This window comes from Achromobacter pestifer (assembly GCF_902859625.1).
Classification (GTDB): domain Bacteria; phylum Pseudomonadota; class Gammaproteobacteria; order Burkholderiales; family Burkholderiaceae_B; genus Achromobacter; species Achromobacter pestifer.
Genome location: NZ_CADIJX010000011.1, coordinates 56,898 through 142,499 on the forward strand (window position 1 = coordinate 56,898; position 85,602 = coordinate 142,499).

Sequence of the window (85,602 nt, forward strand, 5' to 3'; positions counted from 1 at the left end):
AGGCCAGATGCGGGACGCGGTTACCCGGATCGGCGGTGTGCAGGCGGGTCACGTCGACCAGGTCGGCGACCACGGCCGAGGCAGTGGGCTCTTCGCCCGCGCCCTGCCCGTAGTACAGCGTGGGGCCAACGGCGTCGCCCTTGACCAGCACGGCGTTCATCGCGCCTTCGACATTGGCCAGCAGGCGCTCGGACGGCACCAGCGCGGGATGCACGCGCAGTTCGATGCCGTCGGGACGACGCTTGGTGATGCCCAGCAGCTTGATGCGATAGCCCAGGCGCTCGGCGTGTTCGATGTCTTCGGCGGCCAATTGCGAAATGCCTTCAATGTAGGCACGATCGAACTGCACCGGCACGCCGAAAGCCAGCGAGGCCAGCAAGGTCAGCTTGTGCGCCGCGTCCACGCCTTCCACGTCGAACGTGGGGTCGGCTTCGGCGTAGCCCAGGCGCTGGGCTTCGGCCAGCACGTCGGCGAACGGCAGGCCGCGCGAACGCATTTCGGAAAGGATGAAATTGGTGGTGCCGTTGATGATGCCGGCCACCCACTGGATGCGGTTGGCGGTCAGGCCTTCGCGGATCGCCTTGATGATGGGGATGCCGCCTGCCACCGCAGCCTCGAACGTGACCATCACGCCACGCGCGTAGGCGGCGGCGAAGATCTCGTTGCCATGCTTGGCCAGCAGCGCCTTGTTCGCGGTGACGACGTGCTTGCCGTTGGCGATGGCTTCCATCACCAGTTCAAGCGCCAGCGTATCGCCGCCAATCAGTTCAACGACGATATCGATTTCGGGATCGCGCACCAGGGCGTGCACGTCGGTGTCGACCAGGATCGAATCGCCCACGCGGGCGCGGGCCTTGGCCACGTCGCGCACGGCGGCGCGGGTGACTTCGATGCGGCGGCCGGCACGGCGCGCGATTTCCTCGGCGTTGCGCGACAGCACGGTCCACGTGCCGCCGCCAACCACGCCAAGGCCGAGCAGGCCCACTTTCATGGGGTTCATCGCGCCGCCTTCTGCGGGCGGGCGTTGAGGGGAATTCATTTCAGTTCTCCAAATTGCTGTGCGGTGCCGTGCAGCACTCGCGACGCAAAAAACGGTTGCCGCCCTATCGGGATGCCGCGGATCCGGCTCCGCTGGTCCGCAGGCATGCCCCCTTAAGGGGGAAGCGTGCAGCGCTGCGGGGGTGGGTTCCCTTCATTTCAGCAATCCGTCCTTGCGGAACATATCTTTGATGCCGCGCACCGCTTGCCGGGTGCGTTGCTCGTTTTCGATAAGAGCGAAGCGCACATATTCGTCGCCATACTCGCCGAAGCCGATCCCGGGGGACACGGCCACTTTCGCATCCGACAGGACACGCTTGGCAAATTCCAAAGAGCCCATTGCCCGGTAGGGTTCGGGGATCTGCGCCCAGATGTACATGGACGCCTTGGGAATTTCCACATTCCAACCTGCCTCATGCAGGCCGCGCACGAGCACGTCGCGGCGGCTTTGGTACTGTGCCACGATCTCGTTCACGCAATCCTGCGGGCCGTCCAGGGCGGCAATGGCCGCCACCTGGATGGGCGTGAACGTACCGTAGTCGTGATAGCTCTTGATGCGCGCCAGCGCATTGACCAGATCGCGGTTGCCGACCATGTAGCCGATGCGCCAGCCCGCCATGTTGTAGCTCTTGCTCATCGTGAAGAACTCAACGGCAACATCGCGCGCGCCGGGTACCTGCATGATGGAAGGCGCCACGTAGCCGTCGAAGGTGATGTCGGCGTAGGCCAGGTCATGCACGACCAGAATGTCGTGTTCCTTGGCCAGCGCCACCACACGCTCGAAGAACGACAGGTCCACGCACTGGGCGGTCGGGTTGCTGGGAAAGCCCAGCACCATCATTTTGGGCTTCGGGATGGACTCGCGCACGGCGCGTTCCAGTTCCTCGAAGAAGTCCACGCCCGGCGTCATGCGCACCGAACGGATGTTGGCGCCGGCGATGACGGCGCCGTAGATGTGAATCGGGTAGCTGGGGTTGGGCACCAGCACCGTGTCACCGCGGTCCAGCGTGGCCAGCATCAAGTGGGCCAGGCCTTCTTTGGAGCCGATGGTGACGATGGCTTCGGAATCCGGGTCGAACTCGACCGCATAGCGGCGCTGATACCAATCACAGATGGCCTTGCGCAGACGCGGGATGCCCTTGGACACCGAGTAGCCGTGGGTGGTCGGACGCGAAGTGGCTTCCACCATTTTCTCGACGATGTGCCTGGGCGTCGCGCCGTCCGGATTCCCCATCGACATGTCGATGATGTCCTCGCCCCGCCGACGGGCCGCCATCTTGAGTTCGCCGGTAATGTTGAAAACGTACGGAGGCAAACGCTCAATGCGAGAGAACTTCCTCATGGTGGGAATCCTTAGGGACAAAAAGGGGCAACGAAAACCAGGGCGTGGGCGCGCGAGGGGAAAAGGGGCTCAAAGCCGCGCCAGCTCACGTTTGCAGCGCAGCAAAACCCTGTAATCTAGCGCAAGGACGCCTAGGCGGCAAATGGGGCGGAAAAACCCCCATTCGCCGAGTGGACACAGTGCAACATCTGTACATCCTGATGCGCTATTATCAAGCCACAAAGCCGGAGTTTTTATTGAAGCTGCATACCGATCCTGCGACGGCCGCTCTGAACACTGTCACCGCTTACGGTGAGGGTTATATCGAGGTCAACCAGGTACGTTTTTCCTCCTCGGTGGCGTTTGGCCCCGAAGGCGAAGTTACCGAATGGCCCGTTGAGTCGCCGGCCGACATCACCTCTTCCCTGTTGCATCAGGCGGCCGGCCTATCCGAGCCCGTCCGTGACCCCATGGCATTCCTGGATGAACCAGAAGCCGCCCCCAGCCGCCCGGCCAATGCGCCCGAAGTGCTGCTGGTTGGCACGGGCGCCCGGCAACAGTTCCTGCGTCCCGAAGTGTTACGTCCCCTGTTGGCCATTGGCATCGGGGTCGAGATCATGGACACGCACGCCGCCTCTCGCACTTACAACATCCTGATGGCGGAGGGCCGCCGCGTTGTCGTCGCCCTCATCCCCCCCAACGGAGAATCCAAGAAATGACGCCCAGTATCGGCAAGCCGGCCCCGCTGTTCACCGCTGAAAGCACCATTGGTCAGATCAGCCTTGAACAATGCCAGGGCCGCGCCGTGATCCTGTACTTCTATCCCAAGGACAACACGCCTGGCTGCACCACCGAAAGCCAGGACTTCCGCGACCTGAACGCCGAGTTCCTGGCGGCCAGTGCCGTGGTCATCGGGATCTCGCGCGATTCGTTGAAGTCGCATGAGAACTTCAAGGCCAAGTACGAACTTCCTTTCCCTCTCATCTCCGACACCGACGAAACCGTGTGCAATCTGTTCGGTGTCATCAAGCAGAAGAATATGTATGGCAAGCAGGTGCGCGGCATTGAGCGCAGCACCTTTTTGATCGATGCCTATGGGGTGCTTGTGCAGGAGTGGCGCGGGGTGAAGGTCCCGGGTCACGCCAAGGAAGTCCTGCAGGCCGCAAAAAGTATCGGTTAGCCGTACAGGAACACCCGTCAGGCGCTATTTGCCGGCCCCCACTGGAGAGTGACGCATATGCCGCTTCCGAAGTTGCCTACCCGCCCCGCAGCCATCCTGACCTTCCCCTCGGGCGAACCCGCCCGAGCGCAGGCCCGCACCACCAAGACTGCCGCTGCGCGGTCCAACACCCAAGCCGTACTGGCCGACGACGACGAGGACGAACTGCTCGTCCAGCCTGAACTCGACGGCATGGCGTCCCCGGCACGCAAGGCGCAGATTCCCGCGCCCGCCCGCCAGGTGCCGCCGCCACCTCCCGCCGCCGTCCCGGCCGCCCGCCCGGAAGCGCGCGCGGCCAAACCCGCCCAGACCTCATCCAAACGCAGCAAACCGCGCGCCCAGAACGCGCCGCGCAAGCTGTTCGTCCTGGACACCAACGTGCTGCTGCACGATCCCAGTTCGCTGTTCCGCTTCGAGGAACACGACATCTTCCTGCCGATGATGACGCTGGAAGAACTGGATCACCAGAAGAAAGGCATGTCGGAAGTGGCGCGCAACGCACGCCAGGTCAGCCGGTCCCTGGATGCGCTGGTGCAGGACGCCACGCAGCTGGACGAAGGACTGGAACTGGCCAAGCTGGGCAACAAGGACGCCACCGGGCGCCTGATGTTCCAGACGACCGCCATCCACAGCACCCTGCCGTCCGACCTGCCCATGGGCAAGGCCGACAATCAGATCCTGGGCGTCGTCCGGGCCTTGCAGGAAAAGTACGCACAGCGTGAAGTCGTGCTGGTGTCGAAAGACATCAACATGCGATTGAAGGCGCGCGCGCTCGGCATGGCCGCGGAAGACTACTTCAACGACCATGTCCTGGAAGACTCGGACCTGATGTATTCGGGCGTGATGCAGTTGCCCGAAGACTTCTGGAACAAGCACGGCAAGGATGTCGAGTCCTGGCAACAAGGCGGCACCACCTTCTACCGCATCCACGGGCCGCTGTGTTCGCAGTTCGTGGTCAACCAGTTCGTCTACTTTGAAGGCCAGATGCCGCTGTACGCGCAAGTGCGCGAAGTCAGCGGCAAGATGGCAGTGCTGGCGACCTTGCGCGACTACACCCACGGCAAGAACAATGTCTGGGGCATCACGGCGCGCAACCGCGAACAGAACTTCGCCATGAACCTGCTGATGAACCCGGAATGCGACTTCGTGTCGTTGCTGGGTCAGGCAGGCACCGGCAAGACGCTGCTGGCACTGGCCGCGGGCATCACGCAGGTACTGGAGACCAAGCGCTACACCGAGATCATCATGACCCGCGTCACGGTGCCCGTCGGTGAAGACATCGGTTTCCTGCCCGGCACGGAAGAAGAGAAGATGCTGCCGTGGATGGGGGCGCTGGAAGACAACCTGGACGTGCTCAACATGGGCGAAGGCGAAGGCAACGGGGACTGGGGGCGTGCCGCCACCATGGACCTGATCCGTTCGCGCATCAAGGTCAAGTCATTGAACTTCATGCGCGGCCGCACGTTCCTGAACAAGTACCTGATCATCGACGAAGCGCAGAACCTGACGCCCAAGCAGATGAAGACGCTGGTGACCCGCGCGGGTCCCGGCACCAAGGTGATCTGCCTGGGCAACGTTGCCCAGATCGATACGCCGTATCTGACCGAAGGCAGCTCGGGCCTGACATTCGTCGTGGACCGCTTCAAGGGCTGGCCGCATTCGGGCCACGTCACGCTGCAACGCGGCGAGCGTTCCCGTCTGGCCGACTACGCGGGAGATGTGCTGTAGGATGGGTGTAGCGCGAGACGTTCGCCCCGGCAACGGAACCGCGCCGCGCGCGTAACCCATCGTCTGCGCAAGAAAAAGCGCCTGGCTTTGACAGCCAGGCGCTTTTTTTCTTTCTGCACATGATGGGTTGCGCGCGCTTGATTTCCGGGATCTACCGCAGACAATCTCGCGCTACACCCATCCTACGCAACGCCGGCGATTATTTGTCGGCGGCGTTGGTGATGGCATTGCCGGCCCGGGACATATCCTTGCCCATGCCCGCGACGGTATTGCAACCGGCGAGCACGAACCCGAACACGACGAAGGCGGTCAGCACAATCTTGCCACGCATGCTGTGACTCCTGAACGATGAAAACGAAACGGCTGCTGTGGACTCAGGCGATCTGCACGCGCAGTTCGCCCAGGCCTTCGACGCCGCCCGTGATCACATCACCTTGCACCACGGCGCCCACGCCTTCGGGGGTGCCCGTGAAGATGATGTCGCCCGGCTGCAATTCAAACAGGCCCGACAAGTACGAGATGCTTTCCGGAATATTCCACAGCATCTGCGAGATGTCGCTGGACTGCTTGCGCTGACCATTCACATCCAGCCAGATGGCGCCCTTGTCCAGCGTTCCCACGACGCTGCGCGGGTGGATCGGGCCCATCGGCGCGGACTCGTCGAACGCCTTGCCGATTTCCCAGGGACGGCCTTGCTTCTTCATTTCGCCTTGCAGGTCGCGGCGGGTCATGTCCAGGCCCAGCGCATAGCCCCACACGCATTCATTGGCCTCTTCGACCGGAATATCGCGGCCGCCCTTGCCCAGCACGACCACGAGTTCCATCTCGTAGTGCAGGTTGGAGGTCTTGGGCGGATAGGCCATCTTGCCGGTTTCACCGTCGGCCACGCTGAGCACGGCATCGGCCGGCTTGCAGAAGAAGAACGGATCTTCACGACCGGTGAAACCCATTTCCTTGGCGTGTTCGGCGTAATTGCGGCCGACGCAGTACACACGGCGCACCGGGAACAGCGCGGCGCTGCCGGCCACGGGAACCGCGACGGGCGGCTGGGGAGGTAGAACGTAGTCCATGAGCTATCAACCTATGACAAATACGTAAGGCGGGCAGGTTTATCTTCGGGCGGCCCGAATATCAAAAATCATCCGCGAGTTTATCCCTTTCCCGGGTGCAAAGCGCGGCCTGCATACGTTCAGGAAAACGTAGGGATATCCCCATCAAACACCACCAGGCGCTCAATGAAATCCGCCATGTAGGCCTTCATCTCCTGGTGCGCCGGGGACACCTGATAACGGTCATGCGCGGGGCCGTCCGCGAAGGCGGCGACCACGGCATGGGTCAGGCCGTCTGACCGGGCGGCCTGATTGGGCCGGAACGCATACCCCGCCACCCCCTCGCATTCCGCCAGAATCCGGTCGCAGTACCCCTGGACCCGATCATGGAACCGCGCATCGGCGGCGGCCGACAGTTGCAACATCACGACATGCAGAAACATCAGGACTCCTTTTTCACTCGGGTCGCGGCAAGCCAGATGCGCGACACCAACCCCATGATGCCGTCACGCAACAGCAGCACGCACAAGACGAAGATCGCGCCCTGGACGATCAGTACCCAGGATCCCAGCGGCGCCAGATAATTCTGCAACGACACGAAGGTGAGGGCCCCGGCAAGCGGGCCGAACACCGTGCCAATGCCGCCCAGCAGCGCCATCAGCACCACCTCGCCATTGGCGTGCCAATGCACGTCCGTCAACGAAGCCACGCCGAAGACCAGCACCTTCAATCCGCCCGCCAGTCCGGCCACGGACGCCGACAGCGTGAACGCGATCAGTTTGTAACGGGACGTGGAATAGCCCAGCGACCGGGCGCGCTGCTCGTTGTCGCGCACGGAGCGGATGACCTCGCCAAACGGCGAGTTCAGCACCCGCAGGACGAAGGCGTAGCCCAACGCGAATACCGCCAGCGTGAAGTAGTACATCGGCATCACGTTTTCCAGGTCGAACAGGCCGAACAGCTTGCCGCGCGGCACGCTTTGCAGACCGTCCTCGCCCCCCGTGAAACCCACCTGCACCGCAATGAAGTAGACCAGTTGCGATAGCGCCAGCGTGATCATCGCGAAATAGATGCCTTGGCGTCGGATGGCAATGGCGCCGAACAACAAGCCCAACAGTCCCCCCGTCAGCACGCCGGCCAACAGACCCAGTTCCGGCGTGGCGCCGAACAGTTTCATGACGATGCCGGTGGCGTAGGCCGCCGCGCCGAAGAACGCCGCATGGCCGAACGACAATAGCCCCACATACCCCACCAGCAGATTGAACGCCGCCGCGAACAAGGCAAAGCACAACACCTTCATCAGGAACGTCGGATAGACGAACCACGGCGCGACCAACGCCACCACGGCCAGCACCGCCATCGCCACGCGCATCGCACGCCGGCTCAGTTGCACGGGTTGGCGCGTGGCCTCCGCGGCCAGCACGTTCTGCACCTGCAACGGCTTGCCAAACAGCCCTGCCGGCTTGCACAGCAACACCAGCACCATGATGATGAAGATCGCCAGGTTGGCAGCCTCGGGATAGAACACTTTGGTCAGGCCTTCGATGATGCCCAGCCCGAAGCCGCTAAGGATGGCGCCCATGATCGAGCCCATGCCACCGATCACCACCACCGCGAACACCACCACCACCAGGTTCGATCCCATCATCGGACTGACCTGATAGATGGGGGCCGCGATCACGCCCGCAACCGAGGCCAGCGCCACGCCCAGCGCGTAAGTCAGGGTGATCAGCAGCGGCACGTTGATCCCGAACGAGCGCACGATCGTGGGGTTTTCCGTGGCCGCGCGCAACATTGCGCCTACCCGCGTTTTCTCGATCAGCACCCAGACGGCCAGGCACAGCACCAGTGACACCACCACAGCCCAGCCGCGATACCAGGGCAGGAACATGAAGCCCAGGTTGATGCCGCCGGTCAGCGCCTTCGGGATCGTGTACGGCAAGCCCGACACGCCATAGGCTTGGCGCAAGCCGCCTTCGATCAGCAGCGCAATACCGAAGGTCAGCAACAGACCGTACAGGTGATCCATGCGGTAGGTGCGAGAGATCAACAGGCGCTCGACCACGATGGCGAAGACCGCCATGATGAGCGGCACCAGCACCAGCGCGGCCCAGTAATTCACGCCCAGGTAATTCAGCAGCATCCAGGCCAGGAAGGCCCCTGCCGTGTACTGCGCGCCATGGGCGAAGTTGATGATGTTCAACAAGCCGAAGATCACCGCCAGGCCGATCGAGAGCAAGGCGTAGAAAGAGCCGTTGATCAAGCCAAGCAGAAGCTGGCCGAATAGTGCCGAGGACGGCACACCGAAAATTTCGAACACAGGCATTCTCCTCTCAGACGCCCAGGCGGCGCGCGATCCGGGCGGGATCGCGGCGCGCGTCCTCCGCCGACAGTTGGTCAACCACGCAGCCATGCTCCATGACGTAATGGCGGTCGGCCACCTTGGTCGCGAAGCGGAAGTTCTGTTCGACCAGGACGATGGTGAAGCCACGCTCCTTCAGGGTGCGGATGGCCTGACCGATCTGCTGCACGATGACAGGCGCCAGCCCTTCGGTCGGTTCATCCAGCAAGATCAGTTGGGCGCCCGTGCGCAGGATGCGCGCGATGGCCAGCATCTGCTGTTCACCGCCCGACAGGTTGCCGCCCGAGCTGGCACTGCGTTCGCGCAGGTTGGGAAACAGCGTGTAGATCTCGTCCAACGACATGCCGCCTGGCGCCAGGCGCGGCGGCAGCATCAGGTTCTCGGTCACGCTCAGGCTGCGGAACACCGCGCGCTCTTCCGGGCAATACACCACGCCCAGGCGTGGAATGCGGTGCGGCGCCATGCCCACGGTTTCCTTGCCGTTCAGGCGGATGGAACCGCGCCGCTTGTCCAGGATGCCCATGATGGCGCGCAGGGTCGTCGTCTTGCCCGCGCCGTTGCGGCCAAGAATGGTGACGAGTTCGCCGCGGTTCACATCGATATCCACGCCATGCAGCACATGCGATTCGCCATACCAGGCATTGAGGTCTTTGATTGCCAGCATCTCAGTGCGCCTCCTCGTCCGAACCCATATAGGCGGTGATGACCCGTTCATCGCGCGAGACGGCCGCATAGTCGCCCTGCGCCAGCACCGCGCCACGCGCCAACACGGTGATGGTGTCGGACAAATCCGCCACCACCGACAGGTTGTGCTCCACCATCAGGATGCTTCGGTTCACCGACACCCGCCGGATCAGCGCGGCAATGCGGGCCACGTCTTCCTGGCCCAAGCCCGCCATGGGCTCGTCCAGCAGCATGATCTCGGGCTCCAGCGCCAGGGTCATGGCGATTTCCAGGGCGCGCTTGCGGCCGTACGGCAGCAGCGCAGCGGTGGTGTCGGCCATCGCCGCCAAGCCGACGGCGTCCAGCAGTTCCATCGCACGCCCGTTCAGGCGGTCGACGCTGCGCCGGCTGCGCCAGAACCGCAGGCCATCGCCATGCTGGCGCATGAGGGCCACGCGCATGTTCTGCAACACGGTCAGCCCAAGAAAAACGGCGGATATCTGGAACGAGCGGACAATGCCCAAGCGCGCAATCTGTTCCGGCGCCAGCGCCGTGATGTCTCGTCCCCGATAGTGAATGACGCCGGCATCCGGCGTCAGGAATTTGGTCAGCAGATTGAAGCAGGTGGTCTTGCCGGCGCCGTTGGGGCCGATCAGTGCGTGGATGGAGCCTTCTTGCAGGGCCAGGGTCACGCCGTCGACGGCATTGAAGCCACCGAACCGCTTGACCAGCCCCTGCGCGGACAGAACCGCTTGGGTGCTCATGGCGGCGCTCCTACATGCGGGCCAACAGGCCGCCGTCGATCGCCAGGACATGCCCGTTGACGAACGACGCGCCTGGCGACGCCAGATAAACCACCGCGGGCGCAATGTCTTCCGGCGCGGCCCAACGCCCGGTCGGCACGGCGGTGGACAGGAATGACTGGAACTGCGGATTGTCCTGCAACCCTTGGGTGAAGTCCGTGCGCACGAAGCCCGGCGCAAGCGCGTTGCAGGTGATGCCACTGGCGCCGTATTCCACGGCCAATGCCCGCGTGAACGCCGCGATGGCGCCCTTGGCGGTCGCGTAGGCGGCGATGTTCGGCATGGTGGCCTGCCCCGCCACGGACGACATCAGGACGATGCGGCCGAAACCGCGCTTGCCCATCCCGGGCAGGACGGCGCGAGCGCAATGGAACGCACCGTTGACATGGACGTTCTGCAAGGCCTGCCACTCGGCCGGCGTCATCTCGACGACCGCCTTGCGGTTCTGGTTGCCGGCATTGCTGACCAGCACATCGATGGCCAGGCCATCGGCCTCCAGCTGGGCAACCGCCGCCGCCACCGCCGCGCCGTCGGCCACGTCGAACGGCGCGGCGTGCGCCTGGATGCCGTCATCGCCCAAGCGCGCGCAAGCGGCTTCGCAAGCGGCCTGCGACAGGTCATTGATCACTACCTGCGCGCCGGCCATGCCCAGGCCCCGCGCAATGGCAAAGCCCAACCCCCTGGCTGCCCCCGTCACGAGCGCGACGCGCCCCGCCAGACCGAACGTCTGGTCCAGATAGTCGTGTTTCAAGCTTGTCTCCTTGTCTTATATGCACCGGATCTCTGGGTCCGGCCTGTGTCGCCCTTGCTTTGTTGATGCAAAAACAAAGTTGACATCAGTCTCAATATACGCGACTATTTTTAAACACTCAATAACAAGATTTTTGCTTTATCTTCAATAACGAGTTACGGCTAGGAGACAATCATGGCCCTCGAAACCCCCGGCTGCCCTGCGGCCAATGCGCTGCCGCCGCTGGCATCGCGCTTCTTGAAAGTCGCTGATTTGCCCTGGAAACCCACCCAGGTGGAAGGCATCGAGATGAAGGTGCTGATGCAGGACAAGGAGTCGGGCTTGCTCACCGCCCTGTTCCGCTGGCAGCCCGGCACCGAACTGCCGCTGCATGAGCATGTGGAAGTCGAGCAGACCTTTGTGCTGGAGGGATCCATCGTGGATGCCGAAGGCGAGGTGTGCGCGGGTGATTACGTTTGGCGTCCGCGCGGCAATCAGCATGTGGCGCGCGCGCCCAACGGCGCACTGGTGCTGAGCTTCTTCCTGAAACCCAATCTGTTTATCGACGCCTACGCCGGCCAGACGCTGGAATAGGCCGATAGCCAGAGCGATACCCCGAGCCATCAATACCCCGCATGACCGTCCGACACAGGGCGGCGCGCACAGAACCAAGCCCCCGAGGAGACAACCCCATGAAGACCCGAATCAAGAACAGCCTTGCCGCCTGCGTGCTGGGCACCCTGTCCCTGTCCGCCCAGGCTCAGGTGTCGGACGATGTCGTGAAGATCGGCGTGCTGGGCGACCAGTCCGGCATGATGGCCGACCTGTCCGGCAAGTTCGGCGTGGAAGCGGTCAAGATGGCCGTCGAGGATTTCGGCGGCACCGTGCTGGGCAAGCCCATCGAAGTGATCTCGGCCGACCACCAGAACAAGGTCGACATCGGCGTATCGATTGCCCGCCGCTGGTACGAGAACGACAAGGTGGATCTGATCCTGGACGTGCCCAATTCGGCCATCGCGCTGGCGGTGCAGGACCTGACCCGGCAAATGAAGCGCGTCGTGATCTTCACCAGCGCAGGGTCGGCGGACCTGACGGGCAAAGCCTGCTCGCCCAACGGCATGCACTGGACCTACGACACCTATGCCTACGCCACCGGCGTGGCCAACGGCGTGATGGAGGACGGCGGAAAAAGCTGGTTCTTCATCACCTCCGACTACGCCTTCGGCCATTCGCTGGAACGTGACGCGATGGCGGTGGTGAAGGCCAAGGGCGGGACGGTGGTCGGCAGCGTGCGTCATCCGATCGCCAGTTCGGACTTCTCGTCTTTCCTGTTGCAGGCGCAAGCCTCCAAGGCACAGGTGATCGGCCTGGCCAACGGCAGCGGCGACACAATCAACAGCATCAAGCAGGCGTTTGAATTCGGCATCATGGGCAGCAAGCAGCGCGTCGCCGCGCTCTTCATGAGCATCGTGGACGTGCGCAGCGTCGGGCTGGAATATGCGCAGGGCTTGAACCTGGTCGAGCCCTTCTACTGGGATCAGGACGACAAGGCACGTCAGTGGTCTGAACGCTACTTCAAGCGCACCGGCCGCATGCCGTCGATGGTGCAGGCCAGCAATTACAGTGCCGCCATGCACTATCTGAACGCCGTCAAGGCCGCCGGCACCGACGGCTCCGAAGCCGTGCTCAAGAAGATGCACGAGACCCCGATCAATGACTTCATGACCGAAAACGGCCGCATCCGCGAAGATGGCCGCGTCATGCGCGATCTGTATCTGTTCCAGGTCAAGAAGCCTTCCGAGTCCAAGCGCGATTGGGACTACTACAACCTGGTGCGCAAGATCCCTGCCGAACAAGCCTTCCGCCCGCTGAAGGACGGCGGCTGCTCACTGGTGAAGTCGTGATGGGCGGCGCGCTTGGCCTGCTGGCCGGCAAGCGTGCCGTTGTCACGGGGGGCGCCAACCCCCGTGGCATCGGCGCGGCCGTCGTTGACCTGTTCCTGGCGCAAGGCGCCAGCGTCGCGGTCCTGGATCACGCCTACCCCGATGACGCAGGCATCGAGCTTGCGCGGGGCCGCCTGGACTTGCATTGCGACGTGTCGCAGACCGCATCCTGCGAGGCCGCCCTGGGGCGCGCGGCGCAGGCCATGGGCGGCATCGATATCCTGGTCAACAACGCGGGGATCGTCGCCGCCACCCGCATCGGGGACTTGGCCGAAGACGAATTCCGCCGCATGATCGAGGTGAACCTGACCGGCACCTACAACGTCACGCACGCGGCGCTGCCGGCCTTGTTGGCCAGCAAGCAAGGGCCGGCCATCGTGAACCTGGGTTCCACGGCCGCCTTGCGCGGCGGCGGACTGCTTGGCGGATCGCACTACGCCGCGTCCAAGGGCGGGGTCATCAGTTTCACCAAAGCGCTGGCGCGTGAACTGGGACCACAGGGCGTGCGCGCCAACTGCGTGGCGCCGGGCATTATCGAAACCGATATGACACTTGGCAAATTCGGCGAAAATTGGGAACAACAACTCAAACAGGGCATTCCGCTGCAACGCTTCGGCTCGCCCGCCGACGTCGCGAAAGCCATTTTATTCCTGGCTTCGGACCTGTCCTCTTATTCAACCGGCATCGTGGTCGACGTCAATGGCGGCTTCCACATTCACTAGGCATCCCAGAAGCAATGAGCACTCCCGATCGCATGCTGTCCATCCTCGACCTGTTTCGCGACGGCACCACCGCAGCGTTCCAGGAAGACATCATGGCGCATCTGGAATGCTCGCGCGCGACGGCCTACCGGTATCTCAAATCGCTGACTGAAAGCGGCCTGCTGGCGCCCACCGCCGGCGGCGCCTATGTGCTGGGTTCCCGCATCATCGAACTGGACAGGCACCTGCGCCAGCACGACCCGCTGATGCGAGCGGCCCGCGACGTCATGCGCGCTACCGGCGATGAACTGCACGCCAACCTGATGCTGTGCAGCTACTACGGTGACAAGGTGCTTTGCGTGGACCGCTACTGGACGGACAACTCCATCGAATCCAGCTACGCCCGGGGCCGCCCTTTCCCGATGTTTCGTGGCGCCACCGCCAAGCCCATCCTGGCCAATCTGCCGCCCTACCAGTTGCGCAACCTGATGCTGTGGCACGCGGCCGAGATTCGCGAAGCGGGGCTGGGCGAGGACTGGGATGCTTTCCGGGCGAACCTGAAACGGCTGCGCACAGCGGGCGTGTGCGTCTCGCATGGCGAGGTCGACCGCGGCCTGATGGGGATCGGCGCGGCAATTTTCAGCCCCGAGCAAAAGGTGGTGGGCAGCCTGGTGTTCATCGCGGCCGAAGCGCATACATCGCCTGAACGCCTGGACATCCTGCAAGCGCGCATCCAGGTGGCGGCGGCCGAAGTGTCCCAGAATCTACAGGCCCCACAAAGCAACGGCGCGGCGGCGATCGGCATCATGCCGTCGCGGCCGCGCCGCATCAGGGCGCCCGCCGGTGCAACACCGGCGCGGCCCAAAGCCTGATCAGGCCTTGTTGTAGCGTTCGACGCTGTTCACGATTTCTTCGTGAGCGGCGTCCACGCCCTTCCAGCCCTTGACCTTGACCCACTTGCCCTTTTCCAGGTCCTTGTAGTGCTCGAAGAAGTGCTGGATGCGAGCGACGTCTTCGGTCGGCAGATCTTCGTAGGACTTGATGTTGCGGTACGGGGGGTACAGCTTTTCAATCGGCACGGCCAACAGCTTGGCATCGCCACCCGATTCATCGTCCATTTCCAGCACGCCAATGGCGCGGCAGCGCACGACGGCGCCGATCTGGATCGGGAACGGGGTCAGCACCAGCACGTCGGCGGGGTCGCCGTCATCGGACAGGGTTTGGGGAATGTAGCCGTAGTTGCACGGATAGTGCATGGCCGTCAGCATGAAGCGATCAACGAAAATCGCACCCGTCTCTTTGTCGACCTCGTACTTCACCGGGTCGGCGTTCATGGAGATTTCGATGATGACGTTGAAGTCTTCCGGCAGCTTCTTGCCAGGGGAGACGCGATCAAGACTCATGATTCAACCTTGTTGTTTGTCTGAAGAAATGTTCAAAGCGAGCCGTCGTCCTTGAACGGCGGCTTGGTGGCCGGCACCGGCACCGCGGCAGGCGCGGGCTTCGGGCTGGCAGGGGGTACCGGCGAATACGTAGGCACGGGCTCGTCGAAAGCCGCCGCAGGAATCGGGGCGCTGTCGAAGTACTCGTCGATGTCAGACGTGCCACCGGCCAGCGGCGCATCTTCCGGCGCCAGCGCGCGGTCGCGCTGGTCCTTGCTGACGCGCGCATCCGGGTCCAGCACGTAGTCCGCGGCAGACGCCGCGACCGACGGCGGCAACGCTGGATAATCGCCGCCAAGATCAGCGTCGTTATCCGCGTCGGACGGATCCACGGCGTAGCCGCCTTCAGCGTCCACGCGATAAGGATCGGAACCCGTATCCGCGGCCGGCAACGCCGCATCGGCTGCCAGCACCGGCAACGCCATGCTGGCCGCCGTAGCCAGGCGCCAGTGGCGCACGGCATCGGCGGGACGTTCCAGGCGATCGTAAAGACTGCCCAGCAGCGCGTGCGTCCGCGCATCGCTGCGGCGGCTCAGGCTGCGCAGCAGATAGCGTTCGGCCTGCCCCCACAACTGGCCGTTCAGGCACAGCATGCCCAACGCGGTCAGCAGGTCAGGGTCGGTGGGACGCTGTTGCAGCCAGGTCTCGGCGCGAGCCAGGCGGCGCGAGACTTGCTCGGCTTCGCAACGGGCATATGCCGCCACCAGGGTCGGGTTGAATTTCACCGCGACAGCGGCTTCCAGCACGCGAGCCGCTTCGTTGGCTTCGCCCGCCGCGTCAAACGCAGCCGCGCCAGCCAAGGCGATGTCGGGCAACAGGCGCTCTTCAGCCTTCAGGTCTTTCCAGATGGCACGCCAGGCATCGCTGCCAGCGCCAGCGCGCAAGCGCGCCGCGCCCGAAGCGTCGATCAGCAGATCGGCTTCGTTGCGAGCCAGCGCATTGCGGCGCACCAAGCCACGAGCCAGCGTAAAGACCTGTTCGTCGTGATGCAGGGCCGTATGCGCGCGCAACAGCAAACGCATGGTGTGCAGGTGGCGGGCGCCGCCATCTGCCAACGGCGCAAGCACGGCCAGTGCACGCTCGGGACGCCCTTGGTCCAGCAGCATGTCTGCCGAGACCGTCGCGGTGGCTTCCACCAGGCCCGGGTCGGTGCCAGCGTGTTCCTGCGCGGTCGCCAGCAGACGGTCACGGCGGTCGAATTCACCCAGGCCGTGTGCAGCGCGTGCGGCGGACAACGCCGCCAGCACACGGCGGCTTTGGACCTTGGTCTGCTCGAGCAGCTTGGTCAGATCCTTCTCGGCATGGGTAAAACGGCCTTCCAGCAGGCCGATCCAGCCACGCTCCAGCAATTCGTGGTCGCGCGCCTGGGCGCGCTTGCCGCGCCACACCCGGACGCGATCCGGAATGGCCAGCAGCCACGCCAGCAGGCGCAGGCCGACGTACAGCACGATGAAGGCCGCGACGATCAGCAGGACGGCCAGCGTGAGCGACATCCCGATGCGCCATGGCCAGACCAGCAACAGCACATTGCCGGAATGGGACCGCAGCACCACCGCCAGGGCGACGGCGACAACGGCAAGCAGCAGAGTCCAGAACCAGGTACGCATAAGGCTCAGTCCTGCTCGCTAGTCTTGAAACCCGCCGCCCGCAAAGCGGCCACCGCATTCAAGCTGTCGGCCACGTCCGGCATGCGCACGGCGATGTCGGTCTGCGCCAGTTCGCGCGCCAGCGTCTGGGCGGCGACGGTATCGGGGGAACGGTTGTCGAAGTACTTGGCCAGCGTGACGCCGACATTGTCGAGCTCGCTCTTCCAGACGGCGGGCTGACGCATCAGCATGGCCAGCTGGACGGTCAGCAGGCGCTGACGCAACGTACCGCGCACCTGGTCGGCCTGTTCGGGCGACAGCAGCAAAGCGGCGGGTTCATCCACGCGCTGGATGGTGATGAGGCCACCCAGTTCGTGCGCCAGCGCGGAACCGGCGCGGCCGGGCCACGAGACCACTTCCGCGCGCCAGCGCTGCCACCACGGCGCGTCGGCGGGCAAGCCCGCCTGAGGATCGACCACGGGTGCGGGCGCCACGGCGGGCCGGCTTTCGCCAGCCGCTGCCACGCCCGGGGCGACGGCATCGGGCACCAGCAAGGGAGCCTTGCCGACCAGCGACACCAGACGCTCGATACGGGCGGATTGGGCGGGGATGTCCACGGTGGAGACGGCGCGCAGGCGGTCCAGGTCGCCGTTGATCGCCTGCTGCAAGCTGGAGAAGCGCGGACGGTCGGCGCGTGCCAGACGCGATTGCGCGGTTTCCAGCGCCACGATGGCATTGGACACATTGCCAGCCAGGCGCAATTGCTGGTTGGCGATGGTCAGCAGGCGTTCAATGTCGTTGGCCAGCAGTTCGTCGCTGGCGCTGTCGTTGAAGTTCTGCCAGGCCAATTGCAGCGCGTTGTATTGGCTTTGCGTTTCGCGCACGGTGTCTTCAAGCTCGCCCACGCGGCCGGCCTGGGCTTGCGCCAGGGCCAGGGCTTCGCGCGTGTCCTTGCGGGCTTGCGCCACGTCGGCGCTCAGCGTGTCAATGCGCGACGCCACCTCGCGTCCGGCGGACACGAACTGCGTGCGCTGCTTCCACAGGGCATAACCCAGGCCCACGGCCAGCAGAATGACGATTATCAGGGCGGTGACCAACGGGCCACTGCCGCGCTTGGCCGGACGGGCCTTGACGGAATCGGCCGGGGCCGATGCGGGCGCGCTTGCGCCCGGGGCGGCCGAGTTAACGACCGGATCGGTAGCGGGAGTCTTGTCTGTCATGACGCGATTGTATTCGGTGTCTGTCCGATGCAACGAATCAAGCAGCAACAAAAGCCTGGAAAATCGACTCGTCGTTGGGCAAGCAGATTTTTACCATTGCTGGGGAAGCGGCGCCATGACAGCCCGATGGCACGCGCCGGGCCAATGAGGGATGCGTCAGCACGAAATGGCAGCGTTCCCACCAGGAGGCCAGGCCTGCGGCGTCCAGGTGGGCGCGCACGGCGTCCGCGCCTTCACCGCTGGTGATGAGCCAGGTGGCGCTGACACCGCTGTCCGCCCAGTGCCGCAGCACGGCCAGTTGCGCCGCGTCCCAATTAGCGGGACAGCGCTGATAGGCGGCATGGCGCGTAACGGCCACCCCGTGCGCCTCAAGCCGGTCGCTCAGCCAGTCCCTGCCCTGCGTGCCGCGCACCAGCAGCACACGAGGCGGGAGCCGGGACAGGCCACAAAGCACGTCCCACAGGGCCTCGGAGTCATGGCTGGGCGCATCGTCGCCGGGATGCAGGACTGTTGTATTCATGCCAAAGCCGGCCGATTCGCGCAGGCCCTGGGCGCTGGCCGGCCCAACGGTGGCGGCGATCACCTCAGCCGGCCAAGCCGATTGGCCATCGACACGAGCCAATTGATCCAGGTATTGCTTGCCCGCATTGCCACTGACGAACACGACCATGTCGAAGTCCGCCGGCCGCGGCAAGTCCGCGGCGGCAACGTCCAGGGGATGGATTTCAAGCGCAGGAAGCATGCAGGCCGACCAGCCGGCGTCGGTCAGACGGCCGGCCAGCGCCTCGTTGCGGCCCGCGGGCCGCGTCAGGACAGCGACTCGCGGTGGCGTGGACATCAGTCTGGCCTGGCGTCGTCTTGCAGCAGTTCCTGGAGGATGGCGGCGGCGCCGGCGTCCAGCAACTCCTGCGCGATGGCGTTGCCAAGCGCTTCGGCGTCGGCAGCCGGGCCGCTACGGGTCGCATGGACCATGCGCGTGCCATCGGTCGACGCCACCAGCGCGCGCAGCGACACGGTATCGCCCGAGATCTCGGCAAATGCCGCCAGCGGCACCTGACAGGAACCGCCCAGCTTGCGGGACACCGCCCGTTCCGCCAGCACGCAAGACGTCGTGGCGGCACTGATCAGCGGTGCCAGCCAGGCGCGCATGTCGTCGCGGTCATTGCGAATTTCGATGCCCAGCGCACCCTGCCCCGCAGCCGGCAGGCTGTCGGCGGGGTCCAGCAGGCTGCTGATGCGCCCGCCCAGGCCCAGACGCTCCAGCCCGGCGGCGGCCAGGACGATGGCGTCGTATTCGCCCTTGTCCAGCTTGCCCAGGCGCGTATCCAGGTTACCGCGCAACGGCTTGACCGTGAGCGCCGGATAGCGTGCGCGAATCTGGGATTCGCGACGCAGGCTGGACGTGCCCACGACCGCGCCCGCCGGCAGGTCTGCCAGCGTGGTGTAACGGTTGGACACGAAAGCATCGCGCGGATCCGCGCGATCCAGGACGGCGCATAGCTCGAACGGGGCTTGCAGATCCACCGGCACGTCTTTCAAAGAGTGCACGGCAAGATCGGCACGCCCGTCGAGCAGCGCGTTTTCGAGTTCCTTGACGAACAGACCTTTGCCGCCCACCTTGGACAGGGTGCGGTCGAGGATCTGGTCGCCTCGGGTCGTCAGGGTAAGGAGTTCAACCGCGCACGCCGGGTACAGCGTGCGCAGCCGATCGCGCACATGCTCGGCTTGCCACAAGGCAAGCCGGCTGGCGCGGGTCGCAATGACCAGGCGTTGCGGTAGAGACACGTGAGGTCATCAAACGAAATTGGAGACGATGACCGTCGCAACTACCCCGAGGATGGCCAGCACGAAAAGGCCCTGAAGGAGGCTCAGGCCCGATTCGGATTGCTGGGGATCAACGGATCTACGCAGACTCATGGGATTCCTTGGAAGCGGTTTTGCGGCTTGCCAGCCACCGTCCAAGGACAACAACGAGCAAGGCGCCAATAATTTCAGCGGCAATTTTAACCGTAGTGGGCTGAACACCGAATTGACGTTCGACAACCACGTCCGTAATCAGCATGCCACCAGCGATCCAGCCCAACAGCGCCGCGCCCAGCGTAATCACCAGCGGGTACTTGTCGATCAGCTTGAGAACCAGCGTGCTGCCCCAGATGATGATTGGCACACTGACGATCAGACCAAAGGCAACCAGGCCGATTTGGTGGTCGGCGTGGGCATTTTGAGCCGCGCCGGCAATCGCGATCACGTTGTCCAGGCTCATCACGAAGTCCGCAATGATGATGGTCTTGATGGCGGCGGCGATAGAGGTTCCCCCCTTCACATTGCCATGGGCATCGTCTTCGGGAACCAGGAGCTTGACGCCGATCCAGACGAGCAACAGACCGCCCACGACCTTCAAGAATGGGATCGACAGGAGCGTCAGTGCGAAAGCGATCAGCACGACACGCAGAATGATGGCGCCCGCGGTACCCCAAAGGATGCCCTGCATGCGCTGCTTGGGTGCCAGGTTGCGACACGCCAGCGCGATCACGACGGCGTTATCGCCGCCGAGCAGGATGTCGATTAGGATGATCTGGAATACCGCTGCCCAACTCAGCGTCTGGAAAAACTCAAGCACTATAGAACCCCCGAAGGCATTTATGAAAAGAAAGGCCGGTCCCGAGCCGGCCATCCTGCCGCGCCGCGCACGGCAGGATCATTCAGAACAACTAATTATTGTAATTCAGCTTTCAGTCAGCTTTCTGACGCATCAGCAAAACTTTACCAATCGCCAGCACCAACAACGCGCCCAACACGCCCGTCATCAGTTCGAAGCTGTGATGCGTGACGCCCAACGCCGGTTCAAGTCGCGCCACCGGTTCCTGCAAGGCGGGATCCCCCACCAGCAATTCGCCAGCGATGAAGCCCAACAGCGCCGCCCCCACCCAGACAATGACCGGGAAACGCTCGATGACCTTCAGGAGCAGCGTGCTGCCGAAGATGACCAGGGGGATGCTGATGGCCAGGCCCAATACCAGCAATGTCGTGTCGCCCATCGCGGCGGCGGCAACCGCCACCACGTTGTCCAGGCTCATGACCAAATCGGCAATCATGATAGTGCGAATCGCGGTCAACAGATTGCCTTGTGTCTTGCCCGCGCCGTCTTCATCGCCTTCCGGCAACAGCAACGTCACGCCAATGTAGACCAGAAGCAGCGCGCCGATCAGCTTGAGCCACGGCAGCAACAGCAACTTGGCCGCCACCAGGGTCAGCACGATACGCATGATGATCGCGGCGGCAGAGCCGATCGTGATCGCTTTCTTCTGTTGCGCCGGAGGCAACGAACGCGCCGCCAGCGCAATCACCACGGCGTTGTCGCCTGACAGCAGGATATTGACCCAAATGATCTGGAGCAACGCTATCCAGAATGCCGCTGAACTGAGTTCCATGCCTCTCTTTCCTAGGTGTGATCCCCCTAGGACAAACCAAATTAATGGATGAAAAAAAACGAAAGCCGTACTGACCGTCTTGGTGCGAGCCCGACGGCATTCTTGCAGGGTACGTGCGAAATTTCTTTCATTATAGTTTCGTTCAGCTTTCCGTATGTTTTGGCGACCGCGATATGGACACGGGATTTCCCTAGGAAAACCCTGAAATTTGCAGCTGGAACCCCGGCGATCGGACAAAAAAAAGCCCGCCGAAGCGGGCTTTCCTACACGCAATGCTGAAGACTTACAGCACCGACTTGAGCAGCTTGCCCATTTCGGAGGGGTTGCGCGTCGTGCGGATGCCGCAAGCTTCCATGACTTCCAGCTTGGCATCAGCCGTGTCGGCGCCACCGGAGATCAGGGCGCCAGCGTGGCCCATGCGCTTGCCGGCAGGAGCCGTGACACCAGCGATGAAGCCGACGACCGGCTTCTTCATGTTGTCCTTGGCCCACTCAGCAGCGTTGACTTCATCCGGGCCGCCGATTTCGCCGATCATGATGACGGCGTCGGTGTCGGGATCGTCATTGAACAGCTTGAGCACGTCAACGTGCTTCAGGCCGTTGATGGGATCGCCACCGATGCCGACGGCGCTGGATTGACCCAGGCCCAGCTCGGTGACTTGCGCCACGGCTTCGTACGTCAGGGTGCCCGAACGGCTGACGATGCCGATGCGGCCCTTGCGGTGGATGTGACCGGGCATGATGCCGATCTTGATTTCGTCAGGCGTGATCAGGCCGGGGCAGTTCGGGCCCAGCAGCAGGGTCTTGCTGCCCTTGTCCTTCATGCGGTTCTTGAGTTGCAGCATGTCACGGACGGGGATGCCTTCGGTGATGCAGATCACCAGATCCAGTTCGGCCTCGACGGCTTCCCAGATGGCAGCAGCGGCACCAGCCGGCGGCACGTAAATGACGGACACGGTCGCGCCGGTGTCAGCCTTGGCGTCTTTCACCGAAGCGAAAATCGGCACGCCTTCAAAGTCTTCACCCGCCTTCTTGGGGTTCACGCCAGCCACGAAGGCGGCTTTACCATTGGCGTACTCACGGCACATACGGGTGTGGAACTGGCCCGTCTTGCCCGTGATGCCCTGGGTGATGACTTTGGTGTCCTTGTTGATCAGAATCGACATTTGTGAATCCTTGGCAATTTCTTTTACCGCCGGGCCGTCCCAAGGTGGAAAGCGCCCCCATGGGGGGCAGCAAGCCACTAAGGGGCGCGGCGAGGGGGCATATTTACTTGACGGCGGCTACGACGCGGGTGGCCGCTTCGGCCATCGTGTCGGCGCTGATGATCGGCAGACCCGAGTCGGCCAGCATCTTCTTGCCGAGTTCTTCGTTGGTGCCCTTCATGCGGACGACCAGCGGCACGTTCAGGTTGACGGCCTTGCAAGCAGCGATAACGCCTTCGGCGATAACGTCGCAGCGCATGATGCCGCCAAAGATGTTGACCAGAATGGCCTTCACGCTCTTGTTGGCGAGCATGATCTTGAATGCTTCCGTGACCTTCTCGGCCGTGGCACCGCCGCCGACGTCCAGGAAGTTGGCCGGCTCGCCGCCGAACAGCTTGATGGTGTCCATCGTGGCCATGGCCAGACCGGCGCCGTTCACCAGGCAGCCGATGTTGCCGTCGAGCTGGATGTAGGCCAGATCGAACTTGCTGGCTTCGATTTCAGCGGGATCTTCTTCGTCCAGATCGCGGTAGGCAACCAGTTCCGGGTGACGGAACAGCGCGTTCGGGTCAAAGTTGAACTTGGCGTCCAGGGCGATGATGTTGCCCTTGCTGTCGCGGTTCAGCGGGTTGATTTCGACCAGCGAAGCGTCGGTGTCCATGTAGCACGTGTAGAGCTTCTGGAACACGTCCACGGCTTGGGCGGTCGAGTCGGCGGGCAGGCCGATCGCGTTGGCGATCTTGGTGGCTTGCTCGGCGGACAGGCCGGTCAGCGGGTCGATGTATTCGGTGATGATCTTTTCGGGAGTGGAGTGAGCCACTTCCTCGATGTCCATGCCGCCTTCGCTGGAAGCGATGAAGGCAACCTTTTGCGTGGCGCGGTCAGTGACCAGCGACACGTAGTATTCCTTCTGGATGTCGGCGCCGTCTTCGATGTACAGGCGACGAACCTTCTGGCCTTCCGGGCCAGTCTGGTGCGTGATCAGCTGCATGCCCAGGATTTCCGAGGCCAGCTTGCGGACGTCGTCCAGCGAGCGCGCCAGCTTGACGCCGCCGCCCTTGCCGCGGCCACCCGCGTGGATTTGTGCCTTGACGACCCAAACCGGTCCACCCAGCTTTTCAGCGGCAGCCACGGCTTCGTCGACGGAAAGGGCGGGGATCCCGCGCGGCACGGGGACGCCAAATTGCTTCAGCAGTTCCTTGCCTTGATACTCGTGGATTTTCATGTGTTACCTGTCAGGACGTATGAGAAAGAGAAGGTGAATCGGAGGACGAATCGGCCGATGCCTCAGCGCTACCCCCGGTGTACCACTTGGGATAGTGCTCAGCCACCACCGGGCCGCCAGTGCTGAGCGCATGACAGCCATCCAATTGAAATGGACGCCGGTTCGGGTTGGTTTCCTGCCGCCGGCGGTTAGCCATGGTCTGGACCGCCGCGGTGGGAAGCACCTGCGACAGTTCCGTCATGTGCGTACAGCCTTCCACATGCCCGAACCGCTCTTTGACCTGGCGGCGGAATCCCTTAAGCAGATTCATGCCAACCAGATCAGTGTAAGCCGGCTCGATTGCCATGCAATGACCGCCGTACGGGGCGGCGTCATAGACAGCCTGCGCCGCCACGATCAAGAAATTCTCGTCGATGGTGATGCGCAGATGCATATGGTGGATGGGCTGCCCGGCCTTGAACATCTTGCCGTCGCTCTTGGGAAAATCGTACGCCTTGACGTCGATCAGCTCGGCTTCCAGATCCCAGTTGCCATCCTCGCGCGCATACGACTGCACACGTATGGAACGTGTATGCAGCGGTTGGCGAGGGTAATCCGGCGGTGGCAAGGGCATGCTGGGGGCCTGCGGGGCGAAGATGGCCTGCGCATGGTGCGCGGCAACAAAACCTTCAAAGTATAGCGCAGGCAGCGAGGATTCAACCGCCCCGCCAGCGTCCGCCCATTGGGGGACGCAACGCGGCGGAGGTTCCTCAGCGCGCCCATGGCGTGGCCGGGCTGCCCATCCAGGCCTGTCCGGCCGGAATGGCCTCGCCCTTCAGGACCAGGGTCAGCGGCCCTAGAAGGGCGTGGTCCTCGACGTGGGTGTCGTACAGGATTGTGCAGCGCGGCCCCACATTGACACCCTTGCCGATGCGGACGGGACCGATCTTCATGACCCGATCCTCGAACAGATGGGTCTGCGGCCCGGACCAGGCGTGAAGCACGACGTCATCGCCGATGGAAACGCAGTCGTACTCGGTCATGTCGGTGGTATCCATGAACACGCGCTTGCCGATCCGGGCGCCCATGCAGCGCAGCGCCAGGGGCAGCCAGGGGGTGGCTCGCAGGAAATTGAAAAAATTGGGCACCGCAATCGACTCGTACAAGCTGGTCACGGCTTCGCTCTTCCAGACGAAGGGCGTCCACATCGGCTCGGCACGCGGCCGATAGCGGCCCACCAGCCCCCACTTCAACAACACCAGGAACAGGAACGTGCCAATGCCGTACAGCACGCCTGCCAGCATCAGTTCGTCAAAGGCGCCCAGGAAGCCGTCGGCCGCCGCGATTGGAATGATCTTCATGACCGTCAGGTAGCCCACCGCGATCACGACCGCCAGCGGCAAGATCATGCGCATGCCTTCGACCGCGCCGCGCGCGATCTTGCGGCCCAAGCTGGGGCGGAAGGTCAGGTGCGCCGGAAAACCCGCCGTCTGCTCGCGGGCGGGCAAGGCCAGCGGCGGATTGCCCAACCAGGTCTGGCCGCTGGCCATGCGGCCGTTTGCCGGCGCCCGGCTCTGCACGCCGATCAGCACATCGTCGGGCAGCACCGAGCCATCCGGCACATAGGCGCCATTGCCAACGAAGCTGCGGTTGCCGATGACGGTGGGACGCATCGTCATCCATCCACGGTCGATTTCCTCGTCGCCCAACATGACGCCGTCGGCGATGAAGCTGTCGCGCCCCAGGGTCAGCATGTCGGGCACGATGCCCATGGCGGTGGAGATCTCGGTGCCCCGCCCGACCTTCGCACCCAGCAGCCGATACCACGTGCCGGCGTAGATCGAGGCATAGAGGCCATGCAGCACGCTCAGGCTGGACTCCTGGATCTGGTTGGTCAGCCAACGGCGTAGATAAATCTGCCCATAGACTGGCCAGCGGCCGCCAGACAGTCGGGGCAGAAGCGCCCAACGCAGCATCGCGGACACCAGCACCGTCAGCAACAGCAGCAAGGCACTGGCAGGCAGCGCCAGCAGCAGATAGCTCAGGAAGGCGTAGGGCCAGGGCAGGCGGTCGCCCATCAAGTCCAGCCAGCGCGCGTCGATCCAGTCGATCAGCACGAAGCTGGGAAAGACCGGCATGAAGAACAAGGCCGCGATCAGCGTGCCGCCCATGGCATAGGCCAGCACATCCATCCGGCGCAAGCGCCCTTCGCGCTCGGGGCGCGGCGGCAATTCCGGAGCACGCGCAAGCGGATCATGCCGCGCCGGCGCCCCCGTCCAGACCTGGCCCGCCGGCACGCGCGTGCCGGATGCCAGCGACGACAAACCGTCCAGCCGCGCGCCCTCGCCCATCGAGACATCGCCCTGCAACACCGCGTATGACCCCACGTAGGCGTTGTCCGCCAGCGTGATCGGCGCCACTTCCCAGATGCCGCCCCGCACGGCGAAGTTCTCCAGGTTGACGGCAGCGCCGATGCTGACGCCGTCGCCCACGGTCAGCAGGTCCGGCGCGCGCACGGAAATGCGGCTGATTGCGGCATCGCGGCCAATACGCGCGCCCAGCGCCCGCAAGTACCAGACCTGCAACGGCGAGCCCGCCAGCAAGTGCGCGGGCGGAATGTCCATCACCCGGTCCACCAGCCACCAGCGATAAAAGCGCCAGCCATACAGCGGATAACGCCCCGGCTTGAGCCGGCCCAGGATGCCCCACTTACAGGCCACCGCCACGCCGAAGCTCAGCAGATTGCAGGCCAGATAGCTGGCGATGGACAGCGCCACGGCACGCCAAACGGAATCGCCCTCGTCGCCCGTCCAATAGTGATAGGTGAAGAACGGCGTCAACCAGATCAGCATGCGCACGCCGATCAGCAGCGGCAGCGCGGCCAACTGGGCCAGGCCGCAAGTCCAGCGCTTCCATTCAGGCGCGTGCCCGGTAACGCCGCCGATCGCGTTATCGATTGCCGGCGACGCCGCCCCGGCCGTCGCCAGCGCATCCAGCCGCGCCGCCAGCGTCCCCAGGACGGGGTGCTGATACAGCTCGTGCATGGTCAATGCCGAGAACTGAGGATGCTTGCGCAACGACGAGACCAGACGCGCGGCCAGCAGGGAATGGCCCCCAAGGTCGCGGAAGAAATCGCTGGCCAGGCGCAAGGGCTGCCCGGGGAACAAAGGGCGCAGCGCATCGAATAGCGCCAGTTCACCCGGCGTGACGGGCTCGTCATCTTCGCCGCTGGGCTCGGACACGGTTTCCAGTTCGCGCGCCTTGAGCGTCTTGCGGTCGATTTTTCCCGACGTCAGGCGCGGCACCTCGGCCACGCGCTCAAAGCGGGCCGGAATCATATAGGCCGGCAGGTCCTGCGCCAGGGCGGCGCGCAAGGCGTGCAGGTCCAGCCGCGCCGCGCCCTCGGGTTTCAGGAAGGCCACCAGTTGATCGATGCCTCCCAGATCGCGCAGCACCACCGCCGCTGCGCCCACGCCAGGTTGTCGATAAAGCGCCGCTTCGATTTCACCCAGTTCAACCCGGAAACCCCGCACCTTGACCTGATCGTCGCTGCGGCCCAGGCATTGGATCTGCCCATGTTCGTCAATGCGCGCCAAGTCGCCACTGCGATACATGCGCGTGTCGTGATCGCCGCTGGGCCTGGGATTGGCAAGGAACTTCTCGGCGGTCAACTCGGGACGCCCAAGATAGCCGTCCGCCACACCGGGGCCGGTGATGCACAATTCGCCCACTTGCCCTTGCGGCAGCACCGCGCCATCGTCACCACGGATCAGCATGCCGTAGTTGGGCAACGGCGTGCCGATCGTCACCGGTTGGCCGGGCAGCAACTCAGCCAAACTGGCCGACACGGTCGTTTCCGTCGGACCATAGGTATTGAACAGACGCCGACCCGGCGTGGCCCAGCGCGGCACAAGAAAGTCGGGGCACACTTCGCCGCCCAGGTTCACGATACGCAGCCCCGGCACGTCGTGCGCGAACAGCGCCAGCAGCGTCGGCACCGCGTGCAGCACGGTGACGCCTTCACGCACCAGCGCGTCGGGCAGCGCTTCGGGATCGGTCGTCAACATCTTGGGCGCCACCCACAGGCTTGCGCCGACCAGATAACTGATCCAGATTTCCTCGAACGACATGTCGAAAGCCACCGAGAAACCCTGGTAGACCTTGTCGCCGTGGCGCACGCCCAGCACGTCGTTTTCACTGCGCAGAAAGTGGCAGATGCCGCCTTGGCTGATCGGCACCCCCTTGGGCTTGCCCGTCGAGCCGGACGTGTAGATCACATAGGCGGGATGCTCGGGCAGCAGCCCTTCCCGCTTGCGCAAATTGCCGTCCACCGGCACCGAAAGCGCCCACGTCGTCCATGTCGACATGCCGTCAAGACGCACATCGGCGCCCGCGATCAATCCGTTGGCGCCCGCGTCTTGCAGGCAGACCAGCATGCGGTCGGGCGGCGTGTCGGATTCAAACGGCAGCCAGGCCGCGCCGGCCTTGGCGATGGCCGCCTGCATCACCAGCAGGTCGGCACCACGCGGCAGGCACAGGCCCACGATCTGCCCGGGCCGCACGCCGGCCTCGATCAGATGGTGCGCGGCCAGATCGGCGCGTTGGCCCAGTGCGTCGTAGGTTAGGGTTTGATCCAGCCAATGAATGGCGACGGCGGCGGGATGCCGCAGGATCGTGGCTTCCAGAATATCGGGCAGCGTTTCCGCGGTCAGCAGATCCGGCCGATAGGGGCCTTGAAGAATCATAAGAAAGGCAACAATCCAGCTGTGAGGATTTTTGCTTATTGACCCATGCGGCGGAAATTCGTTCAAGCACTGGTTGAAAAAAACCCCTGGTTTGTGCGTCACCTGCACAAACCAGGGGTTTTCATCGTCAGTCCCGGCTCAAGGGCCGGTGCGAACAGACCTGGACTTAAGCCGATTGGCGCAACGCGCGGGCCGCTTGCACCATGCCGATCAGCGCAGCTTCGGTTTCTGGCCAGGCGCGCGTCTTCAGACCGCAGTCAGGATTCACCCACAGCCGTTCCTTGGGCAGGCGGGCAGCCGCCTTTTCCATCAGGCCGACCATCCAGTCCACCTCGGGCACGTTCGGCGAGTGAATGTCGTACACGCCAGGGCCGATGTCGTTCGGGTAGTCGAAATCCTCGAACGCCTTGAGCAGGTCCATGTTGGAGCGCGAGGTTTCGATCGTGATCACGTCCGCGTCCATCGCGGCGATCGATTCGATGATGTCGTTGAATTCCGAATAGCACATATGGGTATGGATCTGCGTTTCATCACGCACGCCGGCAGTCGACAGGCGGAAGCAGTCCACCGCCCAATCCAGGTACGCCTCCCAGTCGGCGCGGCGCAGCGGCAGGCCTTCGCGGATGGCGGGCTCATCAATCTGAATGACGCGGATGCCAGCGGTTTCCAGGTCAACCACTTCGTCGCGCAACGCCAGCGCCAGTTGGCGGCAGGTCTGCTCCCGCGGCTGATCATCGCGCACGAACGACCATTGCAGGATGGTGACCGGGCCGGTCAACATGCCCTTGACGGGCTTGTCCGTCAGCGACTGTGCATAGGACGACCAACCCACCGTCATCGGCGCGGCGCGGGCCACGTCGCCGAAAATGATCGGCGGCTTGACGCAACGCGAACCGTAGCTTTGCACCCAGCCGTTCTTGGTGAAGGCAAAGCCGGCGAGCAGTTCGCCGAAATATTCCACCATGTCATTGCGCTCGGGTTCGCCGTGCACCAGCACGTCCAGCCCCACCTTTTCCTGGAAGCGGATGACTTCTTCGATCTCCTTGCGGATGGCGGTCTCGTAGCCCGAGTCCGTCAATGCCCCCGCCTTCCAGTCGCGGCGCAGCGCGCGGATTTCAGCCGTCTGCGGGAACGAGCCGATCGTGGTCGTCGGATAGGCGGGCAGGCCCAATTGCGCTTGCTGGCGGGCAATGCGGCCGGCAAACGGCGCACGGTCGCGCGAGACGCTGGCCGCGCCGGACATGCGCCGGCCCACCACCGGATTGTGGATACGGGCGGACGAGCGGCGCGCGGCCAAAGCAGCACGCTGCTTGATCAGGCCTTCCTGCACCGTGGATTCCGTGGGGGTATCCAACGCGCGGCCCAGCAAGTTCAGCTCGTCCAGCTTCTGTGCGGCGAAGGACAACCAGCTCTTCAGCTCGGCATCCAGTTCCGCTTCGTTGGCCAGATCAACAGGCACATGCAGCAACGAGCACGACGGCGCCAACCACAGGCGGTCGCCCAATTGTTGCTTGATGGGCGTCAGCGTCGCGATGGCGGCGTCCAGGTCGGTACGCCAGATATTGCGGCCGTTGATCACCCCCGCCGACAACACCTGGTCGGCGCGCAGGCCAGCCACGACCTCCGCCAGTTGCTCTGGCGCGCGGCTCAGGTCCACATGCAGGCCGGCAACCGGCAAGGCTTGGGCAGTGGCCAGATTGTCTTTCAGACCGTCGAAGTACGTGGCGATCAGCAGCTTGACGGGGCTGCCGGCCAGCGTGGCATACACCTGCCTGAAGGCATCGCGCCAGGCGTTCGGCAAGTCCAGCACCAGAATGGGTTCATCGATCTGCACCCATTCCACGCCCAGCTTGGCAAAGCGGGCCAGCACTTCCTGGTAGACCGGTAGCAACGCGGCCAGCAATTGCAGCTTGCCTTCATCGGCGGCGCCGCCGGCAAAGGCGTCGCCCTTGCCCTGGTACAGCCAGGTCAGCGGGCCCGGAATCACGGGCTTGACGATGTGGCCCAGCGCTTGCGCTTCGTGAATCTGATCAAACAGCGATTCGCGCGCGATGCGGAACGTCTGGCCAGGCGCCAGTTCCGGCACGATGTAGTGATAGTTGGTGTCGAACCACTTGGTCATTTCGCAGGCAGCGGCAGGCTTGCCCGTTGGCGCGCGGCCGCGCCCCATGCGGAACAACGTGTCCAACGACACCGGTTCAGCGTCCTGCTGGCCGAAACGAGCCGGCACGGCGCCCAACAGCGTGCTCCATTCCAGGATCTGGTCGTACCAGGCGAAGTCGCCCACCGGCACGAACTTCACGCCAGCCGAGGCTTGCAGCTTCCAATGCCTGGCACGCAGTTCGCGGCCGATTTCCTCAAGCGCTTCAGCGGTTTGTTTGCCGGCCCAATAGGCTTCAACGGCGCGCTTCAGTTCGCGCTGGGCGCCGATGCGGGGAAACCCCAAATTATGAACAATAGTCATGACAACACCGCCGTTAGACAAAATTTTCTCAAGTGACGGTTATTGTGCGGGCAAAGCTATATGAATCAAAATCAATGTGACCATCCATAAGATGAGAAACCCTCATACAATATAAGTACATTCCGCCCCCATGGGTCCGGTGCCAGCATCCGGCGCCGCCCTGGCGCCACTTCCTCACGCCCCCCATCCGACAGCAGCCATGCTAGAAATCCGCCATCTTGAAACGCTGACCGCCATCCGCGAAGGGGGCAGCCTGCAAGAAGCCGCCGAACGCCTGCACCTGACACAATCCGCCCTGTCGCACCAATTGCGCGACTTGGAAACCCGCTTGGGCACGCCGCTGCTCAACCGCCGTACCCGGCCAGCCCGGCTGACCACCGCCGGCTTGCGCGTGCTGGCGTTGGCGGACGAGGTGCTGCCCCGCATCCGCGCGACCGAGCGTGACCTGCAACGGCTAGCCGCGGGCCGCACGGGCCGCCTGCATCTGGCCATTGATTGCCACTCTTGCTTCCAATGGCTGATGCCGGCGCTGGATGCCTTCCGGATTCAATGGCCGGACGTGGCACTGGATCTGTCGGCGGCGTTTTCCTTCGCCCCCCTACCCGCCCTGGTGCGCGGCGACCTGGATCTGGTCATCACGTCGGACCCCCAGCCGCTGGACGCGGTCGAGTACCTGCCGCTATTCAAGTACGAGTTGGTTCTGGCCGTGTCGGAATCCAATCCGCTGGCCGGCAGTAAATTCATCATGCCCGACCAGTTGGCCGACCAGACGCTGATCACTTATCCGGTGGACAAGCAGCGCCTGGACATCTTCACCGCGTTCCTGGATCCCGCCGAGGTGGAACCCGCCGCCGTCCGCAAGGCGGAACTCACTCCCATCATCGCGCAACTGGTGGCCAGCAACCGCGGCGTGGCGGCGCTGCCGAACTGGGCGCTGACGGAATACATGAACCAGGGTTGGCTGCGGTTATGCCGGTTGGGTCCGCAGGGGGTGTGGCGCACCCTGTATGCCACGGTGCGCAGCGAGGACACGGACGCCTCGTATATCGACGAGTTCCTGAACATCACGCGGGACGTTTGCTTCAAGACGCTGTCGGGAATCAAGTCGGCAAAGTAAAAACAAAGCCGCCCTCTCAGGCGGCTTCGTTCCAACAGCGCCAACGCCAGCTTTTCAGTCTTCGTCGCCGCCATCGCCCAAGATGCGGCGGATCACGTCGTGCGCGAATCCGCGGCTGGCCAGGAAGCGGGCCTGCTTGGCGTAGACCGCACGGTCTTCAGGCTTTGCGTCAAAGCGCTTCTTCCAGACTTCCAGCGCGCGTTCGTATTCGGTGGCACGCAACTGGTCGCGCAGTTCGGCCACCTGGTTGTCATCCACGCCATGTTGGCGCAATTCCTGCACGATGCGCGCCGCGCCCTGGCGGGATGCCCGGCGGTGCACCAGGCTTTGCGCAAAACGCTCGGTGGAAAGCCAGCCTTCCTTTTCCAGCACATCCAAGACCGCGTCGACCTCGGCCGCGTCTTCGGCGTAGGCGGATAGCTTGCGCGCCAGTTCTTCGCGCGCGTGTTCGCGCCGTGACAAATAACCCACGGCGCGCATTTTCAGCGAAGGGCCTTTGCGCGCTTGAGTGCTGTCATGGGCGGGCGTGCTGCCGTCCACGCCGTCTTCAACATCCTTGTCCGCGCGCTGCGACGTTGCCGCTCGGCGGCCACGCCCCGTGGCACTGCGTTGTTCCGAACTGCGCTGCCATTGGTCCGCTGGCGTTGCGGGCGCAGCGGCTTCCTGTTCGCGGCGCGCGTCGGAACTGCGCCGCAAACCCTGGGGTTTGGCGACAGTTTCAAATTCGTCATCCAACTTGGCGCGAACACGGTCGGCTGACGCGGGGGTCGGTTTCCAGCTCATGCGCTTCCTGCTTGCTATGCAAAAACGGCAGGCCCGTCATGGCGCCTGCCGCATATCACCGGCCAGAGGCGCGGCACAAACCATGCGCGATCCACCTGCGGCTGCACCGCAGGTAGCCGCAAGACTGCTTATTCGGCGGTGTCTTCCGCCGTGGGCACGAATTCAGCGGCGCGGCTGACAATGCCCTGGTTTTCGCGAACGCGGTTCTCGATCTCGATGGCGATTGCCTTGTGCTCTTTCAGGTATTCCCGGACATTGTCCTTGCCCTGGCCGATGCGATTACCGTTGTAGCTGTACCACGCGCCGGACTTGTCCACCACGCTGGCGGCCACGCCCAGATCAATGATTTCGCCTTCGCGCGAGATGCCTGCGCCGTACATGATGTCGAATTCGGCTTGCTTGAACGGCGGCGCAACCTTGTTCTTCACGACCTTGACGCGCGTTTCGTTGCCGACGACTTCGTCGCCCTTCTTGATGGAACCGATGCGGCGGATGTCCAGACGCACCGATGCGTAGAACTTCAGCGCGTTGCCACCGGTGGTGGTTTCGGGGTTACCGAACATCACACCGATCTTCATGCGGATCTGGTTGATGAAGATGACCATGCAGTTGGTGCGCTTGATCGTGGCAGTCAGCTTGCGCAACGCCTGGCTCATCAGGCGGGCTTGCAGGCCGGGCAGGGAATCGCCCATTTCGCCTTCGATTTCAGCCTTGGGGACCAGGGCCGCCACCGAGTCGATGACGATCAGGTCGACCGAGCCCGAACGCACCAGGGCGTCGGTGATTTCCAACGCCTGTTCGCCGGTGTCCGGCTGCGAGATCAGCAGGTCGGTCAGGTTGACGCCCAGCTTGTTGGCGTACTGCACGTCCAGCGCGTGTTCCGCGTCGACGAAGGCGCAGGTGCCGCCGACCTTTTGCATTTCAGCAATGACTTGCAGCGTGAGCGTCGTCTTGCCCGACGATTCCGGGCCGTAGATTTCGACCACGCGGCCGCGCGGCAGGCCGCCGACACCCAGCGCGATGTCCAGCCCCAACGAACCCGTGGAAACGACCTGGATATCGTGGGAGACCTCGTTGTCGCCGTAACGCATGATCGAACCCTTGCCGAACTGCTTTTCGATCTGCGAGAGTGCGGCGGCAAGCGCCTTGGCCTTTTCCGATGCGGCGGCCTTGGTGGTTTTGTCGTCCATGTAGAGTCCTGTCTGTAACGTATCTGGTGTCGAAGGGTGCCGGAGAAGTCGCCGGTCAGGCTGTGCTTTGAGTTTTCTGCATTTGGATCAGATGCAGATTATGGCATCGGATTGTACTGTACAAAAAACCAGTGTGCCAGAGTTTTGCACGTATACCCTTAGTGGGCAAGCCCCCCGCCATATGACAGAATCCAGGCGAACCCGGCGTTTCGTCCCTTTTCCGCCGCCGGGCCGCCCACAAGGCGGGTAGCCTCCCAGAGAGAGGCAGCAAGCGCGCAAGGCGCTGGCGGCACAGGGACCCCTTCTTTAGCAGCCCATGCGTATCCTGATCGCCGAAGACGACAGCATTCTGGCCGACGGCCTGTCCCGGTCCTTGCGGCACAACGGCTATGCCGTGGACGCCGTCCGTGACGGACTGGCCGCCGATTCGGCGCTGGCGGCCCAGGCATTCGACCTGCTCATCCTGGACCTCGGCCTGCCGCAACTGGCCGGCCTGGAAGTGCTGCGCCGCCTGCGCGCCCGCAACTCGGCCCTGCCCGTCCTGATCCTGACCGCCGCCGACAGCATCGAGCAGCGCGTCAAGGGCCTGGACCTGGGCGCCGACGACTACATGGCCAAGCCCTTCGCGCTGTCCGAACTGGAAGCGCGCGTGCGGGCCTTGACCCGGCGCGGCGCGGGCGGCGGGGCCACGATGCTCAAGCACGGCCGCTTGCTGTTTGACCAGACGGGCCGCGTCGCCATCGTGGATGACCAGACGCTGGACCTGTCCGCGCGCGAAGTCAGCCTGCTGGAGATTCTGCTGACCCGCAGCGGCCGCATGGTCAGCAAGACGCAATTGGTGGATCACCTGTGCGAATGGGGCGAGGAAGTCAGCACCAACGCCATCGAGGTGTATGTCCACCGCCTGCGCAAGAAGCTGGAGCCCAGCGGCGTGAAGATCGTGACGGTGCGTGGCCTGGGCTATTGTCTGGAGCGGGACCAAGGTGCCGCGTACCTCGCCAGCTGAGCCTGCGCGGCCCGAACCGCTGAATCAGGAAGCACTGGATATCATGCAGGCTGGGTCCAAGGGCCCAAGCTTCGCGCCGCCCCAGCGTTCGCTGCTGGGCGAGATCCTGGACTGGATGTTGGCCCCGCTGTTCCTGCTGTGGCCCATGAGCGTCGCGATCACCTATGTGGTCGCGCAGAACATCGCCAACGTGCCGTATGACCGGGCGCTGGCCAACAATCTCCACGTGCTGACGCACCAGGTCCACGCCCAGGATGGCCGCGCCATCCTGAAGATGACCGACCCCGCGCGCGACGTGCTGCGCGCTGACGAGACAGACAGCGTGTTCTGGCTGGCGCTGGGCAGCCGCGGCGAATACCTGGGAGGCGACCGCGCCCTGCCACTGCCGGCCAGCGTGGGGCAACCGCGCCCCGGCGAAGTCCAGTACCAGGACGACACGATGCGAGGCTTCGGGATCCGGCTGGCCTTCACGTGGGTCGACCTGAATCTGCCCAATACCCAGCCCGCGCTGCTGATCGTGGCCGAGACGGTGGAAAAGCGCACGCAGTTGGCCAACGACATCATCAAGGGCGTGATCATTCCGCAGTTCGTGGTGTTGCCGATCGCCGTGCTGTTGGTGTGGTTCGGGCTGTCGCGCGGCGTGGCGCCGTTGAACGCCTTGCAGCAACGCCTGCGGGCCCGGCGCCCCGACGATCTTTCCCCCATCGATGAACGCGCGGCGCCGTCCGAGATCGCGCCGCTGGTGGCGGCCATGAACGACCTGCTGGACCGGCTGTCCGCCAACGTCCAGGCGCAGCGCCGCTTCGTGGCGGATGCCGCCCACCAATTGAAGACGCCGCTGGCGGGCTTGCGCACGCAGGCCGAACTGGCATTGCGGGATGCCAGCCCCGAGGAAATGCAGTCCAGCCTGCGCCAGCTGGTGACCGGGTCCGAACGCGCCACCCGGCTGGTCAACCAATTGCTGTTGCTGGCCCGCGCGGAAAATCCCAGCGCCATCGGCCTGACGCGAACCGATATCAACGCCATTGCCTACGAGCAGGCCATGCACTGGGTGCCACAGGCCCTGTCGCTTAGCACCGACCTGGGTTTCGAGGGTTCGGACGAACCAGTCGAAATCAACGGCAATCCCTTGCTGCTGGCCGAGCTGCTGAACAATCTGGTGGACAACGCCCTGCGCTACACGCCGCGCGGCGGCCATATCACCGTGCGTGTGCAGCGGATAGGTGACGAAGCCGTGCTGGAGGTCGAGGATTCCGGCCCGGGCATCCCACCCGAAGAACGCGAGCGGGTATTCGATCGCTTCTACCGCGTGCTGGGCACGGCGTCGGATGGCAGCGGGCTGGGACTGGCCATCGTGCGCGAAATCGCACAGAAGCATCAGGCCAGCGTGCTGATCAGCGACCACCCCACTGCGCATTCAGACCTGCCCGGAACCCGTATCCGCGTGGCGTTCCCGCTGTACGCCGAACATTCCGACCTGCTTGAAAGCTGAGCCGCGGCGTGCAATCGCCCGGCTAAGGACTATCCCTAGCTCCGCCAGCAGTGCTTACATAATGTTTCAATTTTAAGATTCGAGTAAGGGTTACGTCAGAACCTCGTCAGCCTAGCGCCTCAATGTTGCGTATAGCTCGATGTCGGCTCGCCGGCGGAGGGTCTAGCACGGCGGAGAACCGCCGGCCAAAAAACGAGGAGACATCATGAGCACAACAACCATGGCAGGTCGCGGTCCATCCGCGGAACCGCGCCCGATGACCAAGGATGAACGCCGCGTCATCTTCGCGTCGTCCCTGGGCACGGTTTTCGAGTGGTACGACTTCTATCTATATGGCTCGCTCGCAGCCATCATCGCGCAGCACTTTTTCTCTGGCGTGAATCCCACCGCGGGGTTCATCTTCGCGCTGCTGGCGTTCGCGGCGGGCTTCGCCGTGCGGCCGTTCGGCGCGCTGGTGTTCGGCCGCCTGGGCGATCTGGTTGGACGCAAATACACCTTCCTGGTCACCATCGTGATCATGGGTTTGTCGACATTCCTCGTGGGCGTGCTGCCTAGCTATGCCAGCATCGGTTTGGCCGCTCCGGCCATCCTGATCGTGCTGCGCCTGCTGCAAGGCCTGGCCCTGGGCGGCGAGTACGGCGGCGCGGCAACCTATGTTGCCGAACACGCCCCGCACGGCCGCCGCGGCTTCTACACGTCGTGGATCCAGACCACCGCAACGCTGGGCCTGTTCCTGTCGCTGCTGGTCATCCTGGGCATCCGCACCGTCATGGGCGAAGATGACTTCAAAGCCTGGGGCTGGCGCATTCCGTTCCTGATCTCGGTCGTGCTGCTGGGCATCTCGGTGTGGATCCGCCTGCAACTGAGCGAATCCCCCACCTTCAAGCGCATGAAGGAAGAAGGCAAGGGTTCCAAGGCGCCGATCGCTGAATCGTTTGGCCAGTGGAAGAACCTGAAGGTCGTGATCCTGGCACTGCTGGGCCTGACCGCCGGCCAGGCCGTGGTGTGGTACACGGGCCAGTTCTACGCGCTGTTCTTCCTGACGCAAACGCTGAAGGTCGACGCCAACACCGCCAACATCATGATCGCGATCGCGCTGCTGATCGGCACGCCGTTCTTCGTGGTCTTCGGCGCGTTGTCGGACAAGATCGGTCGCAAGCCCATCATCATGGCGGGCTGCCTGATCGCTGCGGCGACGTACTTCCCGATCTTCCAGGGCATCACCCACTTCGCCAACCCGGCGTTGGAAAAGGCCCAGGCAACGGCACCGGTCACGGTGATCGCGGACCCCAGCACGTGCTCGTTCCAGTTCAACCCGGTGGGCACGTCTTCGTTCACCAGCTCTTGCGACGTCGTGAAGTCCTTCATGGCCCGCAACTCGGTGAACTACAAGAACGAAGCCGCGCCAGCCGGTTCGGTCGCCAAGGTGAAGATCGGCAACGACGAGTTCGCCTCCTTCGACGGCAAGGCCTTGGCGCCCGCCGACTTCAAGGCCAAGGCAGCTGAACTGGACAAGTCGCTGACCACCGCGATCCGCAGCCACGGCTACCCCGCCAAGGCGGATCCGGCACAAAGCAACAACGTCATGGTGGTCGTGCTGCTGGCGATCCTGGTGCTCTACGTGACCATGGTCTACGGCCCGATCGCCGCCATGCTGGTGGAAATGTTCCCGACCCGCATCCGCTACACCTCGATGAGCTTGCCGTATCACATCGGCAACGGCTGGTTCGGCGGCTTCCTGCCCCCGGTCGCCTTCGCGGTGGTGGCTGCCACCGGCAATATCTACGACGGCCTGTGGTATCCGATCATCATCGCAGTCATGACCCTGGTCATCGGCACGCTGTTCGTGCGCGAATCCAAGGACAACGACATCAACGCATAACCGACCATCCCCCGCCGGGTGGGACTGCTGCGCCTGCCCGGCCTTTCAAAAGCTCCTTACGGAGCTTTTTTTTTGTGGGCCCCCACGCGGCGCGCTTCGCGCTTGCTGCCCCCCGAGGGGGCTTTTTCCCCTTGGGGCGGCCCGGCGAGGGAAAGGCCCCCACGCGGCGCGCTTCGCGCTTGCTGCCCCCCGAGGGGGCCTTCCCCCTTGGGGCGGCCCGGCGAGGGAAAGGCCCCCACGCTGCGCGCTTCGCGCTTGCTGCCCCCCGAGGGGGCTTTCCCCCTTGGGGCGGCCCGGCGGGGGAAAGGCCATTCTTGCGAGCATTGGCCGTTCTTCTGAAGGAGGTGGGCCCAACTCGAAAATCTCTTCTGCGTTTTCAGGACGATGTCAGACCCCCCGGCTTAGACTGGCGCCTCAGATTACGGCCTTGCGCCAGATTGGCTGACGATTGATCCCCCTGTCAGACGATTGCAGGGCTAGTGTTCTGACACCGATACCGCGTTCCCCGCGAGCCTTTTATGACGCGGTATTGTGTGCTCCCGTACCGGCCCGGCCTTTATTGAGCCGGGCCGCTTTTTTTTGCGCGGCACCCGCGATAAAAAATGGCGACCGCGGGGCGGTCGCCATGATCGGGGATGAACCGGCGCATGGCCGGCTGCCCTTTCAGCGGCGCATGCCGACGCCGATCGCCAGTACGCCGGCCACGATGGCAGCGATTCCGGCCCAGGTCGGGATGGGCACCGACTTCTCGGTTTCGGCCGTGGCCTTGACCGAGCCGATCTGCAAGACGGTTTCTTCAGACTTGTAGTTGAAGCCCTTGTAGGCCAGGGCCGCGATGCCCAGGACGATCAGGATGGCGCCAATGATTTTCATATGTTCCTCTCCGATTCCATGTCGGTGCGCGGAAGTTAACGCATAGGGCAGGCGATGTCAGTGACAGAACGTGTCGCCTGTCGCAAGCGTATTGCAGCACTTCGGCAATCGGGCCGCGTCGTATAGAATCTACCCTTTTGGCCGACGCTCATGTGGTTCAAGAATCTCAAGATTTACCGCCTCTCCTCGCCGTGGACGCTCATCGGCGAGCAGCTTGAAGAAACGCTTGCGCGGCACGCCTACCAAGCGGGCAACAACCTCGAAATGCAAAGCCTGGGCTGGGTTCCGCCGCGCGAAAACGGCGGGCTTGCGCACGTCGTGAACGGCCAGATCCTGCTGTCCCTGCGCGCCGAGAAAAAGCTTTTGCCGGGCACCGTCGTGAACCAGGTCGCCAAAGCGCGCGCCCAGGAAATCGAAGAGCAGCAAGGCTACAAGCCCGGCCGCAAGCAGATGAAGGAAATCAAAGAGCGCGTCACCGACGAACTCTTGCCGCGCGCCTTCAGCGTCTACCGCGACACCCGCGTCTGGATCGACCCGCTGAACCATTGGCTGGTCATTGACGCCGCCGCCTCGGCAAAGGCCGACGAAGTCATCGGCCTGCTGGCCAAGTGCGTGGATCCGTTCCCGCTGGAAAACCTGTACGTGACGCAATCGCCCGCGTCCGCGATGACCGGCTGGCTGGCTGAAGACGAAGCCCCCTCCAACTTCACCATCGACCAAGACACCGAATTGCGTTCGTCGGGTGAAAGCGGCGCGGCCATCCGCTACGTGAAGCACTCCATCGACGCCGACGACGTGCGCCGCCATATCCAATCGGGCAAGCAGTGCACGCGCCTGGCCATGACGTGGGCCGACCGCATTTCGTTCGTCCTGACCGAAGGCCTGGACGTCAAGCGCGTATCGCCGCTGGACGTGTTGAAGGAAGGCAACGAAGGCGTGGCCACCAACGACGACGAGAAGTTCGACTCCGACATGATGCTGATGACGGGCGAACTGTCCAAGATGATGGCTGAACTGGTCGACGCGCTGGGCGGCGAAAAGAAGATCTAAGCCACGCTTGTCGCAACGCTTGATACGACCTAGACCGCCCTGCCCTGGGCGGTCTTTTCATTTCCGCGTTCCGGCCAGCATGCAGGCTCAAGCCGCCACGCTGCGGTCGCGGCCGGCCTGTTTCGCCCGGTACAACGCCTTGTCGGCGCGGTCGATCAAATAGGCATAGTCCGGGTGGCCGTCGAACGTGGCCACGCCGATGCTCGCGGTGATACGCAAGGCGCCGGCTTCGGGAATCGTGAAATGGTGGCGGCGGATTTCGGCGCCCAGTTTCTCGGCGGCGGCCAGCGCGGCCGCTTCCGCCGTGTCCACCAGCACCACCAGGAACTCTTCGCCACCGTAGCGGAACACGAAGTCGCTGGACCGGCACGCCTGATGCACCACCTCCGCGAACTGCCGCAGCACGTGATCGCCGCCGGCATGCCCATGCGCGTCATTGACCGCCTTGAAATGATCGATGTCCAGCAGCAGCACTGAAAAACGGCTGCCCTGCCGCGTGGAAATGGCTATCTCCCGCCCGATGACCGACGGCAGGAAACGGCGGTTCAGCACGTTGGTCAGGGGATCACTGCCGCTCTCGATCTCGGCCACCATGTCGAACAGGCCATTGAGCAGATGCTTGATGCGCGCCACCAGTTCTTGCAATTCGCGCACTTGATCGGGCATCGACACCTGCCGCTGCTCGTCAGCCATCATCAGTTGCGGCAACACCACGTCGTCCAGCCGCGAAACCGACTCGGTGATCTGGCGCAAGGCCGGCGCGCTTTCAAACAGCACGCCGCCCTTGTGCTGCAACCACAACCCGAACTCCGACGCCGCCAGACGCGGCAAGGCCTGCTCGGGCGCGCGGTAGTGCAGGCCGATCAGCACGGCCTGGCTCCATTCCAACAGCGCAGCGCGCTGGCGCTCGCGTTCGGTCGAGATGTTCTGCCCCAGGGCGAACAACCGGTACGCTTCGTCATTGCGCGCACCACGGTTGATATCGCGCATGAAGGCGCGGCTCATCTGCTCGATTGCCAGGTCGAACAGATTGCAGACGTACTGCGTGGCAATGGACGCCGCGTTGCCGTCCAGGTCGCTGGCGCGCAATCGCTCGGCGATCTCATTCTTCAGGATACGGGCGCCCGCCATCACCAGATGGATCGGGATGTGGACGCGGGCATGCACCTCGCCCACCTTCTTCTGGGTGGCCATCAACGCAACGATGTCGCCTTGATCGCGCACGCAGAGCAATCCCTTCAGCCAGTGCTTCATGCCGCTGTGCAAGCGAGTCGAGACAATCTCGTGGGACAGGCGCGGCCCCGCCTCAGCATCCGCCAGCAAGGTGGAATAGAAGACATCCACCAGTTCCTTGGCGCTGTCGCCCACCACCGCGGCAACCTGGCCACGGGTATAGGCGTCAACCGATTGATAGACCGCTTCCCAGGCTTGCGCGTTCGATGCGCTCAGGTAGCACGCTTGGCCCGCGCCGTCCGTCCACGCCGGAACCGCGCTCTTGCTCGAAGACATAAGATCATCCGCCCAAAAACTCCGCGCGTGTCTCGGAGCGACACGCGACAGAAAAAGACAGCGCGGATTATCCTTCAAATCGCCAGGACCGCCCCGCCTTGGTGCATGCCGGCGGCGGGGCGGCGGGTTGGCTTACTCCAGGCCGTGGAACACGGAGTCGTCGGGGCCCACGTGCGACGGGTGTTGCCACGTCACATCGCGCAGCGAGTGCTGGACCAGGCCTTCCACGCCCAGCAGCACCGCGAAGATCGCCATGCGGATGGGGATGCCGTTGTCGGTCTGGCGGAAGATGGCCAGGCGCGGGTCATGGTTCAGATCCACGCTCAGGTCATTGGCGCCCGGACGGCTGTCGCGCGGCAGCGGATGCATCACGATGGTCTCGGGGCTGCAATAGGCGTCGATGATGGCGCGGCTGATCTGGAAGTCGGGCGTGTAGCCTTCGTTCTCTTCGTTGGCAAAGCGCTCTTTCTGCACGCGCGTCGCGTAAATCACGTCGGCGCCCGCCAGGCCTTCGGCCAACGACGTCTTCTGTTCGATCACGTTGCCGTTGCGGCTTGCCTGTTCGATGATGTAGCTGGGCATTTCCAGCCCCTTCGGCGACACCAGCGAGAACTTCACGTTCTTGTACAGCGCCATCAGCTTGATCAGCGAGTGCACGGTACGGCCGTATTTCAGGTCGCCCACCATGGCGATATGCGCGCCATCCAGCAGCTTGCCCAGGCGCGAGAACTCGGTCAGGATCGTGTACAGGTCCAGCAAGGCCTGGCTGGGATGCTCGCCCGGACCATCGCCGCCGTTGACGACGGGAATGTTGGTGGCGCGCGCGAATTCCGCAACCGAACCTTGGTCCGGGTGGCGGATCACCATGGCATCCACATAGCCGCTCATGACGCGGCTGGTGTCATAGATGGATTCGCCCTTGGCCATCGACGAAAACGTAAAGCCCGTCGTGTCGCATACCGAACCGCCCAGGCGGCAGAACGCCGAACCGAAGCTGACGCGCGTGCGCGTGCTGGCTTCAAAGAACAGGTTGCCCAGGACGGCGCCTTCCAGCACGCGGGACACCTTTTGGCGGCGCGCGATGGGCTGCATCATGTCGGCCACGCGGAACAGGTCTTCAACCGACTCGCGCGTGAATTGGTCCACCGACAGCAGTTGATGCTTGCCTTCGACCGCAATGCGCTCGCGCAACGGGCCGTCTTGTACGCTTTGCGTATACTTTTCCAGCAATACGCCGTTTTGCACGATTTCGCTGACAAAACGCTGCACCACTTCCGGCATTGCGCGGAATTCCTGCGATCCCTCGGGCAGCAGCCAAGTGTCCAACGCCCGGCGTTTGACGCCGATCCGGGTGGCGAACACGTCGCGCGTGAGGTTCAGGCGTCGCATGGCGTCGCGCAGGAAAGCTTGCTGGGAGATGGTCATGACGGGCCCCGAGAAAGAGGATTTATATACGCACCGCGCATATTATTCTCAACGCAAGTGCAAGTCCAACATTTTTGCGTACAAGGGTTTACCCGGAAAATCTGGCGCTAACGGCTAGCGTAGGACGTCATCTGCTGGGCATCCGCTGCCGCCTGCCCCAGAGAGAACCAGCACGCCCCGCAGAACGCCACGGCACTGAGCAGGTAGCAGACCATCGCCAACAGCTGGGCCGGCCAATGGCCGCGCGTCAGGTGCCCTGTGTAGCCCTGGCGCAACAGGCTGACCTGGGCCAGGTAGGCAAACAGCAGCCCCAGGCAAGAAGCCAGCAGCCCGCCCAAAAACAAAGCCAGCGGCAGCTGGAGATCAGGCGCGGCAATATCGCCGCCGACGATTCCCAGCGAAAAGGCCGCCAGCATCAATGCCGCGCCCCCATTCAGCCATCCCAGAAAGCGAAACGCCCCCGCCAGCAGCGAGAACGACATGCCCGAGGATCGGATCTGCTGGGAGCGAGGATCCATGCGTCAGCCGCCGTTGCCGGTGCGGCACACCGGCGTTGCCGTTTGGATCGAGGTCCGCACGGCCGCGATTTCAGCCGCATCCCAACGCCCTTCGCCCAACACGGTCACGGTCACCTTGGACTTGGCGGGACCGTCGGCTTCCGCCGAAATCAGCTCAAGCACCGTGGCGGGCTCGCCCACCTTGTACAACTGGATCTCGTCGGGGGCTCCCTTCTCGCCCAAGCTGTGGCGCCACGCATAAGCAATGCCATAGGGATGCTGCACATTCACATGGCAGGCCCGCACATATTCACCGCCACGGCGAAAGGCGGCCTGGTAGTTGGTGTCGACGCTGAAGGTCTCTTTCTTCACGGCATCGGACTCGTAGACGCCCTTGCTTGCGCAACCGGCCAACAATGCCGCCAACGTTACACCTACCCATACTGACTTGCGCATGATTCTTCCCGCGTTGAAATTCGGACTCCCGCGATTATGCCAGCGGCCGCAAAAAGGCCACGCGGGAAATGTCTGGACATTTCTGGCGTGGCCTTGGGCCGGCTAGGCGGCAACGGGAGGGCGACCTACTTGGTCGCAGCACCTTCAATTTTTTCCCCGCCTCGCTGAATGTCCTTGCCCGCGCCCGCAACGGTATTGCAGCCCGCCGAAAGGGCGGCGATCGAAAGCAGCATGACGAGAACGACTTTGTTCTTCATAAACCTCTCCTGTCTGGGCGTAGAAACCGAGGCCAGCATACCCCAAACACCCTCCTTTGCGCACCATCCGGACAGGCGGACCTAGCGGTTTCCATCCGATCGGGCGATCTCATCCGCCAGCCAATCAAGAAAGCCCCGCACCTCCGGCCGGCGGGCCGCATCGGGCAGGCTCACCGCGTAATAGGCGAAACGGGTAGGCCAAGGCAGATCCAGCGCCACGCGCAACCGGCCGGAATCCAGGTCTTCGCGCGCATGCGCTTGCGGAACCAATGCAATGCCCTGCCCGGCCGCGGCGGCCCTGAGCAGCAGCAGATCGTCCTCGAAGCTTGAACCGCGCCGCGCCGCGTCACCCGGGGGCACGCCATGCGCTTGCAACCACAGGCTCCAGTCTGCCCGGTCGGCATCCTGCAACAAGGGATAGCGCAAACAATCCGCGGCCACACGCAACGGAGGGCCGTCGCGCAACAGCGCTGGGGTGGCGACCGGCAACAGCACCGGCGTCATCAGCGGCATGACTGCCAGACCAGGGTAGTCACCCAACCCGTGACGCAACGCGATGTCGATCCGGTCTCGCTGAAAGTCCACCAGCTTGGACGAGGCCTCGACCCGAACCTCGATATCAGGATGAAGCGCTGCATAACCGCCCAGCCTCGGCACCAGCCAGTGGGCGGCGAACGAAGGCACGGTGCTGATGGTCAGCGTGCGCCGCGCGGCGCTGGACTCCAGCCAGGCCAGTGATTTTTCGATCAGATCAAAGGCCTGAAGCAAGGCGGGATGAACCTGCGCACTGACCTCGGTCAGGTTCACCCCATAGCGTTCTCGGACGAACAAAGGCATGCCCAACCGATCTTCAAGCAGCCGAATCTGCTGGCTGACCGCGCCCGGGGTCACCCCCATGCGCTCAGCGGCTGCCTTCAGGCTGCCCAGTCGGCCTGCCTCGGCAAATGCACGCAGGGCAAGCAAAGGCATCACAGCACTCATTCCCACTCCAAAATTTAGAAAATCTATCTTCAAAAGCGAGAAACAATCGTTTTACGTGATAGTGATTCAGCATCAACATGGCATCACCTCCACGCATCAGGAAGTAGTTTAGCTAACTTCTATCGATTATGACCACGCCAACTCTGCATCTCTACACCGACAGCTCACCCAACGGTTTCAAGATCACCATCGCGCTGGAAGAACTGGCGCTGCCCTATACGCTGCATCACATCCGCATTGACCAGGGCCAGCATCGCGACCCCGCTTTCCTGACACTCAACCCGCATGGACGGATTCCCGTGCTGCACGACGCCGAGACGGGAATCACGCTGTTCGAATCGGCCGCGATTCTGCTGTATCTGGCCGACAAGACCGGACGCCTGCTCCCCTCTGCACCCGCCGAAAAATGGGAAGCCATTACTTGGCTGATGTTCCATAGCGCCAGCATGGGCCCCATCCTGGGCCAGCGTGTGCATGCCGAGTGCTTTGCGGTTGAACGCAACGAGATCGCGATCCAGCGTTATCGCCGCCTGAGCGAAGACATCTTCGCCGTACTCGACGCGCGCCTGGCACAACGCACCTGGTTGGCTGGCAACGACTTTTCCATCGCCGATATCGCCACTTTCGGCTGGATGCACATCGCCAGGATCATCGAGTTCGACTTCAGCCGGCATCTCCACCTGAGCGCCTGGCATCAGCGGGCCACTCAACGTCCTGCGGTGCAACGCGGCATCGCCCTGCCACAACCGGCCGTTGGCCCTTGAAACCCCGGACTCATGACTTCATGATCGATTCCACACACACCCCTCCGACGCCCACCGGCGCCTCCGCGCCGGCCTTCGCCATGCACCCCGGCTACCGCCGCATGTTTGCCCCTGGCCAACTGACCTTGGGCATTTTTCTGCCCTTGAGGTTCTACCGGGGCGACATGGCAGTGCTGCAAGGCCAGGCCGACCTGGTGGCCGAGATCGACCGCCGAGGATTCGCCGCCGCATGGGTCCGCGACGTGCCCTTGTACGATCCGAACTTCGGCGATGCGGGACAGGTATTCGACCCCTTCGCGTATCTGGCCTATTTGGCGGCGCGCACCGAACGCCTCGCGCTCGCCACCGGCAGTGCGGTTTTCACGCTGCGCCATCCCATCGATCTAGCCAAGGCCGCCGCCACGCTGGACCGCCTGTCCGGCGGCAGGCTCGTCATGGGCATCGCGTCCGGCGACCGCCCTGTCGAATTTCCCGCGTACGGGCTGGACTTCGCGCAACGCGGCGACCGCTTCGCGCAAGCCGTTTCCTATTTCCGCCAACTGATGGGTGCCCCGCATGGCGCCATCGACTCGCCCCTCGGCCGTCTGGCAGGCCCGCAGCTTCTGCCCAAACCGCAAGCGGGGCGCGTACCGTTGCTGATCACGGGCTCCTGCCGGCAGACGCCGCAATGGGTCAGCGAGCACGCCGACGGCTGGTTGACCTATCCCGACTCCACGCACGACGACGCAGGCCCCGAACGGCTGGCACAAAAGATCCGATCCTGGCGTGCGCGAATTCCGGATTCCGGATTCCGGCCGCACGTCACCAACGAATGGCTGGACCTGGCGGCCGATCCGGATTTTCCGCGCACGCCCATGCAAGGCGGCTACGTCCTGCGCACCGGGCGCCGGGGTCTGCTTGACCTGCTGGCACGATGGCAGGAGGCGGGCGTGAACCACGCGGCGCTGGGAATCCAATTCTCGGAACGGCCCGCGGCCGAGGTTATCCAGGAACTGGCCGAGGAGGTCTTACCGTACTTTCCCGCACACCAGGGGCCACCCCCGGCTGCTGCCCGCTGGTAGGCCAGACCGACCTACAATGCGGCCCGGCCGCGGCTGTCGCGTATTTGCCGGCAATGGATTAGGATGCGCAAATGAACAAAAAACCTGTACCGCAGAACGCTGGCGCAGCCCCCAAGGGCTGGGGCTGGGAACAGCCGGAATGCCGCGGACAAGCGGCTTTGGCGCTGTTCATCGACGATCTGCACCGAATTCTGCAAGCCCATACCGCCGGCAAGTTGGCGGACAGCAGCACCTTGGCGGACGCCCAGGCACACGTCGACGAATTGCTTGCCCGATACAACGAAATCAACGCCGCCCCGGATATTTTCCTTGGACAATCGGTCGAACTGAAGGAAGGCGTCGACCGCAATGGCGTTTCCCATACGGTACCGATTTTTTCGGCACGGCTGAAAAAATCGCTGGTGTCGATGCTGGGCCAAGGCCCCGGCTGAACCGTCCCCCATACAGGCCAACGCACGGCGGCCGGCCACGAACCACAGCAACAGGAGACCCCCTAATGAATTCAGACAATGTCGTAGAGTTTCTCCGCCTGCTGTCGCTGGACGTCTCGCTGGGCGCCGCCGCCCAACACGCCGCCAGTCAGCCGGACGCGCCGCTCGCGTTGGCACGATTGGCCACCGCCCATGGCTTGCCTTGCAGCGCTTCGGACTGGTCTTTCTTTGCCCGCAGCTGCCTGGACACCTCGACGCAAGCCGAAGCAGAGGGCGGCCCCGTCGGCGCCACCATCTGGCAATTGGTGCAAGACCCCGCCCACGGCACGGACATTCCGGCCAGCGCCATTACGCGCGTCATCGGCATCATCACTCAACCGGAAGGCGGCCCGCCAGTCGTGGGCCATGTTGTTGGCGATCTGGCCCCGCGCGCACCGCTAGGCATGGCGCCCTACCCCACGGGTTCCTGATTGGCCACGCTGGCGCCCTAGGGGCAGCCAGCCAGATATTGCTTCACGCCCGACGCGGCGACCCGTCCGCTGGCCATGCAGGCGGTCAGCAGGTAGCCGCCCGTGGGCGCCTCCCAATCCAGCATCTCGCCCGCGCAGAACACGCCAGGCGCCGACCGCAGCATCAGGCCGGCGTTCAGGGCGTCAAATGACACGCCGCCCGCCGTGCTGATGGCTTCGTCAATCGGCCGCGTGCGCACAAGCGTCAACGGCAAGGCTTTGATCCGTAATCCAAGCTTTACCGGATCCTTGAAATCTTCGGCGGATGCACATTCGCGCAACAGCCCCGCCTTCACGCCGGTCAACCCCAGCCGGCTTTGCAGATGGCTGGACATGGAGCGCGCTCCGCGAGGGTGCATCACCGCGGCCAGGACTTTTTCCTGCGTCCAGTCCGGAGCCAGATCCAACGTCGCGATGGCCTGCCCTTGCGCATCGATCTCATCGCGCAAGGGTGCGGACAAGGCGTAGACCAGACTGCCTTCAACCCCGGTTTCCGACACCACGAATTCGCCTTGCCGGGCCAGCACGCCGCCCGCTTGCAGCGCGCACGACATGGCGACAGATTTGACGGGCTGCCCGGCAAAACGTTGACGGAAGTGGTCCGACCAGGCCACATCGAACCCGCTATTGGCGGGGCGTAGCGGCGCCACCTCGATCCCTTGCGCCTGCAACCCCGCGACCCATGCGCCGTCCGAGCCCAGTTTGGCCCAACTGCCACCTCCCAAGGCCAGCACCACGGCATCCGCCTTCAGCGTTTGCACGCCCTCCGGGGTGTCGAACCGCAGCACATTCGCGGTAGGCGCGTCATGGTCCGACCACCCCAACCAGCGGTGCCGCATATGGAAACGCACGCCACTGGCGCGCAGCCTGGCCAGCCAGGCCCGCAACAATGGCGCGGCCTTCATTTCCTGGGGAAAGACTCGCCCTGACGAACCGACAAAGGTCTCGATGCCCAGTTGCTGCGCCCAATCCCGCAACCCTGCGGCGTCCAACACGGCCAGCCAAGGCATCACGTCTGCGGCACGCGCGCCATAGCGCGCAAGAAAAGGGGCTGCTGCCTCGTTATGCGTCAGGTTCAGCCCGCCCCGGCCCGCCATCAGGAACTTGCGCCCGACCGAAGGCATGGCGTCGAACACATCCACTTGCAGGCCTTGGCCTGCCAGGCCCTCTGCCGCCATCAGGCCCGCCGGACCACCGCCAATGATCGCAATGCGTTGGGAAGCGCTCATGGTCATGACGCCAGGATCGTCAAGGCAGGGATGTGGAAGGGCGAAGGAGACGGCATGGAGGGCAAATCGAATTCATCCGGACAAGCGATGCGCGACGTGTGGCGCTGAGGGGAAGAATTGTCGCATGGCGCCAGGAGGCCCTCCCCCGTGGCATGCAGGAACCGGATGTTCGGACGACGGCCCGGATGAAAAAAGGCCCGGCGCCGGCCACTTATTGACCGCAGGCGCCAAGCCTTTGTTATGACAGGACAATTTGGACCTACGCAGAGGCTATCCCAAGGCTTGTCCACAGTCGCTGTGGGTAACTCCCAGGGTCAGGCGTTACCTGCCGCCTGCATCGGACCCGACCAGGGTTCCGAATCCAGCTCGAAGCGTAGCTCCTGATATTCGCCGTCCACCCCCACCGACCGCAGCAGGCCGGCCCCCATGGCCTGGCCCAGGGCACGGCGGCACAGGGTTTCAGGATCGTCCGGCAATGACTGAAATACGCCGGCCGGAATGCGCAAGCGCAACAATGCCTGGGGATCGCCGCGCTCCGCCGGCCGGCCAATATGGATATGGGCGGGATAACCGTGAGGGCACCAGATGCCCACGTGGTACTTGCCTTCAGCGCCGGTGTCGGCAACGTAGCCGGGATGATCGTACTTTGCGGTGCCCATGGACCCTCCTCGAGTGCGGCAAACTAGCGCGCGTGACCCATGGTAGCTCAGGGTCGCGGCGCTGTGCGGCCGGGAACACCCGGGAAACTCCGGGCTGGAACAAAGGATTGACCCAAGGCAAGTAACACGCAAAAAACGGACGAAAAAAAGCCGCGATTGGCATCGCGGCTTTTTCTCTTGAAACTGGTTGCGGGGGCAGGATTTGAACCTACGACCTTCGGGTTATGAGCCCGACGAGCTGCCAGACTGCTCCACCCCGCGTCTGATGTGTGAATCATACCTCATTTTAGAATCTTGTGCAGCGCACCCAGGCGATTATTCGTGTTTTCTGCCTGATTCATGCGAAAAATATTCGCCACCAGCCCCAGAAACCGGCTCACAGGGCCAGGAACATCCTGGTAAATCACCTCCGCCGGACCTAGCGCCATCACCCGCACCACGCCGCCGCAACCGATGCGCTGCGCCTCGCCCGCATTGACACGGGTGGAAACCGGCAAAGACAGGCTGCCTGCGGCTTCCGCGCCGGTTGACGGCTCTTCCACCCGCACACTGCCCGCAATGCAGATGACCGTGGCACCGGTGCGCAGCATCAATTGCCGGCTGGCGCCGGAGGCGATTTCCAGGCGGCGGGCCAAGGGTTGGGCGGTGGGTTCGGCATTCATGATGATCTCCAGTCGGACAGTGACAGGCTACGCCCGCCCTGCTTTGCGCAACAGCCACACCCTCGACCTTTCTGTACCGATGCAGACCCTCGATTTTGACGCTGTTATGGTGTACTTTTCATCAATCTGTGCCTACCTTCATTCCAACCTCGGGGAGCATGATCGGCGCATGGACCCACAACCGCTATACCTCCGCTTGGCGAACCACTACCGGCGAGCCATCCAGACAGGCGTCCTGGCTCCCGCCCAGCGCATGCCGTCCGTGCGCACGTTGGTGCGTACCCACCACGTCAGCCTATCCACCGCGCTGCAAGCCTGCCGGCAATTGGAAGACGACGGGCTGATCGAGGCCCGGCCCCGTTCGGGCTACTTCGTGCTGCAACCCCGCCGCAACAGCATCCCGCCCGTCAATGAGCCCGACATCCGTCAGACTCTGGGTGCCGCGCAGTACGTGGGCATCCACGATCGCGTCTCGGATTTCATCGCCAAGTGCGAAGCCCATCCCGTCAGCGCCAATTTCGCGCTGGCAGCGGCGGTGCCCGAGGCCTACCCGATGGAAGAACTGAAGCAGGCGATGACGCGCGCGCTGCGCATGACGCCGCAGGTGCTGGTCAGCCCCGTTCCGCCGCAAGGCCACCCAGAGCTACGCACGGTGCTGGCCCGCCGCGCGCTGGCCAACGGCATCAATGCCACGCCCGACGACGTCATCGTCACGCACGGCTGCATTGAAGCGCTGAACCTGGCTTTGCGCGCGGTTGCCCGGCCGGGCGACACCATCGCCGTCGAATCCCCTACCTACTTTGGTTTGCTGCAAATACTGGAAAGCCTGGGCATGCGGGCGTTGGAGATCCCCACCAGCCCGCAGAACGGCCTGTCCATCGAGGCGCTGGACCTGGCTTTCCAGACCCACGGAAATATCCGCGCCGTCGTGGTGGTGCCGAATTTCCAGAATCCGCTGGGCTGCGTGATGCCCGAGGCGGAAAAGGCCCGATTGGTCGCACTGTGCGAACGCCAGCAGGTGCCGCTGATCGAAGACGATACCTACGGGGCGCTGACGGATGACGACACGCCGCTGGCTGCGGCCAAGTCCTGGGACGCGACCGGCAACGTCATCTATTGCTCGTCCATGCACAAGACCCTGGCCCCCGGCATGCGGCTGGGCTGGCTGCTGGGCGGCCGTTGGAAGGCCCGCATCGCCATGTTGAAGTTTGCGCAAAGCCGTCCCAACGAGCCCCTGGCGCAGATTGCCGTCGCTGAATTCATGGGATCGCGGGCCTACGATCGGCATCTGGTCCGTCTGCGGCGCCAGTTGAAAAACCAGCGGGACCAAACCGCCGAAGCCATCGCCGCGCATTTTCCCCGCGGTACTCGATTGAGCGTGCCGCAAGGCGGCATGCTGCTCTGGGTGGAAATGCCCGATGGCCGCTCCGGCGTGGACGTCTTCGAGGCCGCATTGCGGCAAGGCATCCGGGTGGCGCCAGGCGCGATGTTTTCGAATGGCACGCGCTACAACCACTTCCTGCGCGTCAGCTGCGGCCAGCGTGCCACGCCCGAGATCTTGCGGGCCTTGATGACGCTGGCGCGCATCGTCGACGAGCGTCCGGCATGAATCCGGCACTCCACCAGTTCATCGTTGATTACGGCTTATGGGCCGTGCTGGGTGGCACTTTTCTGGAAGGCGAAAGCGTGGTGGTGTTCGCGGGGTTCCTGGCCCATCAGCACCTGCTGCACCTGCCCTATGTGATGCTGTGCGCGTTCGCCGGCTCTTTCGTGGCCGACCAGTTGCTGTTCTTTCTTGGCCGGCGGTACCGCGACCACCGCTTCGTGCGACGCATCCGCGAAAAGCCCGCTTTTGAACGCGCCCTGGCCGCGATCGACCGCTATCCGCACGGCTTCATCCTGAGCCTGCGGTTCCTGTATGGCTTGCGCACCGTGGGCCCGGTGGCGCTAGGAATGTCTCGCGTGCCGCCGCTGCGTTTTCTGGTGCTCAATGCGATTGCCGCCGTCATCTGGGCGGTGTGCTTCAGCCTGCTGGGCTATGCCTTCGGCCAGACCATCGAATCACTGCTGGGGCGGCTGCATGGCGTGGAAACCAAACTGGCAGTGGCCGTCGCGATCGGTGTGGCGATCTGGCTGGCGTATCACCTGATCGCCAGACTCCGGCGCTGACCGGCGCTCAGCAGACCACGCGGCCGCTGGCGCGCAGCACATAGTGCCGCCGCGCCTTGCGATACCAACGGCCGATCAGCGGCAGCAACGCCAAACGGCGCAGAATGGGATGACGCTGGTCGAAGTCGTGCCAGGCCTTGAAGCCATGCCCCATGCGCTCCCAGCTTTGACGCGCTTCGGGAGTAAGTTTGCCGGGGTCGAACGCCGCCAGCTTTGCTGCTTCCGAGACGCGGGCCAACATGGCTCCGCCCGGACGTTCCAATCGATACTGATTCCGCATGGGGCCGCATATTACCCGGCTTGGAGGTCCCGTGGCAGACATTGAAACCGGCGCCCGAAAAGCGCAAAAGGAGCCACCTTTGACCGCCCCAGCCAAGCCCTTGTAATTAAAGGAATTTGCGGATCTATGCCCGGACTATCCCAAGGCTTGTCCACAGAAGCTGTGGGTAACTTCCGTCCTGCGGATGGGCGTTTTCTACTTCAACGCTGCCTGGATCATGTCGCGCACGCTTTCAAAACCCGCGACGTACTGCGGATTCTCGGAGCGGGCCAACAGGCTGGAGTAATTCTGCTCCAACTGGGCTTCGATCGCTTCACGCAGGCCCGGTGACGCCTTGACCAGGTGCAGCATCGATAGCAGGGTCGAATTCAACGCATCGATGCGGCCACCCTGATGCGAGATCGTGTGCACGATGACGGCGATTTGTTCCTGAATGTCCATGTGTAAAGCCTCCTGGCATTGATAGTCGGCGCAAATCCTAGCATGGCGCCAGAGCGGGCTGGCCGGCGCTAGGCAAGCGCGGCGCGTCGCGCTAGCATCAAGCGTAGCCGCAAGGGCACCGCGGCGCATGCCCCGGCCCCTCCCACGGCGCCCGGGGCCACCGGAGCGCGCACATGAAGACGATCCAGAACTATGCCCCCCCGGACGCCCAGTCCCTGCAACGCTTGCAGGACCGCCTGGGCTACAGCGACGCGCGCATGGCGGAGCTGGCCGGCTTGGACGCGGCCACCCCCTGGCCCAGCTACGCCGGCGGCCCGGAACCCCGTTCGCTCGGCCGTCAGCGCCTGTTCTATATGGTGGCCCGCCTGACACTGGACGAGCGCGAATGGCAAAAGGTGCTGGCCGCCATGCACGAGGCCGGCGCCCGTTTTGACTACGAAGACCCATTGGCCATGGACGCGCCGCCCAAGCCGGAACCCAAGGCGGACGAAGAACGAAAATTCGGCATGTTGCTCGTCAGCCGCAACGGCGCCTTCCATGAAATGGAACAGCTGCGCGAGTTCGCGCATTTCGCCAATGAGGCCGACGTCAGCCGCTTTGTGCATACCGTGTTCTACGACAGCGACATCGATCTGTGCCGCTTTCGCTTCGCGGACCATGACGGCCTGGACGCCGCCAGCCGCGACCGCATCTTCGACGCCGCGCACAAGACCATCACGCGCTTCGAGTTCGATGGCCGCATCTATCATGGCGGCATTCCGCCGGAATCCGACGGGTAGGCCAGCCGCTTCGCATTGACGCAAGCCGGCCCCCGCCTGTACCGTCGGCACTCCCCCCTTTGCGCCACGCCTTCCGCATGAATGAACGACTCGACGCCATCGACCGGCAACTGCTAAGCCTGCTTTCCGCCAATGCGCGCGAACCCGCTGCCATCCTGGCGCGCAAGCTGGGACTGGCGCGCACCACGGTGGTCGCGCGCATCGCTCGATTGGAACGCGAGCACATCGTGTCTGGCTATGGCGTGCGCCTGGGCCGCCTGCTGGAAGAGGCCGCCGTACGCGCGTACTGCTTCATCAGCGTGCTGCCCAAGACGCCCGCAGCGGTGATCCGCGAACTGGAGCGGATGCCCGAAGTGGAAGAAGTGTCCTCGGTCAGCGGCCCGTATGACTATCTGATCTTCCTGCGTTGCGAAACCCATGAACAATTGGACGAGCTGCTGGACCGCATCGGCCTGATCGATGGCGTCAAGCAGACCCAGACGTCGATCGTGCTCAGCCGCAAGGTGGACCGCCGCAGCGCGGTCGCCGCGCCCTGATGCCCTGGCCGCCTGCCGGGCCGCCTTTTCTCTGAGCCCGACATGGTGTTGTAATGGCGGATAACGAGATTTCTGGACGACCCATGCTTGCACGCCTTGCCCCCGCCGCCGCCTTGCTTACCCTGCTAGCTGCCTGTTCCAGCATGAGCGAGGTCACGTCCGTCGACAAGAATACGTACAACGTGACCTACAGCTCGGGCACGCAGCTGCTGACTTGGGTTGAAATCAAGAACCAGACGCTGCAACGCGCGGACCAGTACTGCCAATCCATTGGCCGCAAGATGCAGAAGCCGAAAATCACGTCCAACCACGCCACGGGCCTGGGGTCCAAGCGTGCCACCGTGACGTTCGAGTGCGGCGCCATCGATCCCCCTAAAGACCAAGCATCGTGAATACCTCCTTGCCCGTGGGCATCACCATGGGCGATGCCGCCGGCATCGGCCCCGAGATCGTCGTCAAAGCCTATGCGCAAGGCCTGAATGCGCCCTGCGTGGTGTACGGCGATGCCGGCGCGTTGCGCCGTGCCGCGGCCCAGTTGGGCGCCCGCCTGGACGTTGTTGAAATCACCGCCGTCAGTCAGGCCCAGCTGGACGCGGGCCGCATCAACGTCGTCGCCTGTAGCCCCGCCCTGCCCGCCGACCTGCCCGCCGGACAGATCAGCGCCGCCGCCGGACGCGGTGCCTATGATTACGTTTGCGCCGCCATCGACGACGCTCAAGCTGGCCACATCCGGGCCATCGTCACCGCCCCGCTGAACAAGAAGTCCATGCATGAAGCCGGCATCGATTACCCCGGCCACACAGAGATCCTGGCGGAACGCTCGGGCACCCAGGACTTTGCCATGATGCTGGCCAACGACGAACTGCGTGTTCTGCTGGTCACCATCCATGTGGCGCTGGCGGACGTCATCGCCCGCATCACCCCGGAAGCCGAACTGACCGCCATGCGGCTGGCCGACCATGCCTGCAAGCAAATGGGCATCGCGCACCCCAGGGTGGCGGTGGCAGGCCTGAACCCGCATGCCGGCGAAGGCGGCAAGTTCGGCCGCGAAGACATCGACATCATCGAACCCGCCATCGCCCAAGCGCGTGCGCAAGGTATCGATGCCAGCGGCCCCTGGCCGGGCGACACCATCTTCATGCGTGCCCGCCGAGGCGAATTCGACATCGTCGTGGCCCAGTATCACGACCAAGGCCTGATTCCCGTCAAGTATCTGGGCCTGGACCACGGCGTGAACGTCACGGTGGGCCTGCCCTTCGTGCGCACCAGCGTCGACCACGGCACTGCGTTCGACATCGCCGGCCGCGGCGTGGCCGATCAGGCCTCTTTGGTCGCCGCCTTCGACCTGGCGCTGGCCATGACGCCCTAGGGGCTTGGCGGTCACGGGACTACAATACGCCCCGTTTCCGGCGCCCATCGCGCGCCGCCGCTTTCCGACTTGCCCCTTTTATCCCCCATGTCACGCCTTGTCCGCCTTCTGCCCGACCGCTTCACGCTCTATCTGATCTGCACCGTCATCATCGCCAGCATCGTGCCCGCGCACGGGCAAGGCGTCGTGGTATTCGGCTGGATCACCAACATCGCGGTCGGCCTGCTGTTCTTCCTGCACGGTGCACGCCTGTCCCGCGAGGCCATCATCGCCGGCCTGACGCACTGGAAACTGCACCTGACAATCTTCTCGGCTACGTTCCTGATGTTTCCGTTGCTGGGCCTGGCGCTCAAGCCGGTACTGGAACCGCTGGTGACGCCCGAGTTGTACCTCGGCATTCTGTTCCTGTGCTGCCTGCCCGCCACGGTGCAATCGGCCATTGCGTTCACGTCCATGGCACGCGGCAACGTTCCCGCCGCCGTGTGCAGCGCCTCGGCCTCCAGCCTGCTGGGCATCTTCCTGACCCCGCTGCTGGTGGGCACGGTCGTGGCCAATGCGGGCAGCGCGCCGATCTCGTTCGACGCGGTCGGCAAGATCATGCTGCAACTGCTGCTGCCTTTCGTGCTGGGCCAGTTCGCCCGCCGCTGGATTGGCGCCTGGGTGCACAAGCACAAGGCCATGCTGAAGTTCGTCGACCAGGGTTCGATCTTGCTGGTCGTCTACACCGCGTTCTCTGAAGCCATCAACGAAGGGCTGTGGAGCACCACGCCGATCCCCGCACTGGTGGGTCTGGTGGTGTGCTGCGCCGTGATCCTGGCGCTGGCGCTGGGCCTGTCGGCGCTTGCCGGCAAGCTGCTGGGCTTCAACACGCCCGACCGCATTACCTTGTTGTTCTGCGGCTCGAAGAAGAGCTTGGCCAGCGGCATCCCGATGGCCCAGGTGCTGTTCGCGGGGCACGCCGTGGGCGCCATCGTGTTGCCCCTGATGCTGTTCCACCAGATCCAACTGATGGTGTGCGGCGTCCTGGCCGCCCGCTATGGCAAGCGCCCGGAAACCGAGGACTGAAACCCTCGCCTCGTGGTCAAAAAAAAACCGCACATCTGGGTGCGGTTTTTTTTGGCTGCGACGAACTCAGTACAAGTCCGGGCGTTGCGCGCCGGAGTAGTTCAGGAATCGCGTGCTGGAACCCTGGAACGTCAGGCGCACCGTACCGATGGGGCCGTTACGCTGTTTACCGATGATGATCTCGGCCGTGCCCTTGTCCGGCGAATCGGGGTTGTAGACCTCGTCGCGGTAGATGAACAGAATCACGTCGGCGTCCTGTTCGATGGCGCCGGATTCGCGCAGATCGCTCATCACGGGGCGCTTGTTGGGGCGTTGCTCCAGGCTTCGGTTCAGCTGCGACAGCGCGATCAGCGGGCAGTTCAGTTCCTTGGCCAGACCTTTCAGCGAACGGCTGATTTCCGACACTTCGGTTGCCCGGTTTTCGCCCGAGCCATTGCCCGACATCAGTTGCAGGTAGTCGATGATGATCAGGCCCAACTGGCCACATTGGCGGGCCAGGCGGCGCGTGCGCGCACGCACTTCCATCGGGCTGAGCGCCGGGGTTTCGTCGATGTAGACCTGCGCGTCCTGCATGAGCTGCACCGCGTGCGTCACACGGGGCCAGTCCTCGGCGATGAGTTTGCCGGTACGCATGCGATGCTGATCCAGCAGACCCACCGAACCCAGCATACGCATCGCCAGTTGCACGGCGCCCATTTCCATCGAGAACACGGCGACAGGCAGGCCCTGTTCAATGGCGACGTGTTCGCCAATGTTCATCGAGAACGAGGTCTTGCCCATGGAGGGGCGGCCCGCCACGATGATCAGGTCGCCGCCGTGCATGCCGGAGGTCATCTTGTCCAGATCGGCGAAACCGGTGGGCACCCCGGTCACGTCGGAGCTGCCTTCCCGGTGATAGAGCTCGTCGATACGTTCCACCACCTGCGTCAGCAGCGGTTGAATCTCCTGGAAACCCGCGGCGCCGCGCGAGCCTTCCTGGGCAATCTGGAACACCTTGGATTCGGCTTCATCCAGCAGTTGGCGGGCTTCCTTGCCCTGCGGATTCAATGCCGCCGACGAGATTTCATCGGCGATCGACACCAGCTTGCGCAGCATGGCGCGTTCGCGCACGATTTCGCCATACCGGCGGATGTTGGCGGCCGAAGGCGTGTTGTGCGCCAGCGCGTTCAGATAAGCCAGGCCGCCCGAATCCTCGGCCTTGCCTGCGCTGATCAGCGATTCATTGACCGTGATGACGTCTGCGGGGCGGGCCAGCCCGATCAAGCGGGCAATGTGATGCCAGATCAGCCGGTGATCGTGACGGTAGAAGTCTTCTTCGACCAGCACGTCGGCAATACGGTCCCACGCCGTATTGTCCAGCAGGAGGCCGCCCAGAACCGATTGCTCCGCCTCAATGGAATGGGGAGGAACGCGCAGGTATTCAAGCTGGGGATCGGCAGGTGTGTTCATAACTTCAATAGTAACGGCTGCAAGATATCGGCAGCGCGGAAAAAGCCTTGGATGTCGCGCGAAGGCAAACGGCGCAACAGGGGACGCAAGGGCGTCGCAACACCGCAAAGCAGACGCGCCAGCCTCGTCAGGCGGGCCCTGACCTCGGGGTCGGGGTTGCACTCAAGGTAGACATCCAGCGCCAGTTTACCCAGTGTCAGGGCCACGTCGTCCGGCAACTTGCGCAACGACACCAGCGAGGCCAGCATTTGGAATAAATCGTAGGCCTGGGTCAAAGGCCGAGAGAGCGTGGAACCGATATTCTCTTCAAAATCAATGCGCCACAGCTCGCCATCGCGCAAGGTGATGTTGCGGATCTGCGCTCCGCCGTGCCACATGCCGCGGGCGTGAAACGCCGCCATGTCGGTGGCTGCCGCACGGGTCAGCCACAACTGCGACGTGGAATCCTCGTTGCGGATCAGGTCGGCCAGATCCTCGCCCACGTATTCCAACACCAGCAGGCCTTGCTCTTGCCACCACACTTCGGGCACGCGGCAACCGGCCTGCCGCAACATCGCCAGGCGCTCGGCCTCGTGCGTCAGCCCATTGCGCAACAGCACGCCCGGACGCGGGAATTCACCCAGGAACAGCTTGCAGCACACGCCCAGCAAGAAAGCCCGCGCATAGCGCAATGCATAGGCGACGCCACGGCCGAAACTGGGGCGCCGACGCTTGATGATGCAGCGTACGCCATCGATGGTGACGTCCCGCACGGAGGGTTCACGCGAGGCATCCACGCTGTCGAGCCAGGCGCGCAGGCCGGGCGGCGCGTTGTGATGAACGGGCGGCTGATTCAAGGGGTCCTCGGTGAAAAGCAGTGACGCGCTTCTTGCGCAATGCCCGAAAGGCTACACGCAATGATGGCGGGGCAAAAAGAAAAAAAGCCGGCGCGCGGGCCGGCTTCTTTTTACTGCGGGGACCGGCTTAGGACAGTTCGCCTTCAACCAGAACCGTGACGTCGACGAGAACGTCGGCGTGCAGGGCGACCTGGATCGGGTACTCGCCAACTGCCTTCAGTTGGCCGTTGGGCAGACGCACTTGCGCCTTTTCAACGCCTTCGAAACCAGCCTTCTTCAGTGCTTCGGCGATGTCGGCATTGGTGACCGAACCGAACAGACGGCCGTCAACACCAGCCTTCTGAGCGATCTTCAGCTGGAAGCCGGAGATGCGCTCGCCCAGAGCCTGGGCAGCAGCCAGCTTTTCAGCCTGGACCTTTTCCAGCTCGGCGCGGCGAGCTTCGAATTCCTTCAGGGCGGCGTCGGTAGCACGACGGGCCTTGCGCTGGGGAATCAGGAAGTTGCGGGCGTAGCCATCACGCACGCGAACGACTTCACCCAGGTTGCCCAGGTTGACGACTTTTTCGAGCAGAATAACTTGCATTTCAGTGCCCCGGATTAGTTGTGGTTGTCGGTGTAAGGCAACAGAGCCAGGAAGCGCGCGCGCTTGATGGCGGTGTCCAGCTGACGCTGGTAGATTGCCTTGGTGCCGGTCAGACGAGCCGGGATGATCTTGCCGTTTTCTTGCACGAAGTCGCGCAGGGTGTCCAGATCCTTGTAGTCGATCTCTTCGACGCCGGCTGCGGTGAAGCGGCAGAACTTACGACGCTTGAAAAGCGGGTTCTGCTGCGTGAATTTGCGTTTTTCTTTGCGTTTTCCGAAGAAAGCCATGATATGTGCCTCTATGTTTGAGGGGGGTGGGTTTTACCCGGGGTTTTTCAGAAAACCGGGCCCTACTCCCCATAACCTATCCGTATTCAGAAGGCGCTCTCGCACCTTTTGCTCATTCCCTTCAAGCCACCTGCGGATCGCGTCCTGCGCTGCCGCTGATCTTGCGTGCCTGCTGCAAATGCAGCTTGATCTTCACCGAGTCCTTGCGGGCGGGAGCCAAAAACCCCTGCACCAGCAATTCAGACCCTAACGCGGTGTTCTTCAACAGCAACGCCAGATCGCCCAATGCCACGGCGGTAATCGTCAATTCAACGCGGCGCGGATGGCCGGCTTCAATGACTTCCGATTCGTGTGCCAGCAGCATTTCCAGCGCTGGCAATCCGGCGGGAGTGTGGCGCAAAGGCTCGCATTCAAGAACGCGGGCGCTGAGTTCCAGCTTATTCATCCTGCCAGGCACCGAGGGGACTTCATGGGATGAGCTCTGCGTGAGCCCTGCTTACTCGGCCGGAACCGCGACAGCTTCAGCCGAAGCCTTGCGGGCTTCTTCACGCTCGACCGACTTCATCATGATCGAGGGCGTGGTCTGGGCTTTCTTGGTCTTGATGACCAGGTGGCGCAGAACGGCGTCGTTGTAGCGGAACGAGTGTTCCAGCTCATCCAGCGTGGCTTGGCCGCACTCGATGTTCAGGCAAACGTAGTGAGCCTTGACGAGCTTCTGGATCGGGTAGGCCAGTTGACGGCGACCCCAGTCTTCCAGGCGATGAACCGAGCCGCCTTGGCCCGAAACCAGCGCTTGGTAACGTTCGACCATGGCGGGCACTTGCTCGCTTTGGTCGGGGTGAACGATAAACACTACTTCGTAGTGACGCATGAGTAAAACTCCTTGAGGATGTCTCGCTGGCCGACGTCTGGCACCCGTGCTTTCCATCAGGGATGATCGCGCCGCATTTGCCGCCACGGCGTCCCAGGTTCACCGGGGATGTCGAGGGGTTTGTCGTGCAACACGCTTAGAAGACGTTGGCCCGCAAGGGGCAGCCCGCTACCCAAAAACCATGGGCGGTCGAGCAAGAAAGCCCTCGATTATCACCGATTGACGGCAGCGGCGCAAGCAACGAGGGGGTCAAGAAATAAGGGACGGGCTATTTTCCGCGTCCTGGCCGGCCGGCTGAGGCAGATCGGCAACACCGATTTCCTGCGGCCGGTTGACCACGCTGACCATGACGTAGCTGATGATCATCAGCAGGAACCACGACCCCAGCTTGGCGATCGACACCCACTCCCAGGCGTGCGACTGATTGGGATAGCGCCACGCATTGGCAAAGGTGCCGATGTTCTCGGCAAGCCAGATGAACAGCGCGACCAGCACGAAACCCAGCAACAGCGGCATCCGGCGATACACCTGCCAGATCCGGAAATACACCCAGGTCCGCGCGAACAGCAGCGCCGTCAAGGCAAATAGCACCCAGCGGAAATCCCAGATGAAGTGATGGGCAAAGAAATTCACGTAGATCAGGACCGACAGCGCCAGGGTGGCGGCCAACGGAGGATGGGCGCGGAACCGGAAATCGAACAGGCGCCACACCCGGGCCAGGTAACTACCCACCGCCGCGTACATGAAACCCGTGAATAACGGCACGCCGCCGATGCGCAGCACGCTGGCCTCAGGGTAGATCCACGAACCCGCCGCTGTCTTGAAGAGCTCCATGCCGGTGCCCACCACATGAAACATCAGAATCACGCGGGCCTCGCTCCAGGTTTCCATGCGCAGCATCAGCAGCAGGGCCTGAATGCCGAGCGCGGCAATCGTCAGGAAATCGTAGCGGGCAAGCAGCGCATCCTTGGGATACCACCAATGCGTGCCCAGCAGCAACGCGCACATCAACCCGCCAAACAGGCAGGCCCACGCTTGCTTCACGCCAAAGCGGAAGAATTCATAGCACGCCACGCCAAAACGGCCGCGGCCGGCCAAATGATTGGCCAGCCGCGATTCCCACTCTTGCAGCCCCGCGATAAGCGGCCAGTCCCTGGCCGCCGGATGGCTCACGGAACGCTCAACCTTCCACGACGGCGTAGGCCGAGTGGTTGTGGATCGATTCAAAGTTCTCGGCTTCGACGCGATAACGGGCAATGCCCGGGTGCGCATTCAGGCGAGCCGCCACGTCACGCACCAGGTCTTCGACGAACTTGGGGTTGTCGTAGGCGCGTTCGGTCACGTACTTTTCGTCGGGACGCTTGAGCAGGCCCCAGAGTTCGCACGAACCCTCTTCTTCGATCAGCCGGATGACGCCGTCCATGCTGATGTCATCGCTCAGGATCGCAGACACCGTGACGTGCGAGCGCTGGTTGTGCGCGCCGTATTCCGAAATGGCCTTGGAACACGGACAGAGGCTGGTGACGGGCACCTGCACGATCAGTTCAAATTCAACGCTGTCGGCCTGAGCGCGGGCGATCCACTGAACTTCATAGTCCAGCAGGCTTTGCACGCCAGAGATCGGGGCCGACTTGTTGATGAAGTACGGGAACGACGCGGTGATGTCACCGCGCTCGGCATGCAGCAGCGGCAGCATGTCAGCCGCCATGGCGCGGAACAGCGTCGGCGTCATGGGGGTGCTGCGGTACTTTTCCAGCAGCGCCACGAAGCGGGACATATGCGTCCCCTTTTCTTCGGGCGGCAGCGCCACGGTCAAGGTCCAGTTGGCGACGGTGCCCTGAGCAGAGCCGTCACCGCTTTCAATCAGCATGGGATGGCGCACGCCACGGATACCCACGCGCTGAATCGGGATGTGCCGGGTGTCCGCCGAACTCTGGACGTCGGGCATCACGATGGCGGGGTCGATCGGAGAATTCATTTCAGCTTACCTGTCTAGGCAATCGCTCGCTAACACGCGCTGGCCTAAGAAACTTGAGAGACGGCCATTATCGCCGAAACCCCGGCAATCGCCAGGGAAAACCCTTCTATCCGTAGGTTGGCGGGGCCGGAACGGTGTGTTTCATATTCCGGACTAAAGCAGCGCCTTCGCCCGGAACCCTGCAATCGGTCAGGCCAGCAAGTCAGCGTAACGGGCGCGGATCGACCGCTCGATGCCGGCGGCATCCAGGCCTACGCCCGCCAACAGGGCCGATTGGTCGCCGTGGTCGATGAAGACATCCGGCAGGCCCAGTTGCAGCACGGGAATCTGCACCCCAGCCGCGCTCAGCACTTCCAGCACCGCGCTGCCCGCCCCACCCATGATGGATGCGTCTTCCAACGTCACCAGCGCGTCGTGGCGGCCGGCCAGATCCAGGATCAGATCGCGGTCGATCGGCTTGACGAAGCGCATGTCGGCCACCGTGGCATCCAGTTTGTCCGCCGCGGCCAGCGCAGCCTGCACCAAGGTGCCGAACCCCAGGATGGCGATCTTCTTGCCTTCGCGGCGCACGACGCCCCGGCCCAGCTCAACGGTTTCCAAGCCGGCGCCTTCCTGCGCGCCGCAACCCGCGCCGCGCGGATAGCGCACGGAGGCCGGGCCCGGGTATTGATAACAGGTGGACAGCAACAGGCGCGTTTCGCTTTCGTCAGACGGCGTGGCCACCACCATATTCGGTACGCAGCGCAAGAATGCGGTGTCGTAGTTGCCCGCATGGGTGGCGCCATCGGCGCCCACGATGCCCGCGCGGTCCAGCGCGAAAGTCACGTCCAGGTTTTGCAGGGCCACATCATGGATGAACTGGTCGTAGCCGCGTTGCAGGAAGGTCGAGTAGATCGCCACGACGGGCTTCTGCCCCTCGCACGCGATGCCGGCCGCGAACGTCACGGCATGCTGCTCGGCGATGCCCACATCGAAATAACGCAACGGAAAGCGCTTCTCGAACTCCACCAGCCCACTGCCCTCGCGCATGGCGGGGGTGACGGCGACCAGGCGCGGGTCCTGCTCGGCCATGTCGCACAGCCACTGGCCGAATACCTGGGTGAAGGTGCGCTTGCCCGGCGCCTTGGATTGCTGGATACCCACGGCGGGGTCGAACTTGCCCGGGCCGTGGTACAGCACCGGATCGGCCTCGGCCAGCTTGTAGCCCTGACCCTTTTTCGTGACGACGTGCAGGAACTGCAACCCTTGCAGCACCTTCAGGTTCTGCAAGGTGGGCACCAGGGCGTCCAGATCGTGGCCGTCGATGGGGCCGACGTAATTGAAGCCGAATTCCTCGAACAGCGTGGCCGGCGTGACCATGCCCTTGGCATGCTCTTCAAAGCGGCGGGCCAGCTCAAGCACCGGCGGCACGTGCTGCAAAACGGCACGTCCCACGTTCTTGGCCGCGGCATAGAAACGGCCTGACATCAGGCGAGCCAAATAGCGGTTCAGCGCCCCCACCGGCGGTGAGATCGACATGTCGTTGTCGTTCAGGATCACCAGCAGGTTGATGTTGGGCGTGACGCCCGCGTTGTTCATGGCCTCGAATGCCATGCCTGCGGACATGGCGCCGTCGCCGATGACGGCGATGTGCTGGCGCTGCACCCCGGCGTTGCGCGAGGCCACCGCCATGCCCAGCGCGGCCGAGATGGACGTCGACGAATGCGCGGTGCCAAAGGCGTCGTATTCAGATTCGCTACGCTTGGGAAAGCCCGAGATCCCGTCCTGCTGGCGCAGCTTTGCCATGCCGGCGCGACGGCCGGTCAGGATTTTGTGCGGATAGGACTGGTGGCCAACGTCCCAGACGATGCGGTCGTGTGGCGTGTCAAATACCTGATGCAGCGCCAGCGTCAACTCGACCGTGCCCAGGTTGGACGACAGGTGCCCGCCCGTTTTCGATACCGATTCCAGCACGAAGCCACGCAGTTCGTCGGCAAGCTTTTTCAGCTCGCGACGATCCAGGCACTTGAGGTCTGCCGGGGATTGAATGCGGTCCAATAAATCAGTCGTCATGCTTGTATGGGGTTCGTTGACCCGACTTGGATTCAAGCCGGGCTGGTCACGGATCAGCGGTCTCGAAGGACGATGAAATCGGCCAGTTGGGCCAGGCGCGCGCCGGCGTCGCCCAGCGGCTCCAGCGCCGCCAGCGCGGCTTCACGCAATTCGTCGGCAAACGCACGCGCCTCGGACAGTCCCAGGAGCGACACGTAGGTCGGCTTGTTCTCCGCCGCATCCTTGCCCGGGGTCTTGCCCAGGCTGGCCTTGTCGGCGGTCACGTCAAGAATATCGTCCACGACCTGGAACGCCAGGCCCATCGCTTGCGCGTAGGCATCCAGCGCCTGACGCGACGCCGAACTGGCGCCCGCGACGATACCGCCCAGGGCCACGCTGCACGCCAGCATGGCACCCGTCTTCATGCTGTGCATGGTTTGCAGGTCATCGCGCGACAGCGAATGGCCCACGCTAAGCAAATCAATGGCCTGGCCGCCGGCCATGCCCTGGCTGCCTGCGGCGCGCGCCAACGATTGCGTGGCCTGAACGATCAGCGCGGGCGCGATCGGCATCGAGGCGAGCAAGTCGAAGGCCAATGGCTGCAAGGCGTCGCCCGCCAGCATGGCGGTGGCCTCATCGAACTGCACATGCGTCGTGGGCCGGCCACGGCGCAGCGTGTCGTCGTCCATGCAAGGCAGGTCGTCATGAATCAATGAATAGGCGTGGATCAGTTCCACCGCCGCCGCCGCGCGGTCCAGCGAAGCTTCGATGGCCAGCACGCTGCCGCTGACCGGGCAGGCTTGGCCCGCGGCGTAAACCATCGCGGCGCGTACGCGCTTGCCGCCACCCAGGACGGCGTAGCGCATGGCTTCATGCAGGCGGACAGGCAGCACGTCCGACGGGGGCATCAGGTCGTCCAGCACGTCTTCGACATGCCGCACGCGACCTTGCAACCACTCCGGGAATGCGAGTTGAGTTTGCTTCATCGGGTTCTTATTCGTCATCCAGCGCCGCCGGATCCAGCGGGCGCAGCAAGTCGCCTTCCAGGACCTTGACCTGCTGTTCGGCCTGCGCCAAGCGATCTTGGCAGACCCGCGTGAGCGCCACGCCGCGCCGGTAGGCGGCCAGCGACTGCTCAAGCGGCAACGAGCCGTCTTCCATGGCCGCAACCAACGATTCCAGCTCGGCCAACGCCGTTTCGAAATCCTGGGGCAAGGGACGGTCATCGATCTGCGGATCGGCTTGTGTGGGTTTGGCCAAACGGGTCTCCGAGGGCGCTAGGGGTGGATCAATCTGTGAATTGTACGAGATAGCCACACCGAACCCGGATGCGCCGGGACGATCAGGCCGCAGCCCCCGCCAGACCCGCGATCGCCGCCCGTAGCGCGGGCCCCACGCGGGTGCGCAAGTCAGGGGCTGGCAACAGGCTGGCGGGCCCGCCGCAGCTCATCACGAAGACGCCTTCGCCGGTGATGGACGTGAACGGCACGGCGACGGCGTTGATGCCGGACTGCCACTCGCCGATGGCGAAACAACAGCCCGATTCGTGCAATTCCTCGCGGGCGCGGACGATGGCGTCGGGCGGCGGCGCGGCCGGCCCCAGACGCGCCATCATCTCATCGCACGGGCCCGGTGGCAGGCTGGCCAGATAGGCCCGGCCCATCGCGCTGTCCAGGCTGGCGCGGTAGCCAACCGGCAAGCGCAGGTACAACGCGGACGAGCCGTGGATCGCTTCGACATAGGTCATGGCATCACCATCGAAGGCGCCCAGCGCCACCGCGCCGCCGGTATCCCGCGCCAGTTCAGTCATCGAGGCCTTGGCCAATTCGCGCACCTCCAGGCCGGCCAGCAGGCCAAAGCCCAGCGCCAGCACGCCATAGCCCGGCGAATACTTGCCCGTGTCGGGGTGATAGCGCAGATAGCCCAGCTCGGTCAGCGTGTAGGTGATGCGGCTGATGGTGGGCTTGGGCAGGCCGGTCAAACGCGCCAGGTCCAGGTTGCCCAGCGCGGTGACGCCGTGGCGAAAGCACCGCAGCACGTCCAGGCCCCGCGCCAGTGCGGTGATGAAGTCCGGCGAATTGGCGCCTTCGCCCACGCCAGCAGAACGCTTGCGGCGCGCTGGCTGACTGAGTTCCAGCGTCTCGTCGGGCTTGGTGGCGGCGTGGCGGGCGCGCTTGTTGTCAGAAAAAGATTGCATTTCTATTCGCTTCGTTTTTATAGTTTATTCCGAAGACCAAAACTAAATTCCATATATCGGAATTTAAATCATCCAAGGAGACCTGGCAAGCCTCCGCGACGCCCCGGCGGCGCGACCCGGCCAAGCCAGGCCCGGCGATTCACTCATGCACGCGATTTCAAGGGGAAAACATGATTCGCACGAGCATCAAACTGCTGGCAGGCCTATTGCTCAGCGCGGCCGCCATGGGCGCGCAAGCCGACACGTATCCGGCCCGGCCGATCAAGGTCGTCTCGCCCTTCCCGGCGGGCGGCGCCACGGACGTCCTGACCCGCATCCTGGCCGAACGCATGGCCAAGACGCTGGGCCAGCCCATGATCGTGGAGAACAAGGCGGGCGCGGGCACGTCCATCGGGGCGGCTTTCGTGTCGCGGGAACAGCCGGACGGCTACACCATCCTGATGGCCACCAATTCCACATTGGTGACCAACCGCTATCTGTATAAGGAACTGCCCTACGACCCCGATGGCTTTTCGCCCATCGGCATGGTCGGCGTCGGCCCGCTGGTACTGCTGTCCAGCCCCAAGCAACCGTTCAACAGCACTCAGGACGTGGTGGCCTACGCCAAGCAGCATCCAGGCAAGCTGACGTTCGCCACCTTCGGTCCCGGCACCTCGTCGCACCTGGCGGGCGAACTGTTCAAAGAACGCGCCGGCATCGATATCCTGCACGTGCCCTTCAAGGGCGCCACCCAGGCGCTACCCGCGCTGATCAGCGGCGACGTGGATCTGTTCTTCGACATGGTCGCCACCGGCATGCCGCAGGCGGACGCAGGCAAGGTCAAGGTTTTTGCCATCACCAGCCCGTCGCGGCTGCCAACGCTGCCCAAGCTACAGACGCTGGCCGAAGAGGGCTACCCCGCCTTCGACATGACCGCCTGGTTCAGCTTTGTTGCCCCCAAGGGCACCCCGGCCCCGGTGCTGGCGAAACTGCAAGCCGCGTTGTCCGAAACGCTGCAAGACGAAGCCGTCAAGAAGCGCATGCTGGACATGGGTATCGACCCGCGTTCGGGCACGGCGGCCGAACTGGACAAGCAGGTGAAGACGGAACAGCCCATCGTGGCGCAACTGATCAAGCAGGCCAACATCGTCTTGCAATAGGCCCGCACGGTTCCGCGCCAACGGTTTCGTGACAAATCGTTCGCGCTCCAGCCGACCCGCGAAAGAGCGGCTGGCCACTCGGCCCGCCCCTCATTCCCCCGACAGCATCCGCCAGGGTCCTGTCGGTTTTTTACGCCCTGCCTAACCGCTGGATACAGAAACCGGGCACGTCCCACTGCTATGGTGAATAAGCAAACACCCAGCGGGAGCCCGGATGCCTGATACCGAAGACCGATACGCCCGCCTGGACGCCGCCCGCTGGTTGGCAGCCGTGGCGGTCGTCTTGCTGCATAGCGCCGCGTTGATCGTCAGCGACCCGGCCGCCTATGGCGGCGGAGCGTGGCTGGCCGCCAACCTGTATGACTCGGCGGCGCGTTGGTGCGTGCCCGTCTTCGTGATGGTCAGCGGCGCCTTGCTGCTGGACCCGGACAAGCCGCAGGACGCGCGCAAGTTCTACAGCCGGCGCATGACGCGCATCTGCGCCCCCTTGGTGTTCTGGACCCTGTTCTATCTGGCATGGCGCACCGGGCTGGACTGGTGGGACGACGGACGCATCGATTTTTCGTTCTGGCCCCGCAAAGTCGCCCAGGGCGAACCGTATTACCACCTCTGGTATCTGTACATGATCGTGGGGCTGTACCTGTTCGCCCCGCTGGCCCGCACCCTGTATGCGCGGAGCACGCCTCGCGGACGCTCGTTGTGGGTCGTGGGCATTCTGGGGGTGGCGGTTCTGGACGCGCTGTACCGCCGCGCGCTGGGTGCTCCACACGGTTTCTTCCTGACCTGGTTCCTGCCTTACCTGGGCTACTTCGTGGCGGGCCGCCTCATTTTTGATGGCGGCATGCGCATTCCCCGGCCCGGCCTGATGCTGGCGGCCAGCGTGGCGGCCACGGCGCTGGGCGTGAGCCTTATGTCCAACGGCCACGCCCTGGACACTTATTTCTACGATTATTTCAGCCTGACGGTACCGTTCATGTCCTTGGCCGCTTTTCAATGGATCGTGTCCTCGCCGGGCTTGCCACGGCTGGCGTCGCTGGCACCGCTGACCTTCGGCGTCTACCTGATCCATCCCGTGTTCCTGGACGTGGCCCGCCGCGCCGGCGCCTTCACGGGCGGGTATCGCGATGCCTGGACCGTGCCGTTGCTGACCCTGGCCGTGTTTGGATTGTCGGCGGCCAGCAGTTGGTTGCTCAGACGTCACCCGGCCACTCGCCGGCTCGTCTGAAAAGCCTACGGCACAAAGGGTTAATCGGGTTTCCTGGTCGGCCAAACTGCCCCCTCCACAACTTCACCAAGCTTCACGGATCTTCACGGGCGTGGGGGAATCCCTTGGGGTACAATTCACGGCTAATTTGATCGGCCAGATACCGATTTTTCTTCGCGCCAGCACGGATTTAGCCAAGCTCGACTTTTGAGCTCAAGCGTTTGCACAGACTTGCACAAACCTGCACAAGCGGTTTGTAAAAGCAGTCCGAAAAAACGCTGGGCTTGAACAAAAGCGCTTGGCAGAGCTCAAAACGTCCTGGCTTTTTTATCCGAGCGGAGGGAATCATGACCGACATCGGTCGGATGGCACATGTCGTGCCAGCTCGCACCCAGCTACCCGTCAGCGCATACTTTGACGAAGCCCTCTTTGCCCGCGAGCAAGAACTCATTTTCAAGCAATCCTCGCAGTATGTCGGCCACCAGAAGTTGGTGCCCGAGATCGGGGATTGGCGTACGTTGGCGCAGGAAAACGCAGGGCGCGTGCTGGTTCGCAACCAGCAAGGCGTTGAACTCATCTCAAATGTCTGCCGTCATCGCCAGGCGTTGATGTTGGGCGGCGAGGCCGGCAATGTGGCCGGCACCTGCAATTCGCAAGGCAATCTGAAAGCCACCGGCGGCAACATCGTTTGCCCGCTGCATCGCTGGACGTACAACAACCAGGGCGAGTTGTTGGGCGCGCCTCAGTTCGAGACCACGCCCTGCATGAACCTGCAAAAGTTCCGCCTGCGCGATTGCCACGGCCTGCTATTTGAAGGCCCGCGCGATCCGGCCTCCGACATGGCCCCACTGTTCTCACGCCCCGAATTCAACTTCGGCGACTACGTGCTCGACCATGTCGAAGTGCATCAGTGCAACTACAACTGGAAGACCTTCATCGAGGTCTATCTTGAGGACTACCACGTCGGCCCGTTCCACCCGGGCTTGGGCCGTTTCGTCACGTGCGACGACCTGACCTGGGAATTCAACGACTGGTACAGCTTGCAGAAGGTCGGTGTGCACAATGCGTTGGCGCAACCGGGTTCGGACGTGTACAAGCAATGGCACGACCGCTTGCTGTCGTTCCGCGACGGCGACGCGCCCGATTTCGGCGCCGTGTGGGTCACGTATTTCCCGACCCACATGATCGAGCTCTACCCGCACGTGCTGGTGCTGTCCACGCTGTACCCGAAGAGCCCGCAGGAAACGATCAACGTCGTCGAGTTCTACTACCCCGAAGAAATCTCGGCGTTTGAACGCGAATTCGTCGAAGCACAACGTGCTGCCTACATGGAAACGGCCATCGAAGACGATGAAATCGCCGAACGCATGGATGCGGGACGTCGGGCCTTGATGCTGCGCGGCGTGAACGAAGCCGGCCCCTACCAATCGCCGATGGAAGACGGCATGCAGCATTTCCACGAGTGGTATCGCCGCATCATGCAAGACCTGTAGGCAGGGCTTGCCGCCGCCAGAAAAAAGGGCTTCGCCACCGGCGAAGCCCTTTTGCTTTCCCCTTCCCGTCAGGCGCGGCATGGCATGCGCCATAGACCGCTTCATTCACGACGTCATTGGCCCACCACGCCCGCCACCGTGCGTTCGCCGATGGCCAACCCCACCGTCATGCCAACGCCCGAGTGCATCACCGCCACGGTCGTGGCCGCATCCACCGGCATTACCGAGAACGGTGCGGGGCCGTGCGTGCCATACACGCCCTGCCAGCGCTCCACCACGCGCAAGCGCGCCCCCAACGCCTGCGATGCCAGATCCAGCATGGCGTTGTCGACGGCTTCATCATTGAAGGGGAACGCATCCTGCCCATAGCGGTGCGAATCACCGATGATCAGCTCGCCGTGAGGCGTGGGGCTGATCAGCAGGTGGATGCCGTTTTCCAGCAACATCGGCGTACGCGCCTGGATCACCTCGCGCAGGACCTGGGCCGACGGCAGGTCCGAGAACGCACCGTAGTGCACGCAGGACAAGCCCGTCAGCACGGGGCGATCCAGCGCGATCGGGTTCGTCTCGAATGCCGCCCGCAGCATCTGCAAGCGGGTGACTTCCAGATTCAGCGGCGCAAAGCGTTCAGGCAGCAGGGTCAGGTAGTCGTGGCCCGGACATACGAACACGTGCTTGCCCTGGAAATCGCCAGCGGTCGTGCCAACCAGGCCATTCTCCACGGCGCGCGCCAGCGTGCCGGTGATGAAGGTCACGCCCAGCGAGTCGGCCAGGTAGCGCGTGATCGCGGGCAAGGCCTCGCGGGAATAGATCTGCAAGTCATCGTGGCCACGCAGCCCCAGGCAGTGGTGCGCCAACTGCCCGCCGTACAAACCGCCCACGTCGCGGGCGGACAGGAGATCGGCGCGATAGCCCTCCTGCTTCAGGCGCGTGTCCGCGAATTCCTGCAACACGCTGGCCTCGTCGGCATTGCGCGCCAACACCAGGGCGCCGTTGGCGCGTACGTGGAATTCCGCCTTGGACGCCAGATCCAGCCATAGTTCGCGGGCTTGCTGCGCGTGCGACAACATCATGCCGGGCGCCTGGCCGGTCACGATGACCTGGCCGAAGTTGCGGATCGTGGCGCCGTGCGCCTGGCGGCTGCGTTCGATCACGGCGACCGATAAGCCACGCTTGGCGGCTGCCCAGGCATGCGCGATGCCGAGCATGCCCGCGCCCACCACGATTACGTCGTAAGTTTTCATCTCAGGAATATGGCTAGAGGACAAGCGGGGGAAGCCGCCGCCGCGCGGCGCTTCCCGATCTGCGGCGGCACGGGCACAAGCCGCGCCGCCGCGTTGGCGGGTATTTACTTCTTCTTCGGCTCGGACTTGCCGTCGTAGCGGCGGGTCCACTCGGCGATGATGCGTTCACGGTTCGTGGCGGCCCACACGAAGTCGTTCTTGATCATGCGCGTGGTCAGATCAGCCGGCAGGTTGGGGTTGACCGTGGCGATGGACGGAATCGCCAAGACCGCGAAGTTGGCCTTGTACAGCTCGTTGGCTTCGCGGCTGGCCGAGAAGTCGGCCAGCTTGCGGGCAGCGTCCAGGTTCTTCGTGCCCTTCATGATGGCGGTGGCTTCGACTTCCCAGCCCAGGCCTTCCGACGGGAACACGGCTTCGACCGGTGCGCCGTCGGCCTTGAGCTTGGCAGCGCGGTAGTCGAACGACACGCCAATCGGGAACTCGCCGGCAGCGGCCATGTTGCAAGGCTTGGAACCCGAGTGCGTGTACGAACCGATATTCTTGTGCAGGGCGTCCATGTAGGCCCAGCCCTTCTCTTCGCCAAAGATCTGCAACCAGGCGCTGACGTCCAGGAAACCCGTGCCCGACGAGGCCGGATTCGGCATGACGATCTTGCCAGCGTAGACCGGCTTGGTCAGGTCTTGCCACGACGTGGGCTTGGGCAGCTTCTGCTTTTCGGCTTCGATGGTGTTGAAGCAGATGGCGGCGGCGTAGCCGTCCATGCCCACCCACGACGGCTCGGCCTTGGCATCGCGCATGTTGGCGGCGATCTGGTCCAGGCCCTTGGGGGCGTAAGGTTGCAGCATGCCTTCCTTGTCCATCAGGCCCAGTGCCGTACCGGCCAGGCCCCAGATCACGTCAGCCTTGGGGTTGCTCTTTTCAGCCAGCAGCTTGGCGGCGATGATGCCGGTGGAGTCACGGACCCACTGGATCTTGATGTCGGGGTTGGCCTTCTCGAATGCGGCCTGGTAGACCTTGATCTGATCGGCTTCGAGCGCGGTGTAGACCGTCAGCGTGGTCTCGGCGGAGGCGGCGCCCATCACGCCCGTCAGGGCGGCGGCCAGTGCAAGCAGCTTGTAGCGATTCATGAGGAACTCCGTGGATGAGCGGAAAAAAGAGTGAAAGTCGCCCCCACGGCTGGCCATTGCCAGCCGCGGCGATCGGCGTGAAAACGGAAAAACAGCCGGCAGCGCCGGAGGGAATGGATCTAGCTCAGGGGCGTTCGCCTCGTGCCAGACGGGCTTCGATATCGGTGATGACGGCCGGCAAGTCGGCCACCGTGTCGATCAGGTAATGCGGTGCGGCGGAAGACAATTCCTGGGTGGCCTCGGCACGCGCCATGTCGCGCCCGGCCTCGTTCAGACTCAGGTATTCGTCCAGCGTCAGGCCAGCGGCGTTGCCCGACAGCAGCAAGCCCACCGTCCACATGCCGGCTCGGCGGCCTTCCTCGATTCCCGGGGAGGTGTCATCGACCTTGATGCAGCCGGCAACGTCCGACAGCCCCAGCTCAACCACGTTCTTCAACGCCATCGCCGGCGCGGGACGGGCGCGCGGCACATCGTCGCTGGCCACGATGCAATCGGGTTCCAGGCCTTCGGACGCGGCGCGCTCGACGACGCGGCGCATGACGCTGGCGGGATAGCCCGAGCACGAGCCGATCTTCAAGCCGTGCCGGCGCAAGGCGCGCAACAGTTCCGCCGCGCCGGGGATGGCCGCCGAATACTGCGCGACCTTTTCCAGCTGCATCGGCAGGAAGCGTTCATAGATGGCGGTCACGTCGTCATCGGTAGGCAGGCGGCCGAACTGGGCCTGGTACTGACTGGCGATGGCGGGCTGGTCGCACAGGGCGCGGATGTGGTCCCACTTGCCCACGCCCATCGGGCCGCGGGCCTCCTTCAACGACACATCCATGCTGAACTGCGAGAACGCATCCACGAACACCTTGGTGGGCGCAAAGGAACCGAAGTCGACCAGCGTGCCGGCCCAATCGAAGATCACGGCTTCCAGCTGGACGGGCAAGGGAGAAACAGTCATGAGGGTCATCCTAGAAATAAGCGTTCAGGGGGCCACGGGGCGGCGCCATGCCTGGCTGCGCGCCACCAGCGCGCGGCTGGCCAGGTGCAGGACCAGGGCCGCAACGGCCGAACTGGCCATGATCACGGTGCACATGGCAGCGGCCGGCCCGATAAAACCGGCGTCGTCCATGTTCAGCACGGCGACGGCGGCCAGCACCGTGGACGGGCTGTACAGGAACACCACGGCCGACACGGTCGTCATCGCGGACACAAACAGGTAGCGGGCAACATCCAGGGCGGCGGGCAGGCACATCGGCAACGTCACGCGCAGGAAGGTCGTCATGCGCGGCACCTTCAACGACGCCGAGGCGGCCTCGAACTCCGGGTCCAGCGCATTGAGCGCCGTGGCCGCCGTCAGGTGGGCGCTGGTGTAGAAGTGAACAACCGTGCACAGGATCAGCAACGGCATCGTGCCGTACAGCATGTTCAGCGGGTTCATCAGGCTATTGAAGAAGAAGATGTAGCCCAGGCCCAGCACCAGTCCGGGAACGGCCATCGGCATCAGCGCCAGCATGCTGACGATGCCGCGCAAACCACGCGCCACCGAGCCGCGCGCCGGCACTTTCTCCATCATCCAGGCGCCCACGAAGACCACGGCCGTGCCGATCAGCGCCGTGCAAAAAGCCAGCTGCAAGCTATTGCGCCAGGCCAGCCAGCCGCCGCCATCCATGTTGTCGAAATCATAGGAACGCAACGACATGGACAGGTTGTACGGCCACATCTTCACAAACGACGCCCACACAGCCACGCCGATGATCAACAGCAGGAAGCCCGCAATCACACCGGCCAGCGCCAGGAACGCGGCATCACGGCGGACGTGTTCGCCCGCGGCATAAGGTTGGGCCCGGCCGCTCATCTGGGCGCCTTGGCGGGCGCGCAACCGGCGGTCCAGCACGAAGGTCAGCAACGCGGGCAGCAGCAGCAAGATGCCGATGGCCGCGCCTTTGGGGAAATTCTGCTGACCGACCACTGCCTTGTAGGCCTCCATGGCCAGCACGTTGTAGTCGCCGCCCACCACCTTGGGCACGCCAAAATCGGTCACCGTCAGCGTGAACACCACGCAACACGCCGAGAACACGGCATAGCGCGTGCCAGGCAGCGTCACAGTCAGGAACGTGCGCCATGGCCCCGCGCCCATCGCCCGCGCGGCGTCGTACAGGCGTCCGTCCGCCAGCGTCAGGCCGGTCAACAGGATCATCAAGGCGTGCGGAAAGGTGTAGAAGGCCTCGCCGACCACGATGCCCCAGAAACCATAAATGGTGGCGCCGCCCGTCAAGCCCTTGAGCAAACCCTGGTTGCCCAGCAGGTAGACCAGCGCAATGCCGGGCAGCAGCGACGGGGCCAGCAGCGGCAACAAGGCGACGGTGCGCAACAAGCCCTTGCCCGGCAGGCGAGTGCGAGTCAGGCCGTAGGCGAATCCGTAGGCGCAAGGCACCACCAGCAGCATCGTCACGACGCCGACGGTCAGGCTACGGCCGACCATGGCCAGAAAGCCGTCCGCGCCGATGATGCCGGTCACGACCGACAGGCCGGCCCAGGCGCCGTCACTGTCGGTGACGGACTTGAGCAGGATCGCGGCCAGGGGCATCGCCAGGAACAACACCAGGAACAGCACCAAGGCGCCCTGCCCCACGGTCAAGCCCAGCGAACCGATCCAGCGGGGCAAGGGGCGACGGCCCAGAGCGGCTCCGGAAGTGGCGGCGGCAGACGTGACAGGCGCAACGGGAGCGGCGGCCGGCTCAGCGGCGGAAGATCCGGTCATGACGGGATCAAGCGTAGGCGCGAATCGCATGGCGCGGCAGCTCCACCCAGCAACGGCCGGCAGCGTGAGGGCCCAACAGGGCGTCTCCGATTTCAGGGGACACGATGGAATGCACCGTGGAACCCGGCACGCCTTCCAGGCGCAGGGCCAGGCGGTAGCCGCGGCCCAGGAACACGCCGTCCAGCACATCGGCCAACATGGAATTGGGTTCTTCCGGACGCGCCATGCTGACGCGAACCGCTTCGGGACGCACGAACAGCTTGCCCGACTTGTCATCCAACGACTCGTCCACGGCCAGTTCCTGCCGGCCGACACGGGCGTGATGGGCGTCGATGCGTTCAAACGGCAGCCAGTTCGCCTCGCCCACGAAATCGGCAATGAAAGCCGAACCCGGCTGGCGGTACAGTTCGCGCGGCGTGCCGTATTGTTCAATGACACCGCCATTCATGACGGCGATGCGGTCAGCCATCACCATGGCCTCTTCCTGATCATGCGTCACCATCAACGTTGTGATGGACAGCCGCTTCTGCAAGGCGCGCAGTTCAATGCGCAGATGCTCACGCACCCGGGCATCCAGGGCAGACATGGGTTCATCCAGCAGTAGCAAGGACGGGGACGGCGCCAGCGCGCGGGCCAGGGCCACGCGCTGCTGCTGGCCGCCGGAGATCTGTCCCGGATATTTTTCGGCGGCACCGGCCAAGCCCACCAACGTCAGCATTTCCTCGACCCGGCTGGCGACGTGCTTGCGGTGGGCGCGCTTGCCACTCAGACCGTAAGCCACGTTCTGAGCCACGGTCAGATTGGGAAACAAGGCATAGGACTGGAACAGGATGCCGTAGTCGCGCTCTTGCGGTTCGGCATGCGTAATGTCGCGACCCGACAGAACGATCGTGCCGCTGTCCTGACGTTCCAGGCCGGCGATGGCCCGCAGAAGCGTCGTCTTGCCGCAACCCGACGGGCCCAGCAAGCACACCAGCTCTCCGGCACGGATATCCAGGGAAACGTCGGCCAGCGCCGTATGGCTGCCGAATCGCTTGACCAGATTTCGGACTGAGAGGAAGGCGTTATCGGGCTGGGGCATGGTGCCTCCGGGTTGGGAACGAAGGCAGTATGGAAGGCGCGTATTGAGCGTTTATGACACTTCGCGCAAATGCAGTAATAAAAACATCAAATTATTTTGGTGTACTGGCGGTCTTGCGCATTGCGTCCCTTTCCCGCCCCCACCATCGTGCTTGTCGCCGAACTCAAATCCTTCTACGCCGTGGCTCGCTGCGGCACCGTCACCAAGGCCGCCGCCCAACTGGGCGTCAGCCAACCCACGGTGACGGGGCAACTGCGTCAGCTGGAGTCGCGTTATGGCGTCGAACTGTTCCACCGGCAGGGCCGCGGCATGCGGCTATCGGACGCGGGACACAGCCTGATGCCCATGGTGGAAAAACTGGTCCAGCAGGAAACCGAGATCGATTTCCGGCTGCGCGACGCCAGTGACCTGCGCGAAGGCAACCTGCGCATCGGCGCCACTGGCCCCTTCTACATCATGGACACGGTGCGCCGTTACAACCAGCGCTATCCCGGCATCGACCTGACCCTCACGATCGGCAATTCGCAGACGATGCTGCAAGCCCTGCACGACTACCGCATCGAGATTGCCACGTCCTCTTTTCTAATGGATGACAAGCATCTCTACCGTCGCATGATCGCGGCTGATCCGATCCGTGTCGTGACGCACCGTGATCACCCATTGGCACGCCGCAGCCAGATCCGCCTGGCGGACTTGGCGGACCACGCGGTGCTCTTGCGCGAACCCGGCTCCATGACGCGCCAATTGACCGAGGACGCCTTGCAGGCGGCCGGCGTCACCGTGCGCCGGACGCTGGAGATCGGCAGCCGCGAATCGATCCGGCAAGCCATTCTGTGCGAACTGGGGATCAGCCTGATCCCGTCGCGTGAAATCCCGTCGCATCCCGATTTGGCGGCTCTGGACATCCAGGGCGCCGACATCGTGATGAACGAATACCTGTACTGCCTGCGCGAGCGCCAACCGGTGCAATTGATCGCGCGCTTTCTGGAGATGGCGCCGGCAGCCGGCTGACCGCAAATGGTCACTGCCCGCCCTCCCCCCTTGCGGCCACTCAGGAGACAACCATGGCCTTGACCTTGCAAGATATCGAGCAGATTTTCCTGGAACGCGGACACCGCTCCTATCACGGTGAATCCGTCAGCCATTTGCGGCACGCACTGCAAACGGCGGCGCTGGCCGAGCGAAACGGCGCCAACGCGCAGCTCATCACGGCGAGCCTGCTGCATGACCTTGGCCACCTGATCGCCGACCGGCCCGGCACGCCCACGCTGCGCGGCGTGGATGACAAGCACCAGTACTTCGTACTGCCCTTCCTGCGCGGCCTGTTCAGTTCGGCCGTGCTGGATCCCATCAGGCTCCACGTGGAAGCCAAGCGCTACCTCTGCTATGTGGAGCCGCAATATGAAGCGTCGCTTTCGGAGGACTCGAAGCGCAGCCTGGCATTGCAGGGGGGCAGTTTCGATGCGGGCCAGGCGGTGGATTTCGCCAGCATGCCGGGTGCGCCGGATGCGATTCGTCTGAGGCGCTGGGATGACATGGCCAAGGTGCCCGGGTTGGCGACGCCGCCCCTGGACCATTTCCTGGAGATCGCGGAAAGCGTCTCCGGACGGGTGAAACTGGCCGCGATCTGGTAGCCGCCTGGCACGACAACTGCGGGCCAAAGCAAGAAAGCCAGGGCACGCGCCCTGGCTTTCTTCCGTGAATCCGCCGTGTCAGGCGCCCTTGGCCACCGGACGAGCCGGGTCGCTGCACCACTCGCTCCACGAGCCCGGGTACAAGCGCGAACCCGACAGCCCGGCAATCTCCATGGATAGCAGGTTGTGGCAGGCGGTGATGCCGGAACCGCATTGATGCACGATGGACGCGGGGTCGCGGCCATCCAGCAAGCTGGAGAATTCGGCGCGCAATTGCTCGGCGCTCTTGAAGCGGCCATCGGCTTGCAGGTTTTCGCCATTGGGGCGGTTCAGCGCGCCCGGAATGTGCCCTGCCACGGGGTCCATGGGCTCGACCTCACCGCGATAACGGTTGGCAGCGCGGGCATCGATCACGGTGAAGGACGGCTGGGCGATATTGTCCAGCACCGCCTTGGCATCCACGGATGCCGCCAGCGATGCGCCGGGCTCCACGGGCTTGCCCACCTGCACGGGTATCGCGGCTTCGGTGGTCGTCGGCAAGCCGGCGGCCACCCAGGCCTGCCAACCGCCATCCAGCACGGCCACGCGATCGTGGCCCAACCAGCGCAGCATCCACCACAGGTGCGCGCCGTACATGCCGCCGCTGGCGTCATAGGCCACAACCAGCGTCTGCGGCGTCACGCCGTACGCAGCCATCAGCGCGCCAAGCTCGGCGCGCGACGGCAAGGGGTGGCGGCCGTTCTTGCCGGTGCGCGGCGCGGCCAGCTCGGTCTCGTGGTCCAGATGACGGGCGCCGGGAATATGACCGGCGTCATAGGCCTCGCGGCCTGCCGCATGATTGGTCAGGTCATGGCGCACATCGAACACCCGCACGTCGGGCGAACCAAGGTGTGTCGCCAGATCGGCTGCGGAAATCAGTGTCATCGTCATTCGGTGTGCTCCTGGTCAAAAGGGGGGCGGGTCAGCCCGGCTTGGGATCGCGCATCGTGCGCCACACCGACAGCAGGCCCGCGGAAATGATCAAGCCCATGCCGGCCCAGGCCAGACCATCCAGATGGTCGCCCCAGAAACCCATGCCGAGCAGGGCCGCGAAAATAATGGTGCTGTATTGCAGCGCGGCGGTCAGCAACGCCGACCCCATGCCGAAAGCCCGGGTCATGGCAAGCTGGCCGAACATCCCGGCCACCCCCACGCCAAACAACGAGGCGTAGCCTTGCCAGTCGGCGTGGCCCCACCCTTCAAACCATAGCCCAACCACGCTGGACACGCAGACCGCGACGGAAAAGAACAGCACGGTGCGCCATTCGGGTTCACCGATCCGGCCCAGTTGGCGAATTTGCATCATCGCAATCGCGGACATGGCGCCGGCGCCCATCCCCATCACGGCGGCCAGCCATTGGTCGTCATTGATGCTGGGCCGCAGCACGGCGATCACGCCCAGGAAACCCAGCGCCACCGCCAGGATGCGCACTGGGTCGCGTTGCGCGCCCCCCCAGCCCAGCATCCAACAGGCGATGAAAAGCGGCGCGGTGTAGTTCAGGCTGGTGGCTGTCGCCAGCGGCAGATGGGAAATGGCGAAAAAGCCCAGCCACATCGACGTGACACCCGACAGATTGCGCCACAGGTGCAGCTTCCAGCTGGTGGGAATGATCGATTGCCGGCCGGCACGCGCCCACAACAACAGCAAGATCACGGAGGGCAGGCCGCGAAACAGCACGATCTGCGGGAGGGAGGCGCCGTGCTCGGTACCGAGCTTCACGAACGACCCCATGATGGCGAACATGGCGGACGCCAGCAACATCCAGAGAGCCTGCATTGGGGGTCTGCGCTAAGGGAAAAGTGGGGAGGAATAGGGGAAAGCGATACTATACTCTCCGTCACCGGGAGCGGTGCCGGCCAGTCGGGGAACTGGCGGGCCGCCGCCATGTCGAACCCGGGGTATTTCCCGCTCGCAGAGGAACACAAAAAACATGAAACGCATTGTCTTGTTCGTCATCACCAACCTGGCCGTCATGCTCGTGCTGTCGGCCACGCTGCGCATCCTGGGTGTAGACCGCTACATCACCGCCAACGGCCTGAACCTCAACGCCTTGCTGATCTTCTCGGTCGTCGTCGGCTTCACGGGCGCGATCATCTCGCTCCTGATCAGCAAGCCCATGGCCAAATGGAGCACCGGCGCGCAGGTGCTGGATCCGAACGCCCCCCGCAGTCAGCGCGAAGCCTGGCTGCTCGACACCGTGCACCAACTGGCTGACCGCGCCGGCATTGGCCGTCCGGAAGTCGCCATCTATGAAGGCGCTCCCAACGCTTTCGCCACCGGCGCGTTCAAGAACGACTCGCTGGTTGCCGTGTCGACGGGCCTGCTGGAAAGCATGAGCGAAGAGGAAGTTGCCGCCGTGCTGGCGCACGAAGTGGCTCACATCGCCAACGGCGACATGGTCACGCTGACCCTGATCCAAGGCGTGGTGAACACGTTCGTCGTGTTCCTGGCCCGCGTGGTCGGCTACTTCATCGATCGCGTCGTGTTCAAGAACGAACGCGGCATCGGCCCGGGCTACTACATCACCGTGCTGGTCTGTGAGATCATTTTCGGCGTGCTGGCCTCGATCATCGTGGCCTGGTTCTCGCGTCAGCGCGAGTACCGCGCCGATGCCGGTTCGGCCCACCTGATGGGCGCTCGCGAACCCATGATCCGTGCACTGGCCCGTCTGGGTGGCCTGGAACCGGGCGACCTGCCCAAGTCCTTTGAAGCCTCGGGCATCACCGGTCGCGGTGGCCTGGCAGCCATGTTTGCCTCGCACCCGCCAATCCCGTCCCGCATCGCTGCGCTGCAAAACGCGCGCGTGATCTAAGACAACCCTGGCCGCGCCCCGCGCAGGCAACAAAAAGTCCCTCCTTGGAGGGACTTTTTTATGGGCGCCCGCCAGGGGCAGCCCCGCCGGGCATCAGCATTCGACGATGTTCACCGCCAGGCCACCGCGCGCGGTTTCCTTGTACTTCGTCTTCATGTCGGCGCCGGTCTCGCGCATGGTCTTGATCACCGAATCCAGCGACACATAGTGCTGCCCGTCGCCGCGCAGCGCCATCCGGGCCGCGTTCACGGCCTTGATGGAGGCCATGGCATTGCGCTCGATACAGGGAATCTGCACCAGCCCGCCAACCGGATCGCACGTCAGACCCAGGTTGTGCTCCATGCCGATCTCGGCCGCGTTCTCAACCTGCTCGACCGTGCCGCCCAAGGCCGCAGCCAGGCCGCCCGCCGCCATCGAACACGCCACCCCCACTTCGCCCTGACAGCCGACTTCGGCGCCGGACAACGAGGCGTTGTACTTGTACAGCAGGCCCACCGCGGCGGCGGTCATCAGAAAGTCGCGAATGCCTTCACGGTTGGAACCGGGCACGAATCGGTCGTAATAGTGCAGCACGGCCGGGATGATGCCCGCCGCGCCGTTGGTCGGCGCCGTCACGACGCGGCCGCCCGCGGCGTTCTCTTCGTTGACCGCCATGGCGTACAGATTGACCCAGTCCATCACGGACAGCGGGTCGGACAGCGTGCGCTCGGCGCGCTGCGTCAGGTTGCGGTACAGCTCGGGCGCGCGCCGGCGCACCCGCAGCGGGCCGGGCAGTTCGCCATCGGCTTCCGGGTAGTTGATGCCGCAACCGCGCGACACACAGTCCTGCATGACCTGCCAGATGCGGTCCAGCCCGCTATGGGTTTCCGAGGCTTCGCGCCAGGTCAGCTCGTTCTGCATCATCAGCTGGGCTACCGTCAGCCCGCTTTCGCGGCACATCGCCAGCAATTCGCGGCCGGAGCGGAACGGGTACGGCAACTGATTGTGCGCGGCGATGACCTGGCTATTGGACGCGCCCGCCGTCACCACGAAGCCGCCACCCACCGACAGGTAGCGCGACTCTCGCAACGACTCCCCGTTGGCGTCGAAGGCGTGGAACTTCATGCCATTGGGATGTTCGGCCATCGCCTCGCGGCGGTAGAACACCATGTGATCTTTTTCGACGAAGGGAACCGGGTAGCGGCCCAGCAACGGCAATTGCCGGCTGGCGCGCACCGAGGCGACCATGCCCACGATGGCTGCCGGATCAACCGAATCAGGCGCTTCGCCCATCAGGCCCAGCAGCACGCCCTTGTCGGTGCCGTGGCCCTTGCCGGTGGCGCCCAGCGATCCGTAGAGTTCGGCGCGGACGTAGGCCACGCGGGGCATCAGCCCATCGCGTTCCAGGCCTTGCGCGAACAACAGGGCGGCCCGCATCGGGCCCACCGTATGGGAGCTAGACGGGCCAATGCCTATCTTGAACAGATCGAATACGGAAACGGCCACGCAAAACTCCAGTACATCAAAGAATAGTCAGGCAATGATACGCGGAGCCACCGCCGCGCGCAGCAAAGCCCTGCGGGCGTATGCTGTATCTTGGCTACGGGTTTCCCCGACAGGTCAAGCGTGCGATCATTACAGAATTATTTCTTGTCATAAAAAGAACGGGAACACCCCTGGATGTCTGGACTTATTACCCTGCTTGACTTCGCCGGCTATGTTGCATTGCTCCTTTGGGGCGTGCACATGGTCCAAACCGGCGTCCAACGCGCCTTCGGCGCGGCGCTGGGCGCGGCGCTGGGCAAGGCGTTGGGCACCCGCCTGCGCGCCTTCGCCGCCGGCCTGGGCATTACCGCCGCCCTGCAAAGCAGCACGGCAACCGGCCTGATGATCACCGGTTTTGCGGCGGGCGGCGTCGTCGGCCTGGTGCCGGCCCTGGCCGCCATGCTGGGGGCCAACGTCGGCACGACGCTGATTGTCCAGTTGCTGTCCTTCGACCTGACCTCGCTCGCCCCCATCCTCATCCTGGCCGGTGTCTGGATGTTCCGCCGGTATCCGCCAGGCCGCACGCGCGACTTGGGCCGGGTATTCATCGGCCTGGGGCTGCTGCTGCTGTCGCTGCACCAGTTGGTCGAACTGTTCGAGCCGTTCCAGACCGCCCCCATGCTGGGCATGATTCTTGACGCCCTGGCCACCCAGCCGGTGGCTGCGGTGCTGCTGTCGGCCGCCTTCACCTGGGCGGCGCACTCCAGCGTGGCCGTGGTCGTGCTGGTGATGTCGCTGGCCAGCCACCACATGGTGGCGCCCCACGTGGCCTTTGCCTTGGTGCTGGGCGCCAACCTGGGCACCGCCATCAATCCGATGATCGAAGGCGTGACCGGCGACGATCCCGCTGCCCGCCGCCTGCCGCTGGGCAACCTGCTGACCCGGGTGCTGGGCGTGCTGGCCGGCTTGCTGCTGCTGCCGGTGCTGCAACCCCTGATGAGCGACTTGGCCAGTGATCCCGCGCGTGCCGTGGCCAATTTCCACACGCTGTTCAACGCGGTGATCGCGCTTGTGTTCCTGCCGTTGCTGACGCCCTACGCCGCCCTGCTCACCCGCTGGCTGCCCAAACGCGCCGATCCGAACGATCCTTCCCGTCCCCAATATCTGGATGAATGGGCGCATGACGTCCCGGCCGTGGCGCTGGGCAATGCCGCGCGCGAAGCCTTGCGCATGGCCGACATGGTGCAGACGCTGCTGCTGTACGCGCGCGCCGGCTTCAAGCGCGACAACCGCCACCGCATGGTGCAAGCGCGCCAACTGGATATCGCGCTGGACAAGCTGGAAAACGCCATCACGACCTATCTGGCCACGCTGGACCAGGAAAACATGACGCGCGACGATATCCAGCGCATGGACGACATCCTGGCCTTCACCAGCAATATCGGCCATGCCGGCGACATCGCCCACCACGGCCTGCTCAGCCATGTTGCCAAGCTGCGCAAGCAGGGCTGGGCCTTCTCGCCCGAACAGCGCGCCAGCCTGGACGACACCCTGGGCCAGTTGATCGCCAACGAACGCCAGGCCGCCGCGCTCTTCGTCAACGACGACCTGCGCCAAGCCCGCGCCCTGGCCGGGGAAAAGGCCCGCTTCCGCACGATCGAGACTCAGGCGTCCGACACGCATCTGCAAAAGATCAAGGCAGGCGAGGTCGACGCCGCCGAAGTCGGCGCGCTCTACCTGGACATCCTGCGAGACATGAAGGGCATCAACTCGCACCTGGTAGGCGCGGCAGCCTATCCGCTGCTGGCCCGCCACGGCGAACTCCTCCCCAGCCGCCTGCGGGAAGCCGGGAATTGATTCTTTCTTGTACGGCAAGCGCTGCAATGTTCTTTCTTGTTCGGCAGCCGCTGCAATTCTTTCTTGTTCAGCAACTGCTGCAAGGTTCTTTCTTGCTCTGCAAGCGCTGCAATGTGCTTTCTTGTTCGGCAACCGCTGCAATATTCTCTCTAGGCCAACGGAAATTCCACCGCTGCTTGATGGGTTGCGCGCGTTGAACTA

The 85,602-nt window shown here is 63.9% G+C and carries 86 protein-coding genes and 1 tRNA gene (1 of these 87 cut by a window edge); 31 read left to right on the top strand and 56 right to left on the bottom strand.

Going from position 1 to position 85,602, the window contains the following annotated elements; all coding sequences use genetic code 11:
- Positions 1-1,000, bottom strand: partial view of a homoserine dehydrogenase gene (locus HV753_RS27365; protein WP_175177792.1) — the 5' portion only. Its footprint begins 305 nt before the window's first position; the window shows 1,000 of its 1,305 coding nt (coding positions 1-1,000); the start codon lies at positions 998-1,000; its stop codon lies off the left edge, out of view.
- A gap of 192 nt (positions 1,001-1,192) precedes the next feature.
- Positions 1,193-2,380, bottom strand: a complete 1,188-nt coding sequence (alaC, locus tag HV753_RS27370) for an alanine transaminase (protein WP_175177715.1) — start codon at positions 2,378-2,380, stop codon at positions 1,193-1,195.
- A gap of 236 nt (positions 2,381-2,616) precedes the next feature.
- Here alaC and HV753_RS27375 point away from each other — a divergent pair, with 236 nt between their 5' ends.
- From HV753_RS27375 to HV753_RS27385, 3 genes are read left to right on the top strand one after another with little or no spacing between them, the layout of a single operon-like run.
- Positions 2,617-3,078: an Mth938-like domain-containing protein gene (locus HV753_RS27375; RefSeq protein ID WP_175177793.1), complete on the top strand. Its 462-nt coding sequence runs from the start codon at positions 2,617-2,619 to the stop codon at positions 3,076-3,078.
- Positions 3,075-3,539 (top strand): peroxiredoxin, encoded by a 465-nt coding sequence (locus tag HV753_RS27380; protein ID WP_175177716.1) that lies wholly within the window; start codon positions 3,075-3,077, stop codon positions 3,537-3,539. Before HV753_RS27375 ends, HV753_RS27380 begins: the two co-directional genes overlap by 4 nt.
- A 57-nt stretch (positions 3,540-3,596) precedes the next feature.
- Positions 3,597-5,306 (top strand): PhoH family protein, encoded by a 1,710-nt coding sequence (locus HV753_RS27385; RefSeq protein WP_175177717.1) that lies wholly within the window; start codon positions 3,597-3,599, stop codon positions 5,304-5,306.
- A gap of 199 nt (positions 5,307-5,505) precedes the next feature.
- Here HV753_RS27385 and HV753_RS27390 read toward each other — a convergent pair whose 3' ends face one another.
- From HV753_RS27390 to HV753_RS27420, 7 genes are all read right to left on the bottom strand, one after another.
- Positions 5,506-5,637, bottom strand: coding sequence for an entericidin A/B family lipoprotein (locus tag HV753_RS27390; RefSeq protein WP_008164311.1), 132 nt, complete (start codon positions 5,635-5,637; stop codon positions 5,506-5,508).
- Between the two features lie 43 nt (positions 5,638-5,680).
- On the bottom strand, positions 5,681-6,376 hold the full coding sequence (locus tag HV753_RS27395; RefSeq protein ID WP_105554848.1) for a fumarylacetoacetate hydrolase family protein: 696 nt from the start codon (positions 6,374-6,376) through the stop codon (positions 5,681-5,683).
- A gap of 119 nt (positions 6,377-6,495) precedes the next feature.
- Positions 6,496-6,798: a Dabb family protein gene (locus HV753_RS27400; RefSeq protein ID WP_175177718.1), complete on the bottom strand. Its 303-nt coding sequence runs from the start codon at positions 6,796-6,798 to the stop codon at positions 6,496-6,498.
- Positions 6,798-8,675, bottom strand: coding sequence for an ABC transporter permease (locus HV753_RS27405; protein WP_175177719.1), 1,878 nt, complete (start codon positions 8,673-8,675; stop codon positions 6,798-6,800). The genes HV753_RS27400 and HV753_RS27405 overlap by 1 nt, the downstream gene beginning before the upstream one ends.
- A 13-nt stretch (positions 8,676-8,688) precedes the next feature.
- Entirely contained in the window at positions 8,689-9,381 is a 693-nt protein-coding gene (locus HV753_RS27410) for an ABC transporter ATP-binding protein (RefSeq protein WP_175177720.1), read from the bottom strand.
- Between the two features lies 1 nt (position 9,382).
- Positions 9,383-10,144, bottom strand: a complete 762-nt coding sequence (locus HV753_RS27415) for an ABC transporter ATP-binding protein (RefSeq protein WP_175177721.1) — start codon at positions 10,142-10,144, stop codon at positions 9,383-9,385.
- 10 nt (positions 10,145-10,154) lie between these two features.
- Positions 10,155-10,934, bottom strand: coding sequence for an SDR family NAD(P)-dependent oxidoreductase (locus HV753_RS27420; protein ID WP_175177722.1), 780 nt, complete (start codon positions 10,932-10,934; stop codon positions 10,155-10,157).
- A gap of 174 nt (positions 10,935-11,108) precedes the next feature.
- Between HV753_RS27420 and HV753_RS27425 the strand changes: the two genes are divergently transcribed.
- The 4 genes from HV753_RS27425 to HV753_RS27440 all read left to right on the top strand — a co-directional run bounded on the left by HV753_RS27425 (position 11,109) and on the right by HV753_RS27440 (position 14,429).
- A complete protein-coding gene (locus HV753_RS27425; RefSeq protein ID WP_175177723.1) occupies positions 11,109-11,507 on the top strand; it encodes a cupin domain-containing protein in 399 nt (132 codons plus the stop codon).
- A 98-nt stretch (positions 11,508-11,605) separates the two neighbouring features.
- A complete protein-coding gene (locus HV753_RS27430) occupies positions 11,606-12,817 on the top strand; it encodes an ABC transporter substrate-binding protein (RefSeq protein WP_175177724.1) in 1,212 nt (403 codons plus the stop codon).
- A complete protein-coding gene (locus HV753_RS27435) occupies positions 12,817-13,578 on the top strand; it encodes an SDR family NAD(P)-dependent oxidoreductase (RefSeq protein ID WP_175177725.1) in 762 nt (253 codons plus the stop codon). The genes HV753_RS27430 and HV753_RS27435 overlap by 1 nt, the downstream gene beginning before the upstream one ends.
- A gap of 14 nt (positions 13,579-13,592) precedes the next feature.
- Complete coding sequence (locus HV753_RS27440; protein ID WP_175177726.1) at positions 13,593-14,429, top strand: IclR family transcriptional regulator; 837 nt, start codon at positions 13,593-13,595, stop codon at positions 14,427-14,429.
- Here the strand turns inward: HV753_RS27440 and ppa are convergent, their stop codons facing one another.
- From ppa to metE, 12 genes are all read right to left on the bottom strand, one after another.
- Complete coding sequence (gene ppa / locus HV753_RS27445) at positions 14,430-14,960, bottom strand: inorganic diphosphatase (protein WP_175177727.1); 531 nt, start codon at positions 14,958-14,960, stop codon at positions 14,430-14,432.
- Between the two features lie 32 nt (positions 14,961-14,992).
- A complete protein-coding gene (locus HV753_RS27450; RefSeq protein WP_175177728.1) occupies positions 14,993-16,606 on the bottom strand; it encodes a heme biosynthesis HemY N-terminal domain-containing protein in 1,614 nt (537 codons plus the stop codon).
- Between the two features lie 5 nt (positions 16,607-16,611).
- Entirely contained in the window at positions 16,612-17,805 is a 1,194-nt protein-coding gene (locus tag HV753_RS27455) for a uroporphyrinogen-III C-methyltransferase (protein ID WP_175177729.1), read from the bottom strand.
- A gap of 37 nt (positions 17,806-17,842) precedes the next feature.
- The gene (locus HV753_RS27460; RefSeq protein ID WP_175177730.1) at positions 17,843-18,643 is read right to left on the bottom strand and encodes a uroporphyrinogen-III synthase; all 801 of its coding nucleotides are present in this window, start codon (positions 18,641-18,643) and stop codon (positions 17,843-17,845) included.
- The gene (gene hemC / locus HV753_RS27465) at positions 18,643-19,590 is read right to left on the bottom strand and encodes a hydroxymethylbilane synthase (protein ID WP_175177731.1); all 948 of its coding nucleotides are present in this window, start codon (positions 19,588-19,590) and stop codon (positions 18,643-18,645) included. The genes HV753_RS27460 and hemC overlap by 1 nt, the downstream gene beginning before the upstream one ends.
- A gap of 118 nt (positions 19,591-19,708) precedes the next feature.
- Positions 19,709-20,425 carry a TerC family protein gene (locus HV753_RS27470; protein ID WP_175177732.1) on the bottom strand — a complete coding sequence of 239 codons (717 nt, stop codon included), beginning with the start codon at positions 20,423-20,425 and terminating at the stop codon, positions 19,709-19,711.
- 112 nt (positions 20,426-20,537) lie between these two features.
- Positions 20,538-21,236, bottom strand: a complete 699-nt coding sequence (locus tag HV753_RS27475; RefSeq protein WP_175177733.1) for a TerC family protein — start codon at positions 21,234-21,236, stop codon at positions 20,538-20,540.
- Between the two features lie 283 nt (positions 21,237-21,519).
- Positions 21,520-22,401 (bottom strand): succinate--CoA ligase subunit alpha, encoded by an 882-nt coding sequence (gene sucD, locus HV753_RS27480; RefSeq protein WP_175177734.1) that lies wholly within the window; start codon positions 22,399-22,401, stop codon positions 21,520-21,522.
- Between the two features lie 103 nt (positions 22,402-22,504).
- Complete coding sequence (sucC, locus tag HV753_RS27485) at positions 22,505-23,665, bottom strand: ADP-forming succinate--CoA ligase subunit beta (protein WP_175177735.1); 1,161 nt, start codon at positions 23,663-23,665, stop codon at positions 22,505-22,507.
- Between the two features lie 10 nt (positions 23,666-23,675).
- Positions 23,676-24,278 carry a DUF2889 domain-containing protein gene (locus HV753_RS27490; RefSeq protein WP_175177736.1) on the bottom strand — a complete coding sequence of 201 codons (603 nt, stop codon included), beginning with the start codon at positions 24,276-24,278 and terminating at the stop codon, positions 23,676-23,678.
- 136 nt (positions 24,279-24,414) lie between these two features.
- The gene (locus HV753_RS27495) at positions 24,415-28,389 is read right to left on the bottom strand and encodes a Pls/PosA family non-ribosomal peptide synthetase (protein WP_175177737.1); all 3,975 of its coding nucleotides are present in this window, start codon (positions 28,387-28,389) and stop codon (positions 24,415-24,417) included.
- 166 nt (positions 28,390-28,555) lie between these two features.
- Positions 28,556-30,853 (bottom strand): 5-methyltetrahydropteroyltriglutamate--homocysteine S-methyltransferase, encoded by a 2,298-nt coding sequence (gene metE / locus HV753_RS27500; protein ID WP_175177738.1) that lies wholly within the window; start codon positions 30,851-30,853, stop codon positions 28,556-28,558.
- Positions 30,854-31,052: 199 nt separating this feature from the next.
- Between metE and HV753_RS27505 the strand changes: the two genes are divergently transcribed.
- The gene (locus HV753_RS27505; RefSeq protein WP_175177739.1) at positions 31,053-31,970 is read left to right on the top strand and encodes a LysR family transcriptional regulator; all 918 of its coding nucleotides are present in this window, start codon (positions 31,053-31,055) and stop codon (positions 31,968-31,970) included.
- A gap of 54 nt (positions 31,971-32,024) precedes the next feature.
- On the opposite strand, the gene recX is transcribed toward HV753_RS27505, so the two are convergent.
- Positions 32,025-32,753, bottom strand: coding sequence for a recombination regulator RecX (recX, locus tag HV753_RS27510; RefSeq protein WP_175177740.1), 729 nt, complete (start codon positions 32,751-32,753; stop codon positions 32,025-32,027).
- 128 nt (positions 32,754-32,881) lie between these two features.
- Positions 32,882-33,943, bottom strand: a complete 1,062-nt coding sequence (recA, locus tag HV753_RS27515; protein WP_175177741.1) for a recombinase RecA — start codon at positions 33,941-33,943, stop codon at positions 32,882-32,884.
- A 316-nt stretch (positions 33,944-34,259) separates the two neighbouring features.
- Between recA and HV753_RS27520 the strand changes: the two genes are divergently transcribed.
- The 3 genes from HV753_RS27520 (at position 34,260) to HV753_RS27530 (ending at position 38,323) form a co-directional block, all read left to right on the top strand.
- Complete coding sequence (locus HV753_RS27520) at positions 34,260-34,949, top strand: response regulator transcription factor (RefSeq protein WP_006218337.1); 690 nt, start codon at positions 34,260-34,262, stop codon at positions 34,947-34,949.
- 115 nt (positions 34,950-35,064) lie between these two features.
- A complete protein-coding gene (locus tag HV753_RS27525) occupies positions 35,065-36,441 on the top strand; it encodes a sensor histidine kinase (RefSeq protein WP_175177794.1) in 1,377 nt (458 codons plus the stop codon).
- A gap of 220 nt (positions 36,442-36,661) precedes the next feature.
- Positions 36,662-38,323, top strand: a complete 1,662-nt coding sequence (locus tag HV753_RS27530) for an MFS transporter (RefSeq protein ID WP_425485945.1) — start codon at positions 36,662-36,664, stop codon at positions 38,321-38,323.
- Positions 38,324-38,986: 663 nt separating this feature from the next.
- Here the strand turns inward: HV753_RS27530 and HV753_RS27535 are convergent.
- On the bottom strand, positions 38,987-39,196 hold the full coding sequence (locus HV753_RS27535; RefSeq protein WP_006225024.1) for a hypothetical protein: 210 nt from the start codon (positions 39,194-39,196) through the stop codon (positions 38,987-38,989).
- Between the two features lie 150 nt (positions 39,197-39,346).
- Between HV753_RS27535 and HV753_RS27540 the strand changes: the two genes are divergently transcribed.
- Complete coding sequence (locus tag HV753_RS27540) at positions 39,347-40,246, top strand: recombination-associated protein RdgC (RefSeq protein WP_175177743.1); 900 nt, start codon at positions 39,347-39,349, stop codon at positions 40,244-40,246.
- 87 nt (positions 40,247-40,333) lie between these two features.
- Here the strand turns inward: HV753_RS27540 and HV753_RS27545 are convergent, their stop codons facing one another.
- The 6 genes from HV753_RS27545 to HV753_RS27570 form a co-directional block, all read right to left on the bottom strand.
- Positions 40,334-41,755, bottom strand: a complete 1,422-nt coding sequence (locus HV753_RS27545) for a diguanylate cyclase (RefSeq protein ID WP_175177744.1) — start codon at positions 41,753-41,755, stop codon at positions 40,334-40,336.
- 132 nt (positions 41,756-41,887) lie between these two features.
- Positions 41,888-43,180: an aspartate carbamoyltransferase gene (locus tag HV753_RS27550; protein WP_175177745.1), complete on the bottom strand. Its 1,293-nt coding sequence runs from the start codon at positions 43,178-43,180 to the stop codon at positions 41,888-41,890.
- Positions 43,181-43,287: 107 nt separating this feature from the next.
- Positions 43,288-43,698 carry a hypothetical protein gene (locus HV753_RS27555; RefSeq protein ID WP_175177746.1) on the bottom strand — a complete coding sequence of 137 codons (411 nt, stop codon included), beginning with the start codon at positions 43,696-43,698 and terminating at the stop codon, positions 43,288-43,290.
- Between the two features lie 3 nt (positions 43,699-43,701).
- Positions 43,702-44,133 carry a BPTD_2524 family lipoprotein gene (locus tag HV753_RS27560; RefSeq protein WP_175177747.1) on the bottom strand — a complete coding sequence of 144 codons (432 nt, stop codon included), beginning with the start codon at positions 44,131-44,133 and terminating at the stop codon, positions 43,702-43,704.
- A 125-nt stretch (positions 44,134-44,258) separates the two neighbouring features.
- Positions 44,259-44,390: an entericidin A/B family lipoprotein gene (locus HV753_RS27565; protein WP_175177748.1), complete on the bottom strand. Its 132-nt coding sequence runs from the start codon at positions 44,388-44,390 to the stop codon at positions 44,259-44,261.
- 81 nt (positions 44,391-44,471) lie between these two features.
- Positions 44,472-45,371, bottom strand: a complete 900-nt coding sequence (locus HV753_RS27570) for a LysR substrate-binding domain-containing protein (RefSeq protein ID WP_175177749.1) — start codon at positions 45,369-45,371, stop codon at positions 44,472-44,474.
- A gap of 128 nt (positions 45,372-45,499) precedes the next feature.
- On the opposite strand from HV753_RS27570, the gene HV753_RS27575 reads away from it, so the two are divergent.
- The 4 genes from HV753_RS27575 (at position 45,500) to HV753_RS27590 (ending at position 48,097) form a co-directional block, all read left to right on the top strand.
- On the top strand, positions 45,500-46,135 hold the full coding sequence (locus HV753_RS27575) for a glutathione S-transferase family protein (RefSeq protein WP_175177750.1): 636 nt from the start codon (positions 45,500-45,502) through the stop codon (positions 46,133-46,135).
- Between the two features lie 20 nt (positions 46,136-46,155).
- The gene (locus HV753_RS27580) at positions 46,156-47,196 is read left to right on the top strand and encodes an LLM class oxidoreductase (RefSeq protein ID WP_175177751.1); all 1,041 of its coding nucleotides are present in this window, start codon (positions 46,156-46,158) and stop codon (positions 47,194-47,196) included.
- Between the two features lie 71 nt (positions 47,197-47,267).
- Positions 47,268-47,627: a hypothetical protein gene (locus HV753_RS27585; protein ID WP_175177752.1), complete on the top strand. Its 360-nt coding sequence runs from the start codon at positions 47,268-47,270 to the stop codon at positions 47,625-47,627.
- A 65-nt stretch (positions 47,628-47,692) separates the two neighbouring features.
- Positions 47,693-48,097, top strand: coding sequence for a hypothetical protein (locus tag HV753_RS27590; protein WP_175177753.1), 405 nt, complete (start codon positions 47,693-47,695; stop codon positions 48,095-48,097).
- 17 nt (positions 48,098-48,114) lie between these two features.
- Here HV753_RS27590 and HV753_RS27595 read toward each other — a convergent pair whose 3' ends face one another.
- From HV753_RS27595 to HV753_RS27610, 4 genes are all read right to left on the bottom strand, one after another.
- Positions 48,115-49,365 (bottom strand): TIGR03862 family flavoprotein, encoded by a 1,251-nt coding sequence (locus HV753_RS27595; RefSeq protein ID WP_425485941.1) that lies wholly within the window; start codon positions 49,363-49,365, stop codon positions 48,115-48,117.
- A 314-nt stretch (positions 49,366-49,679) separates the two neighbouring features.
- Positions 49,680-50,024 carry a hypothetical protein gene (locus HV753_RS27600; protein ID WP_175177755.1) on the bottom strand — a complete coding sequence of 115 codons (345 nt, stop codon included), beginning with the start codon at positions 50,022-50,024 and terminating at the stop codon, positions 49,680-49,682.
- Positions 50,025-50,208: 184 nt separating this feature from the next.
- Positions 50,209-50,285, bottom strand: a tRNA-Met gene (locus HV753_RS27605).
- 20 nt (positions 50,286-50,305) lie between these two features.
- Complete coding sequence (locus tag HV753_RS27610; RefSeq protein ID WP_175177756.1) at positions 50,306-50,686, bottom strand: hypothetical protein; 381 nt, start codon at positions 50,684-50,686, stop codon at positions 50,306-50,308.
- Positions 50,687-50,855: 169 nt separating this feature from the next.
- Between HV753_RS27610 and HV753_RS27615 the strand changes: the two genes are divergently transcribed.
- Both HV753_RS27615 and HV753_RS27620 read left to right on the top strand, forming a co-directional pair.
- Positions 50,856-52,295, top strand: coding sequence for an aminotransferase-like domain-containing protein (locus HV753_RS27615; protein ID WP_175177757.1), 1,440 nt, complete (start codon positions 50,856-50,858; stop codon positions 52,293-52,295).
- Positions 52,292-52,855 (top strand): DedA family protein, encoded by a 564-nt coding sequence (locus tag HV753_RS27620; protein WP_175177758.1) that lies wholly within the window; start codon positions 52,292-52,294, stop codon positions 52,853-52,855. Before HV753_RS27615 ends, HV753_RS27620 begins: the two co-directional genes overlap by 4 nt.
- 7 nt (positions 52,856-52,862) lie before the next feature.
- Here HV753_RS27620 and HV753_RS27625 read toward each other — a convergent pair whose 3' ends face one another.
- Positions 52,863-53,096, bottom strand: coding sequence for a hypothetical protein (locus tag HV753_RS27625; RefSeq protein ID WP_175177759.1), 234 nt, complete (start codon positions 53,094-53,096; stop codon positions 52,863-52,865).
- A 234-nt stretch (positions 53,097-53,330) separates the two neighbouring features.
- Positions 53,331-53,576, bottom strand: a complete 246-nt coding sequence (locus HV753_RS27630; RefSeq protein WP_175177760.1) for a hypothetical protein — start codon at positions 53,574-53,576, stop codon at positions 53,331-53,333.
- Between the two features lie 173 nt (positions 53,577-53,749).
- On the opposite strand from HV753_RS27630, the gene HV753_RS27635 reads away from it, so the two are divergent.
- The 5 genes from HV753_RS27635 to HV753_RS27655 all read left to right on the top strand — a co-directional run bounded on the left by HV753_RS27635 (position 53,750) and on the right by HV753_RS27655 (position 57,325).
- Positions 53,750-54,355 carry a hypothetical protein gene (locus HV753_RS27635; protein WP_175177761.1) on the top strand — a complete coding sequence of 202 codons (606 nt, stop codon included), beginning with the start codon at positions 53,750-53,752 and terminating at the stop codon, positions 54,353-54,355.
- Between the two features lie 77 nt (positions 54,356-54,432).
- Positions 54,433-54,891 carry an Lrp/AsnC family transcriptional regulator gene (locus HV753_RS27640; RefSeq protein ID WP_006225043.1) on the top strand — a complete coding sequence of 153 codons (459 nt, stop codon included), beginning with the start codon at positions 54,433-54,435 and terminating at the stop codon, positions 54,889-54,891.
- Between the two features lie 83 nt (positions 54,892-54,974).
- Positions 54,975-55,283 (top strand): hypothetical protein, encoded by a 309-nt coding sequence (locus tag HV753_RS27645; protein WP_175177762.1) that lies wholly within the window; start codon positions 54,975-54,977, stop codon positions 55,281-55,283.
- Positions 55,280-56,260, top strand: coding sequence for a 4-hydroxythreonine-4-phosphate dehydrogenase PdxA (gene pdxA, locus HV753_RS27650; RefSeq protein WP_175177763.1), 981 nt, complete (start codon positions 55,280-55,282; stop codon positions 56,258-56,260). Before HV753_RS27645 ends, pdxA begins: the two co-directional genes overlap by 4 nt.
- An 87-nt stretch (positions 56,261-56,347) precedes the next feature.
- On the top strand, positions 56,348-57,325 hold the full coding sequence (locus HV753_RS27655; protein WP_175177764.1) for a bile acid:sodium symporter family protein: 978 nt from the start codon (positions 56,348-56,350) through the stop codon (positions 57,323-57,325).
- 66 nt (positions 57,326-57,391) lie between these two features.
- On the opposite strand, the gene HV753_RS27660 is transcribed toward HV753_RS27655, so the two are convergent.
- From HV753_RS27660 to HV753_RS27715, 12 genes are all read right to left on the bottom strand, one after another.
- Positions 57,392-58,774 (bottom strand): replicative DNA helicase, encoded by a 1,383-nt coding sequence (locus HV753_RS27660; protein WP_175177765.1) that lies wholly within the window; start codon positions 58,772-58,774, stop codon positions 57,392-57,394.
- Entirely contained in the window at positions 58,771-59,610 is an 840-nt protein-coding gene (locus HV753_RS27665) for an RIO1 family regulatory kinase/ATPase domain-containing protein (RefSeq protein ID WP_175177766.1), read from the bottom strand. Before HV753_RS27665 ends, HV753_RS27660 begins: the two co-directional genes overlap by 4 nt.
- 127 nt (positions 59,611-59,737) lie before the next feature.
- Positions 59,738-60,193: a 50S ribosomal protein L9 gene (rplI, locus tag HV753_RS27670; protein WP_175177767.1), complete on the bottom strand. Its 456-nt coding sequence runs from the start codon at positions 60,191-60,193 to the stop codon at positions 59,738-59,740.
- Between the two features lie 14 nt (positions 60,194-60,207).
- The gene (rpsR, locus tag HV753_RS27675; RefSeq protein ID WP_006218308.1) at positions 60,208-60,480 is read right to left on the bottom strand and encodes a 30S ribosomal protein S18; all 273 of its coding nucleotides are present in this window, start codon (positions 60,478-60,480) and stop codon (positions 60,208-60,210) included.
- A gap of 121 nt (positions 60,481-60,601) precedes the next feature.
- A complete protein-coding gene (priB, locus tag HV753_RS27680) occupies positions 60,602-60,925 on the bottom strand; it encodes a primosomal replication protein N (protein ID WP_175177768.1) in 324 nt (107 codons plus the stop codon).
- Positions 60,926-60,976: 51 nt separating this feature from the next.
- Complete coding sequence (gene rpsF / locus HV753_RS27685) at positions 60,977-61,351, bottom strand: 30S ribosomal protein S6 (RefSeq protein ID WP_175177769.1); 375 nt, start codon at positions 61,349-61,351, stop codon at positions 60,977-60,979.
- 249 nt (positions 61,352-61,600) lie between these two features.
- Positions 61,601-62,524, bottom strand: coding sequence for a DUF817 domain-containing protein (locus HV753_RS27690; protein ID WP_175177770.1), 924 nt, complete (start codon positions 62,522-62,524; stop codon positions 61,601-61,603).
- 7 nt (positions 62,525-62,531) lie between these two features.
- Positions 62,532-63,329, bottom strand: coding sequence for a GTP cyclohydrolase FolE2 (gene folE2, locus HV753_RS27695; RefSeq protein ID WP_175177771.1), 798 nt, complete (start codon positions 63,327-63,329; stop codon positions 62,532-62,534).
- 189 nt (positions 63,330-63,518) lie between these two features.
- The gene (gene dxs / locus HV753_RS27700; protein WP_175177772.1) at positions 63,519-65,381 is read right to left on the bottom strand and encodes a 1-deoxy-D-xylulose-5-phosphate synthase; all 1,863 of its coding nucleotides are present in this window, start codon (positions 65,379-65,381) and stop codon (positions 63,519-63,521) included.
- A 53-nt stretch (positions 65,382-65,434) separates the two neighbouring features.
- The gene (locus HV753_RS27705; RefSeq protein ID WP_175177773.1) at positions 65,435-66,346 is read right to left on the bottom strand and encodes a polyprenyl synthetase family protein; all 912 of its coding nucleotides are present in this window, start codon (positions 66,344-66,346) and stop codon (positions 65,435-65,437) included.
- Between the two features lie 7 nt (positions 66,347-66,353).
- Entirely contained in the window at positions 66,354-66,620 is a 267-nt protein-coding gene (locus HV753_RS27710) for an exodeoxyribonuclease VII small subunit (RefSeq protein WP_105554896.1), read from the bottom strand.
- Between the two features lie 82 nt (positions 66,621-66,702).
- Complete coding sequence (locus tag HV753_RS27715; protein ID WP_175177774.1) at positions 66,703-67,557, bottom strand: IclR family transcriptional regulator; 855 nt, start codon at positions 67,555-67,557, stop codon at positions 66,703-66,705.
- A gap of 170 nt (positions 67,558-67,727) precedes the next feature.
- Here HV753_RS27715 and HV753_RS27720 point away from each other — a divergent pair, with 170 nt between their 5' ends.
- From HV753_RS27720 to HV753_RS27730, 3 genes are all read left to right on the top strand, one after another.
- Positions 67,728-68,696, top strand: coding sequence for a Bug family tripartite tricarboxylate transporter substrate binding protein (locus HV753_RS27720; RefSeq protein ID WP_175177775.1), 969 nt, complete (start codon positions 67,728-67,730; stop codon positions 68,694-68,696).
- Between the two features lie 214 nt (positions 68,697-68,910).
- A complete protein-coding gene (locus HV753_RS27725; RefSeq protein WP_175177776.1) occupies positions 68,911-69,921 on the top strand; it encodes an acyltransferase in 1,011 nt (336 codons plus the stop codon).
- Between the two features lie 326 nt (positions 69,922-70,247).
- Positions 70,248-71,393 (top strand): aromatic ring-hydroxylating oxygenase subunit alpha, encoded by a 1,146-nt coding sequence (locus HV753_RS27730; RefSeq protein WP_175177777.1) that lies wholly within the window; start codon positions 70,248-70,250, stop codon positions 71,391-71,393.
- Between the two features lie 113 nt (positions 71,394-71,506).
- Here the strand turns inward: HV753_RS27730 and HV753_RS27735 are convergent, their stop codons facing one another.
- The 5 genes from HV753_RS27735 to HV753_RS27755 form a co-directional block, all read right to left on the bottom strand.
- On the bottom strand, positions 71,507-72,637 hold the full coding sequence (locus HV753_RS27735) for a TIGR03364 family FAD-dependent oxidoreductase (protein ID WP_175177778.1): 1,131 nt from the start codon (positions 72,635-72,637) through the stop codon (positions 71,507-71,509).
- A gap of 104 nt (positions 72,638-72,741) precedes the next feature.
- Complete coding sequence (locus HV753_RS27740; RefSeq protein WP_175177779.1) at positions 72,742-73,764, bottom strand: putative 2-aminoethylphosphonate ABC transporter substrate-binding protein; 1,023 nt, start codon at positions 73,762-73,764, stop codon at positions 72,742-72,744.
- 124 nt (positions 73,765-73,888) lie between these two features.
- Complete coding sequence (gene phnX, locus HV753_RS27745; RefSeq protein ID WP_175177780.1) at positions 73,889-74,719, bottom strand: phosphonoacetaldehyde hydrolase; 831 nt, start codon at positions 74,717-74,719, stop codon at positions 73,889-73,891.
- Positions 74,720-74,734: 15 nt separating this feature from the next.
- Complete coding sequence (locus HV753_RS27750) at positions 74,735-76,543, bottom strand: putative 2-aminoethylphosphonate ABC transporter permease subunit (RefSeq protein ID WP_425485942.1); 1,809 nt, start codon at positions 76,541-76,543, stop codon at positions 74,735-74,737.
- On the bottom strand, positions 76,521-77,594 hold the full coding sequence (locus HV753_RS27755; protein WP_175177781.1) for a putative 2-aminoethylphosphonate ABC transporter ATP-binding protein: 1,074 nt from the start codon (positions 77,592-77,594) through the stop codon (positions 76,521-76,523). The genes HV753_RS27750 and HV753_RS27755 overlap by 23 nt, the downstream gene beginning before the upstream one ends.
- Before the next feature lie 147 nt (positions 77,595-77,741).
- On the opposite strand from HV753_RS27755, the gene HV753_RS27760 reads away from it, so the two are divergent.
- Positions 77,742-78,605, top strand: a complete 864-nt coding sequence (locus tag HV753_RS27760) for a LysR family transcriptional regulator (protein ID WP_175177796.1) — start codon at positions 77,742-77,744, stop codon at positions 78,603-78,605.
- A 53-nt stretch (positions 78,606-78,658) separates the two neighbouring features.
- Positions 78,659-79,228, top strand: coding sequence for a phosphonate degradation HD-domain oxygenase (locus HV753_RS27765; RefSeq protein WP_175177782.1), 570 nt, complete (start codon positions 78,659-78,661; stop codon positions 79,226-79,228).
- 78 nt (positions 79,229-79,306) lie between these two features.
- Here the strand turns inward: HV753_RS27765 and HV753_RS27770 are convergent, their stop codons facing one another.
- Both HV753_RS27770 and HV753_RS27775 read right to left on the bottom strand, forming a co-directional pair.
- Positions 79,307-80,158 carry a sulfurtransferase gene (locus HV753_RS27770; RefSeq protein WP_175177783.1) on the bottom strand — a complete coding sequence of 284 codons (852 nt, stop codon included), beginning with the start codon at positions 80,156-80,158 and terminating at the stop codon, positions 79,307-79,309.
- A gap of 31 nt (positions 80,159-80,189) precedes the next feature.
- Positions 80,190-81,044 carry a DMT family transporter gene (locus HV753_RS27775; RefSeq protein ID WP_175177784.1) on the bottom strand — a complete coding sequence of 285 codons (855 nt, stop codon included), beginning with the start codon at positions 81,042-81,044 and terminating at the stop codon, positions 80,190-80,192.
- A gap of 154 nt (positions 81,045-81,198) precedes the next feature.
- On the opposite strand from HV753_RS27775, the gene htpX reads away from it, so the two are divergent.
- Complete coding sequence (gene htpX, locus HV753_RS27780; protein ID WP_175177785.1) at positions 81,199-82,080, top strand: protease HtpX; 882 nt, start codon at positions 81,199-81,201, stop codon at positions 82,078-82,080.
- 93 nt (positions 82,081-82,173) lie between these two features.
- Here htpX and HV753_RS27785 read toward each other — a convergent pair whose 3' ends face one another.
- Positions 82,174-83,565: an L-serine ammonia-lyase gene (locus HV753_RS27785; RefSeq protein ID WP_175177786.1), complete on the bottom strand. Its 1,392-nt coding sequence runs from the start codon at positions 83,563-83,565 to the stop codon at positions 82,174-82,176.
- Positions 83,566-83,739: 174 nt separating this feature from the next.
- Between HV753_RS27785 and HV753_RS27790 the strand changes: the two genes are divergently transcribed.
- Both HV753_RS27790 and HV753_RS31160 read left to right on the top strand, forming a co-directional pair.
- The gene (locus HV753_RS27790) at positions 83,740-85,401 is read left to right on the top strand and encodes a Na/Pi cotransporter family protein (RefSeq protein WP_175177787.1); all 1,662 of its coding nucleotides are present in this window, start codon (positions 83,740-83,742) and stop codon (positions 85,399-85,401) included.
- A 7-nt stretch (positions 85,402-85,408) separates the two neighbouring features.
- On the top strand, positions 85,409-85,602 hold a 194-nt coding region (locus HV753_RS31160), incomplete at its 3' end, for a hypothetical protein (protein ID WP_217481499.1).

Excerpts from the sequence above, each read along its gene's own strand:
- HV753_RS27455 (WP_175177729.1), bottom strand. The coding sequence starts at position 17,805 with ATGACAGACAAGACTCCCGCTACCGATCCGGTCGTTAACTCGGCCGCC.
- HV753_RS27600 (WP_175177755.1), bottom strand. The coding sequence starts at position 50,024 with ATGGGCACCGCAAAGTACGATCATCCCGGCTACGTTGCCGACACCGGC.
- HV753_RS27570 (WP_175177749.1), bottom strand. The coding sequence starts at position 45,371 with ATGAGTGCTGTGATGCCTTTGCTTGCCCTGCGTGCATTTGCCGAGGCA.
- recA (WP_175177741.1), bottom strand. The coding sequence starts at position 33,943 with ATGGACGACAAAACCACCAAGGCCGCCGCATCGGAAAAGGCCAAGGCG.
- dxs (WP_175177772.1), bottom strand. The coding sequence starts at position 65,381 with ATGACGACTGATTTATTGGACCGCATTCAATCCCCGGCAGACCTCAAG.
- HV753_RS27765 (WP_175177782.1), top strand. The coding sequence starts at position 78,659 with ATGGCCTTGACCTTGCAAGATATCGAGCAGATTTTCCTGGAACGCGGA.
- HV753_RS27755 (WP_175177781.1), bottom strand. The coding sequence starts at position 77,594 with ATGCCCCAGCCCGATAACGCCTTCCTCTCAGTCCGAAATCTGGTCAAG.
- rpsF (WP_175177769.1), bottom strand. The coding sequence starts at position 61,351 with ATGCGTCACTACGAAGTAGTGTTTATCGTTCACCCCGACCAAAGCGAG.
- HV753_RS27560 (WP_175177747.1), bottom strand. The coding sequence starts at position 44,133 with ATGCGCAAGTCAGTATGGGTAGGTGTAACGTTGGCGGCATTGTTGGCC.
- HV753_RS27720 (WP_175177775.1), top strand. The coding sequence starts at position 67,728 with ATGATTCGCACGAGCATCAAACTGCTGGCAGGCCTATTGCTCAGCGCG.
- HV753_RS27410 (WP_175177720.1), bottom strand. The coding sequence starts at position 9,381 with ATGCTGGCAATCAAAGACCTCAATGCCTGGTATGGCGAATCGCATGTG.
- folE2 (WP_175177771.1), bottom strand. The coding sequence starts at position 63,329 with ATGAATTCTCCGATCGACCCCGCCATCGTGATGCCCGACGTCCAGAGT.
- HV753_RS27595 (WP_425485941.1), bottom strand. The coding sequence starts at position 49,365 with ATGAGCGCTTCCCAACGCATTGCGATCATTGGCGGTGGTCCGGCGGGC.
- sucD (WP_175177734.1), bottom strand. The coding sequence starts at position 22,401 with ATGTCGATTCTGATCAACAAGGACACCAAAGTCATCACCCAGGGCATC.
- HV753_RS27555 (WP_175177746.1), bottom strand. The coding sequence starts at position 43,698 with ATGGATCCTCGCTCCCAGCAGATCCGATCCTCGGGCATGTCGTTCTCG.
- HV753_RS27640 (WP_006225043.1), top strand. The coding sequence starts at position 54,433 with ATGAATGAACGACTCGACGCCATCGACCGGCAACTGCTAAGCCTGCTT.
- HV753_RS27385 (WP_175177717.1), top strand. The coding sequence starts at position 3,597 with ATGCCGCTTCCGAAGTTGCCTACCCGCCCCGCAGCCATCCTGACCTTC.
- recX (WP_175177740.1), bottom strand. The coding sequence starts at position 32,753 with ATGAGCTGGAAACCGACCCCCGCGTCAGCCGACCGTGTTCGCGCCAAG.
- HV753_RS27740 (WP_175177779.1), bottom strand. The coding sequence starts at position 73,764 with ATGAATCGCTACAAGCTGCTTGCACTGGCCGCCGCCCTGACGGGCGTG.
- HV753_RS27630 (WP_175177760.1), bottom strand. The coding sequence starts at position 53,576 with ATGGACATTCAGGAACAAATCGCCGTCATCGTGCACACGATCTCGCAT.
- HV753_RS27565 (WP_175177748.1), bottom strand. The coding sequence starts at position 44,390 with ATGAAGAACAAAGTCGTTCTCGTCATGCTGCTTTCGATCGCCGCCCTT.
- HV753_RS27490 (WP_175177736.1), bottom strand. The coding sequence starts at position 24,278 with ATGCCCTTGCCACCGCCGGATTACCCTCGCCAACCGCTGCATACACGT.
- HV753_RS27450 (WP_175177728.1), bottom strand. The coding sequence starts at position 16,606 with ATGCGTACCTGGTTCTGGACTCTGCTGCTTGCCGTTGTCGCCGTCGCC.
- HV753_RS27545 (WP_175177744.1), bottom strand. The coding sequence starts at position 41,755 with ATGTCTTCGAGCAAGAGCGCGGTTCCGGCGTGGACGGACGGCGCGGGC.
- HV753_RS27460 (WP_175177730.1), bottom strand. The coding sequence starts at position 18,643 with ATGTCCACGCCACCGCGAGTCGCTGTCCTGACGCGGCCCGCGGGCCGC.
- HV753_RS27770 (WP_175177783.1), bottom strand. The coding sequence starts at position 80,158 with ATGACGATGACACTGATTTCCGCAGCCGATCTGGCGACACACCTTGGT.
- HV753_RS27520 (WP_006218337.1), top strand. The coding sequence starts at position 34,260 with ATGCGTATCCTGATCGCCGAAGACGACAGCATTCTGGCCGACGGCCTG.
- metE (WP_175177738.1), bottom strand. The coding sequence starts at position 30,853 with ATGACTATTGTTCATAATTTGGGGTTTCCCCGCATCGGCGCCCAGCGC.
- HV753_RS27395 (WP_105554848.1), bottom strand. The coding sequence starts at position 6,376 with ATGGACTACGTTCTACCTCCCCAGCCGCCCGTCGCGGTTCCCGTGGCC.
- phnX (WP_175177780.1), bottom strand. The coding sequence starts at position 74,719 with ATGACCCTCATGACTGTTTCTCCCTTGCCCGTCCAGCTGGAAGCCGTG.
- HV753_RS27425 (WP_175177723.1), top strand. The coding sequence starts at position 11,109 with ATGGCCCTCGAAACCCCCGGCTGCCCTGCGGCCAATGCGCTGCCGCCG.
- HV753_RS27535 (WP_006225024.1), bottom strand. The coding sequence starts at position 39,196 with ATGAAAATCATTGGCGCCATCCTGATCGTCCTGGGCATCGCGGCCCTG.
- HV753_RS27655 (WP_175177764.1), top strand. The coding sequence starts at position 56,348 with ATGTCACGCCTTGTCCGCCTTCTGCCCGACCGCTTCACGCTCTATCTG.
- HV753_RS27440 (WP_175177726.1), top strand. The coding sequence starts at position 13,593 with ATGAGCACTCCCGATCGCATGCTGTCCATCCTCGACCTGTTTCGCGAC.
- sucC (WP_175177735.1), bottom strand. The coding sequence starts at position 23,665 with ATGAAAATCCACGAGTATCAAGGCAAGGAACTGCTGAAGCAATTTGGC.
- ppa (WP_175177727.1), bottom strand. The coding sequence starts at position 14,960 with ATGAGTCTTGATCGCGTCTCCCCTGGCAAGAAGCTGCCGGAAGACTTC.
- HV753_RS27715 (WP_175177774.1), bottom strand. The coding sequence starts at position 67,557 with ATGCAATCTTTTTCTGACAACAAGCGCGCCCGCCACGCCGCCACCAAG.
- HV753_RS27610 (WP_175177756.1), bottom strand. The coding sequence starts at position 50,686 with ATGAATGCCGAACCCACCGCCCAACCCTTGGCCCGCCGCCTGGAAATC.
- HV753_RS27705 (WP_175177773.1), bottom strand. The coding sequence starts at position 66,346 with ATGAAGCAAACTCAACTCGCATTCCCGGAGTGGTTGCAAGGTCGCGTG.
- HV753_RS27505 (WP_175177739.1), top strand. The coding sequence starts at position 31,053 with ATGCTAGAAATCCGCCATCTTGAAACGCTGACCGCCATCCGCGAAGGG.
- HV753_RS27585 (WP_175177752.1), top strand. The coding sequence starts at position 47,268 with ATGAACAAAAAACCTGTACCGCAGAACGCTGGCGCAGCCCCCAAGGGC.
- HV753_RS27475 (WP_175177733.1), bottom strand. The coding sequence starts at position 21,236 with ATGGAACTCAGTTCAGCGGCATTCTGGATAGCGTTGCTCCAGATCATT.
- HV753_RS27645 (WP_175177762.1), top strand. The coding sequence starts at position 54,975 with ATGCTTGCACGCCTTGCCCCCGCCGCCGCCTTGCTTACCCTGCTAGCT.
- HV753_RS27400 (WP_175177718.1), bottom strand. The coding sequence starts at position 6,798 with ATGTTTCTGCATGTCGTGATGTTGCAACTGTCGGCCGCCGCCGATGCG.
- HV753_RS27575 (WP_175177750.1), top strand. The coding sequence starts at position 45,500 with ATGACCACGCCAACTCTGCATCTCTACACCGACAGCTCACCCAACGGT.
- HV753_RS27635 (WP_175177761.1), top strand. The coding sequence starts at position 53,750 with ATGAAGACGATCCAGAACTATGCCCCCCCGGACGCCCAGTCCCTGCAA.
- HV753_RS27775 (WP_175177784.1), bottom strand. The coding sequence starts at position 81,044 with ATGCAGGCTCTCTGGATGTTGCTGGCGTCCGCCATGTTCGCCATCATG.
- HV753_RS27730 (WP_175177777.1), top strand. The coding sequence starts at position 70,248 with ATGACCGACATCGGTCGGATGGCACATGTCGTGCCAGCTCGCACCCAG.
- HV753_RS27415 (WP_175177721.1), bottom strand. The coding sequence starts at position 10,144 with ATGAGCACCCAAGCGGTTCTGTCCGCGCAGGGGCTGGTCAAGCGGTTC.
- HV753_RS27430 (WP_175177724.1), top strand. The coding sequence starts at position 11,606 with ATGAAGACCCGAATCAAGAACAGCCTTGCCGCCTGCGTGCTGGGCACC.
- HV753_RS27550 (WP_175177745.1), bottom strand. The coding sequence starts at position 43,180 with ATGACCATCTCCCAGCAAGCTTTCCTGCGCGACGCCATGCGACGCCTG.
- rplI (WP_175177767.1), bottom strand. The coding sequence starts at position 60,193 with ATGCAAGTTATTCTGCTCGAAAAAGTCGTCAACCTGGGCAACCTGGGT.
- htpX (WP_175177785.1), top strand. The coding sequence starts at position 81,199 with ATGAAACGCATTGTCTTGTTCGTCATCACCAACCTGGCCGTCATGCTC.
- HV753_RS27625 (WP_175177759.1), bottom strand. The coding sequence starts at position 53,096 with ATGTTGGCCCGCGTCTCGGAAGCAGCAAAGCTGGCGGCGTTCGACCCC.
- HV753_RS27540 (WP_175177743.1), top strand. The coding sequence starts at position 39,347 with ATGTGGTTCAAGAATCTCAAGATTTACCGCCTCTCCTCGCCGTGGACG.
- HV753_RS27620 (WP_175177758.1), top strand. The coding sequence starts at position 52,292 with ATGAATCCGGCACTCCACCAGTTCATCGTTGATTACGGCTTATGGGCC.
- priB (WP_175177768.1), bottom strand. The coding sequence starts at position 60,925 with ATGAATAAGCTGGAACTCAGCGCCCGCGTTCTTGAATGCGAGCCTTTG.
- HV753_RS27390 (WP_008164311.1), bottom strand. The coding sequence starts at position 5,637 with ATGCGTGGCAAGATTGTGCTGACCGCCTTCGTCGTGTTCGGGTTCGTG.
- HV753_RS27750 (WP_425485942.1), bottom strand. The coding sequence starts at position 76,543 with ATGCGATTCGCGCCTACGCTTGATCCCGTCATGACCGGATCTTCCGCC.
- HV753_RS27435 (WP_175177725.1), top strand. The coding sequence starts at position 12,817 with ATGGGCGGCGCGCTTGGCCTGCTGGCCGGCAAGCGTGCCGTTGTCACG.
- HV753_RS27590 (WP_175177753.1), top strand. The coding sequence starts at position 47,693 with ATGAATTCAGACAATGTCGTAGAGTTTCTCCGCCTGCTGTCGCTGGAC.
- rpsR (WP_006218308.1), bottom strand. The coding sequence starts at position 60,480 with ATGGCTTTCTTCGGAAAACGCAAAGAAAAACGCAAATTCACGCAGCAG.
- HV753_RS27725 (WP_175177776.1), top strand. The coding sequence starts at position 68,911 with ATGCCTGATACCGAAGACCGATACGCCCGCCTGGACGCCGCCCGCTGG.
- HV753_RS27660 (WP_175177765.1), bottom strand. The coding sequence starts at position 58,774 with ATGAACACACCTGCCGATCCCCAGCTTGAATACCTGCGCGTTCCTCCC.
- HV753_RS27735 (WP_175177778.1), bottom strand. The coding sequence starts at position 72,637 with ATGAAAACTTACGACGTAATCGTGGTGGGCGCGGGCATGCTCGGCATC.
- HV753_RS27615 (WP_175177757.1), top strand. The coding sequence starts at position 50,856 with ATGGACCCACAACCGCTATACCTCCGCTTGGCGAACCACTACCGGCGA.
- alaC (WP_175177715.1), bottom strand. The coding sequence starts at position 2,380 with ATGAGGAAGTTCTCTCGCATTGAGCGTTTGCCTCCGTACGTTTTCAAC.
- HV753_RS27790 (WP_175177787.1), top strand. The coding sequence starts at position 83,740 with ATGTCTGGACTTATTACCCTGCTTGACTTCGCCGGCTATGTTGCATTG.
- HV753_RS27495 (WP_175177737.1), bottom strand. The coding sequence starts at position 28,389 with ATGATTCTTCAAGGCCCCTATCGGCCGGATCTGCTGACCGCGGAAACG.
- HV753_RS27525 (WP_175177794.1), top strand. The coding sequence starts at position 35,065 with ATGTTGGCCCCGCTGTTCCTGCTGTGGCCCATGAGCGTCGCGATCACC.
- HV753_RS27380 (WP_175177716.1), top strand. The coding sequence starts at position 3,075 with ATGACGCCCAGTATCGGCAAGCCGGCCCCGCTGTTCACCGCTGAAAGC.
- HV753_RS27530 (WP_425485945.1), top strand. The coding sequence starts at position 36,662 with ATGGCAGGTCGCGGTCCATCCGCGGAACCGCGCCCGATGACCAAGGAT.
- HV753_RS27580 (WP_175177751.1), top strand. The coding sequence starts at position 46,156 with ATGATCGATTCCACACACACCCCTCCGACGCCCACCGGCGCCTCCGCG.